77 protein-coding genes, 1 tRNA gene, 1 other RNA gene, 2 pseudogenes, 1 riboswitch and 1 other annotated feature are annotated in these 85,390 nt (G+C 34.6%); of the genes and pseudogenes, 34 read left to right on the forward strand and 47 right to left on the reverse strand.

Annotated elements, in window-relative coordinates; translation table 11 throughout:
* Together SPD45_RS10640 and SPD45_RS10645 are read right to left on the reverse strand one after the other, a co-directional pair.
* The coding region (locus SPD45_RS10640; protein ID WP_336267730.1) for a LytR/AlgR family response regulator transcription factor at positions 1-357 on the reverse strand (357 nt) is incomplete at its 3' end.
* A gap of 199 nt (positions 358-556) precedes the next feature.
* On the reverse strand, positions 557-859 hold the full coding sequence (locus SPD45_RS10645) for an LPXTG cell wall anchor domain-containing protein (RefSeq protein ID WP_336267731.1): 303 nt from the start codon (positions 857-859) through the stop codon (positions 557-559).
* A 107-nt stretch (positions 860-966) separates the two neighbouring features.
* Between SPD45_RS10645 and SPD45_RS10650 the strand changes: the two genes are divergently transcribed.
* Positions 967-1,515 carry a GNAT family N-acetyltransferase gene (locus SPD45_RS10650; RefSeq protein WP_336267732.1) on the forward strand — a complete coding sequence of 183 codons (549 nt, stop codon included), beginning with the start codon at positions 967-969 and terminating at the stop codon, positions 1,513-1,515.
* 98 nt (positions 1,516-1,613) lie between these two features.
* On the opposite strand, the gene SPD45_RS10655 is transcribed toward SPD45_RS10650, so the two are convergent.
* The 13 genes from SPD45_RS10655 to SPD45_RS10715 form a co-directional block, all read right to left on the reverse strand.
* Entirely contained in the window at positions 1,614-1,838 is a 225-nt protein-coding gene (locus tag SPD45_RS10655) for a cysteine-rich CWC family protein (protein ID WP_336267734.1), read from the reverse strand.
* A 61-nt stretch (positions 1,839-1,899) separates the two neighbouring features.
* The gene (locus SPD45_RS10660) at positions 1,900-3,093 is read right to left on the reverse strand and encodes a S1C family serine protease (RefSeq protein ID WP_336267813.1); all 1,194 of its coding nucleotides are present in this window, start codon (positions 3,091-3,093) and stop codon (positions 1,900-1,902) included.
* A gap of 204 nt (positions 3,094-3,297) precedes the next feature.
* The gene (locus SPD45_RS10665; protein ID WP_336267735.1) at positions 3,298-4,083 is read right to left on the reverse strand and encodes an MBL fold metallo-hydrolase; all 786 of its coding nucleotides are present in this window, start codon (positions 4,081-4,083) and stop codon (positions 3,298-3,300) included.
* 13 nt (positions 4,084-4,096) lie between these two features.
* The gene (locus tag SPD45_RS10670) at positions 4,097-5,005 is read right to left on the reverse strand and encodes a two-component system regulatory protein YycI (protein ID WP_336267737.1); all 909 of its coding nucleotides are present in this window, start codon (positions 5,003-5,005) and stop codon (positions 4,097-4,099) included.
* Entirely contained in the window at positions 5,005-6,294 is a 1,290-nt protein-coding gene (locus SPD45_RS10675) for a YycH family regulatory protein (RefSeq protein WP_336267738.1), read from the reverse strand. Before SPD45_RS10675 ends, SPD45_RS10670 begins: the two co-directional genes overlap by 1 nt.
* Positions 6,291-8,126 (reverse strand): cell wall metabolism sensor histidine kinase WalK, encoded by a 1,836-nt coding sequence (walK, locus tag SPD45_RS10680; protein ID WP_336267739.1) that lies wholly within the window; start codon positions 8,124-8,126, stop codon positions 6,291-6,293. The genes SPD45_RS10675 and walK overlap by 4 nt, the downstream gene beginning before the upstream one ends.
* A 5-nt stretch (positions 8,127-8,131) precedes the next feature.
* Positions 8,132-8,839 (reverse strand): response regulator YycF, encoded by a 708-nt coding sequence (gene yycF / locus SPD45_RS10685; RefSeq protein WP_336267740.1) that lies wholly within the window; start codon positions 8,837-8,839, stop codon positions 8,132-8,134.
* A 341-nt stretch (positions 8,840-9,180) separates the two neighbouring features.
* Positions 9,181-9,537 carry a hypothetical protein gene (locus SPD45_RS10690; RefSeq protein ID WP_336267741.1) on the reverse strand — a complete coding sequence of 119 codons (357 nt, stop codon included), beginning with the start codon at positions 9,535-9,537 and terminating at the stop codon, positions 9,181-9,183.
* A 124-nt stretch (positions 9,538-9,661) separates the two neighbouring features.
* Positions 9,662-10,948, reverse strand: a complete 1,287-nt coding sequence (locus SPD45_RS10695) for an adenylosuccinate synthase (RefSeq protein ID WP_336267742.1) — start codon at positions 10,946-10,948, stop codon at positions 9,662-9,664.
* 185 nt (positions 10,949-11,133) lie between these two features.
* Positions 11,134-12,498 (reverse strand): replicative DNA helicase, encoded by a 1,365-nt coding sequence (dnaB, locus tag SPD45_RS10700; RefSeq protein WP_336267743.1) that lies wholly within the window; start codon positions 12,496-12,498, stop codon positions 11,134-11,136.
* A 91-nt stretch (positions 12,499-12,589) separates the two neighbouring features.
* Positions 12,590-13,036: a 50S ribosomal protein L9 gene (gene rplI / locus SPD45_RS10705; RefSeq protein ID WP_336267744.1), complete on the reverse strand. Its 447-nt coding sequence runs from the start codon at positions 13,034-13,036 to the stop codon at positions 12,590-12,592.
* 3 nt (positions 13,037-13,039) lie between these two features.
* A complete protein-coding gene (locus tag SPD45_RS10710) occupies positions 13,040-15,013 on the reverse strand; it encodes a DHH family phosphoesterase (RefSeq protein ID WP_336267746.1) in 1,974 nt (657 codons plus the stop codon).
* Positions 15,014-15,033: 20 nt separating this feature from the next.
* Entirely contained in the window at positions 15,034-15,984 is a 951-nt protein-coding gene (locus SPD45_RS10715; RefSeq protein ID WP_336267747.1) for a YybS family protein, read from the reverse strand.
* A 220-nt stretch (positions 15,985-16,204) separates the two neighbouring features.
* Between SPD45_RS10715 and SPD45_RS10720 the strand changes: the two genes are divergently transcribed.
* Entirely contained in the window at positions 16,205-16,687 is a 483-nt protein-coding gene (locus SPD45_RS10720; RefSeq protein WP_336267749.1) for a DUF1189 family protein, read from the forward strand.
* Between the two features lie 138 nt (positions 16,688-16,825).
* Here SPD45_RS10720 and rpsR read toward each other — a convergent pair whose 3' ends face one another.
* Together rpsR and SPD45_RS10730 are read right to left on the reverse strand one after the other, a co-directional pair.
* Entirely contained in the window at positions 16,826-17,050 is a 225-nt protein-coding gene (rpsR, locus tag SPD45_RS10725; RefSeq protein ID WP_336267751.1) for a 30S ribosomal protein S18, read from the reverse strand.
* 392 nt (positions 17,051-17,442) lie between these two features.
* Positions 17,443-18,405 carry a proline dehydrogenase family protein gene (locus tag SPD45_RS10730; protein ID WP_336267752.1) on the reverse strand — a complete coding sequence of 321 codons (963 nt, stop codon included), beginning with the start codon at positions 18,403-18,405 and terminating at the stop codon, positions 17,443-17,445.
* 144 nt (positions 18,406-18,549) lie between these two features.
* On the opposite strand from SPD45_RS10730, the gene pdxR reads away from it, so the two are divergent.
* Positions 18,550-19,965 carry a MocR-like pyridoxine biosynthesis transcription factor PdxR gene (gene pdxR, locus SPD45_RS10735; RefSeq protein ID WP_336267814.1) on the forward strand — a complete coding sequence of 472 codons (1,416 nt, stop codon included), beginning with the start codon at positions 18,550-18,552 and terminating at the stop codon, positions 19,963-19,965.
* 224 nt (positions 19,966-20,189) lie between these two features.
* Here the strand turns inward: pdxR and ribH are convergent, their stop codons facing one another.
* Genes ribH through ribD form a run of 4 tightly spaced genes read right to left on the reverse strand, consistent with a single transcriptional unit; the run spans position 20,190 to position 23,658 of the window.
* Entirely contained in the window at positions 20,190-20,654 is a 465-nt protein-coding gene (gene ribH, locus SPD45_RS10740) for a 6,7-dimethyl-8-ribityllumazine synthase (protein WP_336267753.1), read from the reverse strand.
* A 13-nt stretch (positions 20,655-20,667) separates the two neighbouring features.
* The gene (locus SPD45_RS10745; protein ID WP_336267754.1) at positions 20,668-21,861 is read right to left on the reverse strand and encodes a bifunctional 3,4-dihydroxy-2-butanone-4-phosphate synthase/GTP cyclohydrolase II; all 1,194 of its coding nucleotides are present in this window, start codon (positions 21,859-21,861) and stop codon (positions 20,668-20,670) included.
* Between the two features lie 22 nt (positions 21,862-21,883).
* Positions 21,884-22,534, reverse strand: coding sequence for a riboflavin synthase (gene ribE / locus SPD45_RS10750; protein ID WP_336267755.1), 651 nt, complete (start codon positions 22,532-22,534; stop codon positions 21,884-21,886).
* Positions 22,519-23,658, reverse strand: coding sequence for a bifunctional diaminohydroxyphosphoribosylaminopyrimidine deaminase/5-amino-6-(5-phosphoribosylamino)uracil reductase RibD (gene ribD, locus SPD45_RS10755; RefSeq protein WP_336267756.1), 1,140 nt, complete (start codon positions 23,656-23,658; stop codon positions 22,519-22,521). The genes ribE and ribD overlap by 16 nt, the downstream gene beginning before the upstream one ends.
* Positions 23,659-23,770: 112 nt before the next feature.
* A riboswitch (FMN riboswitch) is annotated at positions 23,771-23,915 on the reverse strand.
* Between the two features lie 232 nt (positions 23,916-24,147).
* On the opposite strand from ribD, the gene SPD45_RS10760 reads away from it, so the two are divergent.
* Positions 24,148-24,468: a hypothetical protein gene (locus SPD45_RS10760; protein ID WP_336267757.1), complete on the forward strand. Its 321-nt coding sequence runs from the start codon at positions 24,148-24,150 to the stop codon at positions 24,466-24,468.
* A 209-nt stretch (positions 24,469-24,677) separates the two neighbouring features.
* On the opposite strand, the gene ssb is transcribed toward SPD45_RS10760, so the two are convergent.
* The 15 genes from ssb to rpmH form a co-directional block, all read right to left on the reverse strand.
* Positions 24,678-25,202, reverse strand: a complete 525-nt coding sequence (ssb, locus tag SPD45_RS10765; protein WP_336267758.1) for a single-stranded DNA-binding protein — start codon at positions 25,200-25,202, stop codon at positions 24,678-24,680.
* Between the two features lie 16 nt (positions 25,203-25,218).
* The gene (gene rpsF, locus SPD45_RS10770; RefSeq protein WP_336267759.1) at positions 25,219-25,509 is read right to left on the reverse strand and encodes a 30S ribosomal protein S6; all 291 of its coding nucleotides are present in this window, start codon (positions 25,507-25,509) and stop codon (positions 25,219-25,221) included.
* 124 nt (positions 25,510-25,633) lie between these two features.
* Positions 25,634-26,734 carry a redox-regulated ATPase YchF gene (gene ychF, locus SPD45_RS10775; protein ID WP_336267760.1) on the reverse strand — a complete coding sequence of 367 codons (1,101 nt, stop codon included), beginning with the start codon at positions 26,732-26,734 and terminating at the stop codon, positions 25,634-25,636.
* A gap of 171 nt (positions 26,735-26,905) precedes the next feature.
* Complete coding sequence (locus SPD45_RS10780; RefSeq protein ID WP_336267761.1) at positions 26,906-27,106, reverse strand: DUF951 domain-containing protein; 201 nt, start codon at positions 27,104-27,106, stop codon at positions 26,906-26,908.
* A 35-nt stretch (positions 27,107-27,141) separates the two neighbouring features.
* Complete coding sequence (locus tag SPD45_RS10785) at positions 27,142-27,849, reverse strand: DUF554 domain-containing protein (protein WP_336267815.1); 708 nt, start codon at positions 27,847-27,849, stop codon at positions 27,142-27,144.
* Between the two features lie 94 nt (positions 27,850-27,943).
* Entirely contained in the window at positions 27,944-28,780 is an 837-nt protein-coding gene (locus SPD45_RS10790; protein WP_336267762.1) for a ParB/RepB/Spo0J family partition protein, read from the reverse strand.
* Entirely contained in the window at positions 28,761-29,534 is a 774-nt protein-coding gene (locus SPD45_RS10795) for a ParA family protein (RefSeq protein WP_336267763.1), read from the reverse strand. The genes SPD45_RS10790 and SPD45_RS10795 overlap by 20 nt, the downstream gene beginning before the upstream one ends.
* 26 nt (positions 29,535-29,560) lie before the next feature.
* The gene (noc, locus tag SPD45_RS10800) at positions 29,561-30,415 is read right to left on the reverse strand and encodes a nucleoid occlusion protein (protein ID WP_336267765.1); all 855 of its coding nucleotides are present in this window, start codon (positions 30,413-30,415) and stop codon (positions 29,561-29,563) included.
* Positions 30,416-30,584: 169 nt separating this feature from the next.
* Entirely contained in the window at positions 30,585-31,301 is a 717-nt protein-coding gene (rsmG, locus tag SPD45_RS10805; RefSeq protein WP_336267766.1) for a 16S rRNA (guanine(527)-N(7))-methyltransferase RsmG, read from the reverse strand.
* A 21-nt stretch (positions 31,302-31,322) separates the two neighbouring features.
* Complete coding sequence (gene mnmG, locus SPD45_RS10810; protein WP_336267767.1) at positions 31,323-33,206, reverse strand: tRNA uridine-5-carboxymethylaminomethyl(34) synthesis enzyme MnmG; 1,884 nt, start codon at positions 33,204-33,206, stop codon at positions 31,323-31,325.
* Between the two features lie 19 nt (positions 33,207-33,225).
* The gene (gene mnmE, locus SPD45_RS10815; RefSeq protein ID WP_336267768.1) at positions 33,226-34,599 is read right to left on the reverse strand and encodes a tRNA uridine-5-carboxymethylaminomethyl(34) synthesis GTPase MnmE; all 1,374 of its coding nucleotides are present in this window, start codon (positions 34,597-34,599) and stop codon (positions 33,226-33,228) included.
* 449 nt (positions 34,600-35,048) lie between these two features.
* A complete protein-coding gene (gene jag / locus SPD45_RS10820; RefSeq protein ID WP_336267769.1) occupies positions 35,049-35,666 on the reverse strand; it encodes an RNA-binding cell elongation regulator Jag/EloR in 618 nt (205 codons plus the stop codon).
* Positions 35,663-36,439: a YidC family membrane integrase SpoIIIJ gene (spoIIIJ, locus tag SPD45_RS10825; RefSeq protein ID WP_336267770.1), complete on the reverse strand. Its 777-nt coding sequence runs from the start codon at positions 36,437-36,439 to the stop codon at positions 35,663-35,665. Before spoIIIJ ends, jag begins: the two co-directional genes overlap by 4 nt.
* A gap of 32 nt (positions 36,440-36,471) precedes the next feature.
* The gene (rnpA, locus tag SPD45_RS10830; protein ID WP_336267771.1) at positions 36,472-36,813 is read right to left on the reverse strand and encodes a ribonuclease P protein component; all 342 of its coding nucleotides are present in this window, start codon (positions 36,811-36,813) and stop codon (positions 36,472-36,474) included.
* A gap of 79 nt (positions 36,814-36,892) precedes the next feature.
* Positions 36,893-37,027 carry a 50S ribosomal protein L34 gene (gene rpmH, locus SPD45_RS10835; RefSeq protein ID WP_336267772.1) on the reverse strand — a complete coding sequence of 45 codons (135 nt, stop codon included), beginning with the start codon at positions 37,025-37,027 and terminating at the stop codon, positions 36,893-36,895.
* A 947-nt stretch (positions 37,028-37,974) separates the two neighbouring features.
* Here rpmH and dnaA point away from each other — a divergent pair.
* From dnaA to serS, 11 genes are all read left to right on the forward strand, one after another.
* On the forward strand, positions 37,975-39,327 hold the full coding sequence (dnaA, locus tag SPD45_RS10840) for a chromosomal replication initiator protein DnaA (RefSeq protein WP_336267773.1): 1,353 nt from the start codon (positions 37,975-37,977) through the stop codon (positions 39,325-39,327).
* 177 nt (positions 39,328-39,504) lie between these two features.
* Entirely contained in the window at positions 39,505-40,641 is a 1,137-nt protein-coding gene (gene dnaN, locus SPD45_RS10845; protein ID WP_336267774.1) for a DNA polymerase III subunit beta, read from the forward strand.
* 372 nt (positions 40,642-41,013) lie between these two features.
* Positions 41,014-41,238, forward strand: a complete 225-nt coding sequence (locus SPD45_RS10850) for an RNA-binding S4 domain-containing protein (protein WP_336267775.1) — start codon at positions 41,014-41,016, stop codon at positions 41,236-41,238.
* A 13-nt stretch (positions 41,239-41,251) separates the two neighbouring features.
* A complete protein-coding gene (gene recF / locus SPD45_RS10855) occupies positions 41,252-42,385 on the forward strand; it encodes a DNA replication/repair protein RecF (protein WP_336267777.1) in 1,134 nt (377 codons plus the stop codon).
* Between the two features lie 7 nt (positions 42,386-42,392).
* Complete coding sequence (gene remB / locus SPD45_RS10860; RefSeq protein WP_336267778.1) at positions 42,393-42,638, forward strand: extracellular matrix regulator RemB; 246 nt, start codon at positions 42,393-42,395, stop codon at positions 42,636-42,638.
* Between the two features lie 38 nt (positions 42,639-42,676).
* Complete coding sequence (gene gyrB / locus SPD45_RS10865; RefSeq protein ID WP_336267779.1) at positions 42,677-44,599, forward strand: DNA topoisomerase (ATP-hydrolyzing) subunit B; 1,923 nt, start codon at positions 42,677-42,679, stop codon at positions 44,597-44,599.
* Positions 44,600-44,786: 187 nt separating this feature from the next.
* Positions 44,787-47,255, forward strand: a complete 2,469-nt coding sequence (gyrA, locus tag SPD45_RS10870; protein ID WP_442962019.1) for a DNA gyrase subunit A — start codon at positions 44,787-44,789, stop codon at positions 47,253-47,255.
* A 216-nt stretch (positions 47,256-47,471) separates the two neighbouring features.
* Entirely contained in the window at positions 47,472-48,938 is a 1,467-nt protein-coding gene (guaB, locus tag SPD45_RS10875) for an IMP dehydrogenase (RefSeq protein ID WP_336267781.1), read from the forward strand.
* A gap of 35 nt (positions 48,939-48,973) precedes the next feature.
* Positions 48,974-50,281: a D-alanyl-D-alanine carboxypeptidase family protein gene (locus tag SPD45_RS10880; RefSeq protein WP_336267816.1), complete on the forward strand. Its 1,308-nt coding sequence runs from the start codon at positions 48,974-48,976 to the stop codon at positions 50,279-50,281.
* Positions 50,282-50,297: 16 nt separating this feature from the next.
* A complete protein-coding gene (gene pdxS, locus SPD45_RS10885; protein WP_336267782.1) occupies positions 50,298-51,146 on the forward strand; it encodes a pyridoxal 5'-phosphate synthase lyase subunit PdxS in 849 nt (282 codons plus the stop codon).
* Positions 51,147-51,193: 47 nt separating this feature from the next.
* Positions 51,194-51,404: a binding site (T-box leader), on the forward strand.
* Between the two features lie 45 nt (positions 51,405-51,449).
* The gene (gene serS, locus SPD45_RS10890) at positions 51,450-52,721 is read left to right on the forward strand and encodes a serine--tRNA ligase (RefSeq protein WP_336267783.1); all 1,272 of its coding nucleotides are present in this window, start codon (positions 51,450-51,452) and stop codon (positions 52,719-52,721) included.
* An 81-nt stretch (positions 52,722-52,802) separates the two neighbouring features.
* Here serS and SPD45_RS10895 read toward each other — a convergent pair whose 3' ends face one another.
* Together SPD45_RS10895 and SPD45_RS10900 are read right to left on the reverse strand one after the other, a co-directional pair.
* Entirely contained in the window at positions 52,803-54,962 is a 2,160-nt protein-coding gene (locus SPD45_RS10895) for an MMPL family transporter (RefSeq protein WP_336267784.1), read from the reverse strand.
* A gap of 129 nt (positions 54,963-55,091) precedes the next feature.
* Positions 55,092-57,326, reverse strand: coding sequence for a BCCT family transporter (locus SPD45_RS10900; RefSeq protein WP_336267785.1), 2,235 nt, complete (start codon positions 57,324-57,326; stop codon positions 55,092-55,094).
* Positions 57,327-57,458: 132 nt separating this feature from the next.
* Between SPD45_RS10900 and SPD45_RS10905 the strand changes: the two genes are divergently transcribed.
* From SPD45_RS10905 to proC, 5 genes are all read left to right on the forward strand, one after another.
* A tRNA-Ser gene (locus SPD45_RS10905) sits at positions 57,459-57,551 on the forward strand.
* 79 nt (positions 57,552-57,630) lie between these two features.
* Positions 57,631-58,632: a LytTR family transcriptional regulator DNA-binding domain-containing protein gene (locus SPD45_RS10910; protein ID WP_336267786.1), complete on the forward strand. Its 1,002-nt coding sequence runs from the start codon at positions 57,631-57,633 to the stop codon at positions 58,630-58,632.
* Positions 58,633-58,914: 282 nt separating this feature from the next.
* Positions 58,915-59,763 carry an ABC transporter ATP-binding protein gene (locus tag SPD45_RS10915; protein ID WP_336267787.1) on the forward strand — a complete coding sequence of 283 codons (849 nt, stop codon included), beginning with the start codon at positions 58,915-58,917 and terminating at the stop codon, positions 59,761-59,763.
* Positions 59,760-60,467, forward strand: coding sequence for an ABC transporter permease (locus SPD45_RS10920; protein WP_336267788.1), 708 nt, complete (start codon positions 59,760-59,762; stop codon positions 60,465-60,467). The genes SPD45_RS10915 and SPD45_RS10920 overlap by 4 nt, the downstream gene beginning before the upstream one ends.
* Positions 60,468-60,784: 317 nt before the next feature.
* Positions 60,785-61,597: a pyrroline-5-carboxylate reductase gene (proC, locus tag SPD45_RS10925; protein ID WP_336267789.1), complete on the forward strand. Its 813-nt coding sequence runs from the start codon at positions 60,785-60,787 to the stop codon at positions 61,595-61,597.
* Between the two features lie 33 nt (positions 61,598-61,630).
* Here the strand turns inward: proC and SPD45_RS10930 are convergent, their stop codons facing one another.
* Positions 61,631-62,917: a glycoside hydrolase family 18 protein gene (locus SPD45_RS10930; protein WP_336267790.1), complete on the reverse strand. Its 1,287-nt coding sequence runs from the start codon at positions 62,915-62,917 to the stop codon at positions 61,631-61,633.
* Positions 62,918-62,991: 74 nt separating this feature from the next.
* Between SPD45_RS10930 and tadA the strand changes: the two genes are divergently transcribed.
* Entirely contained in the window at positions 62,992-63,459 is a 468-nt protein-coding gene (gene tadA / locus SPD45_RS10935; protein WP_336267791.1) for a tRNA adenosine(34) deaminase TadA, read from the forward strand.
* Here the strand turns inward: tadA and SPD45_RS10940 are convergent.
* Complete coding sequence (locus tag SPD45_RS10940; RefSeq protein WP_336267792.1) at positions 63,456-64,154, reverse strand: hypothetical protein; 699 nt, start codon at positions 64,152-64,154, stop codon at positions 63,456-63,458. The genes tadA and SPD45_RS10940 overlap by 4 nt on opposite strands.
* 216 nt (positions 64,155-64,370) lie before the next feature.
* On the opposite strand from SPD45_RS10940, the gene ffs reads away from it, so the two are divergent.
* An RNA gene (ffs, locus tag SPD45_RS10945) (signal recognition particle sRNA large type) lies at positions 64,371-64,637 on the forward strand.
* Between the two features lie 155 nt (positions 64,638-64,792).
* Complete coding sequence (locus tag SPD45_RS10950) at positions 64,793-65,089, forward strand: hypothetical protein (RefSeq protein WP_336267793.1); 297 nt, start codon at positions 64,793-64,795, stop codon at positions 65,087-65,089.
* A 70-nt stretch (positions 65,090-65,159) separates the two neighbouring features.
* Here SPD45_RS10950 and SPD45_RS10955 read toward each other — a convergent pair whose 3' ends face one another.
* Entirely contained in the window at positions 65,160-66,641 is a 1,482-nt protein-coding gene (locus SPD45_RS10955) for a malate:quinone oxidoreductase (RefSeq protein ID WP_336267794.1), read from the reverse strand.
* 355 nt (positions 66,642-66,996) lie between these two features.
* Here SPD45_RS10955 and rbsK point away from each other — a divergent pair, with 355 nt between their 5' ends.
* From rbsK to SPD45_RS10990, 7 genes and pseudogenes are all read left to right on the forward strand, one after another.
* Positions 66,997-67,920, forward strand: coding sequence for a ribokinase (rbsK, locus tag SPD45_RS10960; RefSeq protein ID WP_336267795.1), 924 nt, complete (start codon positions 66,997-66,999; stop codon positions 67,918-67,920).
* Between the two features lie 5 nt (positions 67,921-67,925).
* Entirely contained in the window at positions 67,926-68,852 is a 927-nt protein-coding gene (locus SPD45_RS10965; protein WP_336267797.1) for a nucleoside hydrolase, read from the forward strand.
* A gap of 183 nt (positions 68,853-69,035) precedes the next feature.
* Positions 69,036-70,976 (forward strand): annotated as a pseudogene (ggt, locus tag SPD45_RS10970) (gamma-glutamyltransferase); the annotation flags it as partial.
* 24 nt (positions 70,977-71,000) lie between these two features.
* The gene (locus SPD45_RS10975) at positions 71,001-71,654 is read left to right on the forward strand and encodes an LPXTG cell wall anchor domain-containing protein (protein ID WP_336267817.1); all 654 of its coding nucleotides are present in this window, start codon (positions 71,001-71,003) and stop codon (positions 71,652-71,654) included.
* Positions 71,655-71,878: 224 nt separating this feature from the next.
* A complete protein-coding gene (locus tag SPD45_RS10980) occupies positions 71,879-73,273 on the forward strand; it encodes an alanine/glycine:cation symporter family protein (protein ID WP_336267818.1) in 1,395 nt (464 codons plus the stop codon).
* Positions 73,274-73,427: 154 nt separating this feature from the next.
* Positions 73,428-73,649, forward strand: coding sequence for a hypothetical protein (locus tag SPD45_RS10985; RefSeq protein ID WP_336267799.1), 222 nt, complete (start codon positions 73,428-73,430; stop codon positions 73,647-73,649).
* Positions 73,650-73,732: 83 nt separating this feature from the next.
* Positions 73,733-74,701, forward strand: a complete 969-nt coding sequence (locus SPD45_RS10990) for a tRNA dihydrouridine synthase (protein ID WP_336267800.1) — start codon at positions 73,733-73,735, stop codon at positions 74,699-74,701.
* 42 nt (positions 74,702-74,743) lie between these two features.
* On the opposite strand, the gene SPD45_RS10995 is transcribed toward SPD45_RS10990, so the two are convergent.
* The 4 genes from SPD45_RS10995 to SPD45_RS11010 all read right to left on the reverse strand — a co-directional run bounded on the left by SPD45_RS10995 (position 74,744) and on the right by SPD45_RS11010 (position 77,680).
* A complete protein-coding gene (locus SPD45_RS10995; RefSeq protein ID WP_336267801.1) occupies positions 74,744-75,160 on the reverse strand; it encodes a MarR family winged helix-turn-helix transcriptional regulator in 417 nt (138 codons plus the stop codon).
* 58 nt (positions 75,161-75,218) lie between these two features.
* Positions 75,219-75,953 carry an SDR family NAD(P)-dependent oxidoreductase gene (locus SPD45_RS11000; RefSeq protein ID WP_336267802.1) on the reverse strand — a complete coding sequence of 245 codons (735 nt, stop codon included), beginning with the start codon at positions 75,951-75,953 and terminating at the stop codon, positions 75,219-75,221.
* Positions 75,954-75,977: 24 nt separating this feature from the next.
* Positions 75,978-76,727, reverse strand: coding sequence for an SDR family NAD(P)-dependent oxidoreductase (locus tag SPD45_RS11005; protein WP_336267803.1), 750 nt, complete (start codon positions 76,725-76,727; stop codon positions 75,978-75,980).
* A gap of 155 nt (positions 76,728-76,882) precedes the next feature.
* Positions 76,883-77,680 carry an SDR family NAD(P)-dependent oxidoreductase gene (locus tag SPD45_RS11010; RefSeq protein WP_336267804.1) on the reverse strand — a complete coding sequence of 266 codons (798 nt, stop codon included), beginning with the start codon at positions 77,678-77,680 and terminating at the stop codon, positions 76,883-76,885.
* A 425-nt stretch (positions 77,681-78,105) separates the two neighbouring features.
* Here SPD45_RS11010 and SPD45_RS11015 point away from each other — a divergent pair, with 425 nt between their 5' ends.
* Entirely contained in the window at positions 78,106-78,660 is a 555-nt protein-coding gene (locus SPD45_RS11015; protein ID WP_336267806.1) for a hypothetical protein, read from the forward strand.
* A 47-nt stretch (positions 78,661-78,707) separates the two neighbouring features.
* On the opposite strand, the gene SPD45_RS11020 is transcribed toward SPD45_RS11015, so the two are convergent.
* Positions 78,708-79,184 carry a nucleoside deaminase gene (locus tag SPD45_RS11020; protein WP_336267807.1) on the reverse strand — a complete coding sequence of 159 codons (477 nt, stop codon included), beginning with the start codon at positions 79,182-79,184 and terminating at the stop codon, positions 78,708-78,710.
* Positions 79,185-79,426: 242 nt separating this feature from the next.
* On the opposite strand from SPD45_RS11020, the gene SPD45_RS11025 reads away from it, so the two are divergent.
* From SPD45_RS11025 to SPD45_RS11035, 3 genes are all read left to right on the forward strand, one after another.
* Entirely contained in the window at positions 79,427-80,932 is a 1,506-nt protein-coding gene (locus tag SPD45_RS11025; protein ID WP_336267809.1) for an Hsp70 family protein, read from the forward strand.
* A gap of 1 nt (position 80,933) precedes the next feature.
* Positions 80,934-82,070, forward strand: coding sequence for a J domain-containing protein (locus tag SPD45_RS11030; protein ID WP_336267810.1), 1,137 nt, complete (start codon positions 80,934-80,936; stop codon positions 82,068-82,070).
* Positions 82,071-82,270: 200 nt separating this feature from the next.
* On the forward strand, positions 82,271-85,132 hold the full coding sequence (locus tag SPD45_RS11035) for an AAA family ATPase (RefSeq protein WP_336267811.1): 2,862 nt from the start codon (positions 82,271-82,273) through the stop codon (positions 85,130-85,132).
* A 39-nt stretch (positions 85,133-85,171) separates the two neighbouring features.
* Here the strand turns inward: SPD45_RS11035 and SPD45_RS11040 are convergent.
* Positions 85,172-85,390, reverse strand: a pseudogene (locus tag SPD45_RS11040) (IS5/IS1182 family transposase); the annotation flags it as partial.

Genomic DNA, 85,390 nt, shown 5'->3' on the forward strand with positions numbered 1-85,390 from the left:
ATTAGTGGCTAACTTGATTATACAATCCAGCAGTCGATCCTTTTTTAAAGGTTTAATAATATAATCTAATGCGTCTAATTCAAATGCTTCAACTGCAAAAATATCGTATGCCGTCAAAAATACAATATACATATTAGGGTTTTTTTCTAATAGTCGTTCAGCGACTTCTAATCCATTTATTTCAGGCATTTGAATGTCTAAAAATGCGATGTGTGGTGCTTCTGTTTCTGCAGCCTCTAAACATGCAACAGGATCAGTAAAACTACCTATTACTTCTATTTCACTATGTCCACTGATAATTTTTTTCGCATAATCTAATGCTAATTGTTCATCATCCACAATCATTGCTTTTATCAAAAGACTTCCCCCTTTAAAACAAACAATTTTATTGAACGATTCATTGGAATAATATGGTTTATTATACCATGAAAATAACAAGGAAAATCCATTTTTGTTAAAATAAGTTTTATTTTTCAGAAATAATACATTAACATAAGAATCAATGTACCCACAAAAAACTACCATAAGCTCATATTAGCTTATGGTAGTTTCAAAATCATACTTCTTTCCCTCTCCTTGAGATAAAGAATATTGATAATCCTGTAAATAAAATACCTAATCCGATTGCAAGAAGGTTAAACACTTGTGTTGCTGTGCTAGGTAATAATCCACCTACTGATTCATCACTAGAAGGTACCGTAAAGTCTAATTTTACGATACAATCATCTGTAACTTCAACTGTACTTACCTCATTTCCATCTGCATCAGTTACAGCGTATTTTCCATTCTGTAATTTTTCTCGGTCTACCTTCGCTTTACCATTTTCATCTGTTTTTATAGTAACCTTGTTTTTTTTCATCTTTAGAAAATTTGAATAGTTTTAATGGGCTATTTTCCGAAATTTCAACTTTTTATCGAAAATCTGCTACAATTACGAATATATATTTATAAAAAGAGGTGATATAAATGCTCCAATTACAAATAAATGAAAAAATCTCCCTGCAAACTCTTTCCGCAAGATATGCGGGAGATTTATATAAAATTACAGATAGTTCTAGGGAATATTTAAAAGAATGGTTGCCATGGTTAGATCACATTCAATCAGAGGAAGATTCGCTAACTTTTATACGAAATTCACTAGAGGCATATATTGATTTTAAAGAAATTGTTGCAGGAATTTTTTATGAAGGAAGTTTAGTCGGAATAATCGGATTTAACCGAATTGACCAAGTAAATAAAATTGCCTCCATTGGATACTGGCTTTCTGAATCCATGCAAGGCAAAGGAATCGTAACACAATCTGTTTCTGCCTTTATCCAATATGGGTTCGAACATTTAGCATTTAATCGAATGGAAATTAGAGTAGCAACGGAAAATAAGCGAAGTCGGGCAATTCCCGAAAGATTAGGTTTTACAAAAGAAGGTATTATTCGTGAGGCAGAAAAACTTTACGGTACTTATGTTGACCATGTTTTATACAGTATGTTAGCGAGAGAATGGGACGAGCAAAAATGAATATCCACAAACTTATGCACATATGCACAAAAATGCGTATATGTAGTTCATTTTTTCCATTTTTATACTATATAATGTAGTGAAAACGAATGTTCGTATTACTTATCCACTGTTTGTGAATAATTCGAATAAATTGTGGATAAGTTTTCTTCATTTGACAATTGCTTTAAACACGCTTTACAAATACAACCCTCTTCAATAGAGATTGATTGTAAAGCCTTTTTTACTTTTTCAGACAATGTTATTTGCATACACCAACATGTGGATAATTCCGCTTCACATTTATTTTGTTTTGCACATAGTGGACAAATTTCTTGCATCATTTCATTCCTCCTATAGAAAAAGCTGGCAGCGCCAAAATGGACCTGCCAGCTTAAACTTTGTTTATGGTTGCTCTGTTAATGTAATATTTACCTTATGTTTTTCTCCATCACGGTAATAAACGATCGAAACTTCGTCACCGATTTCTAATTCATTATATAAAATTCGTCTTAAATCAAGTGTGTTTAACACCTTTTCACCATTGAATTCTGTAATGACATCTAATCGTTTTAAACCTGCTTTATCCGCTGGTGAGAGTGGTTCAATACTCCAAATATAAATTCCACCTTCTATATTATCTGGAAGTTGTAATGTCGATGTCCACTCAGACCGTGGTACTTCTTCTAAGGAATATATTTCTACTCCTAAATATGCACGCGTTACCGTTCCATCTGTTTCTAATTCAGCCATGATTGGTTCTGCAATATCGATTGGAATGGCAAATCCAATTCCTTGTGCAATATTTTGACTAATTTTCATCGAGTTAATGCCAATCAGTTGACCTGACATATTAATAAGAGCACCACCACTGTTTCCAGGGTTAATTGCAGCATCTGTTTGAAGTACTTCAGCTTGCCAATCTGGTTGCCCATCTTGGTTAAAGTCTTGTGGAATCGTTCGCTGTTTCCCACTAATAATCCCTTGTGTAACAGAACCAGCAAACATGAGGCCTAACGGATTTCCTATAGCGATGACAGGTTCACCAACCTTTACATTTTCGGACACACCTAATTCAATCGGTTCTCCCACCTCATCTGCACCGACACGTAGGACTGCCAAATCAGTAAACAAATCCGTTCCGAGGAGCTTTGCTTCTATCGTTGATTCATCATTTAAGACGACTTCCACCGTGTCGGCACCTTCGACGACATGGTGGTTCGTTACAATATAAGCATATTTTTTATCTTTTTTAAAAATAACACCTGAACCAGTTCCAGCTTCATCTGATTCTGCTTCTTCCCAAAAATCCATTCGTGACTGTAAATTTGTTACACCGACAACTGCATGGGAGACATTTTCAACAATGTCTGTCACTTGTGTTGTCACATCCACATTTACTTTTTCTACCTTGCTTGGTGTAGAGGGTGTTTCGTTTCCTTCACTATCTTCATTCAATATGTCATCATTAATATCTCGATTTTCATCTGTAAAATTCGGATAAATGACGAGCAATAGTAAAATCCCTACCCCTAAACCGATTAAAATCGGCATGAGCCAACCGTTCGCCTTTTTCTTGGGCGGATTTTCCGGTTCCATCTTTGCAACACAAACTTCTTCCTCTTGTTTATGTCCTGGAGGTGTTTGTGCTGTATCGTTTCTATCCTGTTCTTTTTTATCGTGCTCCTGCTCATCTACCACATGCTTCTCATTGTCTTCATTCATTTGAATAACTCCTCTCATTCTAATAGAAGCTATATCTTTATATGTTTTACAAATAATGAAAACATATGTCTAAATTATTTAAATTACTTCATAGACTGGTGTTGGAAAGTTTGGATCCGTATCAAATAAATTCATTTCAATGCCACGTTCACGCAACACTTGATCTACCGACATTCTTGCTAAGTCTTTCATATTATTATCTTTACTTAAATGGGCTAAGTATACACGTTTCGTATTATGATCAATTACATCACATAGTGCCAATCCACAATCTTCATTGCTTACGTGTCCGGAATCACCTAAAATACGTTGTTTGACACTCCATGGATAGCTACCCATCTGTAACATGCTCACATCATGATTCGACTCAAACACATAAGCATCTGCACCTTTAATCGTATCTTTAATTCTTTCCGATACGTACCCTAAATCTGTCACTAGTGCGACCTTTTTATCGTTATGACGGAATGTAAAAAACATCGGATCTGCCGCATCATGTGAAACTGAAAATGACTCAACGTCCATATCTGCAAATGTTTTCACACTATTTGCTGCAAAATGAAATTTCTGGTCTGTCGTTAACTTTCCGAGTTGGTGCTCCATCGCATTCCATGTTTTTTCATTTGCGTAAATAGGTAAATTATATTTTCGTGCGACAATTCCTAATCCTTTTATATGATCACTATGTTCATGTGTCACTAAAATGCCATCTAATTGATTCGGGTCTAAATCTACTTCGTGAAATAGACGATCAATTTGTTTCCCACTCAACCCTGCATCGATAAGCAATCTCGTTTTATTCGATTCAATATAAAAGGCATTTCCTGTACTACCTGATGCGAGTACGCTAAAGCGTAAAGTCATCTCTCTATTCACCTCATCGTATTCCTTTTCTTACCTCTATATCTTGCAAAATTTCTTCTAATTTCTTGTTCTGTCCTTTTTGAATATCAAGTCTTTTCATCATCGTTGTTGTAACTTCATCAAAAAATTCTTCCTCATCTGTAGAGAAAATAAATCCTTCAATAGCGTTCACAAAATAATTATGATCTTCATTAACCGTAATTTTCCATATCGGTACAAATACTTGTACATCACTTTCAAATGGAACTCTCGTATGGAATCCAATGTTTACGCGGGTAATTTCATCCCCGGCAAATAACGCATTTGCATTATACAATGTTTCAATGGCACGCATTGGCGTAATAAGTTTACGCTTTTCAGCGACTGTCTCTTCTTCTCCTAACATCGTTTGAATATAATGTGTCGCTTCATTATCATCATTTAAAAAGACTAAAATAATCCCTTTATCATTATAATAAATCGTACGATCTAATTTATTTTGAAAATAAACTAGGACATTTTTTTCTTCATTTCTTTCCCAAAATGTATATTCTTCTCCATAGTACGCAAAAGATGTTAAAAAATCATCCATATTCTCATCTGTTTTCTTACTCGGTAATGCGATTGCTTTATCTAAAATGGAAACGACCATATTTTGATTCAATATAAATGATTCTTGTTTCGGCACATTCGATAAACCTTTTAACTCATCTTTCGTAAATAAATGCTGTTTCAGTGAAATATATGTTTCTTCATATTCCTGATCCGGCAATTCTTTTATCGTAATCGACTCTCCATTCAACTGTTCTTCAATCGTTGATGGTTCATGTTCGATTACACCAATATCTGCAACTTCCTTTTTCTCTAAAAATTGCATAAATAAGTAAATATCTAAAATGAGGAAGCTGAGGATTAATAACGTCTTAATTTGTCCCCAATGCATTATAAATCCCCTCCTCTTTGTCGTTCATATTCAGCTACATTAAACCTTGTCCACTGTCCTTCATAATAAATAGACCATTGTGGTTCCAATGTCAAACTATGATCATCCTCTAAGAAATTTAACATATAACCGAGTTCGATGTCTTCAATTTTATCTAGTTCCATTTCATTATCGGTTTGTAGATAGGCAATCAATTCTTCTCCAGAAATAAGTTCAATATCACGAGCATTTAATAAGTTACCGATACGAACGAGCGGACGATTGTATTCATGTAAATCTTGTTCCCGCCACGATTGTTCGATAATGGTTAAATTGCCATAATTATACACAGGATATCCGGCATAATGCAGACGGTAACGAATATTTGAAACGTCCGGTCGAATACTTTCTATATAGTAATTATTCGTCCATCCTTTATGTTCATTAATATTGTTCACACTTTTTTCAAGTAATTCCAATGCACTGGAATGCTCGAATTTTTCTTGTAATGGGTTAATAAACTGTAGCAATCTCCCATCTTGAACGATTCGCATACCTCTTTGTCCATCTGTAAAATATGCTTCCTTCATATTTTGTGTCACTAAATTCGGGTTAGTAAATAGCGCATTAATGAATAAATCAGGTTTAATTTTACTTGCCACAAATGTTTTTTCCTTCAGTTGTACGGGACCTGACTTCACATAAATGACATGATCGCCTTCTTCTAATGTTACGAATGATGCTAATGCTTCTTCATTAGAGAAAGATGATTGAATAATGTCGTAAGCATCTGTTTTATCAATGGTTGCTTCCATCATCTTCGTTTGGTCATCAGATAAAATTCCCAATTTTAATGTATTTGATTCTTCGTTCATTCGTAAAAACATTCTTGAAAAGGTCCAGTTCGGTAACTCTGGTGTTTCGCGAAATGTGAAAATCGTTGAAACGAGTTCCACTGGTGTTTTCGGTGGAAAGATGAGCTCTACATAATTTTTATTATTTGGACGTCCTTCCACTTCTTTTATTTTATAATCAGAAAGCTCCCAAGATTTGATGGACTGGAATAATTGCTGTTGTTCCACCATATCATAAAATCCAGTCGCTTCTTCTCCCTCTCTGAGAATGATTTTATTCGGTTTTAATAATTCGTTTTTCCCTCTCTCATCTCCACCAATATCGACCTCATTGACATAATCGGCACTATATAAATAATCATAATTTGGTTGATAACTCCATAAGATGAAAGATAACAAAAAGCTAATAGCGATTAAGACGACTAAAATAAATGATTTAACTGTTTCGTAACTCATTGTTGTCTCCTCCGCTTATTGTTGAGCGGTAATGTAAAGTGAATTGTCGTTCCTTTTCCTTCTTTACTATTTGCCCAAATTCGTCCATAATGTGATTCGACTAATTCACGTGTAATAGCTAATCCTAAACCTGTACCACCAAGTTGACGTGTACGAGCTTTATCCACACGGTAAAAACGGTCAAAAATTTTATCTAATTTTTCGTATTCAATTCCAATTCCTTCATCTTGTATACTAACGATAATTTGACGAATATCTTTTTGAACGCGACACGTAATACGCCCACCATCTGGAGAATATTTCACCGCATTAGAAATAATATTATCTAACACTTGTGTCATTTTATCTTTATCAATGTACACAAAATAAGATTCATCTGGAATCACCCGTTTGAACGTAATATTTCCATCTTTTACATTCATTTCAAAACGATCGATAATATGATGGAAAAACTTTGGAAAGTCGACAACTTCACGCATCAATGGCTGTTCCTTACTATCAATTTTTGATAACTGTAATAAACTATTTACCATGCGAATCATTCGTTCTGTTTCATTTTGAATCACTTCTAAAAACTTCGGCGCAATTTCTGGATCTTCCCACGCACCATCTGTTAAAGCTTCTAAATAACTGCGTAGTGTCGTTAATGGTGTACGTAATTCATGTGAAACGTTTGATACGAATTCACGACGTTCTTGTTCAATTTTTTCCTCTTCGGTTACATCACTTAATACGGTAATGATTCCTGTAGCCTTTTGTTCACTGCTATCATCATAAAGTGTAGAGAAATTCGCTCGAACGTAATGTGTTTCCTCTTCTCGACTATAATCGAGAACGAGTGTCCCACTTTGTTGTAGCTGGATGATATCTTCTACCCTTTCTTCCAACTCTAATAAAGCTAATAGATCTTTATTTAATAAATGCATTGGGTTTTCATTAAATAGTCGTCCAGCTGCTTCATTTATTAACGTAATTTCTCCTTTACTATCTGTTGCAATTACACCATCTGTCATGTTTTCGAGTACGGACTCCAATTTACGCTGCTCATTTTCAATTTGACCCATATAATGTTTTAAACGGTCATTTAAGTGGTTAAATGTGACAGCTAACTGACTTATTTCGTCTGTTCCATACACTTCTACTTTTTGTGAGAAATCTCCACGAGCCATCGTCTGTGCTTGCTGACGCATTTCTAAAATTGGCTTCGTAATAGCACGTGCTACTAAGATTCCTAGTAAAACAGAAACGATTAATGCAATGACAGATCCTTTTAGAAAAATTTCATTTATTTTTTGTAACTGACCATATACACTTTCCAGCGATGTTTCTAAATAAATAACCCCTTGTACATTGTTATTATCATCGACAACAGGTTCTACTCGCACTAGTACCCGTTCCCCTGTATTTACGTTTAAAGACGTATTATCGATCGATGTATTAAACTTAATCGCACGTTGGACCGTATCCTCGGTAATTTTTTTACCAATGATTTGTGTATTAGTATAATCATTCGTCCCGAGTACACGTCCTTGGTTATTCATCACTTGAATCATCGCACCAGTTCGATCGACATCAATCGTAATTTCCTGAATTTCCTCTTGTAATGTCGGTTCCTCAGGATCATCTGTACGTTGTTTATTAAAAGCTTGTTCCACATTGTAGCTTAGCAAATCGATACGGTCATTTGTTGCTTCTTTAAAGTTATCAAGTAATTCTGCCTCTAGTTCACGTGCAACATAAGAACCAATCACTTGTACAGCGATCACTAACAACAAAATATAAATAATAATAAATTTTAATTGAATCGATCGAAAAAAACCGACTTTTTTCATATCATTTACTCCTCTTCAGGGTTGCGTAAATAATAGCCTACTCCTCTTCTTGTGACAATCCAATTCGGATTACTCGGATCTTCTTCAATTTTCTCTCGTAATCTTCTAATTGTAACGTCCACTGTTCTTACGTCCCCAAAATAATCATATCCCCATACTGTTTCGAGAAGATGTTCTCTCGTCATCACTTGACCAATATGTCTTGCTAAATAATAAAATAACTCAAATTCACGATGTGTTAAATCAACGTGTTCTCCATTACGTGATACACTATATGCATCTGGATGAATTTTTAAATTACCTATTTCAATATCCTTTTTCTGTTGCACTTGTGCATCTTCTTGTACTGCTTGTTGTCTACGTAAGTTTGCTTTCACACGTGCGATTAATTCTCGGTTACTGAAAGGTTTTGTCACATAGTCATCTGCACCTAATTCAAGACCAAGTACTTTATCAATTTCAGAATCTTTTGCTGTTAACATAATAATCGGCATCGTCTTCGTTTTTCTTATTTCGCGACACACTTCATTTCCATCTTTTCCCGGTAACATAATATCAAGTAAAATTAAATCCGGATCCTCTGATTCCGCAAGTTCAATCGCCGTATCACCATCATGCGCAAGAACTACTTCATACCCTTCCTTCACTAAATTAAATTTCAATATATCTGCAATTGGTTTTTCGTCATCTACAACTAATATTTTTAAGGCCACCATAAGCCACTCCTTTTAATGTTTTTATTTATATCCACATATAATATGAGTCTTTTTATTTTTATCTATCCTTATATTTTAACGTATTTTAAGGGAATTGTCTTTATTCCTACTTATAAAGTTATGAATAAAACAATTTACACAAAAAAATTGGCAATAGGTGGAAGTCCTACAATACAAATCAAAACCACTAGTGTGAAATGGTGATTTGATTTGCAGCTGAAAGCCTTTGTGACCGGCCTGAGCCTAAATAGCTCACTGAATGGCCCCTTATGCACCACATCCACGCATGAATTCTTTAAAAATCTCTTCTTGCTATTTGTGGAAAAGGTGATTAGGCTTTATGGTTGCGTTTTTGCGGGCTTGGGGTTGCATTCTTGCAACTTCAAGCCACATTCTTGCAACTTTGAGCCGCATTCTTGCAACTTCGACCTACATTCTTGCAACTTCGGGCCACATTCTTGCAACTTCAAGCCGCATTCTTGCAACTTTGGGCCATATTCTTGCAACTTTGGGCCATATTCTTGCAACTTCGACCTGCATTCTTGCAACTTCGACCTGCATTCTTGCAACTTCACACCATATTCTTGCAACTTCAAGCCATATTCTTGCAACTTCACACCATATTCTTGCAACTTCGAGCCACATTCTTGCAACTTCACACCGCATTCTTGCAACTTCACACCATATTCTTGCAACTTCGACCTGCATTCCCTCTGTTATAAGAGATGATGGTTGAATCTGATCACGACAGGAGACATTTTTAACAACACACAAAAAAGTGGTATTTATCTATTAAGATAAATACCACCGTAAAATATATTAACGATATACGCTACGAACTACATTTGTTTGCGTACGGTCAGGACCGACAGAGAAAATAGATAAAGGAATCTCAGATAACTGAGCAACTCGTTCTAAATAATTACGCGCATTTGTCGGTAAATCATGAATAGAACGTACTCCTGTAATATCTTCTGTCCAACCTGGTAGCTCTTCATATACAGGCTCACATTCTGCTAACATATTTAGGCTAGCAGGGAATTCATCCATAATCTCACCTTTGTATTTGTATGCAACACAAATTTTTAATGTTTCAATACCAGTTAAAACATCTAATGAGTTTAAAGATAAATCTGTAATACCACTCACACGACGAGCGTGACGAACAACCACACTATCAAACCAACCAACACGACGTGGACGGCCTGTTGTCGTACCATATTCGCGACCTACTTCACGAATTTGATCTCCAATCTCATCTGTTAATTCAGTCGGGAATGGACCATCCCCAACACGTGTCGTATAAGCCTTAGAGACTCCTACAACCGTAGATATTTTTGACGGACCAACACCAGAACCAATCGTCACTCCACCCGCAACTGGGTTAGAAGATGTAACGAACGGGTATGTTCCTTGGTCAATGTCTAACATAACACCTTGCGCACCTTCGAAAAGCACTCGCTTTCCGTTATCTAATGCATCATTTAACACGACAGATGTATCACAAACAAATTTCGCCATTTGCTGACCATATTCGTAATACTCTTCGAAAATATCTTCTACATCAATTGGATCTGCTTCATAAAACTTCTCAAATAAACGGTTTTTCTCGGCTAAGTTTTGTTCCAATTTAGCACGGAACACTTCTTTATCTAATAAATCTGCGATACGAATACCGCTACGTGCAGCTTTATCCATATATGCTGGACCGATACCTTTTTTCGTCGTACCGATTTTGTTTGCACCTTTATCTTCTTCTTGTAAAATATCTAATTTTAAATGATATGGTAAAATAACATGAGCACGATTGCTTACTTTTAAGTTATCAGTAGAAATACCTTTACCATGAAGATATTCAATTTCTTCCATGAAAGCCTTCGGATCAATAACCATTCCATTCCCTAATACACTAACTTTGTCAGAGAAAAAAATTCCAGATGGGATTAAGTGTAACTTGTATGTTACCCCACCAAATACAATCGTATGACCTGCGTTATTTCCACCTTGATAACGAGCAACTACTTCTGCGTTTTGTGAAAGGTAATCTGTAATTTTCCCTTTCCCTTCATCGCCCCACTGCGTACCTACTACAACTACTGAGGACATCGTGCACCTCCGCTAATAATTTATAATTTCATTTTAATTTTTCCATTAAATCCATCTGTAAGTTTAACAATATTTCTATAACAAGTCAATAAAAAGTCGAACATTTATTGGGTTTTTATTATAATTGTTCGGATTTGTTCAACTTTTTGATGAAAATAGCTACCTAATAAACGAAAAGTTGAACTTTAGACAGGAATTGGCGGTGGTACACTACTTTCGTCGTACCGTCGATCTAAATCAACGAACTTATTATATTCCTTTACGAAAGCAAGTTCTACCGTTCCTGTTGGACCATTACGCTGCTTCGCTAAAATGATTTCAATAATATTTTGTTGTTCAGATTCTTTATCATAATAGTCATCACGGTATAAGAAGCCAACGATATCCGCATCTTGCTCAATACTCCCCGATTCACGTAAGTCTGACATCATCGGGCGTTTATCTTGACGCGATTCTACTCCACGGGATAACTGCGATAATGCAATTAGTGGAACTTCTAGTTCCCTTGCAAGTCCTTTTAAAGAACGAGAAATTTCCGATACTTCTTGTTGCCTATTTTCTTGAGAACCTTCGCTACCTTGGATTAGTTGTAAATAATCGATGATAATCATCCCTAAACCATGTTCTTGTTTTAACCTACGACATTTGGAACGAATATCTGTCACACGTACACCTGGTGTGTCATCAATATATATACCTGCATGTGACAAACTTCCCATCGCCATCGTTAGTTTGCCCCAATCTTCTTGCTCTAACTTCCCTGTTCGCAAACGTTGTGAGTCAATATTCCCTTCCGCACATAACATACGTTGGACAAGCTGTTCTGCACCCATCTCTAAACTAAAAATCGCCACATTTTCATTTGCACGAACGGCCACATTTTGGGCAATATTTAAAGCGAATGCCGTCTTCCCAACAGATGGACGAGCAGCTACGATAATTAAATCATTTCGCTGGAATCCCGCTGTCATTCGATCTAAATCAGTAAATCCTGTAGGAATTCCAGTAACTTCATCTTCTTGATGATGTAATTGTTCAATATTTTCATATACGTTAATCAGGACATCTTTAATCGGTTTGAACGCACCTGTATTCTTTTTGTTCGCTACTTCTAAAATACTTTTTTCTGCTGTATCTAATACCGATTCAACCGAATCTTCTTTATCAAAGCTCTCCGTCACAATATCTGTCGCTGTTTTAATTAAGCGACGTAATAATGCTTTCTCCTCAACGATACGAGCATAATAATCAATATTCGCAGCTGTCGGAACAGATTCAGCGACTTCTGTTAAATAAACTGCTCCCCCTGCAACATCGATCTCACCTTTATTTGTAAGCAATATTGTTACCGAGACTAAATCAATTGGCTCTCCTTTTTCAAATAACTCATACATCGCTTGAAAAATAACTTGGTGACTCGCTCGAAAAAAGTCTTTGGATGTAAGTCGCTCAGCAGCTGTTGAAAAAGCTTCTGCCTCTAAAAAAACAGCACCTATTACTGCTTGTTCTGCTTCTATATTATGTGGTGGGGTTCTACCATGTTGTTCCATCACTTTGTCCACCTTTCTTTACAAAAAAATCGGGACATAATGTGAGTAGTCTATCATATAATCACTTTATTATGTCCCTATTTGCCATCATCTATTGTTCTTGTACATGTACTTGAATCGTACCTGTTACATCACTATGTAACTTCACCGGTACATTCGTATGTCCTAAAGCACGAATCGGATCTTGTAAATCGATTTTTCTACGATCTACTGTAATTTTGTGATCTTTCTTTAATGCTTCGGCGATTTGTTTGCTCGTAATAGACCCGAATAAACGACCACCATCTCCGGCTTTTGCTTTAATGACTACTGTTACTTTTTCTAATGTTGCTTTTAATTGTTCCGCTTCTTGTTTTTCTTCAGCTTCGATTTGTGCCTTTTTATTTTCTTGTGCTTTTAATTTCTTTAAATTTCCTGGTGTCGCCTCTTCTGCTAATTTATTTTTTAAAAGGAAGTTATTCGCATATCCTACTGGTACATCTTTCACTTCGCCTTTTTTCCCTTTACCTTTTACATCTTGTAAGAAAATTACTTTCATCGTTTATGTTCTCCCTTCCATATGATCATTTATTACTGCTAATAATTTCTCTTCTACTTCATCAATGGACATACCTTCAATTTGAGTAGCGGCATTTGTTAAATGACCACCACCATCCATCGCTTCCATCATAAGCTGAACATTCACATCCCCTAACGAACGTGCACTAATGGCAATCGTATCTTCGTTAATTCGTGCAATAACGAATGATGCGGTCACACTATCTACTGTTAAAAGTGTATCCGCGGCTTGTGCGATGACGATTTGTCCGTATGTTTTTTCAGCATCTGCTTTACTTATTGCTATTGTATCATGAATCACGGTTGCCTTTTCAATTAACTCATTTCGTTTTCGTAAAGTTGCTAAGTCTTCCTTTAGGAACCGCTGAATTAATACAGGATCTGCGCCTTTTGAACGTAAATATGATGCCGCATCAAATGTACGTGAACCTGTTCGAAGGGCAAAGCTTTTCGTATCGACAATAATTCCTGCAAGCATTGCCGTAGCTTCAAGTGCTGTTAACTTTTTCTTTTTCGGTTGATATTCAATCAACTCTGTTACTAGTTCGGCAGTCGATGACGCGTATGGTTCCATATAGACGAGAGTCGGTTGATCTACAAACTCCTCACCACGCCTATGGTGGTCTATAACGACAATATAATGTGCCATACGAAGTAGCTTCTCATGAGCTGTTAACGATGGCCTGTGCGTATCGACAACGACGACTAAACTTTTATCTGTACAAATAGCTTCCGCTTCTTCGGGCCCAATGAAAAACTTCCATAAATTCTCTTCTTTCTTTACTTCATCTACTACTTTTTCAATCCCTGTCGTTACATCATTTTCGTCGTACACAATATACCCTGGTACGCCATTAGACTGTGCGATATTTAATACACCTATCGTTGCCCCTAATGAATCCATATCAGGTGATTTATGACCCATAATGATAACATTATCACTTTGTTCCACAAGGTCCTTCAATGCGTGAGAAATAACGCGTGCCCTCACTCGTGTACGTTTTTCCATTGGATTCGTTTTTCCACCATAAAAACGTACTTTTCCAGACTCATCACGAACCGCAACTTGGTCCCCACCACGGCCTAGTGCTAAATCTAAACTCGACTGTGCAAGTCGTGCTAATTCAGGAATAAGCATATGTCCTGTTCCAACACCAATACTGATTGTAATTGGATTTTGTTGCCCTTCCTCTGCACGCACTTCTCGAATTTCATCTAATATATCAAAATTTGTTTCCTCTAATGCATGTAACCCTTTTTTCGTTAATACTGCAATAAAACGTTCTTGAGATGTTCGTTTTATATAAAATTTATGTTTCGCAGCCCAACGGTTTAAGGTTTCTGTTATAAGTGAGTTTAGGCGACTTTTTAAACTATCATCCATATTACGAGAGATTTCTTCATAATTATCTAAATATATATTTGCAAGCACTAACAATCCATCGTCGTAACGCCTCTCTAACGCTTTTTCCTCCGTACGATCAAAGAAGTACAATGTTTGCCCATCTGAAGCAATTTTTACATGTACTTCATACGGATCAATTGTTAGCATCGTCTCCATTTCTTTTTCATTTATTTTATGAATAAGCGACTCTCCAAAAATATGCAAAGACTGGCCGATTAAGTTTTCTTCTTTACATAATGTTTCCATATAAGGATTTGCCCATTTAATATCGAAATCATCATTATAAATAATGATTCCAATTGGCATTTGTAAAAAAGTTGCCCTTCCAGATTGCTCTACTTGATAACTAAGCTGATTCATATGTGATCGATATAATTGATCCAACTGTTCCTGTTCTCTTTTCGCCATAAAATAAACGATGGCAGCGAGCACCGTCATCACAATTCCGATGATCCAATTATAATAAAATAGAATCAGTAATATGATGATTGTAAAAACTAAAATCGCCCACATCGAGTGACGTATTTTATCTTTTAATTCAAAACGCTTCAATTCGTTCAACCCCTATACGTTCACTTTTTATTCGATTCCGCCATTCTCTTTTTCATCGATAATCCTAAATCAAGTATACCAATAAATCGCATGATAAACATCATGATAAATGGTAAAATAACTGTCAAAATAACAACAATAACTGGTGCTACTTTGGAGAATTTCTTTATATAGGCGAAAAAGAAGATGAACGATATTCCTTGAATCGTTAGCAAGACAGAACCTAACGTAATCATATTAAACGTAATAATTCCTAATGAACTACTTTGTTCTACTAAAAGACTAACGATAAGTGCTAATAAATAAAACCATAAAATGACTGTCGGTAAATTAAATTGATGAAACGGTGGGAAATGGTATGTTCCCCTACGTAATCGATTAATTACTTTATACGATAACCATTGTGTAATGAGAGCTAAAAAGATAGCCATAATCGCAATCATCGCTGGAATTAAATCTTTCATCATATTTAATTGTTCCTTCGTCTGTTCCAACACGGTTTGTAGATCATTACCAACAATCCCGAATTGATTCGCCATAGATTGCATCATTTCAAGGGAATCTTTTTGCGCTGCATCAAATTGTTCATATATATTTATATTTAAAACGACTTGTGCAAAGGCAAACAACAATAGAATGCCGATAATAAAACCTAACGTCCCTTGAGCCCATATCTCATATGGTCTTAATCCTCGTTTCATCGCAGCACCAATAACGATACCACCAATACCTATAAACAACGTAATCGGTAGTGCGATAATCGTTGCAAATATAACACTTAAAATTAATGCTCCAATAAGCATTAAAAAACCTGATTTTGCTCCATATCTTTCTGTATATAAGACGAATGGAATTGGTAACAAAAAGATACCAATTGGTCCAACGAGCGGTACGAAAACAAAAAACAATAAAATGACGATATATACCGCCGTCAATAATGCTCCTTCTGTTAATTTATTTGATTTATTCATACAACACCTCTTCATTTTTATCCGTAAAGCTTTTTGATGATATCCAGACAACATTTCTATATTTTTTATAGAAATTTAAACATCATCACTTCCTATTATCATAGCAGATTTTGACATGTTTTTCTTTTTGGAACTATGCAATGGGAAGCTATTTCTGTATGTAAAGTATAATACGTGATATAGTATTTTACGAATAACTTTTCATAAAGGAAGAATATCGATGAATGTATTTATAAAAGCTTGTAATCATAGTTTGAAGTTACCGAAGAAAAAAGATACATTTGCACTAAACCGAATCGGAATGGATATAACCGTTATCTATTTATTTATTATATTAGCAATCGCATCCATACCTGCCTTAGTCGACCAAATTACGATGGCAGAATATGGTGTACAAATCCAATTGTTTTTTAAACTTATTTACTTTTTTATATTCTATTATTTAGTACTGCTCGTGCTTGTTTTTACCGGATTATCTTTATTTGCTTATATCATGACGATTACAGCACGTATATTAGATCGCAAATTAACATATGCAATCATGTGGAAGATGTCTGCTTTTGCGATTACTATTCCCGTGTTTGTATTCACCATTTTGTCGTTTTTTTATCCATTGACGTTTCTATTTGTCTTTATAGCACTCGTTTATATGACGTTTGTCATGATAAAAATTATAATGATTTATCCGAAAAGGAGAAAATAAAATCCAGACCGAATCGATGGAGAAGTTCGTGCTTTTTAGAATGCAGAAATTAGTAGATGAAAATGAATCTACCATAATTAAGTTGTAAAGAGAACAAAAAAAAACGGTTGTCCTACATAATAGGCAACCGTTTCTTTATTATTCGCTCACGTATGGAAGTAAAGCCATAGCGCGTGCACGCTTAATTGCGATAGTTAATTTTCTTTGGTATTTAGCTGATGTACCAGTTACACGACGAGGTAAAATTTTACCACGTTCAGAAATGAATTTCTTTAATAACTCAACATCTTTATAGTCGATATGTGTAATTCCGTTTGCTGTGAAATAACACACTTTACGACGTCTTGGACGACCACGTCTCATGAATATCTCTCCTTTGCACTATATTTTATTTTATATCGCCACATTATTTCGCACAAATGTGGTCTGCTCATTTAAAATCGAATGTTTTAGAATAAATTATCATACTTTTAAGTGTGTGTGTGAAATACAATAACCTTCTAAATGTGTGTGTATGTTTCATGTTATTTATGTGCAACCTCTATCATATAAAACAAACATTTTTTTGTCAATAAAAAAAGTAGGTTTTTCACGTTTTTTCACGATTATTTTGAAATAAAACAGACGGAATAATTATTGTTTAATTACAATCTCAAACCCCGACACTTTTGAACCCTTTTCCCATAATCGCTTGAAGGAAGTTGCTATTGGTAGTTATGGTCATTATATATACTTATTAAAAACTGTCACCATATTTAGTAGTATTCAAAAGTATTTTCCGCTCCTTCAATCATATCTCTCACTGCAATATAAATGTTCGGGGGATATTCTGCAACTCTATGGGTGAAATACAAATACCATTCATTTCCATATGTTAAATAAACTCGAACTGGTCGTTTTTCACTTTTAAGCTCGTTACAAAGATCAGGGCGTACACCATAGAGCATTTCCGCTTCTACATATGGCTTTGTAAAATAGTCCTGTTCGATTATTCTTTTATATATTGTCTCGTCGTGTGTAGCAATGGAAACAGCATGATTCGCACGTACACATAAAGCAACTAACTCAAGATAACGTTCATTTAAAGTATTAGAGCGTGGTATACAAATATCTGCCGGTTCTTGAAACGCACCTTTCACTATACGAATGGTGCCAGGATAATTTAGCAATTCTTTAAGGTCCTCTAATGAACGATATAATTGTGCTTGAATGGTTACACCTATATTTTCATATTGAGATACAGCTTTTTTATAGACGGATAAAACCCGTTCGACCTTATTAGACTCCTCAGCACTAATCATGAGTGATAAACCATATTCATTTGCTTCTTTCGCCATTTCTAATAAATTTTGCAAAGCAAATTCTGGATCGATGACTAACCCAATATGCGACAAATCAAAAGAAATCCGTGTACGTAATCCTTGTTTTCCGCACTCTCGAATTAATGCCAAAAATTCATTTTTTGCTTGTACACACATCTCCCTACTCATCGTATTTTCACCAATAAACTCAAGGGAAATACGGTATCCCAAATCTGTAAGCTTCTGGCCAATAGCAATTCCATCTTTTTTTGCTTCCCCCGTTACAAATCGTTTAGCTGCTCTTTGAAACAAAGGATAAAGTTCAGAGGATTGCTGGATATATTCTTTAATATGTAAATTTCTAGATACGGATTTCAATGCTTCGGCAAATTGCTTCTCTTCTTTCGTTACATTCATTTGAATCCCACCATTTCATTTTAATATTATTTCCTACAACATAAAGTTCATATTTATATTCACAATCTACCATGATAAAATGGTTTTTATAAGTACCATTTATAACATAATTTTATAGTACCACTTTGAAAGAAGGTGAAAATCATATTGTGGATACAAATTGATAAAACGATTGAAATGCCTTTAATTCATCAAGTGTATGAACAAATTCGTAAGAACATATTACAAGGAGAACTTACAGCCGGCGAACGTCTACCGTCTACACGTGAACTATCTTCTAACTTAGGAATATCCAGAAATGTCATACTAGAAGCATATGAACAACTATTTACGGAAGGTTATATAGAAGGAAAACAAGGTTCAGGTACGTATGTGGCAGAGGGAGCAACTTTACATTTGACGGAGAAATCTCACACACCGTCTTTTTTGGACATGCATGAAGCAAAAGAAGAAACGACGAATCTTATTGACTTTCGCCCAGGTATCCCTTCATTAGATATGTTTCCGAGAAATATATGGGGGAAAATTTCCAAACAAATATGTGAAGATACTTCCAACTCTGTGTTCGGTTATGATAGTCCCGAAGGAAGGGTGGAATTGCGTCACATACTTGCTCGTTATTTAAAAAGGACAAGGGGAGTTCATTGTCATCCCGATCAATTAGTGATTACTTCTGGAGCAACCCAAGCTTTATCACTTATTGCAGATTTATTGCTATCTGAAGGCGACGAAGTACTAATTGAAGACCCGATTACACATGAAATACAAACTATTTTTACTACTCCCGGATCAACATTATACCCCATACCAGTAGATGAGCATGGAATAAAAACCGATTATCTTCCATCAAAGAAAAAACCTAGCTTCATTTTTGTAACACCGTCACACCAATTCCCTATTGGAGGGACTTTATCGATTCAAAGGAGAATTCAGCTAATTCAATATGCTAGAAAAGTAAACTGCTTTATTGTAGAAGATGATTATGACAGTGAATTTCGGTATCAAGGAGGTCCAGTTCACTCATTACAAGGACTCGATCCAGATAAAGTTATTTACATTGGAACATTTAGTAAAATATTGTCACCCGCCCTTAGATTAGGGTACTTAATTCTCCCTCTATCTTTAGCAAAAAGTTGTAGAAATTTAAAATGGTTCATGGACCTTCATACACCAACATTACAACAACTTACTATTGCACGTTTCATAGATGAAGGACATTTAGAACGACATATTAGAAAAATGAAGAAAATTTATAAAAGCCGTCGAGATCATATTAAAAAATGTTTAACAAAAGAATTTGGAAAGAAAGTAAAAATTTTAGGTGACTCCACAGGATTACATTTAGTAGCTGAATTTCAAAATGTAGAATTTTCAGCACGAATCATCCAAGAGCTATCTAAAAAATATAATGTGCAAGTTTATCCGGTAGAACTACATACTATCGAAAAAGGAAAACATAAAAATAAAATAATATTAGGTTACGGAAATTTAACTATGAAAGAAATAGAGGAAGGTATTAATAGATTCAAACAAGGCATCATTCAACTTCGTAACGGCTAAATACGTATGAATGTGTAAAAAATAATAACTATATGACTTCCTATAATATGTATGCTTTGCAGAGGTCCTAAATCAACAACTGCAAAGCATTTTTTCATTCCGTAAACACTTATATCTTTCTAGACAAAATTTATATGAAGCTATATTCGTTTCGAATGAAGGACCAAACGTAACTTGCTTTTACCACGTCTTTCCTACACCTAAAAGAATACGTTGTGATATTTTTATAAATTTTTATATAAATTTCCCATTTCAATTGCGCCTACTGCTGCATCATATCCTTTATTGCCAGCTTTTGTTCCAGCACGCTCAATTGCTTGTTCGATCGTATCTGTTGTTAACACACCGAAAATGACAGGAATATTGTAATCCATTCCAACTTTCGAAATACCTTTTGCGGCTTCACTACATACATAATCAAAATGTGGTGTAGACCCCCTTATGACTGTCCCTAGCGTAATAATTGCATCAAACTCTCCTTTATCTGCTAATTTTTTTGTTGCTAAAGGAATTTCAAATGCACCTGGTACCCAAACAACTGTCATATTTTCATCTACTACACCATGTCTTCTTAACGAATCTTCTGCCCCACCTAATAATTTACCCGTAATAAATTCATTAAACCGTCCAACAACAATTCCTATTTTTAAATCATTTCCAACTAAATTCCCTTCCAATACTTTCTTCATTATTTTCTCTCCTTTAAAAAGTTAATAAATGTCCTAGTTTTTCTTGTTTTGTTTTTAAATATCGTTCATTGTCCTTTTTGATCGGCATTTCGAGTGCAACACGTTCTGTGACATGAATGCCCGCTTCTTGTAAACCATAAATTTTCCTTGGATTATTCGTTAATAAACGAACTTGTTCTACACCTAAATTACGTAATATTTGTGCGCTAATCGTATAATCACGTAAGTCATCTGCAAATCCTAATTGATTATTAGCTTCTACCGTATCAAAGCCCTCTTCTTGCAGTTTATATGATTTTAATTTATTCATTAACCCAATTCCTCTTCCTTCTTGACGCATATACAATAAAACACCCCTTTCAGCCTGCTCTATTTGCGCCAGTGCCTTATGTAGCTGAGGACCACAATCACATCGATTAGAGCCAAATACATCTCCTGTTAAACATTCGGAATGAATTCGGACTAAAACAGGCACCTCATCTTGTATATCACCTTTTACAAGTGCTATATGTTCTTTACTGTCCGAAGTACTTGTAAAACCAATCGTCTTAAACTGTCCATATTCTGTCGGTAAATTAATTTCTACTTCTCTTTTAATAAATGATTCATGTTTCATCCGATAGGCTATTAAATCTTTAATTGTCATCATCTTTAAGTTATATTTTTCAGAAAGCTTCGTTAAATCATCCATACGCGCCATTGTTCCGTCTTCTTTCATAATTTCACAAATGACACCAACTTGTTTTGCACCAGCTAACCGTGCTAAATCAATCGTTGCTTCTGTATGGCCTGGGCGTTCCAATACTCCACCTTCCTTAGAGACAAGTGGAAAAACATGTCCGGGTTGTTTGAAATCATCTATAGATACGTCTAATTCTAATAACTTTTGAATCGTAAAGGATCGTTCAAAAGCACTTATACCTGTTGTCGTATCTTTGTGATCAATACTTATCGTAAACGCTGTTTCATATGGATCCGTATTTTTCTCTACCATCGGCCTTAACTGACATGTATGTGCAATATCAGGTGATACAGGTGTACATATAAGTCCTCTACCGACCGTTGCCATAAAATTAATCATTTCAGGTGTTGCAAACTGCCCTAAACCAACAAGATCACCTTCATTTTCCCGATCCTCATCATCACAAACGATAATGACCTTCCCTCGCTGTAAATCTTCTATCGCTTCTTCAATCGTATGGAACATAGATGAAAAACTCCTTTTCATTTTATAAAAACCCATTATCTTGTAAAAACTCTACGGAAAGTTGGCCTTGTTCATGTCCTTCTCGTTGTGTTCGTAAAAATGTATATACATATTTTCCAAGCATATCAAACTCTAAATTAACCTTTTCGCCAACTTCCTTTATACTGAGAACTGTCTCTTTTGCTGTGTGAGGAATAATTGATATCGTAACCACTTCATCTTCCACTCCAAAAACCGTTAATGAGACACCATCAACTGTAATAGAACCTTTATGAAGTAATACATGCCTATCATTTTTGGTAAATGCAATCTTCACGTAAATGGCATTTTCTTTATATTCCTTTTGAATAATTTCTCCAACTGTATCCACATGTCCTGTCACAAAATGACCTCCAAAACGTCCATTAGCACTCATTGCTCTTTCTAAATTAACGTGAGAGCCTTTTGTCAGCTCATGCAATGACGTACTATGAAATGTTTCAGGCATCACATCTACAAAAAAGTCCTCTTTTGAAAATCTCGTTACCGTTAAACAAACACCATTGACCGAAATACTATCTCCCTGGCCAATATCTTCTAGCACCTTTTTCGCAGCAATCGATAATTGTAATGTGTTACCTACATGTTTGACAGATTTTAGTGTCCCTAATTCTTCAACTATTCCTGTAAACATAAAACACCTTCCTCTTCTTGGTTACATGTTGCTATTATTTTTATGTCTGGACCAATTTGCTTTATTTCTGTAAAATGTAATGTTTTTCCTGAAATCACATCATTTGTACCATTTCCACCAATAAAAGAAATTGCTTCTTTCCCACCGATTACTTTCGGTGCAACATACGCAATAATTTGTTGAAAGGCATTTGCTTCTATGAACGATGCGTGTATTTGAGCACCACCTTCTACAAGTACAGACATGATATATAATGTCCCTAAATGATGTAGTACACTTTGTAAACAAAGATTTTCCTCTGTTTGACTTATGACCGTTACACCTAGTTTTTCAACAGCTAGTTTTTTATCGTTTGAAATGTTCTTTCCTGTAAATATAATTGTTTTTGAAGATTTATCTTGAATGACTTTTGCAGACAATGGAATAGTTAAATTCGTGTCCAATATAATTCGAATGGGGTTCCTTCCACCAAGGGGTCTTCTGGTAGTTAAAAGGGGATTATCTTGTAAGATTGTATTAATTCCAACTAAAATGCCATCATGTTCATGGCGAAGTTGATGTGCATCTTGTCGTGATTGAATAGAGGTGATCCACTTACTATCACCTGTTTTCGTTGCTATTTTCCCGTCTAATGAAATACCTGCTTTTATCGTTATAAATGGAGTGTTTGTTTTCATAAAATGAATATACTTTTCATTTAATTTTTTTGCTTCTGTTTCACCTAACCCAACTACCACTTCAATTCCAGCTTCTCGTAATTTTGCTACACCTTTCCCTGCCACGAGTGGATTTGGATCTAACATCGCTATATATACCTTTTTAATACCACTTTCAATAATTTTCTTTGTACACGGACCGGTCTTACCTTGATGACTACACGGTTCCAATGTGACATACATTGTCGCATTTTCCGTAGCTCCTTTAGCATGATTTATCGCATGAACCTCCGCATGTGGTGTTCCTGCTTTAATATGCACACCCGTTCCTAATAGTTGACCATCTTTAACGATTACTGCTGCTACATGTGGATTTGGACTCGTTTGACCAACTGTACTTCCCGCTAATGAAAGCGCTATATTCATATATGTATGATCATCCATATAAAAGACATGCACTCCTTCCATAAAATATTCTCCATTACAACAAAAAACTCCCTTACTATTACATAGCAAGGGAGAAAAAGGCATTTCAAATAAACGCTAAAAACAGCTATAAAAATAGCTTTTTTAACGAAATGTGTTTCTTCTCCCATCCAGACTTTCACTGTCGGCTTTGGACTTGCACCAAATCCACCGTTTTATGCTTGATAAAACGGGTTGCGGACTGAGAGGCTCACCTCATCACCGCCGGCTGGGAATTTCACCCGACCCCGAAGAAAACCCTATTGAATTACTCATGATTATAACAAAGATTTTTTCTTTGTACAATAATTCGCTAAAAATAGATCTGTGATTGAAGAATCTTTCAGTGAACAAACATGGCTTTAAAACTATCATATCGGTCTTTTACCGTAATTTTAAAAGGCCTTTCTATATCTATGTTAAACTAAGTGTAAAGCATATGGACTTCAACAAATAAACGAGGGTACGAGTGATTAAAAGGAGTAAAAAATGGTGGTTCAAATTAAAATGAAATCATATTTCCTAATTGTTTTCTTATGTATGTTAACGGCAATCTTTTTAGGGGTTTATGCTCAAAGTATTGCTAGTATATTTACAGATGATTGGTATATGGTGATGTTAACAGCTACAACGATTATTAGTATCATTTTGTTTGCTGTAGCAATTATAATGCAGTTTATGATATTAATATCTGAAAAAGTAAAATCACGTTTAAGCAGTATCATATTAACTACTTCACTTTTAATGACAGTTATCATTAGTCTGTATGTTTCTTGGTGGTCCTTCTTCATTTTGGCCATGTCTTGGGGATAGAATATATTAATTTCATTTTGAAAAATGAAGCTCAATATACAATCCAACATCGATGAAAAACCTTTAAAAACCAAAAACCGTTTCTATCATCGCCACACACTAGCAATGATAAAAACGGTTTTTTATTACACACATAAATAAACTCTTATTTATACATCCCCTTATTTGGGATCGAACGCCATTAATTTAAAAGCTACACACTAACTTTTTTAAAATGGCAAGTCATCATCTGAAATATTAATTTGCTGTCCATCACTTTCAAAAGGATTGCTCGACGGTTGTTGACCTTGATGGTCTTGTTGTTGAGCACCTTGTTGATACTGCTGCTGTTGTGGTGGAGCATAGTTTTGGGTTTGTGCCTGATGTTGATAAGGGTCATTCTGATTATAACCAGAAGGTCTTTGTTGCTGTGAAGAACGTGGCTCTAAAAACTGAATGTTTTCAGCTAACACTTCTGTCACATAAACCATCTTACCATCTTGCCCTTCATATGAGCGTGTCTGTATACGACCATCGACACCAATTAAACTACCTTTTTTCATATAATTCGCCAAGTTTTCAGCTTGTTTACGCCAAGAAACACAATTAATAAAATCTGCTTCTTGTTCGCCTTGCTGATTTCTAAACGGACGATTTGCTGCAATCGTAAAGTTTGCAACAGCTACTCCACTCGGTGTATAACGTAAATCGGGATCTCTCGTTAGTCTTCCTACGATAACGACACGATTCAACATCAACATCACTCCCTAATTATTGTTCATCTACACGAATTGCGATGTGACGAATAATATCTTCACTGAATTTCGCTTGACGATCAAACTCGTTTACAGCGTCTTCGTTTCCTTCGAAGTTGATTAATACGTAGTATCCATCACGGAAATCGTTAATTTCATACGCTAAACGTTTTGAGCCTAACTCTTCTGTTTTTTCAATCGTCGCGCCATTTGAAGTTAAAATGTTGTCGAACTTCTCAACAACCTCTTTACGAGCTTCCTCTTCAATGTTCGGACGAATGATATACATAATTTCGTATTTTCTCATTCTTGAACACCTCCTTTTGGTCTATGCGGCCCTATTGAAACAATAGAGCAAGGAGCAATTAAAATAAATTACTCACATCTAAAAATTATAACACTTTAAAATAGAACTTTCAAGCCCCATTACATTATACGTTAAATCTAAAGTGGATAACATCGCCATCTTGGACGATATATTCTTTTCCTTCTAATCGCACTTTCCCGTTTTCACGTGCTTGTACCATTGATCCTGCATCCATTAAATCATCATATGATACTGTTTCAGCACGAATAAACCCACGCTCAAAGTCTGTATGGATAATTCCAGCACATTGTGGTGCTTTCATTCCTTTTTTAAATGTCCAAGCACGAACCTCTTGTTCTCCAGCAGTAAAGTAAGTAGCTAAACCTAATAAATCATATGATGCCTTAATTAATTGGTCTAAACCAGATTCTTCGATACCTAATTCCTCTAAAAACATTTCTTTTTCTTCCTGATCTAATTGAGCAATTTCCTCTTCAATCTTTGCACTTACGACGATTACTTCAGCTCCATCGTTTTGTGCAAATTCCTTTACCTTATTTACATATTCATTCGATGCAACATCCGCAATCTCGTCTTCTCCAACATTTGCTACATATAAAATTGGCTTTGCCGTTAATAAATGTAATTGACTCGCAATCTTTTGGTCTTCTTCTGAAAATTCAACCGTTCTTGCTGGTTGTTCAGCTTCTAATGCTTCTTTTAGCTTTTTCATCACATTAAATTCTTGTACAGCTGTTTTTTCTTTCTGACGAGCTAGTTTTTCTGTACGTTCATACCGTTTCGTCACTGTTTCTAAATCAGCTAAAATTAACTCTAAATTTATTGTTTCAATATCATCGATCGGATCAATTTTACCTGATACATGTGTAATATTCTCATCTTCAAAACAACGAACGACTTGACAAATAGCATCTACTTGACGAATATGTGATAGGAACTGGTTTCCTAACCCTTCCCCTTTGTTCGCACCTTTTACAATCCCAGCAATATCCGTGAATTCAAATGCTGTTGGAATCGTCTTTTTCGGTTGTACAACTTCCGTTAACTTCAATAAACGTTCATCCGGTACTTCAACAATTCCTACGTTTGGATCAATCGTACAGAATGGGTAGTTTGCGGCTTCTGCACCTGCTTTTGTTATTGCATTAAATAATGTTGATTTCCCAACGTTCGGTAATCCTACAATTCCTGCTGTTAATGACATTTCTTCATTTCCTCTCTTTTTATATAACGTTCACATCATAATCATATGTATTATAAACGTTATTTAATATTTATACAACTTCACAAATATGTTACCTTTTGACCTCATGTTCATGAAAAACTGTATTTTCCACCTGTTTTTCTATCCAAAACTACGACTTTTTCCAAAAAGTTAGTCTAATTCTGCTTTTTCAATTACTTTTTTTAGTTTTTTAGTAAATTCTGCTCTCGGAATCATAATACTCCGACCACAGCCTAAACATTTAATTCGGATGTCCATGCCCATACGAATAATTTTCCAACGATTTTCACCACAAGGATGCTGTTTTTTCATTTCTACAACATCATTTAAACCAAATTCTTTATCACTCATACGTCATCCACCTCTTTTAGTTCCTCATTATATTTTTAAAACAATTGTTGGACCCAAATGACTATACCTACCGTTACAATTGCTGGTAAAAGGTTTGTCACACGTATATTTGTTACTTTTAATATATTTAAACCGATTGCTACGATTAACAACCCACCGACTGCAGTTAATTCCGTTATAAAGGTTTGAAATAAAGCTTCAGGTATAATGCGATCGATTTGTGTAGCGAGCAATGCGATCGTTCCTTGCCATAATAAGACAGGAATACTTGAAAAAACAACACCAATGCCTAAACTAGTCGTTAAAACGAATGCTGTAAAGCCATCAAGCATCCCTTTTGTCATAAGAACTTCATGGTCCCCTCTTATCCCACTATCTAATGCACCTAATATCGCCATCGCACCGACTGCAAATATGAGAGATGCTGTCACGAATGCTTGTGCAATATTATTATCTTCACCTTGTTTCGATCTAAATTTACTTCCAATGAAATAGCCTAACTTATTCAAACCAGCTTCTAACTTTAAAAATTCACCTATAAAACCACCTGTTAACATACTTATTAGAACGATAATAATCGATTCGGTTTGAAATGCCATTTGCAAGCCTATTAAAATAACGACTAACGCAATTCCCTGCATGACAGTTTCTTTATATTTTTCTTGTATATTCGTCAAAAATAACCCGAATATACTCCCGACAACGATACATAATACGTTAACGAGTGTACCAAACAACACCATTCTACCATCAACTCTTCCCAATTGTTCCACGTGGAACATTACTTCAAATAAAAAGACTGACTACATTCGTTCACCGTGTCAGTCTAACTGAATTTTATTTTTGTAACAACATGATTAATCTTTCTAAATCATCATCATTATAAAATTCAATTTCTATTTTACCTTTATGTTTATTTTTCTGTATTTTTACGTTCGTCCCTAATACATCGCGTAATTTCGTTGCTTGTGACTCTAAAAATGGATCAGATTTTTTCTTTTGTTTCTCTTTTTTCTTCGCCTCATTTAATTCTGTAATCATCATTTCAACTTGACGGACGTTTAAATTATTCGTTAATATTTTGTCTACTAATGGATAAAGTTGTTCTTTATTTTTTAAACCTAGTAAAGCTCGTCCATGACCCATTGATAGCTCTCCATTGCTAATATTCAGGATTATATCTTCAGGTAACGATAATAATCGCATAACATTTGCAATATGTGAACGACTTTTCCCTAATTTCTGTGATAATTGTTCTTGAGTTAGTCCTAATTCATCCATTAAGTTTTTATATGCTTCTGCTTCTTCAATGACTGTTAAGTCCTCGCGTTGTAAGTTTTCTAACAAGGCGATTTCCATCATTTTTTTATCATCGTACTCTTTCACAATAGCTGGAACTTCCGTCAAACCAGCCTCTTTTGCAGCACGAAAACGTCTTTCTCCTGCGACTATTTCATATCCTTTAATACTTTGTCGTACAATTAAAGGTTGAATGATTCCGTACTCCAAAATCGATACTTTTAATTCTTCAATCGCATCTGCATCGAAAGTTTTTCTTGGCTGATAAGGGTTTGTACGCATATCTTTTAATGCAACCATTTCAACCACATGATCCTCTGTTGACTCTACTTCATTAAATAAGGCACCTAAACCTTTACCTAACCTTTTCGCCAACTTCCATCACTTCCTTCGCTAACTCAAGATATACTTCTGCACCTTTTGATTTAGGATCATAAACGGTAATTGGTTTCCCATGACTCGGTGCTTCCCCTAAACGTACATTACGCGGAACGATAGACTTATAAACTTTATCTTGGAAATACATTTTTACTTCCTCGATTACTTGTAAACCTAAATTCGTTCTCGCATCTAACATCGTTAATAATACACCTTCAATCATTAACTGTTTATTTAAATGCCTTTGAATCAGTCGAATTGTATTTAATAACTGACTTAACCCTTCTAATGCGTAATATTCACATTGTACTGGAATAATAACGCTATCTGAAGCTGTTAAAGCATTAATTGTTAACAATCCTAATGATGGAGGACAATCAATTAATATATAATCATAATCACTCTTTAAATCTTCTAATGATTTCTTAAGTTGTACTTCTCTAGACATTGCAGATACTAATTCTATTTCTGCACCTGCTAATTGTATAGTTGCTGGAATAATAGATAGATTTTCGACGTCTGTTGGTACACAAACTTCTCTAGCATCTATATCATCTACTAAAATATTGTATACACATTGATCCATATCACCTTTATTAATTCCTACTCCACTCGTTGCATTACCTTGTGGATCTATATCAACTAAAAGCACTTTTTGCCCTAAAAGTGCTAAACTTGCGCCTAGATTCACTGTTGAAGTTGTTTTTCCAACTCCACCCTTTTGGTTTGTCACTGCTATAATTTTACCCATGATGGCACCTACCTATTGCAAGCATTTTAGTTTTTTTCTTTTTTGACCCGTATCGTTATTTGATAGTAGTCATCTAACTCTTCTTCTTCCGACTCTACGTCAATTCCTGTATCTTTAATCATTTTTAACGATTGTTTAATCGTATTAGTCGCAATACGAATATCTTTACTAACAAATTTTGCTTTACGACGTTTTTTCGGTTTTTCTTCTTCCTCTGTTTCAAAATGGGCATTTACTAATTCTTCTGTTTCCCGTACATTTAACTCGTTTTCAATTACTTGATCAAAATAAACTAGAATTAATGCTTCTTCTTTTAATTTCATTAATGCCCTCGCATGTCTTTCTGTAATCACGCGCTCCATTAATGCTTCCTGAACACGTTCAGGTAAACTAAGTAAACGAATACGATTCGCAACGGTCGATTGACTCTTACCTAAACGTTGTGCAAGAGCTTCTTGTGTTAATTCATGCATTGCAAGCAATTGCTCATATGCTTTCGCTTCTTCAATTACTGATAATTCTTCACGCTGAATATTTTCAATCAAAGCGATGGAAGCTGTTTCCGTATCACTTAAATTACGGATAATTGCAGATATTCTTTCCCAGCCTAATGATTTTGCTGCTCTTAATCTTCTTTCACCAGCGATTACCTCGTATGTTTCTTCACCTTTTTTGCGCACTACAATCGGTTGGATCATCCCATGCGTTTGAAGAGTTTGAGCTAATTCTTTAATTTTCTCATCGTCAAATAACGTTCTAGGTTGATATTCATTAGGCACAACTTGTGCAACATCTAACTGAACGACATCTTCTTGATTATTAACTATTTTATCTTCTGTCTTATTCCCACTAGTAAAAAGTCGATTAAAAGACTGCAACATATTAACATCACCTTTTTAACCATAATAATAAAAATGTTTCACGTGGAACAATTTAAAATTGTACCGAAAAAAAAGAAGCGATTATTTTCATAAAGTAAGAAAAAACTTAACCTTATATAGTTAAGTTTATCATAAAAAAGTATGAAAAAGTATTGTTTCTTCCTATTTTCTAAGAAATTGGACTTTTTGCAGGTGTACCTGCCTTACGTGGATACTTTTTATGAGTTTTTTTCACTTTTTTAATCGTATAAATTGTTCGCTCACTATCTTCTACTGGCAATGAAAATGTATCCATTTTTACTACTTCCCCACCGAGTACTTTAATAGCTTTTTTTCCTTCTGCTAACTCATTCGCCGCACTAGCACCTTTTAATGCCAAAAATACGCCATTTACTTTTGTTAATGGTAAACATAGCTCGGACAGAACTGACATTCGTGCCACTGCTCTTGCCGTAACGACATCAAAAGATTCACGGAAGTCTTTATTTTGCCCAAAATCTTCCGCACGTGCATGAATAAATGTTGTATTCTCTAATTTTAATGTATTCGATAAATGTTCTAAAAAATTAATTCGCTTTTTTAATGAATCCACAATCGTAACATGTAAATGTGGGAAACAGATTTTTATAGGAATACTAGGGAAACCAGCCCCTGCCCCAACATCACAAATTGTTTGTATCTCATTAAAATTAAAATAAAAACTAGGAGAAATAGAATCATAAAAATGTTTTACATATACTTCTTCTTTTTCAGTAATAGCTGTTAAATTAACTTTTTCATTCCAAGCAACAAGTTCCTCAAAATAAGTTTCAAACTGCGCTATTTGTGTCTCATTTAAATGAATTTGATGCTCTTGTAATGCTGTAATAAATGTATCTAAGTTCATGTTCTATTCTCCTTTATTTCTCTAACTAGTTTTTTTCACATTACCTTGTTCAATATAAACGAGTAAAATCGAAATGTCTGCTGGGTTTACTCCAGAAATACGTGATGCTTGCCCAATCGACATCGGACGAATCTGTTTTAACTTCTCTCGTGCTTCAAATGCTAAGCTATGGATCGCATCATAATCAATATTTTCCGGAATTTTTTTGTTTTCCATTTTTAACATACGTTTTACTTGTTCTGTCGCTTTCTTAATGTATCCTTCATATTTCACTTGGATTTCGACTTGTTCTTTTACATCCTCAGGAATATTTCTTACACCAATTATTTCTTCAATCGTTTTAAAAGTAACTTCAGGACGTTTTAATAATTCTAATGCACGAATTGCATCCTTTAACGGTGTTGAATGTACATTTTCTAATGCTTTTTGTACATCATCAGATACTTTTACGATAAATCCGTGTAAAAATGCTTTTTCTTCTTCAATTAAACGTAATTTCTCTTGGAATGTTACATAACGTTCTTCAGAAATAAGGCCTAATTCATATCCTAATTCAGTTAAGCGAATATCTGCATTATCATGTCTTAAAAGTAGACGATGTTCTGCACGTGATGTTAATAAACGATATGGTTCACGTGTTCCTTTTGTCACTAAGTCATCGATTAAAACTCCGATATAACTTTGTGAACGATCTAGAATAAATGGTTCTTTCCCTTGCACTTTTAACGCTGCATTAATTCCAGCGATGATCCCTTGTCCTGCAGCCTCTTCATATCCTGACGTACCATTAATTTGTCCTGCAGTAAATAATCCATCTACTTGTTTCGTTTCTAATGTTGGCCATAATTGTGTCGGAATGACAGAATCATATTCAATTGCGTACCCAGAACGCATCATTTGTGCATTTTCAAGTCCTGGAACTGTTTTTAATAATTCATGTTGAATAAACTCTGGTAAAGATGTCGATAAACCTTGTACATATACTTCATCCGTATTTCTTCCTTCTGGTTCTAAGAAAATTTGATGGCGTGGTTTATCATGAAAACGGACAATCTTATCCTCAATAGAAGGACAATATCTTGGTCCAGTACCACGTTTCATTCCAGAATACATCGCAGATAATGTTAAATTATCATTAATAATTTGATGTGTTCTTTCACTTGTATGTGTTAACCAACAAGGGATTTGATCGGTTATATATTCAGTCGTTTCATAAGAGAAAGCTTGTGGCTTCTCGTCCCCTGGTTGAATTTCTGTTTTATCATAATCAATCGTATTACTATTTACACGCGGTGGTGTTCCCGTTTTGAAACGAATTAAATCTAATCCTAATTTTTCGAGATTTTCAGCAAGTTTCACTGTCACACGTTGGTTATTTGGACCACTTTCGTACTCTAAATCACCGATTAATATTTTTCCTCGCATAAATGTTCCAGTCGTGATGATGACGGAATCTCCGTAATAAGCTGCTTTTGATTCTGTCACAACTCCTTTACATACTCCGTCCTCAATGATTAAATCATCTACCATCGCTTGCATTAGCGTAATATTTTCTTGTTCTTCAATTAAACGTTTCATTTCAACGATATATGAAGGTTTATCTGCTTGAGCACGTAATGCACGTACTGCAGGTCCTTTTCCTGTATTTAACATACGCATTTGAATATGTGTTTTATCAATAACCTTCCCCATCACACCTCCAAGTGCGTCAATTTCACGAATAACAATACCTTTTGCCGGTCCGCCTAATGATGGGTTACAAGGCATAAAAGCAATCATATCTAAATTTAATGTTAAAAGTAATGTTTTTGAGCCCATTTTTGCTGCTGCAACTGCTGCTTCACATCCTGCATGACCTGCTCCAACAACGATAACATCATAATGTCCTGCATCATAATATGTCATTTTTTTCACCCTTTCTTATCTATTTTCCTAAACAAAATTGGGAGAATAACTGATCGATTAAACTTTCACTCGCAGTATCTCCAACTATTTCTCCTAATAACTCCCACGTTCTTGTTACATCAATTTGTACCATATCTAATGGTAAATGCATTTGTAATGCATCTCTAGCATCTTCTAATGTCTTTTGTGCCTGATTTAGTAATTGAATATGACGTGCGTTAGATACGACCATATTGTTTTCAACCATAATATTTCCTTGGAAAAAAATATCTGATAAAGCCTTCTCTAATTGGTCGACACCTTCATCATGTACTAAAGATGTTGTTAAAACTTGTCCTTTAGCTAATTGTTGTATCTCTTCCATATTTAAGCGTTGCTCTAAGTCTGTTTTATTTACGATGACGATATAATTCATATCTTGTAACATGTCAAAAATTTTACGGTCATCTTCTAATAATGCTTCATTATAATTGAGCATAAATAAAACGAGATCAGCTTCTTGTAAAATTTTATGGGATCTCTCTACCCCAATTTTTTCGACAATATCTTCTGTTTCTCGAATTCCAGCAGTATCGATTAATTGTAATGGAATACCACGAACATTGACATATTCTTCAATTACATCTCGAGTCGTTCCAGGAATATCAGTTACAATCGCCTTTTCCTCTTGAACGAGTGAATTCATTAATGATGATTTCCCTACGTTTGGTCGACCGACAATCGCTGTTTTTATCCCTTCACGAAGGATTTTTCCTTGTTTAGCAACTTGGAGTAATTTTTCAATTTCGTCCTTCACGTACGAAGTTTTCTCTTCCATCATTTCATGTGACATTTCTTCAACATCATCATACTCAGGATAGTCAATGTTAACTTCTACATGTGCAATTGTTTCAATTAGTTCTTGGCGTAATTTATGAATTAGCTGTGATAACTTTCCATCCAATTGTCCTAACGCTACATTCATCGCTTCATTCGTTTTTGATTGAATTACGTCCATTACCGCTTCTGCTTGAGAAAGATCAATTCTTCCATTTAAAAATGCACGTTTTGTAAATTCGCCTGGTTCCGCTAGTCGTACACCTTCATCCAGTACTAATTGTAACACTCGTTGTACAGCAACTAAACCACCGTGGCAATTTATTTCTACCACATCTTCACATGTGAATGTTTTTGGTGCACGCATGATAGAAACAATGACTTCATCTAAAACTGTATCTGTTTTAGGGTCCATCATTTTACCGTAATGCAATGTGTGTGAATCCACCTTCGTTAAGTCTTTCCCTTGAAACAATCTATTTGTAATAGCAATTGCTTCTTCCCCACTTAATCGAACAATTGAAATAGCACCTTCCCCTACTGGTGTCGAAATTGCTGTAATTGTATCAAACTCCATTCACACTCCACCTCCTAATACAAAAAATTACATCTATATATGTCTTACATTTTTCTCTCTATTTATGTGAAGATAAAAATCGTCACTAATATAATAGAATATCATAAAATATGATAAATTGGAAGTTATCCACAACGCTCCTTTACGAACTTTTCGTGTATTTTTTATCTTTCAAACAAATGTTATGCACATGTGGATAAGAAAAAATACATATCCCCCTTTATTTACGTCAATTTTTAATAAATTTTTCAATGGAAATGTTTCTATAAAGAAAATGGAACATACTTATTTTTTTCTGTTGGTTGTGGTCGGTTTGCGAAAAACGAAGAAGATTTATGGAGCGTTGTAATAGTACAAATAATAAAGAAAAGGTAATTCCAGTAAACATTAATTTACTGAAATTACCTTTTTCATTTCACTGGATTTTATCCTAGGATCTTTTAAACATTTTAAGATGGTTTGATCACTATATAACGATGTGGCTCTCTTCCTTCTGAAAATGTTGTAATTGTATTCGTTTCTTGTAATGCACTATGAATAATTTTACGTTCATATGCTGGCATCGGTTCTAAAGAAATTTTCTTATTTAATTGAATCGATTTTTCTGCCATTTTATTTGCTAAGTCCATTAATGTTTCTTCTCGACGTTTTCTGTATCCTTCTGCATCTACGATAACAGATTGAAATTTATGACCGTCTTTATTTAATACGAGCTGTGTTAAATATTGTAAAGAGTTCAATGTACGACCTCTTTTTCCAATGAGTAAGCCAAGTTTATCGCCTTCTAACGTAAATGTAACAACTTTTTCTGTTTCTTCTACGATGACATCGATGTCTACATCCATGTTTTTCGCAATACTAATTAAATAGTTTTTTGCATCTTCTACACGATTTTGTACTTCTCTCACTTTAACAACCGCCCGAGAAGAACCGAATATTCCTAAGAAACCTTTTTTACCTTCATCGATTATATCGATTTCGACTTCTTCTCGTGACATATTTAACTGCTTTAAAGCTGATTCCACCGCTTCATCAACTGTTTGACCACTAGCAGTTACTTCTCTCACTTTTTGTCGCCCCCAGTACTAGCTTCTTTATTCTTCATCGGTTTACGAATAAGTAATGTTTGAGCTACCATAAAGATGTTCCCTACAACCCAATATAAAGCTAATGCAGATGGTAAGAAAAATCCAATCACTGTAATCATAATTGGCATCATATAAAGCATTGCCTTCATTTGTGGGTTTTCAGCAGCTGTTTGGTTACCAGCCATCATTAATTTCTGTTGTAAAAATGTCGCCGCACCAGCAATTAGTGGTAATACATAGTCTGGAGAACTTAATGTAAACCATAAGAAATCTCCTGACTGCTTAATTTCATCTGTACGCATAATTGCATGGTACATCGCGATTAAAATAGGCATTTGAATTAAAATCGGGAAACATCCAGCAAGTGGATTTACACCGTGTTTCTGGAATAATGCCATCGTTTCTTGTTGTAATTTTTGTTGTGTCTGTTGGTCCTTAGAACTATATTTTTTCTGTAATTCTTTTAATTCCGGTTGAATTGCCTGCATTCCTTGTGTACTTTTTAATTGCTTAATATTTAATGGTAATAAAACTAAGCGAATAATGATCGTTACGACGATAATAGCTAATCCAAAGTTTCCACTAAACATTTCTGCAAAATTAATAATGACCCATGATAATGGATATACGAAGTACGAATTCCAAAATCCTGTACTTTCAGAAGTAATTGGCTCATTTATTTGAGTACATCCAGAAAGTAATGCAACAGCTCCAATTAATAATAGAGCAGTTATTAACTTTCTATTACGCAATCGACTTCCTCCTAACACGATAAAAAATTAATTTATTTCAAAAATAATCGTTGTTTTCTTAATAAATGTTCTATACTACGCTTTATATCACTGCAATCCATATTTACAACTGGTTTTCTTGCAATGATGATGATGTCTACATCATTTTTTACAGATGGTTCAAGCTGAATAAATGCTTCACGAACACATCGTTTTACACGATTCCGAGTAACTGCATTTCCTATTTTCTTCCCAACTGAAATGCCGATTCTGAAATGTTCTTGATCTTCTTTCCTCTTATAATAAATAACAAGTTCCCGATTTGCGAACGATTTTCCTGTTTTAAAAATCTGTTGAAACTCATTATTTTTCTTTATGCGATACGCTTTTTTCAAATCTATCACCTAATATTGTACAACTTACGTCTTTTTTAAGTACATAACTTAAAAAGACCACTGATATGCTTTCAGTGGCCTATGCCGATAATACTTTTCTTCCTTTGCTACGACGACGCGCTAAAACTTTACGACCATTTTTAGTTGCCATGCGTGCACGGAATCCGTGATTTTTCTTACGTTTACGATTGTTTGGTTGAAATGTTCTTTTCATTTCTTCCACCTCCTCCAATTGGAAATGTGTTTCTTAATATAGAAACGTAAAGCATATAAATTTAGGAAATACTTCTTAAAAACCTACATTTTTACTCACTTGTTTCCATCCTAAAACTTTCTTGATAATTATACGTAATAACGAAACAATAGTCAACAATCTATATTACTATTTTCGCCCTTTAGCCGAAAAAATCCTTCGACTATCCAAAAATAATTCAAATTTATCTTTCTTTCCGTATTATTTTATGTCCGAATGAAGAACTATGCACTTTTTCCTTACTTCAATATTGACCGAAACAGACCCAGGATGAATTTTTGTGCCGATCATCATAAAAAAGCGCACTTCATTTTCTCACCATGAAAAAATGATTGCTATATTTTCCTTCGCTTTTTATTTTTTGGATCATACATTTTCCTCTTCCTAATTTTCTACCTTCTAAAAAAATAAATTTTCTTCTTCAAATTCGAAACTTATTTTCGTATCATTTTTATCCACAACATCTTTTTCTGTCCCCCTAAAATTATACACATATTAAAAACAGCTATAGTTTTTTTCAAAAAGTTATTCTACAATTATCGACAAGTTAACCACAATTTTTACACTTGTTGATAATTTTTATCCACGTTCTGAATAACATATGGATAAGTGCATAAAAATCTTTGCATATTATTACATTTTTTGATAATGTATATTATGCTCTACGTTGTGAATAACTTTAAATTTATAAACTTATCCCCAGTTCTGTGGATAGATTGTTAACAATTTTTATTCTACTGTGAAATAATTATCTACATGTGAATAAATAATTTACATTTTCTACATTGAAAAATTTCCAATAGTACATATAAATATGATTCCTTTCCTATCTCTCTCATTTTCCAATACAAGAATAGTGAAAGGATTTTTATGCTTTAAAATTTGATTACAGTAAAGAGGTGGAATGCTTGGAAAATATTGAGGAACTATGGAACTCGATTTTGCAGGAAATGCAGACAAAATTAAGTAAGCCTAGTTACGATACTTGGTTCAGTCATACGAAGGTACATCGATTAGTAAGCAATAAATTATCTGTTTTCGTGCCAAATGAATTTACAAAAACTTGGCTTGATCAGCATTACACTAAAGTCATTAATACTATTTTGCTAGAAAAAACTGGTGTGGAGCTGTCAGTGAAATTTCTAATTGAAGATGAAGAGCTAGACGAAGAAAAAGAAGAGATTGCGATTGAAGAAGCAAAAAAGCAAATCGTAAACAATAATGACTTAAAACATATGCTAAATCCGAAGTATACATTTGATACTTTCGTCGTTGGTGCCGCAAATAGATTTGCTCATGCTGCAGCACTTGCCGTAGCTGAAGCACCTGCAAAGTCATATAATCCATTATTCATTTATGGTGGTGTTGGATTAGGTAAGACACACTTAATGCATGCTATTGCCCATTATGTGAAAGAATATCATCCTGATCGTCGTGTAATTTATTTATCTTCTGAAAAATTTACGAATGAGTTTATTAATGCGATTATGGACAATAAGGCAGAAAGTTTCCGTAATAAATATCGTAATGTCGATATTTTACTCGTCGATGATATTCAATTTTTAGCTGGGAAAGAACAAACGCAAGAAGAATTTTTCCATACGTTTAATACGTTACATGAGGAAAACAAACAAATTATTATTTCGAGTGATAGACCGCCGCGTGATATTCCAACATTAGAAGATCGCTTACGTTCTCGTTTTGAATGGGGATTAATTACAGATATATCCCCTCCTGATTTAGAAACAAGAATAGCAATTTTATCAAAAAAAGCAAAAGCAGAAGGTTTAGATGATATATCAAATGAGGTAAAGCATTATATCGCAAATCAAATCGATACGAACATTCGAGAATTAGAAGGTGCACTTATTCGCGTCATTGCATATGCTTCATTAGTAAATAGTGAAATAGATGTCATGCTTGCACAAGAAGCATTAAAAGATATTATTCCAAATGCTCGTCCGAGAAAAATTACTGTCAAATTAATTCAGGAACTAATTGCAGATAAATACAATATTACAGTCGATGAAATTTTATCGAAAAAACGTACGAAATCAATTGCTTATCCAAGACAAATTGCGATGTATATGAGTCGTGAACTTACAGACTTATCTTTACCAAAAATTGGACAAGAGTTCGGTGGAAGAGATCATACGACAGTCATTCACGCCCACAAAAAAATTGATGAATCTTTAGAAACAGATAGCGAATTACAATTAGAGGTAAAAACATACATGGAAGAATTGAAAAATAAAATATAAAAATTGCATAATTTTAGCATGTGCATAAGTAATTATTTTTACAAAAGTTATGCACATGTTAATAACATGCTAACTTTCCAATTGCTTCTATGATTTTAATCGTTATCCACAAATTCACAGGCCCTATTACTATTATTACTTTATTATTAATAATATATATAATTAAAGGAGGACAACATGAACTTTAAAATACAGAAAAAATATTTACTCAATAGTATCCAGGCAGTATCAAATGCTATTTCATCTAGAACAGTTATTCCCATTTTGTCAGGAATGAAAATAGATGTCACAACAGAGAAAATTATTTTAACAGGAAGCAATTCAGATATTACGATCCAATCTCATATTCCAGCAACAGATGATGGGGAAGAAATTATTACAAATATTTCAGAAGGATCTATCGTATTACCTGTTCCTCATTTCCCAGATATCATTCGTAAATTACCTGAAGATATAGTGGATATAACGGTAGAGGAAAACTATAAAACAATAATAAAATCAGGAAAAGCTGTGTTCACCCTTTATGGTCAAAGCAGTGAGGAATATCCGCGAGTACTATTTAATCAAGATGATGAACCTTTAGCATTAAAGGTAAAAGATATAAAAACATTAATTAAACAAACTGTTTTTGCTGTTTCTCCAATGGAAACACGCCCTATTTTAACTGGTGTACATGTAAAAATTGAAGACGGTGAATTAACTTTTACAGCAACAGATAGTCACCGACTTTCATTACGTGGTATTAAAATTGATGATAAAAACTTTGAAGCAAACAATATTGTAATTCCTGGAAAAAGTTTGCAAGAGTTAAACAAAATTTTTGATAATGACGATGACACAGTTTATATGGCAATTTTAAAGAATCAAGTATTATTCTATACTGAAAATACGTACTTCCTATCTCGTTTATTAAGTGGAAATTATCCAGAAACAGACCGCTTAATACCGACAGAGAGCCAAACGACATTAAACATTTTTACAAAAGATTTAATTCATACGATCGAACGTGCTGCATTACTTTCAAGCCGTGACCAAAATAATGTTATTCGTTTAGATACTTTAGATAATAATATGATTGAGATTTCAGGTCATTCTCCCGAAATCGGAAATGTAAAAGAATTATTAGATGTCATTTCTATCGAAGGTGAATCCATTAAAATTTCATTTAGTGCACGCTATATGTTAGATTCATTAAAAGCAATTGATAGTGATCGTGTACAAATTAGATTTACTGGACCGATGCGACCATTCGTCATCCGTACACCAGAAGAAGAAAAGATTTTACAACTTATTTTACCTGTTCGAACTTATTAATTTTATGTAGAGGTTAAAACAGATGGAATGTTCCATTTCGTTTTAACCTCTATTTTTATTTTTTAATAGCTTTAAAATGATTTTAACGTACATTTAAGCGTTTAAATGAATAAATAATGGTCCATCCTACCAAAACGATGAAAACTATAGTAAAATAGGTTATAAGGCATTTTAAGAAACATAAAGCATAAAAATAGACTTAGGACAAAGAAAAAATGAGTCATTTTGCTCTGTACATTTTTTAAGAGGGAAAAAATAAACGAAAACATGATTTTACACGTACTATTTTTTATTCGTATGCAAGTGGAAATATTGTTTTCACTCCTTTTATTGTCCCACACTATTTTTAAAGAAAAGGATCGTGTTCAATACATGGAGGAAATTCAAATTGATTCACCATTTATTACATTGAGCCAATTACTCAAATTCACGAATATTTTTGAGTCAGGTGGCTTTATTAAAATGTATATTCAAAACGAAGGTGTTTATGTCAATGACGATCTAGAATTTCGTCGCGGAAAAAAACTATATGACGGTGATATCATTCGTTTAATTAGTGGAGAAACATTTATCGTAAAATCTACTACAGTACAATAAATGAGGAATACGTATGTTTATAAAACAATTACAATTGAAAAATTATCGAAATTATAGCTCATTAGACGTAACATTCGATAATAAAGTCAATGTCATCATTGGCGAAAATGCCCAAGGAAAAACGAATTTATTAGAATCGATTTATATATTAGCTTTTACAAAATCATATAGAACGACGAATGATAAGGAATTAATTTTTTGGAATGAAGAATTTGCCAAAATAACTGGAACGATTGAAAAAAATAATGCCCAACAAATTCCACTTGAATTAATTTTTCATAAAGATGGTAAAAAAGCAAAAGTAAATCGATTAGAACAAGAACGATTAAGTGAATATATTGGTAATTTAAATGTCGTCATGTTCGCACCAGAAGATTTATCTTTAGTAAAAGGGTCCCCTCAAGTGCGCAGGCGCTTTATTGATATGGAATTAGGTCAAATTGAACCTGTATATATTTATCATTTAGGGCAATATCAGCGCATATTAAAACAACGGAACCATATGCTAAAACAGTTACAAATGGAACGCGATCCTGATACGACATTTTTATCTATTTTAACGGAGCAATTAATTTCACATGCAGCGATTATTTTAAAGAAAAGATTTCACTTTTTACAAAGTTTACGAAAATGGGCCATCCCGATTCATTATCAAATTAGTCGTGAACTAGAAGAGTTAGAAATCTCTTATATTTCTTCTGTAGAAGTATTGGAAGATGATGATGAGGAAACGATAGAAAATAAATGCCGAGATGCATTTGAAAAAGTAATGAAAAATGAAATTCGGCGTGGTACAACGCTCGTCGGTCCACATCGCGATGATTTGATGTTTTCTATCAATGAAAAAGATGTGAAATTATTCGGTTCTCAGGGTCAACAACGAACGACCGCATTATCTTTAAAGTTAGCAGAAATAGATTTAATTTATGAACATATGGGCGAATATCCAATTTTATTATTGGATGATGTGTTAAGTGAATTAGATGATTTTAGGCAGTCACACTTATTAAGTACGATCCAAGGTAAAGTGCAAACATTCGTTTCTACAACGACTGTCGATGGAATTTTTCATGATACATTAAAAAAGGCTTCCATTTATGAGATTGAACAAGGAACATTAACCCCTTTAACGAATGTAAAGGAATGATGATACGATGTTTATTTATATTGGGAATGAACTAGTTGTAGAGTCCAATCGAATAATCGCAATTTTAGATTATGAATTAACGGAATCTTCCAGGCGATTGAATGAAGTAATTGATAAACATGTGCAGCTCGAAAAAGTTTATGGTTCAGAAACGGATGCAAAGGCAATAATAATTACGATGGATGCAATTTATTATAGTCCTTTTTCAACGATTACATTAAAAAATCGTGATGAGATATATGAAACATTTTAATAAGCTTTATTTTTAACTATGAAATGTAGGTGATTTTTTTGGAAGAAAATTTAATCAATGAACAATCATATGATGCAGACCAAATACAAGTATTAGAAGGACTAGAGGCAGTAAGAAAACGTCCGAGTATGTATATTGGTTCAACGAATGAAAAAGGATTACACCATCTTGTATGGGAAATTACAGATAACAGTATTGATGAGGCATTAGCTGGATATTGTGACCAGATTGATGTCATTATCGAAAAAGATAATAGTATAACAGTCCAAGATGATGGACGTGGAATTCCAGTAGATATTCATGAAGATTCAGGAAAACCCGCTGTAGAGCTTATTTTAACGGTATTACATGCTGGAGGTAAGTTTGGTGGTGGCGGATATAAAGTATCTGGTGGATTACACGGAGTTGGTGCGGCGGTAGTAAATGCTTTATCGACATTTTTAGAAGTGTATGTACACCGTGATGGAAAAATTCACTTCCTGCGTTTTGAACGTGGAGAAGCAATTGGGCGAATTGAGACGATTGGTGAGACGGACCATACAGGAACAACGATAAAATTTAAACCGGACCCGGAAATTTTCACTGATACGACAGAATATGATTATGCGGTATTGAAAAATCGTTTACGTGAATTAGCTTTCTTAAATCGTGGAATTACGATTACACTAGAGGATAAACGTGAAGATACGAAAAATGAACGCGAATCATTTTATTATGAAGGTGGAATTAGATCGTACGTTGAATTTATGAATCGTACGAAGGAAGTATTACATGAACCGATTTATGCTGAAGGAGAACAAAATGATATTTCTGTAGAAGTAGCGCTTCAGTATAATGATGGCTATAATACGAATTTATTTTCTTTTGCGAACAATATTCATACACATGAAGGTGGTACACATGAGGCTGGATTTAGAACTGCCTTAACACGTGTTATTAATGATTATGCTCGTAAAAGTAAATTGTTTAAAGATGATGATGAAAATTTAAGTGGGGAAGATGTTCGTGAAGGAATGACAGCTATCGTTTCGGTCAAACATACAGACCCACAATTCGAAGGTCAAACGAAGACGAAATTAGGAAATAATGATGCTCGTACTGTAACAGATGCTGTATTCAGTGAAGCATTTTCTAAATTTCTTTTTGAAAATCCATCGATTGGAAAAATTATCGTAGAAAAAGGAATGATGGCTTCACGCGCACGTTTAGCGGCAAGAAAAGCACGTGAATTAACACGTCGTAAAAGTGCTTTGGAAATTTCAAACTTACCTGGTAAATTAGCGGACTGTTCTTCTAAAGATGCCGAAATTAGTGAACTGTTTATCGTGGAGGGGGACTCGGCAGGTGGATCTGCAAAATCTGGCCGTGATCGACACTTCCAGGCAATTTTACCGTTACGAGGTAAAATTTTAAACGTTGAAAAGGCACGTTTAGATCGTATTTTATCCAATAATGAAGTACGTATGATGATTACTGCATTAGGTACTGGGATTGGAGAAGAGTTTGATATTACGAAAGCACGTTATCATAAAGTTATTATTATGACGGATGCTGACGTCGATGGTGCACATATTCGAACATTATTATTAACATTCTTCTATCGTTATATGAGACCGTTAGTAGAACATGGTTATGTTTATATTGCACAACCTCCTTTATATCAAATTAAACAAGGAAAATCGCTAAACTATGTATATAGTGACCGTCAATTAGAAGAAAAATTAGCGAGCTTACCTGCAACACCGAAGCCGGCCATTCAACGTTATAAAGGTTTAGGGGAAATGAATGCAGATCAATTATGGGAAACAACGATGGATCCTGAATCACGTACACTGTTGCAAGTGAAATTAAAAGATGCAATTGACGCAGATGAAATTTTTAATGTTTTAATGGGTGATAAAGTAGAACCACGTCGAGATTTCATTGAAGAAAATGCACAGTATGCGAACTTAGATATTTAATTTGATGAAATGTAATTATTGTCTGAAATGTTGTAAAGGAAATACATGGTTCATGAACATTATTTCTAACTAGCAACTTAATCACATATGTTTCAGAACTTGAACGGGATTTTGAATGCATGTAGGAGGTTTTGATGAAGTGGAATCACAACAATCAAATATTGAACAAATTAATATAAGCGAAGAAATGCGAACATCCTTTTTGGATTATGCGATGAGTGTTATTGTCTCACGTGCCCTTCCAGATGTTCGTGATGGATTAAAGCCGGTTCACCGTCGTATTTTATATGCGATGAATGAATCTGGAATGCATGCAGATAAAGCATATAAAAAATCTGCACGTATCGTTGGGGACGTTATGGGGAAATATCACCCACATGGTGACTTCTCTATCTATGAAGCAATGGTACGTATGGCACAAGATTTTAGTCATCGTTATTTATTAGTCGATGGACATGGGAACTTTGGATCTGTAGATGGTGACTCTGCGGCGGCAATGCGTTATACAGAGGCAAGAATGTCTAAACTAGCGATGGAATTATTACGAGATATTCAAAAGGATACGATTGATTATCAAGATAACTATGATGGATCTGAAAGAGAACCAGTGTTTTTACCTGCACGTTTTCCAAATTTATTAGTAAATGGTTCATCTGGTATTGCGGTAGGAATGGCGACGAATATTCCACCACATAATTTAGGAGAAACGATCGATGCAGTTTTAGCATTAAGTAAAAATCCTGATCTTACAATCGATGAATTGATGGAAGAACATATTCCTGGTCCAGACTTCCCTACTGCAGGAATTATTATGGGAAGAAGCGGTATTCGTCGAGCATATGAAACTGGCCGCGGCTCGATTACGTTACGTGCCAAAATTGATGTAGAAGAAAATAAAAATGGAACGACAACATTAATCGTGACAGAACTTCCATATCAAGTAAACAAGGCAAAATTAATCGAAAAAATTGCAGAACTTGTTCGTGATAAAAAAATCGACGGTATTACGGAATTAAATGATGAATCAGACCGAAATGGGATGAGAATTGTTATTCGTTTACGTCGAGATGTAAATGCGAATGTTATTTTAAATAATTTATATAAATATACGGCCCTACAAACAACATTCGGAATCAATATGTTAGCACTTGTAAATGGTACACCGAAAGTATTGACGATCAAAGAATGTTTAGAGCATTATTTAGAACATCAAATGAACATTATTACACGTCGTACACAATTCGATTTGAAAAAAGCAGAAGCACGTGCACATATTTTAGAAGGATTACGAATTGCGTTAGATCATTTAGACGAAGTGATTACACTCATTCGTAATTCAAAAACAGCGGATATTGCACGTACAGGATTAATCGAACGATTTAAGTTATCCGAAAAACAAGCACAAGCAATTTTAGATATGCGATTACAACGTTTAACAGGTTTAGAACGTGAAAAAATCGAAGAAGAATATGCGGAAATCTTAAAGTTAATCGAAGAATTAAAAGCAATTTTAGCGGATGAAGAAAAAGTGTTAGAAATAATCCGTGAAGAATTAATGGAAATTAAAGAGAAATTTAATGATGATCGCCGTACTGAAATAACAGTCGGTGGCGCAGATTTCTTTGAAGATGAAGACTTAATTCCTGAAGAAAATATTATTATTACATTAACACATAAAAACTATATTAAACGTCTCCCTACTTCGACATATCGTACACAAAATCGTGGTGGACGTGGTGTACAAGGAATGGGAACGAATGATGATGACTTTGTCGAACATTTAGTTACAACATCTACACATGATACGGTTCTATTCTTTACGAATAAAGGGAAAGTATACCGTCTAAAAGGATACGAAATTCCTGAGTTCAATAGAACAGCAAAAGGAATTCCGATTATTAACTTATTACAAATCGAACAAGATGAATATATAAATACAGTCATTACAGTAAAAGACTTTGAAGAAGAAGGATATTTATTCTTTACGACACAAACAGGTATTTCAAAACGTGTCCCATTACAAAACTTCGCAAATATTCGTCGTGGTGGATTAATTGCTATCACTTTAAAAGATGAAGATGAATTAATATCGGTACGTTCGACAGATGGAACAAGAGATGTCATTATCGCAACGAAAAACGGTTATATTATTCGTTTCGATGAAAATGTTGTCCGTTCGATGGGAAGAGTTGCCGCAGGTGTTAGAGGGATTTCCTTACGTGGGGATGATGAAGTTGTTTCCATGGAAATCGTTGAAAAAGACGGTTATATATTACATGTGACAAGTAAAGGGATTGGTAAACGAACAATCGAATCTGAATACCGTAAAACGAATCGTGGCGGAAAAGGATATTATGTTTGTCGCTTAACAGAAGATACTGGCCATGTTGTAAAAGTGAAAATTGTCCACGGAGATGAAGATTTAATGGTTATGACGGTTGATGGTGTCTTAATTCGTATTCCTGTAGAAGGCATCCCTGTAACAGGTCGTAATACACAAGGTGTTCGCCTCATCCGTGTTCAAGACGGTGAAGAAGTAGCAACTGTTGCCAAAATTGATGAAGAAGAAATCGAGGATGAAGAAAGTCTAGAAGCTTTAGAAACACCGGAAACTTCAGAAGCAACAGATGAATCATCAGATGATCAAACAGAATAATATGGTTGAATAAAATTTTTGAAAAGAAAAAGAGCTAATTTTAATGTAGTTCTTTTTCTTTTATGGAAAGATAAGGAAATGAAAAATACTATTTTTATTTCGTCATGAAAACTTAACGAAAAATAGACAGTATCTTCTTTATCTTTATGAAAAAATGAGTTATGATTTTAATTAACAATTCAAGCAAAAGCAACAACTAGAGGAGGAAATTTAATAATGGGTAAATTTGCAAAGGAAGGTTTAACCTTTGATGATGTTTTATTAGTTCCAGCAAAATCGGAAGTATTACCGAGAGAAGTAGATATATCTGTTGAGTTATCCCCTACTTTAAAATTAAAATCACCGTTAATTAGTGCAGGAATGGATACAGTAACAGAGGCAGATATGGCAGTTTCGATGGCACGTCAAGGTGGATTTGGTGTCATTCATAAAAACATGTCGATTGAAGAACAAGCGGAACAAGTAGATCGTGTAAAGCGATCTGAAAGTGGTGTGATAACAAACCCATTCTTTTTAACACCTGAACATCAAGTTTATGATGCAGAACATTTAATGGGAAAATATAAAATTTCTGGCGTACCTATCGTTAATAACGTCGAAGAGCAAAAATTAGTCGGTATTTTAACGAACCGTGATTTACGCTTTATTGAAGACTATTCAATTGTTATTAAAGATGTCATGACGAGCGAAGATTTAATTACAAGCTCAGTAGGTACAACACTTGATGAAGCACAAAAAATCTTACAAAAACATAAAATCGAAAAATTACCTCTCGTAGATGATAATAACGTTTTACGAGGATTAATAACGATTAAAGATATTGAAAAAGTAGCAGAGTATCCTCATTCTGCTAAAGATGAACATGGTCGCTTAATTGTTGGAGCAGCTGTAGGTGTCACAACTGATACGATGACTCGTGTGGAGAAATTAGTAGAAGCACATGTTGATGTTATTGTAATCGACACAGCACATGGGCACTCTCAAGGTGTGCTTGACCAAGTTCGTAAAGTGCGCGAAACTTACCCAGATTTAAATATTGTTGCTGGTAATGTTGCAACAGCAGAAGCAACGAAAGACTTAATTGAAGCAGGAGCAAATATTGTAAAAGTTGGTATTGGACCTGGTTCGATTTGTACGACACGTGTAATTGCTGGAATTGGAGTACCACAAATTACAGCTGTACATGACTGTGCGATGGAAGCGAAAAAACATGGTGTGCCTGTAATCGCAGATGGTGGAATTAAATATTCAGGAGACATTGTAAAAGCAATCGCAGCAGGTGCAGGTGCAGTAATGTTAGGTAGTATGTTTGCTGGAGTTTCTGAAAGCCCGGGAGAAATGGAAATTTACCAAGGAAGACAATATAAAGTTTACCGTGGTATGGGATCATTAGCTTCGATGAAAGCTGGATCAAAGGACCGTTACTTCCAAGCAGAAAACGATGTGAAAAAACTTGTTCCAGAAGGTATCGAAGGACGAGTTGCTTATAAAGGATCTTTAGCAGATACGATGGATCAACTAGTTGGTGGTTTACGTGCTGGTATGGGATATTGCGGATCAAAAGATTTACAAGCATTACGAGAAGAATCACAGTTTATCCGTATCACAAATGCTGGGTTAAGAGAAAGCCATCCACATGAGGTCCAAATTACGAAGGAAGCACCAAACTATTCAATTAATTAATGTAGATAGGTGATGGAGGTAAAGTAGTGAGTAAGATGTATAAAAGAACCGTATTATTTTCTCTCATCGTATTTGCAATGATATTATCTATTGTTGCACCAAATTCGATAGAGGCAAAAAGTATGAAAACAAAAGCAGAGTCTGCAATTATTGTAGATGTGGAAACAGGTAAAATATTGTATGCCAAAAATGAAAATGAAGCATTACCTCCAGCAAGTATGACAAAAATGATGACTGAGTATATCGTGTTGGACAAGATTAACTCAGGAGATCTTAAATGGGATGATAAAACACAGATTAGTGATTATGCATACGAAATTTCCGCTAATAATAACTTCTCTGGTGTTGGTTTAACCCAAGATAAGGATTACACAGTAAAAGAATTATACGAAGCAATGGCAATTTATTCGGATAATGCGACATCGATTGCATTAGCTGAATTAATTAGTGGAACAGAAGGTAAATTTGTTGAACTGATGAATGAAACAGGTGAAAAATTAGGTTTAACTGATTTTAAATTCGTTAACTCAAATGGGCTAGATAATAAATTATTAGATGGAAAACATCCAGAAGGAACGAAAGCAGATGACACAAACCTTTTATCAGCGAAGTCTGCTGCATTATTAGCTTACCATTTAGTATCTGATTATCCTGAAGTATTAGAAACGACGAGTGTAACGAATACGACATTCGACGGATTAGAAATTACAAATTATAACTGGATGTTGCCACACGATTCACAAAACTTAAAGCAATTCTATTATGAAGGTGTAGATGGTTTAAAAACAGGTCATACAGATTTAGCTGGATATGCATTTACTTCTACCGCTGAAAAAGATGGACAACGTTTAATTACAGTTGTAATGAGAACGAAAAGCGTAGAAGAAAGATTTAAAGAAACAGCTAGATTATTAGATTTTGGTTTCAAAGAATTTGGTGAAGTAGAGTTATTCCCTGCTGGACATCAATTAGAAACAGAAAAAACATTAGATGTTTCGAAAGGAAAAGCAGATAAAGTCGGCATTGAAATAGCTGAAAAAATCTCTGCTCCAATTCAAAAAGGAACTGAAGGAGAATATAACGTTTCCTATGAAATAGATGAATCATTATTGAACAAAGATGGACAATTAGAAGCACCAATTAAAAAAGGCGATAAAGTTGGAGTAGCGAAATTAATATATGAAGGTGAAAATGATCCTGGATATATTACCGAAGATAAAACATTTACAGTAGATATCGTTGCAACAGAAGATGTAGAAAAGAAAAATTGGTTTAGTTTATTAATGAGTGGTATTGGCTCATTTTTTGCAAGTCTCTTTACAAAAATAACAGATTTATTCTAACTAGGGGGATAACGAAGTGATTAATTTTAAACAAGGCGGCGTAATTATGGACGTCGTAAACGAAGAACAAGCAAAAATTGCTGAAGCGGCAGGTGCTGTTGCAGTAATGGCATTAGAAAGAGTACCTTCTGATATTCGTAAAGAAGGCGGAGTTGCTAGAATGGCAGATCCAACTATTACAGAAGAAGTTATGAATGCTGTTTCTATTCCAGTAATGGCAAAAGGCCGTATCGGGCATATTGTGGAAGCACGAGTATTAGAATCAATGGGTGTTGATTGTATCGATGAAAGTGAAGTATTAACACCAGCAGATGAAGTATTTCATATTAAAAAATCAGATTTCTCTGTTCCATTTGTTTGTGGATGTCGTAATATCGGTGAAGCGGCTCGTCGAATTGGTGAAGGTGCGCAAATGTTACGTACAAAGGGAGAACCTGGTACTGGAAATATTGTCGAAGCAGTTCGTCATTTACGTCAAGTAAATGCAGATATTCAACGTTTAGTATCGATGAGTGCAGATGAAGTAATGGTATTTGCACGTGACAATCAAGCACCATATGATGTTTTAATGGAAATTCGTGACAAAGGTCGTTTACCAGTAATCAATTATGCTGCAGGTGGTGTAGCAACACCGGCAGACGCAGCATTAATGATGGAATTAGGCGCTGACGGAGTTTTTGTTGGTTCAGGAATTTTCAAATCAGAAAACCCTGAAAAATTTGCTCGTGCTATTGTTCAAGCGACAGCAAACTATACAGATTATAAATTAATCGCGGAGTTATCAAAAGATTTAGGGACTGCCATGAAAGGTATTGAAATGAGTACATTAACTGGTTTCGATCGTATGGCAGATCGTAGCGAATAATTCGCACTTGATTTTTACCGTTTGAAACGGTAACCTATAGATAATATATAAATGTAATGATAGGAAATAGTAATAGTGATGTTTTCTTTAGAGAGTCGATGGTTGGTGTAAATCGATGAAAAATAGCTATGAATCCATCCTTAAACAGACTTATGAAGAATAAGTTCGGTACTTGGCCGTTATCCATTTAAGCTGGAAGATAAAGGATTTATCTTCAACTTGGGTGGCAACGCGGGAAAAAATACTCTCGTCCCTATTCTTATTAGGGATGGGAGTTTTTTATGGATAAAAGGAGGAAATTGTATGTTAGATATAAGGTTTTTACGTCAAAACTTTGATGAAATTGTACAAAAGTTAGAAAAACGTGGCGAAGACTTATCTGAACTAACACATTTTGGTGAGTTGGATCGCCGACGTCGTGAAATCATTGCAGAGGTAGAGCAATTAAAAGCAAAAAGAAATGAAGTATCTAAACAAATTTCTACGATGAAACGTGAAAAACAAGATGCATCAGCAGTTATTGAAGAAATGCAACAAGTTGGAAAAGATATTAAAGCACTTGATACAGAATTAAACGAAATAGAGGAAAAACTACAAGCTATTATGTTGGCTATTCCAAATATTCCACATGATTCTGTACCGGTCGGTGAAGATGAAGAAGATAATGTGATGATTCGCACTTGGGGAGAAATCCCTTCATTTGCATTTGATCCGCAAGCACATTGGGATATTGGAACAAACTTAGGAATTGTTGATTTTGAACGTGCGGCAAAAGTTGCTGGAAGTCGCTTCGTATTTTATAAAGGATTAGGTGCTCGACTAGAACGTGCATTAATTAGCTTTATGATGGATTTACATGCGGATGAACATGGATATGAGGAAATGTTACCGCCATATTTAGTAAACCGTACGAGTATGACGGGAACAGGTCAATTACCTAAATTTGAAGAAGATGCATTTTTAATTGAAGAAGAAGATTATTTCCTAATTCCTACTGCTGAAGTACCTGTAACAAATTTTCATCGTGATGAAATTTTAGTAGAGGAACATTTACCAACAAAATATGTTGCATATAGTGCATGTTTCCGTTCTGAAGCTGGTTCTGCCGGGCGCGATACACGTGGTTTAATTCGTCAGCATCAGTTCAATAAAGTAGAATTAGTACAGTTTGTTAAACCAGAGGATTCTTATGAAGCATTGGAAGAATTAACTGGACAAGCTGAAAAAGTATTACAATTATTAGGATTACCTTATCGTGTGATGAGTATGTGTACAGGTGATTTAGGATTTACCGCAGCAAAGAAATATGATATTGAAGTTTGGGTTCCGGCTCAAAATACATATCGTGAAATTTCTTCTTGCTCAAACTTTGAATCATTTCAAGCTCGTCGTGCAGGCATTCGTTTCCGTAATAGTGAAGGAAAATTAGAATATGTGCATACATTAAATGGATCTGGTTTAGCAGTAGGTCGTACGATAACAGCAATTATTGAAAATTACCAAAAAGCTGACGGATCGGTCGTAGTTCCAGAAGTATTACGTCCATATATGGGTGGAGTAGAAGTAATTAAATAAAAAAATATATAGCTCTGTATCTTCCTAACATAGATGATACAGAGCTATTTTTGGTGATAGGATGATTCCTATCTCACCTTGCTATTTATTTTTTTGAAACAATAAAATTAATAACGATGGCATAAATATACCACGAATAATAAAGGTATCTAGTAAAATTCCTATTCCCATCGTAAAGCCGAATAAAAATAACTCTTGTAATGGTTGTGTCATTAAGACAGAGAATGTTGCTGCTAAAATAATACCTGCAGATGAGATGACCCCACCTGTTAATTGTACTCCCCTTGCAACCGCCTCTTTCCAAGGATATTTTTCTGCTTCTTCACGAATTCTCGATACGAGCATTATATTATAGTCAATTCCTAATGCAACCATAAAAATAAATGTATATACAGGTAATCTATAACTAATGGCATCTAAATTAAATATATATTGGAAAATCCACCAACTAAAGCCCATCGATGCAAAATAAGATAATAAAATAGTTCCCATCATTAGAAATGGAAGAATAATCGATTTTGTTTGGAATGCAAGCACGATAATGAGTAAAATAGTTACTGCCGCAAATAAAACAATGGTATCTCGGTCGTTCATCTCTTTTACATCAAGCTGTGCTGCGGTTTGCCCGGCAATATGCATTTTGTCAAAATCAGTATGAGCTATAATATCCTCTTCAACATTTCGGATATCTTTGATTGTCGTTAAGGCTTCCCTCTCATACGGATGATCCTTTAATATGACCTGTAATTTTACTGCCTTATTCGACTCTGCGATGAAATCATTTGGTAGTTCATCACCGAGAGCCTCTCGTTCTGGTGATACAGCTTCTATTCCATCTAATTCATTTATTCGCTCGATAATATTTTTCATTTCTTTTTTAAATGTATCATTTACTACGATTTCGTCCTTTGTTTCAAAAATGATAGTTGTTGGAGCGAGTTCCCCAACTGGATAATTTTCTTCTAATAGTTCAAAACCGTTACGGGATGACATATCATCCGGAAAAGATTTCAATAAATTAAATGAAAAGTTTATCGTTGTAAAATTAGCTGCACCAATTAAAAAGATAATGAGTAAGATGGATGCTAACATTGTAGGACGTTTTTTTACTATTTCACTTACTTTTGTCCATAAGCGACTTTTCTTCGTTTTATTTTCTTGTACTTTTGGGATGAATGGCCAAAACGCTCTTCTCCCCATTAATGCGAATATACTTGGAATTAATGTTAAACCGGCAATTAAAATAACGATGACCGCAATAGAAAATACTGGTGCAAAATGGTTGTACGGTTTAAAAACCGTTGCAAAAAGTGTCATCATAGCTAAAAATACAGTTCCACCACTAAAGAAAATCGGTTCAGAAACATGATAAATCGCTTCTTGCATGGACGTATATTTTGATTCATGTTTACTTAATGCTTCTCTATATCTAGAAAAAATGAATAAACTATAGTCAGTTAAGACAGCAAATAACAATACGAGCATAATAGAAACTGCTTGGCTATCAATAGAAAACAATTCCTTTGCTCCGGCAAATCCAATAATACGATCAACGACTCCATAGACAATTCCCGCAATGAGAAGTGGTGTAATCGCTAGTAATGGAGAACGATAAATGACAATTAAGATAATGAAAATGAGCACGACCGTTGCAATCATTAAAACGAAGTCAGCATTTTTAAATAATGCTGTTGTATCTGCTGCAATTCCAGCAGGACCAGTAATTTCAAACTCTATATCCGTGAGACCTAACGATGATACTTTTTCTCTTAATGTATTTAATACATCGTTTGCTTCTCCCGACTCTAGCCCTTCTTCTAATGTAACGTTAAATAGCAAAGTTGATTCATCTTCTGAATACATTTGCTTCTGTATATCATCCGAAAATTGGTGATATGGTAAGGAACTAATAATTTCTTCAGGTTTTTCCTCTGACATGAGCCATTCACTTAATTCGGTTATTTTTTCCTTTGTTTCAGATGAGATCCCTTTTTCATCATGAAAGACAAGTAAGGCTGGCAATCCTTCTTTCGATGGAAACTGTTCCTTTAATGTTTCCTCTGCAATTTCTGAAGGTGTATTTTCTGTTGTACTACCTTCTCCACTACTTCCTTCATAATCTTTCGCTGATGGAAGCGTGACACTTAATATAATAACAGCAAGAAGCCAAATCGATAATACAATTTTCGCTCCTCGCTTACTACTAGAAAAATGACTTATCTTTCTAAAAAAATGTAACATCTTATTCATCCTTTCCCTTTTTCGTACAACTTTTATTATTAGGGATGAAGATGAACAGAACGTGAATTTGATGTAACAAATTAAAATAGCCCAAATGATTGAAACCTCTTCAACCATTTGGGCTTGCGATTATCGCCTATCTTCATTATTGTCGTCATTTATATTACGAACGAGGTCATTGATTATGTCACCCTTCATTTCGTCATATAAATCATCTTTAATTTCCTCATATGCCTTATCTTTTAATTCCTCAAAAATGTCATCTTTTACTTCGTCATATGCCTTATCTTTCAATTCTTCAAAGATATCATCTTTTACTTCATTGTATGCTTTATCTTTTAGTTCTTCGAAAATATCATCTTTCACTTCATCATAGGCTTCATCTTTAAACTTCTCGTATACGTCGTCTTTTACCTCATCATATGCTTTATCTTTTAATTCTTCGTATACATCGTCTTTTACTTCATCATACGCTTTATCCTTTAATTCATCATAAATATCGTCTTTTACCTCTTCATAAGCTTCATCTTTAAATTTATCATATACATCATCTTTTACTTCATCATATGCCTTATCTTTCACTTCATCGTAAATATCGTCTTTTACTTCTTCGTATGCTTCATCTTTAAATTTATCGTACACTTCGTCTTTTACTTCGTCATACCATTCTTCTTTTGCTGTTGTCACAAATTGTTCTTTCATTTCATCTGTTACCTTTGCCATATGTTCCTCTGAAGGTGTTTCTAATGCATCAATCGCATCTTCTTTTATTTCCTCAAGAAATTCATCACGAAATTCTTCTTTTACTTCTTCACGATCTGCAGTTGTTTGTAGTCGTTTTTGTAATGAATAATCTCGTTTGAACATAATGAAAATACTAATGATTAAAAAGATCATGACGATCGCAAATGGTAATGCAGCAATGAGCGAAGCGGTTTGTAATGCATCTAATCCGCCACCACCACTAACGAGTAAAATACTAGCTGTTCCAGCAATTAATAATCCCCAAATGACTTTTATTTTCATTGGTGGAGCAAGAGAACCTCTGGATGTCATGGAACTTAATACATATGTTGCAGAGTCTGCAGATGTAATAAAGAAGATAAAGATCAAGATAATTCCGATTGTACTAGTAATTAATCCAAACGGTAAATGTTCTAACATCGCAAATAATGCTAATTCAACGTTTGAATCAACGATAGTCGCTAATCCACCAGCACCATCGATCTCAATATTTAATGCAGTTCCACCGAACACACTAAACCATAGTACAGCAATGACTGCCGGAACGAGTAATACTCCGGAAATAAATTGACGTACCGTACGTCCTTTTGAAATACGTGCAATAAATAATCCCATAAATGGTGCCCATGCAATATGCCATGCCCAGAAGAAAATGGTATTTTTCCCTAACCAATCACTTTCTGAAAATGGTGTTAAAGTTAGAGCCATTGGAACAACATTCGAAATATATCCACCTAATGTCGTTACAAAACTTTCTGCAATAAATAATGTCGGACCAAAGATAATGATAAATAACATTAAAATTCCAGCAATGGCGATATTCGTATTACTTAAAATTTTAATCCCTTTATCAAGTCCTGATGCAGCAGAAATCATAAAACAAACCGTTACAATTGCAATAATAATTAATTGGACGGAAGTCGTATTTGGTATAGGTGTTAAATAAGACAATCCACCTGTCATTTGCATTGCACTTAGACCGAATGTTGTTGCAACACCAGTACAAGTAGCAAGTACTGCTAAAATATCAATTGTTTTTCCAATTTTACCATCTGTTTTATTTCCTAAGAAAGGATAAAATGCTGAACTAATTAATGCTGGTTTTCCTTTTCTAAACTGTACATATGCTAAGGTTAAACCAACAATGGAGAATATTGCCCAAGGGTGAAATGCCCAGTGATACGCTCCATAACGAAGACCAGCTAATGCAGCATCACGTGTTCCCGGTTCAATTCCTACAGGTGGATCATTATAATAAAGCAATGGTTCTGCAACCCCGAAAAAGACGAATCCAACCCCAATACCTGCGGCAAAAAGCATTCCAATCCATGATAACCAAGAAAATTCTGGTTCATCATCATCTTTACCTAATTTAATATTACCGAATGGACTGATTGCAAGTACAATTACGAATAAAACAAAAAATGCAGTAATCAACATATAAAACCAACCGAAACTCGTAATCATCCATTCTAATGCATCACTAGCTACACTATTTAGAGAACTAGGTGAAGCAGCTCCCCAAATTACGAACAATGCGATAATTATTGTAGAAACATAAAAGACTGCTCCTAATTTTTTTTCACTTTGCCTATTATTTTCGTCACTCGACGTACTCATGTCATTCTTCCTTTCATGTTGTTAATATTTTATACTTTACCCACGAATAAAAAAAGTTAAACATTTTTAAAAAAGATGCATATAACTGTTGACATCTATTTTAAATTCATGTATTATAATAAATGTTGTTACGGAGGAATACCCAAGTTCGGCTGAAGGGATCGGTCTTGAAAACCGACAGGGGTGTCAAAGCCCGCGGGGGTTCGAATCCCTCTTCCTCCTCCATATATTGCATATTAAACCAGTATCGATGACGATACTGGTTTTTTTAATCGAAAAAACTATTCGGATACGGAGGATTATGATGCTAACATTCCATAAGATAGAAAAGCGTAAGAATGATATGACATTACTACCTACATTCTCGTGTACGATGGAACAAAATCAAATTTATGCAATTTATTCAAATGTAAATATACGAGAACAATTATTGCAATTATTACAGATGAAAACTTCCCCTTCTTCAGGAGAAATTTTAATTGATGATATACCATTAACGAAGAAAAACAAACGCCAAATTTATATTCATTATTTACGCGATATGTTATATGATCATTTAACCGTGAAGGAAATGCTACAATTTCTACACCGAATGATTGATACAACAGAACATATTGATACATTATTATCTTTCGTATCATTAGAAGAAAAGGCAAATACACGAGTACATCGTTTACAATTTTCAGAACGAAAAAGATTGCAATTTGCTTATTTATTATTACAAGATGCAAAAGTGATTGTGATGGAAGAACCAGATCAAAATATTGACCTTGAATCGAAACAAATTTTAATGAAAGTGTTGCAACGTTTAAAGGAACATGGAAAAGCTATTTGTTTATTGACGATGAATATGGAAAGTGCGCTAAATTATGGAGATATCGTCTTTCGAATCGATGATAAAGGATTACATGAAGTAGAAATGAAACAAGAAGAAAAAGAAGCGGAAATAAATAATGATTTAATTCCAGTTACATTAGAAAAAATACCATCGAAAATTGATGATAAAATCATTTTATTCGATCCATTTGAAATAGATTATATTGAAAGTAATGACGGTGTGTCACATTTGTATATGAATGGAGATGCATTTCCTTCTACATCTACATTAGCAGAGTTAGAAACGAAATTATTGCCGTTCGGTTTTTTCCGTTGTCATCGTTCGTATATCGTCAATTTACAAAAAGTTCGTGAAGTGATTACATGGACGAGAAATAGTTATAGTTTGATCTTAGATGATGAAAAAAAGACAACAATTCCACTATCAAAGTCGAAAATGGCTACATTGAAAGAAATGTTAGGAATGTAAAATCGGCTTCTTTTTTTAATTACAATTTATGTAAATGTTGTTACGAAGAAATGTAAAACGATAGGACATTCATAGCAATCCTTCATATATAAACGTATCCACTAACATATTGTATGAGTATTTGCATTATTTCCCAGGAAATAATGCTTTTTTTAATGGATCATTTGTCGAAGAAATGATTTCGTTCATCTTTCCTTATACTCCTTTCATTGAAAATATAATGCGGCGTGTTCGAATTACATATACATTAGATATAGCAAAGCAACCAAGGAGGAAATATGGATGGGAAATATGATAGAAATCGAAAATTTAGCAAAAACTTACGGAAATGAGCATGCTTTAACGAATGTAAATTTCGATGTGAAAAAAGGAGAAATTTTTGGCTTTTTAGGACCTAGTGGTGCTGGAAAAACAACGACAATCAAAATTTTAACAGGACAAATGAGTTATACGAGTGGGTCTGTTCAAGTATTTGGAGAAGATGTCATACAATTAAAGAAGTCTAAAAATAGAAAACGTTTCGGAGTGTTAACAGATAATAGTGGTTTATATGACAAACTATCTATTGAAGATAATTTATTATTTTATTGTGATTTATATGATGTCCCGACTAATAAAGTCGATGAAGTATTAGACGTGGTACAATTGAGAGAAGAGAAAAAGAAACGAGTAGCAAAATTATCAAAAGGAATGCGTCAACGAGTAACATTAGCAAGAGCACTTCTACATGAACCAGCATTATTATTTTTGGATGAACCGACATCTGCCTTAGATCCCGTAAATACTCAATATATTTATAAAGGTTTACGCGAATTAAATGAACGTGGAACAACTATATTTTTAACGACACATGATATGGAAGAAGCTGATTGTTTATGTGATCGAATTGCTTTTTTGCATGATGGAGAAATTAAATTACTTGATACACCTGATGCTTTAAAGAAACAATTTGCTAAAGATGAAATTGAAATTGAATTAAAAGATGGGCAACATGTAATATTAAGTAAAAGTAAAAAAGATGCACAAACTTTATATAATTATATGGAGAATGAAGAAATCGAAACAATTCATTCGAATGAACCAACAATTGGTGATATTTTCGTTTATGTAACTGGGAGGGAATTAATATGAATATTTCAATGAAACGTGTGAAAGCAATTTTTATGAAAGACTACAAAGAATTTTCGCGTAATATGTCTATTTCGATCGTTATTTTAATGACACCATTGCTTTCTTTATTTTATGGAAAAACTGGCGATAACACGATCGACAGTTATTATTTAATATTTAATATGACATTCGTAATGGTCGCGACATATGTACAAAGTTGTTTAATTGCGGAAGAAAGAGAAAAAAATACATTACGAGCATTAATACTATCCCCCGCAAATATTCAAGAGATCTTATTAGGGAAAAGCTTATTTACATTTTGTACCACTTTTTTTACGATGATTTTATGTATGATTTTAATTGATTATAGTCCAGCAAACATATCTATTATTACCGTAGCAATGCTGCTTTCAACATTATTTTATATTGCATTAGGGACATTAATTGGTTTATTTGCTAAGTCAGTGATGGAAGCATCTGTTTATTCTTTTCCCGCAATTGGAATATTTACCGTAGGAACATTCGTTCGTTTGTTTTCAGAACAATATCCAATTTTAAAAATAGCTCATTATTTGCCGAATATTCAATTGGTTGATATTGCGTTAAAGGTAGAGGCTGGTAAAGGGTTTGCTAACGTCTTACCTGAATTAAGTATTATTTTACTTTGGTTTATCATTGCGATGATTGTTACTGTTATTGTATATAAAAAGCGAATGGTCGATTAACTTGACAAAATATGAATAAAACCATATATTTTAAATGATATAAATATTCAAAAAAGATGAAGAAGAGACGAGTAAAAAGTATATCGCCCAAAGAGAGTGAAATTCAAAGGCTGAGAAATTTTACGGTATAGATATCTTTTGAACCCTACCTCGGAGTCGTTAGTGAAAAACTAACCGCAAAGAAACATTGCGTTAACAAATAATGAAGTGGACAAATATGTCAATTTAGGTGGTACCGCGGATAAAAAAACAACCTCTATCCGTCCTATAATTTTAGGACGCTATAGAGGTTTTTAAATTTATATTGGAGGAAAAAGATGAATAAAATTGCATTTATCGGAGCCGGTTCAATGGCAGAAGCGGTGTTTGCCGGATTAATACAAACAAATTTTATCGATAAACAACATATTTACGTATCGAATAAGGAAAATGAGGTTCGTTTAGAAGAAATTCGCCAAAAATATGGTGTAAATGGAACGACGAACAAAAAAGAGGCGATGAAAGATGCGGATATCGTATTTTTAGCAATGAAACCACATGATATGGAAAATGCCTTAATCGAAATAAAAGATTATGTAGAAACAGGTCAACTATTTATTTCTGTTATTGCAGGAAAATCGACATCGTTTATACAAGAAGTATTAGGAAAAGAAGTAGCGGTGATTCGTTCTATGCCAAATACGTCCGCAACGATTGGACAGTCCGCGACAGCAATTGCTAAAGGAGCATTTGCAACGGATAAAGACATTCAGATTGCCGAAAGAATATTCGCCTCTATTGGAACAGTTACCGTCGTAGAGGAAGAAGAAATGCATATAGTAACAGCGATATCAGGTAGTGGTCCAGCGTACATGTATTATATTGTAGAAGCGATGGAAAAAGCAGCAATCGAAGCAGGATTATCAAAAGAAACAGCTCAACAATTAATTTCCCAAACCGTAATTGGTGCGGGAAATATGCTACAACAAAGTGAGCTTTCCCCGAGTCAACTACGCATAAATGTTACAAGCCCGAATGGTACGACAGCAGCTGGTTTGGATGCATTACAAGCATATAAAGTAGATGAAGGGTTCATCGCCTGTGTACACCGCGCGAAGGAACGTTCAGAACAATTAGGAAAAGATGAATAAATTTTTACTAGCGACCTAAACATGAACTGGTCGCTAGTTTTCTTTTTCAATTGTAAATTGATCTTCTAATAATAACCAATTTTGTGGAAAACTTAACCCAAGCTTCCAATATGCAATTCCCCGTAATTCATAGTGACGAATTAAATTAAATTTAGCTTGAATACTTCGTGCATCTTCAAACCAAACAATATGTTCTCTTCCATTTTCATCTGTATACTCGAAAAAAGGTGCCTGTGCTGTCGTATCATATTGTATTTGTACTTTATGGTCTAAGGCAATTTGTAATGCTTGTTGTGGGCTTAATGCTCGTGCAAATGATTCTCCTTGAACAAAAGGCAATGTCCAATCATATCCATATAAATTTTGTCCTAGTAAAATTTTCTCTTTCGGTATTTCAGTTAACGCATATTGAAGGACCTTTTCTACTTCATTAATTGGTGAAACTGGAAGTGGTGGTCCTGCACTATACCCCCATTCATATGTCATTAAGATGACAAAATCATTGATTTCTCCTTGTCTTTGATAATCATGTGCTTCATATAATAAACCTTGTTGTGTAGAACTTGTTTTAGGCGCAAGTGCAACAGATAGTGTAATCCCTTTTTCATGTAAGCGACTTTGTAGTTTTTCCATAAAATTATTATATGCTTCGCGATCTTCCGGACGAATAAATTCAAAGTCCATATGTACATCGCGAAATCCATCTTTTACAGCATTATTTACGATATGGTCCATAAAATTTTGTTGCACTGCTTGTACGGTTAATAAAATATGAGCGAGTTCTGTGCTAAATGCTCCTTCTTCAATATTAGAGACAACAAAAGCGAGCTTTGTTTTATGTTGTTTGGCGATCTCTATAAAACGATTTAATGGTGGTGCCGAAAGCGACCCATCACGATTGGCACGATAACTGAAAGGTGCTAAATATGTTAAAAGTTCACTATTGTTTTCGGCTGCCATTTCTAAAGCTGGGGAGACTGTATCGCCTATCGGTTCTATATACCCGAATGTTGTCAGTATACTTTTTTCTCTAGGTGGAATATATAAACGAAGCCCAATAGGAAGCGGCATATTTATTTGCACACGATTCATTCGAGCTAATTGTTCAACAGATAACTGGAAACGTTGACTAATTGTATATAAAGAATCATTCGGTTGGACAAAATAATATTGCCCAAAAATAGGAATGACGAGTGCCTGCCCGACTAATAAATTTGGTGTCGGTAGTTCATTTGCCTCTGATATAGAAAAAACCGAAGTACTATACAAATTTGCAATAGAAAACAATGTTTCACCTTGTTGCACGACATGAATTTGCAAAAGTAACTCCCCCTCATTGAAAAATATGCTATTGTTAATATATGAAAATGAATAAAAAAAAGAAGTGACAAAAGATGAATAGAGACGAAAAGTTTATGAAGGAAGCATTAGAAGAAGCGAAAAAAGCTGCTTTACGAAATGAAGTACCGATTGGGGCAGTTATCGTTTATAACGATGACATTATTGCCAGAGGCTCTAATATTCGTGAGGAAAGTGAAACTACTTTATCCCATGCAGAACTAGTAGCAATAGAACAAGCAAATAAAGTAGTTGGTAGTTGGCGTTTAGAGGGTTGTACATTATATGTCACATTAGAACCGTGTGTCATGTGTGCTGGTGCTATTGTTCAATCCCGAATAAAACGAGTTGTATACGGTGCGATAGATCCAAAAGGTGGTTGCGCTGGTACATTAATGAATTTACTTAATGAATCTAGATTTAATCACCAAGTCGAAGTCACCTCAGGTGTATTAGAAGAAAATTGTCGTGTTTTGTTGCAAAACTTTTTTAAACAATTACGTAAGAAAAAAACGTCGTATTAATGATAACGACGTTTTTTCTGAGCTCTTTTTCGATAAGTAATCCAAGGGAAAATAAGGCCTTTATTTTTTTCATTTCTTCTTTTTTCTTCTCTTAAATATCGCTGTTGTTCTCTGTAATTCATTTCACGGAGTGCCTCTTTACGTTTTTGGCCAGATGCAATTGCATAGACAAAAATAACGACAGGTAAAGCAAGGCTTAATAGAAGCAAATGTGAAAAACTAATTTCCACTGCTGGGACATATTCTTTTAAAAAAATTGGTCCAACAGCAACTAAAGAAAATGCACTTGCTCCATAAACGAGCGCCATGAATGAAATGCTAGACAATGGTAAAAGGGAGAATAAAATAGATCCAAGCACTCCACCTATAACACAACATGCTGCTAAAATAGCTGCGGTTGGAATTAGCATCTGATCTCCAAACATGAGACTTTCTCCATTCACTAAAAACAAATCAAATTGGTAGGAACCTAATAGAATAAGTCCGATAAACACTCCTGTAATAACAAGGATTAGTAAACCTGTTGCAATTATATTGAACACAATTTGAATGGAGTATAAAATTGTACGACCAGCGAATCGAAATATAGCAAATTTAGATAAAAAGACAAAAATACCAAGAATTAAAAATAAGGCGATAAATCCTATAAGATAAATACTATAATCAACGAGTGCTTCTGCAAATTGTCCTGCCATTTATGTAACTCCTTTTTAAATTTCCGAGATGTTTTTTAGTTTAGCAAACATTAAGTATTGTGAATATAGTTTTTGTGAAAAATAATACTTTAGTGTGATATGAAATAGGATGGATTGGATATTTATAAGTATATTTCATAAGAGTAAATAAGTGGAATAAGGTGGGTTGTTTTTATTCATTGCATTTTATCATTCAAACACGTATAATAATAAATGCCGTGCTAGGTGGGGAGGTAGCGGTGCCCTATCACTTGCAATCCGCTATAGCAAGACTGAATCCCCTTCTTAGGTATGGCGACTTTATGGTCTGTCTTAAGGAATTAGTGTTGACGTATAGATCTCACGCAACAGGAACCCATGAACCCTGTCAGGTCCGGAAGGAAGCAGCAGTAAGTGGTCATTCTTGTGTGCCGTGGGGCAACCTAGACCGAGCTATGCACTTAAGCAACGCATAGGGACGTCATATCGATGTTGGGTGCACGGCTTTTATATTTAAAAGCCGAAGGAAAAGTTAGGAGTACCTAGCTTTATATATGTTAAAAGACTTTCGTATGTTATACGGAAGTTTTTTTTGTTATGCATTTGAAAATCCCTGGCTCTGCTGGGGGTTCTGGATAGCTTTTAGAGTGATATTAAAAATGCCTCCTATCGTGATAAAGTTGCAAGAATACAGGTCGAAGTTGCAAGAATACAGGTCGAAGTTGCAAGAATACGAGGCGAAGTTGCAAGAATACGAGGCGAAGTTGCAAGAATACGAGGCGAAGTTGCAAGAATACGAGGCGAAGTTGCAAGAATACGACGTGAAGTTGCAAGAATACGCCGTGAAGTTGCAAGAATACGCCGTGAAGTTGCAAGAATACGCCTCAAAAAAACTACGAGAATGCAACGACAAAGCCCAATCACCTCCCCCACAAGAAACAGGAAGTTATGATTAAGAACAATCTTTGTAAAATCGACATAAAAAGAGCTAAGCATGTTGATATGCTTAGCTCCTTATTTATATTCTTAACGTAGCCCGAGATTTTTCTCAGCTTCTGCTACTATTTCTTCTAATAATTCGGGATGATCCACTAGTTTCTTGCCGTAAGAAGGAATCATTTCTTTAATTTTATCTTCCCATTGAGGCATTTTTTCTGGGAAACATTTTTCAATAACATCCAACATAACTTTAACAGCTGTGGAAGCCCCAGGAGAAGCCCCTAATAATGCAGAAATAGATCCATCCATACTTGTTACGACTTCTGTACCGAATTGTAATGTTCCTTTTCCATTTTCTTCTGTATCTTTAATTACTTGTACACGTTGTCCAGCTACGATGAAATCCCAATCTTCGCTTTTAGCATTTGGAATAAATTGACGTAACTCTTCCATACGTTGTTCTTTCGATAACATTAATTGCTGAACTAAATATTTTGTTAAAGACATTTCTTTCGCACCAGCAGCAAGCATTGTGAATACGTTATTCGGCTTCACAGACGTAATTAAATCCATATTTGAACCAGTCTTTAAAAACTTCGGTGAAAAACCAGCAAAAGGTCCGAATAATAATGACTTTTCATTATCGATATATCGAGTATCTAAGTGTGGTACGGACATTGGTGGTGCACCAACTGCTGCCTTTCCGTAAACTTTTGCATGGTGTTGTTCCACCACTTCAGGGTTTTTACAAACCATGAAAATACCACTAACAGGGAATCCCCCGATTTGTTTACTTTCTGGAATACTAGATTTTTGTAGTAAATGTAGACTTCCCCCACCAGCTCCGATAAATACGAAGTTAGCACGGTGTTTTTCTACCTTACCTGTTTGTGCATTTTTCACTTTTACTTCCCAAAGTCCTTCAGGAGTACGCTTAACATTGTTCACTGTATGATTGTAGTGCATTGCAACATCTTGATTTTCTAAATGATCTATTAACATGCGTGTTAAATTACCGAAGTTGACATCTGTTCCATTATCTACTTTTGTAGCAGCAATTCGGTCATTTATATCACGGTTTTGCATCATTAATGGAATCCATTCTTTTAATGTTTCAGCATCATCTGCAAACTTCATGTTTTTAAACAATGGATTCTCCTTCATCGCTTCAAAGCGACGTTTTAAATAATCAATATTTTCTTCCCCTTGTACCATGCTCATATGTGGTAATGGCATAATAAAATCTTCAGGGTTTTTAATTAATTGTTGCTTCACTAAATAAGACCAAAATTGTAATGAAACTTGGAATTGCTCATTTACATTAATCGCTTTGGAAATATCGACCGTGCCATCTGCATTTTCCTTTGTGTAGTTTAATTCACAAAGAGCAGCATGACCTGTTCCAGCGTTATTTAATTCATGAGAACTCTCTTCTCCAGGTTTGTCGAGCTTTTCGAACACTTGAATATCCCATTCAGGAATTAATTCTTTTAAAAGGGTTCCAAGCGTCGCACTCATAATTCCAGCGCCGATTAGGATAACGTCAGTTTTTGATTCATAATTACTCATAGTCGTCACCATATCCTTATCTTTTAGATTTTTTTAGAAAATTGTGCACACAAGATTAAGCGCCACTTCCTTAAAAGGACGCAAATTGCCGCAAATTTCTCTTAATTTTTTAATACTATATCTATACCATTAAATAGTGTAACATAATTCAAAATTACTTTACATTAACATGTATCTTATTATAATAATTTTATAATAAACTCGACTAGTTGTCATATAAAGAATGTGAAATGTAGAACATAGACCTTTAGAAGTAACAAATAGCACATAATTTGCGTAAATGTTACAATATGTGTACGGATTTTTAGCTAAATTTTCTATGAAAATAGAAGGAAAAGTGGAGGACAATCAGTCAATGTATAATGATATCGTCATAATAGGTAGTACAAATATGGATTTAGTAATTAATGTCAAGGAGCGTCCAGCTGCTGGAGAAACTGTATTAGGTGATCGTTTATTTACAAACCCTGGTGGAAAAGGAGCCAACCAAGCATATTCTTGTGCGAATGTAGGTGGAGATATTGCCATGATTAGTGCTGTTGGGGATGATGTTTTTGGTGAACAGTTATTACATAATTTGGAAAAAGTCGGGGTACATACAGCATGTATCAAACAAATCCCTAATGAATCTTCAGGTGTAGCGCTTATTACGGTAGATGAAAATGGAGAAAATAGTATTATCGTTGCACCTGCGGCAAATAGAGAAGTAACTCCAGCACTCATTGAAGAGTATGAAGCTAATATAAAAAATGCAAAAGCAATTTTAATACAATTGGAAATACCTTTTGAAACTGTAGAGTTGTCTGTTAAATTGGCGAAAAAACATGACGTGTTAGTCTTTTTAGATCCAGCTCCTGCAAGAGAGTTGCCACAGAAAGTACTAGAAAATGTCGATTATATTTTACCAAATGAAACAGAATTAGCGCAAATTACCAATATGGAAGTAAAAGATAAAAATACTGCGATAGAAGCGAGTAAAAAACTACTGGCACAAGGTGTCAAAACAGTAATTGCAAAACTAGGAAAAGATGGTGTCGTGATTTGTTCTAATGACAATGAAATATACATTCCTGGTGAAAAAGTATCCGCAGTAGATACGACAGGTGCGGGAGATGCATTTGCCGGTGCATTCATCTCACAAATTGTTGCTGGTAAAACGGTAGAAGAAAGTGTTTCCTATGCCAATATTGTCGGTGCATTAACAGTGACAAAAGTTGGTGCACAAGCAGCAATGCCTACGAAAGAAATGGTAGAAAACTTTATGAAAGAGAGAGCATAAGTAAAATGAAAAAAATAATTTTAGATGTAGACACAGGAATTGATGATGCATTAGCAATTGCTTATGCAACAAAATCAAAAGATTTGGATGTTTTAGGATTAACAACGACGTTTGGAAATGTACAAGTGAAAGATGCTACAAGAAATACACAATTTATTTTACAAATGTTAGAAAAGGACATTCCTGTTTATGAAGGTTCGGATAGACCATTAAACCAACAAGAGCCATATTTAGCAGTGGCACAAAAAGTGCATGGTAATGATGGATTAGCGAATAAATTAGAAGCATATGATGTCGTTACAGAAGAAAAACAAACAGGAGAGGCGATTTCTTTCATCATTGATAAAGTAAAGAAGTATCCAAATGAAGTAACATTAATTTTTGTTGGGCCATTAACGAACTTAGCGAAAGTATATGAACAAGCTCCTGAGGTTGCCACACTCGTCAAAGAAATTATTGTTATGGGTGGTGCTGTTACAGTACCTGGAAATGTTCGCTCACATGCGGAAGCAAATATATTTTCTGACCCTGAAGCGGCAAAACGTGTTTTACAGTCGGATTTGCCAATTACATTAGTCGGTTTAGATGTTACAATGCAAACACTGTTGTCACGTGATGAAGTGAAAAGATGGGAAAAAACAGATTCGGAGGCTTCGAAATTTTTTGCTAATATAACAAATTATTATATTGATTTTTATGAAAGTTTCCGTCCTGGGATAGGTGGTTGTGGTTTACACGACCCATTAGCCATTGGTAGAGCAATTGATCCAACGTTCGTTCAAACGAGAGCGATGAATGTAGATGTTCATTTAGATGAAGCATTACGTGGAAATACATTTGAAACAGAAAAAACAACCAAAAATACATCTGTCTGTTTAGAAGTAGATGTTCAGCGATTTTTAGATCATTTTGTACAGACGATAAATTTTTGAGTATAAAGTTAACAGCAACTTCACTTTGAGGTTGCTGTTTTTTATAAATATTACAGTGAAAATTACATATACAATTTGAATCCGATTTATAAAAGATACGTCAATCGTACTATTGAGTGAAAAAGGTTAAGTATGATACGGTATTTTATGTAAGCGTATTCAATGAAAAGAAGGAGGAATATAATGAGAAATCGTGTATGCAAATTAGGGAGTATAATTGCAACGATCATGTTATTATTTTTCAGTTTTTCACAAAATATAACATACGCACAAACAAATACTGAAGGTGATCCACCTGATAATCCCGGTGTCAAAGAGGAACAAACAGACATAGGAGAAAAAGGGATGGTCGTAACTGCTCATCCAGAAGCGACTGAAATCGGAGCAGAGGTGTTAAGACAGGGTGGAAATGCAATGGATGCTGCCGCTGCTATTCAACTGGCATTGAATGTTGTTGAACCACAAATGTCAGGTATTGGTGGTGGAGGATTTATAATGTATTATGATGCGGAAACGAAGGAAGTATTTGTTTTAAATAGTAGAGAGAAGGCACCAGGTGGGGCGACAGAAGATATGTTTATTGATCCAGAAACTGGTGACCCATTTCCTTTTGCAGATAGAGTAGAGAGTGGATTATCTGTAGGAGTACCTGGAACTTTAAAAGGTTTGGAAGATGGTTTAAAAGAGTGGGGAACGATGTCTTTAGAAGAGTTAATCGATCCAGCAATTGAATTGGCCGAAGAAGGACACAATGTTAACTGGGCATTAGCAAATGCGATTGAGAGTAATGCAACAAAACTGTCTAAAACAGAAGCGGGCAAAGTATTTGTACCAAATGGACAACCTTTAAAAGAAGGAGACTTATTGGTACAAGAAGATTTAGCTAAAACTTTTAAACTAATTAAGGAAAAAGGAACAGATGTTTTTTATAATGGAGAAATTGCACAATCTTTAGTAGATGAAGTGCAAGACAATGGCGGTTCTATGGATATGCAAGATTTAAAACAATATAGTACAGATATGGAAACACCAGTAAAAGGAAATTATAAAGGGTATGATATTTATTCCATGCCTCCTCCAAGTTCAGGAGGTTTAGTCGTTATTCAATTATTATCTATGTTCGAACAATTAGATTTAACGCAGTGGGATATTCGTTCTACTGAAAAATATCATCATTTAGTGGAAGCATATCATTTAGCTTATGCAGACCGTGGACAGTATATGGGAGATGAAAATTATATTGACGTTCCAAAAAACGGGTTGATACATCCAGAATATATTGCAAAACGAATTGCTTTAATTGATCCGAATAAAGCTAATGATAATGTGGAGCCAGGGAATCCTTGTGAATTTGAAACAGAGGAAATAGATGACGTGTGTGCAGATTATGCTTCGGTAGAGGATGAAAGTAAACAAGGTGAGGAGGGGTCTACAGAAGAAACGGAATTGAATGGTGAGGAAGATGAAAAAGAAGAAGCACAAGAAACAAAAGGAGAATATGATCAAGAGGAAAATGAAGAAGCTACAAACGATGGTGAAATAAGTGTTGAAAATAATGTGGAAGAAGAGGAAGGACGGGTAGAAGGGGAAACGACACATTTCACAGTAGCAGATCAGTGGGGAAATATGGTTTCATTTACAACGACAATTGAACAAGTATTTGGTTCAGGTATGATGGTTCCCGGATACGGGGTCATGTTAAATAATGAATTAACTGATTTTGATGCAACACCAGGTGGTGCTAACCAAGTGGAGCCGAATAAACGTCCATTAAGTAGTATGAGTCCGACAATCGTATTGAAAGATGGAGAACCATTTATGACTGTGGGCTCGCCAGGGGGAACGACAATTATTACGTCTGTTGCTCAAGTTATTTTAAATGTAATTGGTTATGATCAAGAATTAAAAGATGCGATTGAAGAACCAAGGTTATTTTCTAGTGCATATCCATCCATTCGTTGGGAGTACGGTGTTCCAGGTGATGTAAGAGAAAAAATGATTGAGATGGGCCATGAATGGGAAGAACAAAATTTAGAAATCGGAAACGTAAACAGTTTATTAATAAAGGATAATATGTACTATGGTGCAGCTGATTCTACTAGAGAAGGAGTTGCGATTGGTCTGACAGAGGAAGATTTTGCAGAAGAAATAGATGTAACGAAATTAGAAGAAGCATTAAAAGAGGCCGAAAAGCTAAATAAATCTGATTATACGAAAAAAAGCTGGGAGAAGTTGGACGATGCGATAAAGTCTGCTCAAAACCTATTATCAGATGAACAGAAAACACAAGAAGAAGTGGATGCAACATTAAAAAAGTTAAACGAAGCGATGAATGAACTTGAGAAGAAACAGAAAGATGTAGATAAATCAACATTAGAAAAAGAAGTCAAACAAGCGGAAAAATTAAACGAAGCAGATTACACAAAAGATAGTTGGGACAAGTTTCAAGCAGTATTAAAAAGTGCTCAAACTATTTTATCTAAGGAAAATGCAACGGAAAAAGAAGTAAAGGAAGCATTAACGGCACTTAAAAATTCAGTAAAAGAATTAAAACTGAAAGATAAGAAAGAACCGAATGATGCAAAAGAAATAGGAGAATCAAACACAAATAACAATGAACAAATAATGGATGGAAATAACGCTGAAACAACCATTGTAAAAAATGACAACGATGATACGAATAAGAAAGGTGGAATTTTACCAAATACAGGAACAGCTATTTTTAATATATTACTGATTGGTGTTGGTCTCCTAATAGTAGGTGTAATTTTATTTGTCATTCGTAAAAGGAAAGTTTCATAAAGTATATTTATTTTAAAACCTAAGATAAAATGTTAGAAATGTTAACTAACGCTTTGTCTTAGGTTTTTTAATATAACAGAATAAAGTAAAATTTCACACAAATAAAATGAATAATATTCTGAAAAATCACTATAATTCTTAATGATTGCCAATTATTTAAAATCTTAGTAGAATGAAAAAACGTGCACAAAAGAATTTTTGAAAGGAATGTAAGCGTTATGATAATGGATTTTTTAAATTGGTTAGTCGGGCCATTAAATGATTTTATATGGACTTATATACTTATCGCTATTTTATTAATTTTAGGCGTGTATTTTACTGTACGAACAAAATTTGTACAAATTCGTTTGTTTAAAGAAATGTTTCGCCTTATTGTAGAGAAGAAAGAAAATGATGATGGAGTTTCGCCATTCCAAGCATTTACGATTAGTGCTGCTTCTCGAGTCGGAACTGGGAACGTAACAGGAGTGGCTCTTGCAATTGGGGTTGGTGGACCTGGAGCTGTTTTTTGGATGTGGATCATCGCTTTAATTGGAATGGCAACCGCATTTATAGAGAGTACATTAGCTCAAGTGTACAAAGTAAAAGATGGTGACACATTCCGTGGTGGACCAGCTTATTACATGGAAAAGGCATTAGGTATGCGTAAACTTGGAATTGTTTTCGCAATTCTGTTAACGTTATCATTTGGATTTATCTTTAATTCCGTTCAATCGAATACAATAAGTCAATCATTTTCAGACGTCTTTGGTATTCCAAATTGGGTAATTGGTTTAATATTAGTCGTATTAACAGGAATTATTATTTTTGGTGGAGTTAAACGTATTGTAAAAGTGACAGAATTAGTCGTACCAATCATGGCGACATTTTATATTTTAATAGCACTCTTTATCGTAGTAATGAATATTTCACAAATTCCCGCTGTTTTTAATTTAATTATCAGTCATGCGTTCGGAATGAAAGAGGTTGTCGGTGGTGGAATTGGTGCAGCAATGATGGAAGGAATTCGTCGTGGATTATTCTCTAATGAAGCAGGAATGGGGAGTGTGCCAAACGCAGCTGCGACAGCAAACGTTTCACACCCTGCAAAACAAGGATTAGTTCAAAGTTTAGGGGTCTTTTTTGATACAATTATGGTCTGTTCGGCAACAGCTTTCATTATTATTTTAGCAGATATTTATGGTACAGGAGAAAAAGATGGTATTCTTTTAACACAAGCTTCTATGGAGTTACATGTCGGAACATGGGCACCATATTTCGTTGCTATTGCGATTCTATTTTTTGCGTTTAGTTCGATTATTGGAAACTATTATTATGGAGAAACGAATATCGAGTTTATTAATGCAAATAAAGCATGGATGAATGTTTATCGTGTATTAGTGTTAGTGATGGTTATGTTCGGTGCATTAGCACAAGTGAGCTTAGTATGGAGCATGGCAGATTTATTTATGGGAATGATGGCAGTAATCAACTTAACGGTCATCGTCTTGTTAGGAAAAGTTGCCTTCAAAGTGTTAGATGATTTTACCGTACAACGTAAAAAAGGGTTAAACCCAGTATTCAAAGCATCGAGTATTCCGGGATTAAAAGGTGCAGAATGTTGGGAAGATAGAAAGTAAATAATTGATGGGGACATCATTAGTTTCTCATTAAAAAAGTCGGTCATGTTTATCACAAAAGATAAACATGACCGATTTTAATTTTGTTGAAATGATAGGAGAATATCATAATTTATTGTGTATTGACCTCCACTCTGTTGGTTGAGGCCGGATCGTGGAACGAGTAGTAGATTTATGGAGCGCCGTAGTTGAATGGGTAATTCCAGTAGAAAGTAATATATGGAAATGTCCTTTTTTCATTGATGATTATGCTCAAAATTACGATTATGAACCAATTGAAATAATGGAAATAGGTTATGATGATTATTTAGTTTTTGAGCTTGATGGTGTTATGAAGGGAAGAAACATTCATACGAGTGAAATATTCATGCCTTAAAAATAAGTTTTTTTACAAGTATTCTTACATCTTTTACGGTATAATAAACGACTAGGTATACGTTTATTAAAGGAGATTGAAACATGAGTACGGACAATTTTTGGCTAGCTTTACCGAAGCCGTTTTTTATATTAGCACCGATGGAAGATGTGACAGATGTAGTGTTTCGTCATGTAGTAGCGAAGGCAGGTCGTCCAGATGTATTTTTTACAGAGTTTGCAAATACGACGAGTTATTGCCATCCAGATGGTACAGAAAGTGTGCGAGGTCGTTTATTATTTACCGAAGACGAGCAACCAATTGTTGCTCATATTTGGGGAGATAACCCGGACTATTTTCGTGAAATGAGCATCGGAATGAAAGAAATGGGCTTTAAAGGTGTCGATATTAATATGGGATGCCCAGTTCAAAACGTAGCGGCGAAAGGCCGTGGTGCAGGCTTAATTAATCATCCGGAACGTGCAGCTGATATTATTCAAGCGGCAAAGGAAGGTGGACTACCAGTAAGTGTGAAAACACGTATAGGTTATACGGAAATAGAGGAATGGCGTACTTGGTTAACACATATTTTACAACAAGATATCGCTAATTTATCTATCCACCTTCGTACACGAAAAGAAATGAGTAAAGTAGCGGCACATTGGGAATTAATTCCGGAAATAAAGCAATTAAGAGATGAAATTGCTCCAAACACTTTACTTACGATTAATGGGGACATCCCTGATCGTCAAACTGGACAGGAGCTGGTTGATAAGTATGGTGTGGACGGAGTAATGATTGGCCGTGGTGTATTTACAAATCCATTCTGTTTTGAAAAAGAACCGAAAGAACATACAGCATTAGAACATTTACAGTTATTAATGTTACAGCTTGATTTACATGATAAATATGAAAAAATTGAACCGAGACCATTTAAACCATTGCTACGATTTTTCAAAATTTATATTCGTGGGTTCCATGGAGCAAGTGAATTGCGTCACCGCTTAATGAGTACAAACTCTACAGACGAAGTGCGACAAATTGTACAACCTTATATGGATGCAGGTATATAAAGAGGTTGCTATCACTTTTCATTAAGTGATAGCAACCTCTCTTTATGTTTCATTTAATTTTTGATAAATGTTTAATAATTGGTTTAATTCTTCTTTCGTTAATTTTATAAACATTTCCTCACGTAATTTATGGCCTTCTTCGTTTGCACGTGTGAGTAAGTTTGTACCTTCTTCTGTAATGTCCAATAAAATAATGCGGCGGTCATTATCATCTAAAGAACGTACTGCTAAACCACGTTTTACTAATTTTTCACATAAATGTGTTACAGTTGGTGGTGTAAGTCCTAGCTCTCTCGCTATTTGAGAAGGGCGTGATTTTCCGTTGGTATATAAGTAGCCAAGTGTTAGAACGTGAGAAACACCTAAGTCTTCATTAAATGTTTTGTTCCATTGAACGATTAAACCGTTCGTAAATTTATCCATATTGTGTAAGATTTTGAAAACCGTTTGATCTTGCAATGCCTTCCCTCCTCTACCACCTAATTATAACAAGTTTTGTAAATTGATTCTATTTACCTTACTGCGCAGAAAACCCACCGTCAATGACAATCTCAGCTCCAGTAATATAACTAGAATCATCAGAAGCTAAAAATAGTGCTGCTTTTGCAATATCTTCTGGCTGCCCTAAACGTTGTAAAGGAGTCGCTTGAATAAGTTGATTTAATAAATCTTTTGATGTACTTAAGCCTTGTGTCATCGGTGTTTCAATAATACCTGGGAATAATGCATTCACACGAACACCTTGACGACCGAATTGTGTTGCCGCTGCTTTGGAAATAGCACGAACAGCCCCTTTGGATGCAGAATAATGGTTAAAACCTTGTCCAATTTGTGCTGTATAGGATGAAATGTTCACGATAGAACCTTTTCCTTGTTCCGCCATAATTGGTGCGATATGTTTCATGCCTGCAAATGGTCCGAATCCATTGATCGCCATCATAAAATCCCAATCTTCTTTATTAATTTCTGTATACGGTTTTTCTGAAGAAACACCAGCATTGTTAACTAAAATATCAATTGAACCGAACCTTTCTTTTACATCATGTGCGAATGTTTTCCAAGCTTCGTCTGAAGAAACATCTAGTTTCATGCCGTGAACATTTTCTTTTTCACTCGCTTTTGCTAATGCCTCTTCATTAATATCTGCAGCAATTACGGTTGCACCTTCTGCACGAAATACATCGACCATGCCAGCGCCAATTCCTGAAGCACCACCTGTTATAATTGCTACTTTTCCATCTAATTTACCCATGTAAATCGCTCCTTTTATTGTGATTTATCTTAATTTAATGGAACCACCATCTACCATAAATGTTTGTCCTGTAATATAATTTGCATCATCACTTGCTAGAAATACTGCTGTACGTCCTATATCTTTTTCTGGATCTCCTAAACGTCGTAATGGAATTCCTTGAATCATTTGATCGTATAAATCTTTTGCTCCTTCACGCCATTGTTCGACACCTGGTGTTAATGCAATCGGAGAGATTAAATTGACATTAATCCCTTCTGGTCCCCATTCATTTGCAGCTACACGTGAAACCGCACGAATTGCTTCTTTTGCCGCCGCGTAAGATGTTTGTGTTGGTTGTCCATTTAATCCTGCCCCAGATGCAAAATTAATTACCTTTCCTTTTGTTTCCTTTAAATGTGGGTATGCGGCTTGCATAAAGTGAACAGTTGGATAAAAGCCTGTATTAAACGATAAATCAAACATCTCTTGTGTTGTTTCCATAAAATCCGCTTGACGTGAAACGTGTGCATTGTTTACTAAAATATCTAGCTTTCCAAATTTATCCATCACAGCCTGAACTATTTCATTTGCACTTTCTTGTTTAGAAATATCTTTTATGAATAACATTCCTTCTGTAAAAGCGTTAACTTCATCTAATGTTTCCTTCCCTTTTTCTTCGTTGACATCGACAATTGCAACATGTGCCCCTTCTTTTGACATCGCATGTGCAATACCTCGGCCAATACCTGAGGCACTTCCAGTGACGATTGCAACTTTACCATCTAATCTCATCATAAATTTACTCCTTTTATTTTATGTTCCAATTGTAAAAATTTTTGCTATAGCTTCTTTAAACAATTCAATGTAACCAAATGATAATACTTACTTTCATTCAGCCCACCATAATGTATCGGAACAAAATAATTCAATCATCATGAAAAGACATTTTAATTTTTCGACATGTCTCTAAAGTCTGGGATGGTAGGGTTACCTAAATAATGACCACCTTCTACTTGAATGGTCTGTCCAGTAATAAATTTAGCTTCATCGGATGCTAAAAATAAGACAGTATATCCTATATCATCTGCTTCACCGTGATATGGTAAAGCATTGTATTTTGCAAATGTATTTAATAATTCTTTTGACATATTTCGTTTTGCAGCAGGCGTTAAAATTAATCCCGGTGCAACTGCATTACAACGAATATTATCTTTTCCATATTGTGTGGCTACATATTTTGTTAAATTGACAACAGCAGCTTTGGATGCGCCATATGCAACACGAATTGCATCACTAGCAAATGCTGCCATGGAAGCAGTATTAATAATGGAACCACCACCAGCTTCAATCATGTGCGGAATAGCGTATTTACATCCTTGCAGGACACTTTTTAAATTAACATTCAATAAACGGTCCCATTCCTCTAAGTCAATATGAACGACATCTAAGTCTTTTTGAATGTTTGTTAATCCAACATTATTAAAAAGAATATTAATCTTACCGAATGTTTTTATAGTGAAATTAATTGCTGATTTGATGGATTCACCATCTGCAGCATCTAAGAAAATTGCTGCCGCTTCTCCACCTTGTGCATTAATTTCTGCTGCAGCTTTTTTAGCTCCTTCTTCATTAAAATCTGCTAGGACGACTTTAGCCCCTTCTTTTGCTAACAATTTTGCAGAAGCGAGCCCAATTCCAGAAGCACTTCCTGTTAATAACGCTACTTTTTGATCAACTCTACCCATATTTACCACCCTTCATATATTTCAATTTAGAAATAGTTAGACGTCTAACTATTTACAACTTAATGATACGATAGTTCCCTTTTCTTTTCAAAAAATATGCCTATAGTACTGGCTACAATTAAAGTTTACAGAATATGCTATGGATAACTTAATAGTGAATGACTAAAAGTACAGAAGTAGTTGTGATTGTGAAGTATGGTTGGATAAATCCTTCTTATTATGATGATCAAGTAAGAAAAATATAATTGGTGCATATAAACAGTCTTTTATTTAGTTTTCTTCTTCCCTTTTTATGTACCACGAAAAATGGGTATTAAAACTATTGCATATTTTCTTATAGGAAAAGAATTTTATGTTAAGATAGTAGTATAAGGACTATGGGCAAATAGGTAGAAGGATTTTTTAAGGATAAAGGGGTATGCTCATTGAAGAAGTTTTATCTTATATCGTTTGTCTGTTTGATTTTTATGACAGGATGTTCAAACGATGTTGTTGCAAAATTACACTTAACGAAAATAGATGTTAGTGAAGAAACAGAGATAAGAAAACCGATGCAAGTCGTAATTGACCATTTAGAAGCGGCAGAAAATGACTTTGAAAAAAATGATTATGTATCGCTTTATGAAGAAGATGGTACGACTGTTACACATATTAATGGTAAGCGAATTGAAAATTTAAAATTTCTAGATATGACAGTATATGAAGTACGCTATGAATTTTCAGATCAAATAGATGATGCGAGACCAGATGAAGACTTATTAATCCGTGCCCATTATTTTGTAAAGCCAAATAAACATAATCGTACGAAAGAGGCTTTAGAAGAAACGTTATCAGAACGATTCGAACAAATTGATACACATCGTAAATTTTGGGTTGATGAAACGGGGATCATCTTTTATGAATATACACCAAATGGTCAAATTCGTATTATGATTGAAGACCGTGAATTGTTTGAACAGGAGTTAATTACGAGAGAATAGTTGATAGGAATAGGGATTTCAGCTGTTATATGCCGAAATCCCTTCTTTTATTTTTGATGTAATTGACGGTGTAAGTCTTTTACGATGTTAGCTAATGAATTAACAGGTCCAACTACTTCTGCATCACGAATAACATCTTGAATCGGCAAATTTTTAACGGGACTCGGTGCGACTCCGAATTCTGTTAACCATTCTGCTAATTGTTCAGATGAACTAGCATACACGATTTTACCTAATCCGACCCAACCATGAGCTGCTGCACACATTGGACAATGTTCGCCAGAAGTATATACAGTAGCTAATGTACGCTCTTCTTCTGTCATATTGTTTGCCGCCCATCTAGCTATTGCAAACTCAGGATGTTGTGTATGGTCACCACCTGCTACGTGATTGTGGTCTTCAAATAATACTTCACCATCTTTTGAAACGAGTACAGAACCAAATGGTTCATCTCCTTTTTCAAGTGCTATTTTTGCTAATTGAACAGAGCGTTCTAAAAATGTGAAATCTGTTTCAGTAATCATTATTTTTTCCCCTTTACATAATGATAAGATGTTATGTACATTGTATCATATTATAAATTATTGTTAGTTGTCATGATGGGACAAGCCGATATATAAAAGGACCTAAAATTTCAATTTTAGTAGTCTGAGATCGGAGAAAAATGAGTATATTTTACCTTTTATATAGAAAATTTTAACATATATGAATATAATATTGGATAACGCACTATATAGATAAAATGATTGCAAAGGTAGGAGATAGTATGAGAGTAGGAATTGATTTAGGAACTACTAATTCGGCTGTCGCATATATGAACGAACATGGTGTCGCAGAGATATTAACGAATTGTGAGGGAGAAAGAACAACTCCGTCGGTAATATTAATGGAAGGTGATAAGGCTATTGTTGGAGAGGTAGCTAAGGAAGCGTCTGTGACACAAGTTGATGATACGATTCAATTTGTGAAACGACAAATGGGAAATCCAAGTTTTAAAATACCATTGCCTGGTTCAGATAAAATGATTAATGCGGTAGAAGCATCAGCAATCATATTGAAGAAATTGGTACAAGATGCTGAGCAGGAGTTATCAGAAGAAATTCATGATGTCGTTATAACAGTCCCTGCTTACTTTGATGATGCAAAGCGTAACGCTACGATAGAAGCGGCAGAAATGCTCGGGTTAAATGTGTTGAAAATAATTAACGAGCCTACATCAGCAGCATTAGCTTATTATCATTTAGATAATGAAATGAAAGACCAAAATGTTGCGATTTATGATTTAGGTGGCGGTACATTTGATGTAAGTATCGTGAATATTACGAACAATGAAATTAAAGTGTTATCGACAGACGGGGATTCTAATTTAGGTGGTTTTGATTTTGATAACGCTATTGTTGATCATGTTATTAATGTGTTTGAAGATGAAACAGGTGTTGACTTATATGATGACGACGATGCAATGCAAGAACTAAGGGAAAATGCTGAAAAATGTAAGAGATCCTTATCGAGAAGAGCGAAGTATGTTGTGCCAGTTTCGTCATCAGGACATTCTTTAAAGGTAGAAATTACAAAAGACTTTTTCAATGAATTAATTAATCCATTACTAAATAGAACGAAAATTGTGATGGAAGATACAGTACGAGAGGCAAATTTAACGTGGAACGATATCGATAAAGTATTATTAGTAGGTGGTTCTACTAGAGTGCCAATGATTACAGAAATGATTGAATCATTTACAGGGATTAGTCCTTCTAAGGAATTAAATCCAGATGAAGTAGTAGCGTTAGGAGCTGCTGTACAAGCATCTCTCATAGATATGGGTGAGATCGAAACAACTAGACAAAATATTATTGTAAAAGATGTTAATTCACATAGTTTAGGTACAATAACGACAGATGAGGGTATAGAAATAAACGCCATAATTTTACATAGAAATACGGAAATACCGTGTTCTTCCTCGCAAGTCTTTTATACAGTAGCGGACAACCAAGAAGCAATTAGAATGCGTATTACAGAAGGGGAAGATACAGATCCAGAATATGTACATATTATTGGAACTAGTGTATTAGATTTACCACCGGGCTTGCCGGCAGATTCGCCTATTAGAATTACCATTTCTTATGACAAAAATGGAATTGTAAATGTAGTAGCAGAAGATGTAACGAACAACAAAGACTTAGGAGAAATGGTGATAGAACGTCAATCAAATATTACTCAAGTAGAAATGGAAAAGAAAAAAGAAGTAATATTAGCAATAGAGGTGGAATAAATTGATTAATTATTATGAAGTATTAGGCTTAAACATGGATGCTTCGGCAAATGAAATTCAAGAGAGAGTCATTGCAGAAATTAATAAGTGGAGAAAAAGAGTAAATGCACCAAATCCACAAAAACAAAGAGAAGCATCAGAAATGATGGAGCTTATGCAAGAAATTCAAGATACCTTGTTAGATGAAAATAGACGTGTTGCGTATGATGCAGATTTAATGGAACAAGAAAGAGAGGCTAATAACGCACAACAAGCGCAAGGAGCACAAGAAGCACAGGCTTCTGACCATGACAGGCATATTGATGAACTGTATAAGCGTTTTGATTTTCATTATGACCAGCAAAATTATGGTGATGCGATTGAGGTTGCCAAACAGCTAGTAAGGGAGTTACCAAATAACCCTTATGCATGGCATAAACTAGCCATTGCAAACTACTCTTGGGATAATTTTGCATCTGCTAGATATGAAATAGAACACGCTATTTCTTTAAAAGAAAATGAAGCACATCATCATTATACTGCGAGTGTAATTTACCATGATTCTACAGATATGAATTATCAAGAAAGACTAAAGAGATCGATAGAATTTCTGAATAAAGCGTTAAGTATAGAGCCAAATAATGTACTATATCGAACAGAAAGCGCACGTTATTCTTTTATTCAAGGATATTATCAAGATTCGATTAACTTATTAGAGAATATGGTAAAAGAAGGAACTATAACTGAGAATGGGGAACAAATTTTAGCTTCTTCCTATGTAAAAAAAGTTCAAAACGAATGTGCAACACAGGTGAATTACAGTAATGGAGGCCATGAATTCTACTTCACAAGTAAAGACTTAATTCATACAGCTTTACAAACTTTAGGACATGCACTCAATTTCGCCAAGGATAACGAGACGAGAAACGATGTACTTCATCTTCATCAGCTTGCTGAAGGATCATTAAAATATACATATAATTTTAAATTTTTAATTTTAATTATAATTGGTGCTATATGGTTTTTAAATGCACTAGGTGATTTTAGTATCATTGCAATGGCTATATCTGGTGGACTTACTTATCTTGGTTGGGTTAAATTTAGACAGCCAATATATGTAAAAAACAAAAAGTTCGTGGATAAATTGCCAACTAGTTAACAAAAAAGAGATTAGGACAAAACAAAAAGGTAGATATGAAATATACATAGTAGTAACAAACGTGTCATGCGGATTCTCTTATATGGTGTAAGTAATATGAAGAGATGGCTAGTATGGTAATTACTATGTTATTTCATCTTCCTACATATGAGTGTCCTAGTCTCTTTATTTTATAAGGAAACAATATAGGAGTGATTTATTTGTTCCAAGGACAAGAAAGTAAAGTACAAGAAATAAAAAATCAATTGAATGTGCAACGAGATAATAACAATGATATAACACAGTATTTAAAAGATGTTTCTAAAAGTAAAGAATTACGTCAAGATATAGAAGCACAAATTTATATTGCTGAAGAGTTTTTGAATCTTGGATTAGTAGATGAAGCTGAAACTTTATGTAAAAGGTTAATGCGAAGAAGACCGAATGATATGAATGTACAAGCATTGCATGTGAAGATTCGTAATACAACTATCGAGCAAAATACAGATAGTCTTACTCCATTGGAAAGAAACCGAAGAGTGGTAGAACGGATCGTCAAAAACGTGGAACAAAAGATAACAGGCTTACAACCACTTATTCAATTACTATCTAATATGTTACAGAAATCTTTATTAAATGAGCAACAATTACTTGCCTATAAAGATGTAATTTTATTATCTAGTAAACCGAGCCAAGGTGTGAAAACAACTATAAAAACATTTTTTGAACAAGCTTATTCCTATAAATTAATAAATAAAAAGGAAATAGAGGTCATCGATTTAGCTCAATACAGCCATGAAGGTAGCAATATGTTACATTCCTTTTTATTAGATATGTACCATGCCTTTCATCATGATAGTCAGGTCACGGTATTTAAAAACATCGACCAATGTCCACAAGACTTATATTTACAAATGAACCAATTAGTTTCTGAAGGATGTATTAAGTTAGATGGGCGTTATAGTTACCGAAATGGTACATTACAAAAAGTCGAAGGTGTACTTATTAGTGAAAGTTTTAATGCAATAGAAGCAAAAGAGCAATTTCTTATTTTCCATACAAACCGTACATTAGATGATGCATTAAAAATATTTACGAGTACAAGCCAAGCGAAAATAAAAACTTTATATGAAATAGAATCTTTATCCAACGATGAAAGTTTAAAGTTATTCAAGATGTTTTTTGATCATTATTTAAAATTATCTCGAAATAACTTAGGAATCGACCTTTCTATAGATTTACAAACATTCCAATCTATTGCATCTTCTACTTTTAAAGCGGGTGGGGCAGTTTCTTTAAACGATTTTGCCTATCAAGTTTTTGAAAAAATAAATGATTATTTTATTCAACATGTAGATCAAGTGAAAGACCAGTGGGAACTTGTTTATGATATGGAAAAGGTATGTATTAAAAATGAACAGAATCATATCCCTCTTTTCATGCCACAAGGTAAAGGGAAAAGTTTACAAAAAATTGAAGAAGAAATAGCTTCTTTAATAGGTTTAGAAGAAGTAAAACAGTCATTAATGGAATTGAAGTTTTATTTAGAGAATCGTACGAAACGTATAGAACGAGGTCTTGATTCTGATTTAATATCCATGCATATTTTATTTAAAGGAAATCCAGGTACAGGTAAAACGATGGTAGCAAGGAAGTTGGCACAATATTTAAAGGCTATTGATTACTTATCTGAAGGACAACTAGTAGAAGTTGATCGTTCTGGACTTGTTGGAGAATATATTGGACATACTGCGACAAAAACAATGGGCAAAGTGGAAGCAGCAATGGGTGGAGTATTATTTATTGATGAAGCGTATGCACTTGCAAGAGGAGGAGAAAATGACTTTGGTCAAGAAGCCATTGATACTTTAGTAAAGGCAATGGATGATTATCGCGGCAAATTTGTTGTCATTTTTGCAGGTTATCCAGAAGAGATGGATGAATTAATGGAAATGAATCCAGGTTTACAATCGAGAATTTCACATAACTTCTTTTTTAGTGATTACTCTACTGCACAACTTATTGAAATAGCAACGTTAGTAGCTAACAACCAAGGTTATATGATTGATTCTAAAGTAAAAGAAATGCTTCCATCCTATTTTGAAAGATATCAAATAAAAGGTAAAACAGATAGTGGAAATGGAAGGCTAGCTCGAAGAATCGTGGAGGAAGCGATAACGAAACAATCTGTGCGTCTCATGCAGAATGACACATTAACAGAAGATGATTTAAATGTGTTAATAATGGATGATTTCGGCCTAGAAGAAGAGGAACCATTTGATTTAGAACAAGCGCTACAACCTATCATAGGGTTAGATCATGTAAAAGAAATGGTACGCACTCTATATCGTCAAGAGTTAATTAATAAAAAACGAAAAGAAATGAACCCTGTTTTTAACCATGAGCAATCATTGAACTTCATTTTTACCGGTAATCCTGGTACAGGAAAAACAACGATTGCCCGGGTAATTGCAGATTTATTTAAGAGTATTGATATAATAAAACGCGGGCATTTGGTAGAGGTATCCAGATCTGATTTAGTTTCGGGATATATTGGTCAAACAGCGATAAAAACGGAAAAAGTTTTCCGTAAAGCACTAGGTGGTGTTTTATTCATTGATGAAGCCTATTCTTTAGCACAAGGTGGAGAGAACGACTTTGGACAGGAAGCAATAGATACATTAATTAAATTAATAGAAGATTATCGCGGAAATATTGTCGTTATTTTAGCTGGTTACGAACAATCGATGGAGAATTTTTTAGCGATGAACGAAGGGATTCATTCTCGTTTTACGAAGACGCTACATTTTAAGGATTATACGACAGAAGAGTTATTTGCAATTGCATTAAAGGTTATTGCTGATAGTGGCTTCCACTTAAATGAAGCGGGAAATCGTGCTTTGAAGGACTATATTTTTGAATATTGTGTTCATGTAGATGGAAATGGTCGATTTATTCGAAATATGATTGAAGAATTAATTAGGATTCAATCAGATCGTATTTTCATGGACGAAGAAGATGCATTATTAACAATCACGGAAAAAGATGTTTTAACTTATATAACAAAAAATCAGCATACGTAATCTTATAATTAAAGAGGCTGGGACATAAACTAGTCTCAATTAAATAAAAATGCTTGTGTTTATCATTAAAAGATAAACGCAAGCATTTTTTCTATCCTCAGGTGAAAATGTTCCCTTTTCAGTGTTAATGGCGGTGTGTTTTCTTATATTTACCGCCATTAACGCAAATCCCATTTCGTTATGCACGTTTGAGTTTCCTCGAACTGACATTCGAGTGAAACCTAAATTAGCTTTCAAAAATCCAAAAAAAGGCTCTAT

This window comes from Pseudogracilibacillus sp. SO10305, from assembly GCF_037072005.1.
GTDB lineage: Bacteria > Bacillota > Bacilli > Bacillales > Amphibacillaceae > Pseudogracilibacillus > Pseudogracilibacillus intestinigallinarum.

What these genes read in the sequence shown, in the direction of transcription:
- SPD45_RS10645 (WP_336267731.1), bottom strand. Translation starts at nt 859, where the DNA reads ATGAAAAAAAACAAGGTTACTATAAAAACAGATGAAAATGGTAAAGCG.
- SPD45_RS10650 (WP_336267732.1), top strand. Translation starts at nt 967, where the DNA reads ATGCTCCAATTACAAATAAATGAAAAAATCTCCCTGCAAACTCTTTCC.
- SPD45_RS10655 (WP_336267734.1), bottom strand. Translation starts at nt 1,838, where the DNA reads ATGATGCAAGAAATTTGTCCACTATGTGCAAAACAAAATAAATGTGAA.
- SPD45_RS10660 (WP_336267813.1), bottom strand. Translation starts at nt 3,093, where the DNA reads ATGGAACCGGAAAATCCGCCCAAGAAAAAGGCGAACGGTTGGCTCATG.
- SPD45_RS10665 (WP_336267735.1), bottom strand. Translation starts at nt 4,083, where the DNA reads ATGACTTTACGCTTTAGCGTACTCGCATCAGGTAGTACAGGAAATGCC.
- SPD45_RS10670 (WP_336267737.1), bottom strand. Translation starts at nt 5,005, where the DNA reads ATGCATTGGGGACAAATTAAGACGTTATTAATCCTCAGCTTCCTCATT.
- SPD45_RS10675 (WP_336267738.1), bottom strand. Translation starts at nt 6,294, where the DNA reads ATGAGTTACGAAACAGTTAAATCATTTATTTTAGTCGTCTTAATCGCT.
- walK (WP_336267739.1), bottom strand. Translation starts at nt 8,126, where the DNA reads ATGAAAAAAGTCGGTTTTTTTCGATCGATTCAATTAAAATTTATTATT.
- SPD45_RS10695 (WP_336267742.1), bottom strand. Translation starts at nt 10,948, where the DNA reads ATGTCCTCAGTAGTTGTAGTAGGTACGCAGTGGGGCGATGAAGGGAAA.
- dnaB (WP_336267743.1), bottom strand. Translation starts at nt 12,498, where the DNA reads ATGGAACAACATGGTAGAACCCCACCACATAATATAGAAGCAGAACAA.
- rplI (WP_336267744.1), bottom strand. Translation starts at nt 13,036, where the DNA reads ATGAAAGTAATTTTCTTACAAGATGTAAAAGGTAAAGGGAAAAAAGGC.
- SPD45_RS10715 (WP_336267747.1), bottom strand. Translation starts at nt 15,984, where the DNA reads ATGAATAAATCAAATAAATTAACAGAAGGAGCATTATTGACGGCGGTA.
- SPD45_RS10720 (WP_336267749.1), top strand. Translation starts at nt 16,205, where the DNA reads ATGAATGTATTTATAAAAGCTTGTAATCATAGTTTGAAGTTACCGAAG.
- rpsR (WP_336267751.1), bottom strand. Translation starts at nt 17,050, where the DNA reads ATGAGACGTGGTCGTCCAAGACGTCGTAAAGTGTGTTATTTCACAGCA.
- SPD45_RS10730 (WP_336267752.1), bottom strand. Translation starts at nt 18,405, where the DNA reads ATGAATGTAACGAAAGAAGAGAAGCAATTTGCCGAAGCATTGAAATCC.
- ribH (WP_336267753.1), bottom strand. Translation starts at nt 20,654, where the DNA reads ATGAAGAAAGTATTGGAAGGGAATTTAGTTGGAAATGATTTAAAAATA.
- SPD45_RS10745 (WP_336267754.1), bottom strand. Translation starts at nt 21,861, where the DNA reads ATGTTCCATACGATTGAAGAAGCGATAGAAGATTTACAGCGAGGGAAG.
- ribE (WP_336267755.1), bottom strand. Translation starts at nt 22,534, where the DNA reads ATGTTTACAGGAATAGTTGAAGAATTAGGGACACTAAAATCTGTCAAA.
- ribD (WP_336267756.1), bottom strand. Translation starts at nt 23,658, where the DNA reads ATGGAAGGAGTGCATGTCTTTTATATGGATGATCATACATATATGAAT.
- ssb (WP_336267758.1), bottom strand. Translation starts at nt 25,202, where the DNA reads ATGTTGAATCGTGTCGTTATCGTAGGAAGACTAACGAGAGATCCCGAT.
- rpsF (WP_336267759.1), bottom strand. Translation starts at nt 25,509, where the DNA reads ATGAGAAAATACGAAATTATGTATATCATTCGTCCGAACATTGAAGAG.
- ychF (WP_336267760.1), bottom strand. Translation starts at nt 26,734, where the DNA reads ATGTCATTAACAGCAGGAATTGTAGGATTACCGAACGTTGGGAAATCA.
- SPD45_RS10780 (WP_336267761.1), bottom strand. Translation starts at nt 27,106, where the DNA reads ATGAGTGATAAAGAATTTGGTTTAAATGATGTTGTAGAAATGAAAAAA.
- SPD45_RS10785 (WP_336267815.1), bottom strand. Translation starts at nt 27,849, where the DNA reads ATGGTGTTGTTTGGTACACTCGTTAACGTATTATGTATCGTTGTCGGG.
- SPD45_RS10795 (WP_336267763.1), bottom strand. Translation starts at nt 29,534, where the DNA reads ATGGGTAAAATTATAGCAGTGACAAACCAAAAGGGTGGAGTTGGAAAA.
- noc (WP_336267765.1), bottom strand. Translation starts at nt 30,415, where the DNA reads ATGTTGCAGTCTTTTAATCGACTTTTTACTAGTGGGAATAAGACAGAA.
- rsmG (WP_336267766.1), bottom strand. Translation starts at nt 31,301, where the DNA reads ATGAACTTAGATACATTTATTACAGCATTACAAGAGCATCAAATTCAT.
- mnmG (WP_336267767.1), bottom strand. Translation starts at nt 33,206, where the DNA reads ATGACATATTATGATGCAGGACATTATGATGTTATCGTTGTTGGAGCA.
- mnmE (WP_336267768.1), bottom strand. Translation starts at nt 34,599, where the DNA reads ATGGAGTTTGATACAATTACAGCAATTTCGACACCAGTAGGGGAAGGT.
- rpmH (WP_336267772.1), bottom strand. Translation starts at nt 37,027, where the DNA reads ATGAAAAGAACATTTCAACCAAACAATCGTAAACGTAAGAAAAATCAC.
- dnaN (WP_336267774.1), top strand. Translation starts at nt 39,505, where the DNA reads ATGAACTTTAAAATACAGAAAAAATATTTACTCAATAGTATCCAGGCA.
- SPD45_RS10850 (WP_336267775.1), top strand. Translation starts at nt 41,014, where the DNA reads ATGGAGGAAATTCAAATTGATTCACCATTTATTACATTGAGCCAATTA.
- recF (WP_336267777.1), top strand. Translation starts at nt 41,252, where the DNA reads ATGTTTATAAAACAATTACAATTGAAAAATTATCGAAATTATAGCTCA.
- remB (WP_336267778.1), top strand. Translation starts at nt 42,393, where the DNA reads ATGTTTATTTATATTGGGAATGAACTAGTTGTAGAGTCCAATCGAATA.
- gyrA (WP_442962019.1), top strand. Translation starts at nt 44,787, where the DNA reads ATGCGAACATCCTTTTTGGATTATGCGATGAGTGTTATTGTCTCACGT.
- guaB (WP_336267781.1), top strand. Translation starts at nt 47,472, where the DNA reads ATGGGTAAATTTGCAAAGGAAGGTTTAACCTTTGATGATGTTTTATTA.
- SPD45_RS10880 (WP_336267816.1), top strand. Translation starts at nt 48,974, where the DNA reads ATGTATAAAAGAACCGTATTATTTTCTCTCATCGTATTTGCAATGATA.
- serS (WP_336267783.1), top strand. Translation starts at nt 51,450, where the DNA reads ATGTTAGATATAAGGTTTTTACGTCAAAACTTTGATGAAATTGTACAA.
- SPD45_RS10895 (WP_336267784.1), bottom strand. Translation starts at nt 54,962, where the DNA reads ATGTTACATTTTTTTAGAAAGATAAGTCATTTTTCTAGTAGTAAGCGA.
- SPD45_RS10900 (WP_336267785.1), bottom strand. Translation starts at nt 57,326, where the DNA reads ATGAGTACGTCGAGTGACGAAAATAATAGGCAAAGTGAAAAAAAATTA.
- SPD45_RS10910 (WP_336267786.1), top strand. Translation starts at nt 57,631, where the DNA reads ATGCTAACATTCCATAAGATAGAAAAGCGTAAGAATGATATGACATTA.
- SPD45_RS10915 (WP_336267787.1), top strand. Translation starts at nt 58,915, where the DNA reads ATGGGAAATATGATAGAAATCGAAAATTTAGCAAAAACTTACGGAAAT.
- SPD45_RS10920 (WP_336267788.1), top strand. Translation starts at nt 59,760, where the DNA reads ATGAATATTTCAATGAAACGTGTGAAAGCAATTTTTATGAAAGACTAC.
- proC (WP_336267789.1), top strand. Translation starts at nt 60,785, where the DNA reads ATGAATAAAATTGCATTTATCGGAGCCGGTTCAATGGCAGAAGCGGTG.
- tadA (WP_336267791.1), top strand. Translation starts at nt 62,992, where the DNA reads ATGAATAGAGACGAAAAGTTTATGAAGGAAGCATTAGAAGAAGCGAAA.
- SPD45_RS10940 (WP_336267792.1), bottom strand. Translation starts at nt 64,154, where the DNA reads ATGGCAGGACAATTTGCAGAAGCACTCGTTGATTATAGTATTTATCTT.
- SPD45_RS10950 (WP_336267793.1), top strand. Translation starts at nt 64,793, where the DNA reads ATGCCTCCTATCGTGATAAAGTTGCAAGAATACAGGTCGAAGTTGCAA.
- SPD45_RS10955 (WP_336267794.1), bottom strand. Translation starts at nt 66,641, where the DNA reads ATGAGTAATTATGAATCAAAAACTGACGTTATCCTAATCGGCGCTGGA.
- rbsK (WP_336267795.1), top strand. Translation starts at nt 66,997, where the DNA reads ATGTATAATGATATCGTCATAATAGGTAGTACAAATATGGATTTAGTA.
- SPD45_RS10965 (WP_336267797.1), top strand. Translation starts at nt 67,926, where the DNA reads ATGAAAAAAATAATTTTAGATGTAGACACAGGAATTGATGATGCATTA.
- SPD45_RS10980 (WP_336267818.1), top strand. Translation starts at nt 71,879, where the DNA reads ATGGATTTTTTAAATTGGTTAGTCGGGCCATTAAATGATTTTATATGG.
- SPD45_RS10990 (WP_336267800.1), top strand. Translation starts at nt 73,733, where the DNA reads ATGAGTACGGACAATTTTTGGCTAGCTTTACCGAAGCCGTTTTTTATA.
- SPD45_RS11000 (WP_336267802.1), bottom strand. Translation starts at nt 75,953, where the DNA reads ATGGGTAAATTAGATGGAAAAGTAGCAATTATAACAGGTGGTGCTTCA.
- SPD45_RS11005 (WP_336267803.1), bottom strand. Translation starts at nt 76,727, where the DNA reads ATGAGATTAGATGGTAAAGTTGCAATCGTCACTGGAAGTGCCTCAGGT.
- SPD45_RS11010 (WP_336267804.1), bottom strand. Translation starts at nt 77,680, where the DNA reads ATGGGTAGAGTTGATCAAAAAGTAGCGTTATTAACAGGAAGTGCTTCT.
- SPD45_RS11020 (WP_336267807.1), bottom strand. Translation starts at nt 79,184, where the DNA reads ATGATTACTGAAACAGATTTCACATTTTTAGAACGCTCTGTTCAATTA.
- SPD45_RS11025 (WP_336267809.1), top strand. Translation starts at nt 79,427, where the DNA reads ATGAGAGTAGGAATTGATTTAGGAACTACTAATTCGGCTGTCGCATAT.